This window comes from Serratia sp. 1D1416, from assembly GCF_003641105.1.
In the GTDB taxonomy this organism is placed as follows: Bacteria; Pseudomonadota; Gammaproteobacteria; order Enterobacterales; family Enterobacteriaceae; genus Serratia; species Serratia ficaria.
Genome location: NZ_CP032738.1, coordinates 3,475,733 through 3,586,523, shown reverse-complemented (window position 1 = coordinate 3,586,523; position 110,791 = coordinate 3,475,733). Strand labels below are relative to the sequence as shown.

Here is a 110,791-nt window from a genome sequence, read left to right as displayed (position 1 = left end):
CTGTCCAGCGCGCGTTCTACCTCCTCGTAGCGGCGGCCGCAGTGCTCGGCGTACAGGCCGATCACCCTATGCTTGGTGCGCTTCATCTCTTCGGCGTGGATTAAAATATCCGACGCCTGGCCCTGAAAGCCGCCCAGCGGCTGGTGCACGTGCAGGCTGGCGTTGGGCAGCGCCATGCGATGGCCCGCCGCGCCGGCCATCAGCAGGAAGGATCCCATCGAGCGCGCGGTGCCCATGCACAGCGTATGCACCGGCGCGTTGATGTACTGCATGGTGTCGTAAATGGCGAAACCGCTGGTGATCGCCCCGCCGGGCGAGTTGATGTACAGATTGATCGGCCGCTCGGGGTTTTCCGCCTCAAGAAACAGCAGCTGCGCGCACAGCATTTCGGCGATCTCGTCGTTCACCTCACCGTTGAGGAAAACGATGCGATCGCGCAGCAGCCGCGAGTAAATGTCGTAGGAACGTTCTCCCCGGCTGGTCCGTTCCACCACCATAGGGACGAGCAGCATCTTTTCACGCATTGGTGAACTCCTGGGTTGGCACAAAAGAAATGGGTCTACGGCGTCAGGCGGCGAGCATCATGACGTTCAGGCCGTCGTTGGCGGCGTCCAGCTGATGGATAATGCGCAGCAGGCTGCCGCCGGCAGTATCGGGCAGGATCTGCAGCGTCACCACGCTTTCCAGAAACGGCGGCTGGTCGTCGCGCATCCGATAGCGGATCCGCTCGCCCGGCGTGGCATCCAGCGGTTCAACGTCCGCCAGCGCGCGCCCCGGCAACCACCGCTCGCGCAATTCGGGAATGCTGAGCGCCCGCCAGACTTTCTCCGGCGGCGCATCCAGCGGATATTCGAGCACCAATTGCCGGTCATCGGCCTTTTTCATTGATCCAACTCCTGCAGCAGGGTTTGCAGCGCCTCGATGCGCTCTGGCCAATAGGCGCGGTATTTCGCCAGCCATTGGGTGATTTGCGCCAGCCCCGCGGGGTCAACCTGATAATTGACGAAGCGCCCCTGCCGCCGCTCTTGCACCAGCCCGGCATTGCGCAGCACCGCCAGGTGTTGCGACATCGCCGATTGACCGATCGGCATGCCCTCGCGCAGCGCGCTGGCGTTCATGCCGCCGGCGGCCAGCTTATCGAATATGCGGCGGCGGGTGGGATCGGCCAGCGCCTTGAAGATATCGTTTTCGTTCATGATTAGACATTAGTACATACTAATGTATTGCGCCAATAAAAAGCCGCGCGGCGACGCGGCTTAGGCATTACGATTTGATCGGGATCACCAGGACATCGATATTCAGCTGGTTGATGGCGTTGCGGGTGGAGGAAAACAGGTTGCTCCACAGGTCGTGATGATGGCCGAACACCAGCAGATCGATGCCCTTCTCCGCCACCGCCTGCTCCAGCTCAACCACAAAACCGCCGCGCCCGATAATCACTTCCGCGATCGGGTAATTGACGTTTTGGGTGGTGGGTTCCAGCTCTTTTTTGATTTTCTCTTCCAGCGGCACGCCGTCGTAGCTTCGCTCCGAGAAGCCGATCGCCGCATGGTAGGTATCGTAATGCACATCCACGTAGACCAATGAAAGCTTGGCCTGCAGCGCCTCGGCCAGCAGCGCGCCTTTTTCCACCAGCCGTTTGCCGTCATCGCTCAGGTCCGTGGCGACCACAATATGTTTGTAGCTCATAGCGCCTCCTGTCATGGACTCGGTAGAGAGCCGAGGCTCCGGTATCGCAGCGGCGATATCGTTATGGTTAATTTTAGTTCACAAACGCGCGGTTCGGGCGGGATATCACGGCGGGAAAAAGCCCCGTTGCCGGGGCCTGGTGCGGGATTAACGTTCGCGCTGCACTTCAAACCAGACGTTGCACAGCGACAGGATCAGCGTATTGGCGTCCTTCAGCATCACGTTGTCGCCGGGCACGCCTTCGGTGCCCTGATCGGTGATGCCCTTGATGGTGACGTCGGCATGCTGGATGGTGACCCGCTGCACCGACGGCGTGCTGATGCCAAGCATCGGGAAATCGATGTAAGAACTGCTGCCGGAGTTGTCTTCGACAAACTCCTGCGCCTCAACGGTGCTGAGGGTGGCGCCCTCGCTCTTCAACGCGGTGTCGTTCCAGCTGAAGCCGTCCGCCTTGTAGTTGATCTTGCCGCCGATCAGGCTTTGCGCCTGTTGTTGATCCCAGCAGCCGACGGTCTGGGTCGGCACTATCTTGCTGACGCGCCAGTTGCCCAGCAGCTGTTTGGGGATCGGGCCGGTGTCGCCTTCCGCCGCACGGACCTGAGTCGCCGACACGCAGGCCAAAACCACCAGCGGCAGCAGTGCCTTGCTCCAAGTGTTCAATCGCATTGTCTTTATCCTTCGTTCAGTGCCCAGTCTGCCCTCGCGGGCCTGCGGCTATCATAATAAGCCAGCCGAACCGCCGTCAAAACAAACTGACCGCCAGGGCACAAAGGGGGCGCTTGTCGCGGCGCCGCCGCCGCTCATAGCAAATCGCTATTAATCATAGTGAATCAGTATTTTATTTTAGCCAAGCGATTACCTAGAGTCACAGCCACTATTCTGCCTGCTGCAATCAGCAGACAATGTTGACAAGGACTCTGGGAAGATGACATTTACGCTGAAAAAACTCGCCCTCTCGCTGGCCGCCGCCGGCACGCTGCTGCTGACCGCCTGCGGCCCGGCGGCGCAGGACCAGCACCATATCAAGGTCGGCATCAGCGCCGGCATCGATCAATCGCTGTGGGCGGTGGTGCAAAAGGTCGCCAAACGGCAGTACGATCTGGACGTGGAGGTGGTGACCTTCAACGACTACGTGCTGCCCAACGAAGCGCTGAACAATGGCGATCTGGACATCAACGCCTTCCAGCACCGCCCGTACCTGGAGAAACAAATGCAGGAACGCGGCTATAAGCTGGCGGCGGTCGGCAACACCTTCGTTTACCCGATCGCCGGTTACTCGAAGAAGATCAGCGCGATCGGCCAGCTGCCGGACGGCGCCCAGGTGGCGGTGCCGAACGACCCCACCAACCTTGGCCGCTCGCTGCTGCTGCTGCAAAAACAGGGGCTGATTAAGCTGAAGGCCGGCGTCGGGCTGCTGCCGACCGCGCTGGATATCGTCAGTAACCCCAAGAAGCTGAAGATAGTCGAGATCGAAGCGCCGCAGCTGCCGCGCGCGCTGGATGACAAACAGGTGACGCTGGCGATCATCAACACCAACTATTCCAGCCAGATCGGCCTGTCGCCGGCCCGGGACGGGCTGTTCGTCGAGGATAAAAACTCGCCGTACGTCAACATTTTCGCCAGCCGCATCGACAATCAGGACAGCGACAAGGTGAAGAACCTGGTCAAGGCCTATCAAACCGATGAGGTGGCCGCCAGCGCCGCCGAAATCTACAAAGGCGACGCGGTAAAGGGCTGGTGATTCATTTCAATCAGGGCGCCGCCACGCAGCGCCCTCTCCCCCTCACTGCTTCGCCGCGTACTGCTGCATATTGGCCGGCGTCACCAGCTCGAACGGGATCCAGTAATACGGCTCCAGCTTTTCGCCCCTGATCATCCGCTGCGCCACCTCGACCGAGGCCCGGCCCTGGCCGACGGCGTCCTGGAATACCGTTACCTGCATCTTGCCGGAGGCCAGCGCCTTCAGGCCGTCCGGCGTGGCGTCGATGCCGCCGATCAGCACCTTGCGGTCTTTTTTTCCGGCCTGCTGCAGCGCCATAATCGCGCCAATCGCCATTTCGTCGTTATTGGCGGCGACGATGTCGATAGCTTCACCGTTGGTGATCCAGTTCATCATCAGATCCATGCCTTCGCTGCGCGAATAGTTGGCGCTTTGCTTCTGCACCAGCTTCATTTTCGGGTACCTGGCCACCACCTGCTCCACGTCTTTGGTGCGCTGCAGCGCGCCGGCGTCGGTCAGGTTGCCGATCATGACGGCCACGTTGCCCTGGTAATTGGCCAGGCGCGCCAGCGCTTCCATCTGCAGGGTGCCGGACTCCCGCTCGTCCGAACCGACGAACACCACGCCCGGGGGCAATGCCTTGTCGCCCGGGGTGCGGTTCACGTACACCAGCGGAATGCCGGCGGCCCGGACCATTTTGGTCATCATCGGCGTGCTGGCCGAGTTGACCGGATCGACGATGATCGCGTCCACCCCGGCGCTGATGAAGCTCTGCACCTGGTCGGTTTGCCGGCCGACGTCGCCGCGCGCATCTTCGAACTGCACGCTGATGCCGCGCGCCTTGGCTTCTTTATCGATCGACTGGCGGATGATGGTCAGAAAATTCTGGTCGAAATAGGCCATCGACACGCCGATGGTGTCCGCCAGCGCCGAAGTGGAACAGCACAGCACCGCAGCCAGCACCATCTTTTTCACGTATTTCATGATGATTTCCCCGAGGTAAAAAAAAACCGCCGGCCAAACGACGCCGGCGGCAATTCACGGCAATCAGTGTTTCTTGCGGTTGCGGCGCATGTCGATAGCCACCGCGGCCACGATGATGATGCCTTTGATGATGTCCTGAATGTAGGAATCGACGCCGATAAAGGTAAAACCGCTCTTGATCAGCCCGAGGATCACCGCGCCGATCAGCGTGCCGGTAATGCGCCCGACGCCGCCCATCAGGCTGCTGCCGCCGATCACCGCCGCGGCGATGGCGTCCAGCTCATAGGACATCCCCATGCTCGACTGGCCGCTGCTGACGCGCGCCGCCAGCACCACGCCCGCCAGGCCGGCCAGGCCGCCGGCGATGGTGTAGACCGTCACCAGGTATTTGTTGACGTTGATGCCGGACACCCGCGCCGAGGTCATGTTGCCGCCGATGGCGTAGATGTACTTGCCGTAGCGGGTGTGTTTCAGCGCAATATGGAAGATCACCGCAATCACCAGGAAGATGATCACCGGCATCGCGCCCTGGCCGATCGAGGTGAAGCCGTCCGACAGGAAGCTGACCGGGTTGCCCTTGGTGTAGTACTGCGCCAGGCCGCGCGCCGATACCATCATGCCCAGCGTGGCGATAAACGGCGGAATGCCGGTGCGGGTGATCAGGAAGCCGTTCACGAAGCCGCAGACGATGCCCACCCCGATGCCGGCGCCGATCGGGATCGCCGCCGGCAGGTCGAGCAGCCCCGGATACATCGGCGAGATGCTGTCGGAGGTCTGCGCCAGGCTGGCCGCCACCACCGCGGTGAGTGCAATCAACGAACCGGACGACAGATCGATGCCGGTGGTGATGATGACCTGGGTCACCCCCACCGCGATGATGCCGATAATCGCCACCTGCAGCACGATCAGCAGCAGGCGGTTCGGGTTCATCAGGAACGACTGATCGCGAATGTACCAGCCGAGAATTTCGAAAATCAGCGCAATGCCGATCATCACGATGAAAATGCCGGTGTCTTTCGGCATCTTGCCGCTCAGGCCGGAAAACAGCGCTCCCTTGCCCGCCGAACCGGAGGTGAGCGGCTTCTCAATCTTTACGTTACTCATGATGTTCACCTTTCGTTATTCAGAGGCCAGCGCCAGGATCTTTTCCTGGTCCGCGTCATCTTTGTCCAAAATGCCGGTGATGCGACCGCCGTGCATCACCATCACCCGATCGCTCATGCCGAGGATCTCCGGCAGTTCGGATGAAACCAGAATGATGGCCACGCCCCGGTTGGCCAGCTCGCTGATCAAGCGATAAATTTCCGCCTTGGCCCCCACGTCGATGCCGCGCGTCGGCTCGTCGAGGATCAGGATTTTCGGCTGCGCCAGCAGCCAGCGGGCGATCAACACCTTCTGCTGGTTGCCGCCGCTGAGGTTGTTGATGATCTGATCCATGGTGGGCGTCTTGATGTTGAGCTTCTTGATCTGCTCCATGCAGTCCTTGGCCATCTGCACATGGCTGACGAAACCGTTCTTGCCGATATATTCCGACAGGTTGACGATGCTCATGTTCTCGACCACCGACAGCACCAGGAACAGGCCGGATTTCTTGCGATCCTCGGTGAGGAACGCCAGGCCGTTTTCGATCGCCTTGGCCGGGGAATCCACCTTCACCGCCTTGCCTTCGATGAAAATGTCGCCGCCGTCCGCCGGGTGCATGCCGAACAGGCTTTCCATCACCTCGCTGCGGCCGGCGCCCACCAGCCCGGCGACGCCCAGAATTTCACCGCGCTTGACGCTGAACGAAACATCGTGGAACCAGTCGCTGCGGCGCAGCCCCTCCACCCGCAGCACTTCTTCGCCGATGTTGTTGTTGAATTTGGGAAACATCTGCGTCAGTTCGCGGCCCACCATCATGGTGATCAGCGACTGCTTGGTCAGGTTTTCGGTTTTGTCGCAGGCGATAAAGGCGCCGTCGCGGAAGATGCTCACCTCGTCGGTGATGGCGAAGATCTCGTCCATCTTGTGGCTGATGTAGATGATGCCTTTACCCTGCTCGCGCAGTTCGCGAATGATGGCGAACAGGTGCACCACCTCGCCCTCGGTCAGCGCCGAAGTCGGCTCATCCATAATCAGCACGTCGGCGTTGTAGGACACCGCCTTGGCGATCTCCACCATTTGCTGATTGGCGATGCTCAGATCGCCGACCAAAGTCTCGGGCTTCAGCTTGATGTTCAGCCGCGCCAGCAGCTCGCGGGTCTGGTTGTTCAACTCGTCGTGGTTGACGAAGCCGAGCCTGGCGGGCTCTCGCCCCAGCCAAATGTTTTCCGCCACCGTCATGTAAGGCACCAGGTTAAGCTCCTGGTGGATCATCGAAATGCCCGAATGCAGCGCCTGCAGCGTATCGCTGAAGGTGACCGGCTGGCCTTTTATTTTGATGGCGCCTTCATCCGGATGATAAATGCCGATCAGACATTTCATCAGCGTCGATTTACCGGCGCCGTTTTCGCCCATCAACGCGTGCACGCTGCCGGGTTTGATTTTAATCGAGACCTTATCCAGCGCTTTGACGCCGGGAAACTGCTTGCTGATGCCTTCGGCCTCAAGAACATAAGGGTACATACTGATAACCTCCGCACTCATTAATGCTTTCCTGCCGCGGCAGCCGCCCAAGGGCGACAACCGCGGCATGCCTTAACGCTTACTTTCTGTTCTTGTCGGCGAACTCCTGGTAGTTGGCCTTGGTGATCAGCTGATACGGGATCAGCACGCTGCTTTCCACCTTCTCGCCTTTCACCAGCTGAATGGCGGTTTGCACCGCGCCTTCGCCCTGGCCCTTGGCGTCCTGAAATACGCTCAGCGCCAGATCGCCCTTCTTGATGAATTCCAGCGCGTCCGGGGTGCCGTCGACCCCGGCCACCAGCACGCCGGATTTTTTGGCCTGCTTCAGCGCCAGGATCGCGCCGATGGCCATTTCGTCGTTGTTGGAAGCGATGGCGTCGATCTGCTGCCCGGACAGGATCCAGTCGGTAGTCACATCCACTGCCTCTTTACGGAAGAACTTGGCGGTCTGTTTGTCGATAATCTTGATGCCCGGGTATTTGGCCGCCACCTCCTCCACGCCGCGGGTGCGGTCTCGGGTGGCCTCGCTGGACAATTCGCCCATCAGGATCATCACGTTGCCCTTGCCGTTCATCAGCTTGGCCAGCTCTTCCATCTGCAGCTTGCCGGCCAGCTTGGAGTCGGATCCCACGTAGGCCATGCCGGCCGGCAGCGTGACTTCCGGCCGACGGTTGACGAACACCAGCGGGATCTTGGCGTTTTCGGCCAGCTTGATCATCGGCTTGACGCCTTGGGTATCCACCGGGTTGAGGATGATGGCGTCCACGCCCTGGCTGACGAAGTTTTCAATCTGCTGGATCTGCTGGGCGATATCGCCCTTGGCGTCTTCAAACTGGCCGCTGACGTTACCGTCGGCCTTCATTTTGTTCTGCATCGACTGGCGTAGAATGGTGAGGAAGTTGTCATCGAAGTAAGCCATGGAAACGCCGATCTTGATGTCTTTGGCTAAAACGCTGGCCGGCAACATGCACATCAATACCGAGGTGACGATCAGTTTCTTCAGCTTCATGTTCTTTACCCTTTAATCGTTAGAATGAGAGGTCTGTTGATTTGACCGCTAATGAAAAATATTTTTTACATTCAAACAACAATCCGGTCGGTGTTATCCCTTTGATACGGCGGAATTACCGGTTTTTTACCGTATTCAGGCGGTGTGCGAAATTTTGATCGATGTCTCAAAACAGATTAAAAACAATCAATTGAAATAAACCTTTGGCGTCATAACTTACGCCTTCGCATCATTATTAAATGTTTATTTCATAATTGAGATTATTGAAACTTTTTAACTCAAACAAGCGAAACATGCGTTTTGGAATGACCGATTAACAAAAACATGACACGGATCTAACAAATGGCGCAAAAGCGGTCAGAGAAGGGCACGCATTTGGTGCATTCAACGGTCGGCGGCCGATGCGCAAACTGCGAGCGCGCCCGCAGTTTGCGGTTTCCGCATTTCATGCCCATGCTTACTCGGCAATACTGGAGGTATCCCAATTTTCAGGAGGAACTGGCATGCAGCTCAGCGGTAAGGTGCGGATGAACCGGCTGTTTAATAACGGCAAATGTCTGGATGTGGCGATCGATCACGGCATCGCCAACGAACCGGATTTTTTAATCGGGCTGGAAGATATCGAACGGGTGATGGGCGACCTGATCGCCGCGCGCCCCGACGCCATTCAGGTCAACTACGGCCAGGCGGATCTGCTGCAGCGCGCGCCGCAGCGCGAGAAACCGGCGTTGGTGATGCGCACCGACGTCGGCAACGCCTACAACGCCGTGCGCCATCGCGAAATGTGGGCGGTGCTGCACAACCCGGATGCGCCAATTCTGGCGGCGCTGCAGATGGACGCCGCCGCGGTGGTGGTCAATCTGTACCACATCCCCGACGAACCGGGCATCTTTCGCCAGTGCGTGGAAAATATCGGCCGCCTGCGCCACGCCTGCGATAAATACGCCATGCCGCTGATGATCGAGCCGCTGGTGATGGCGCCTGCCGGCCAGGGCGCCGCCTATGGGTCGCTGGGCGACGTGGAAAAAATGGTGCCGCTGGTGCGGCTGGCGCGCGAACTGGGCGCCGACATCATCAAGGCCGACCCGACCGAGCGCGTGGAAGACTTTCATCGCGTGGTGGAAGCGGCGCGCTGCCCTACGCTGGTGCGCGGCGGCGGTAAAGGGGAACTGGGGCCGGTGCTGGAAAAATCCGCCGCGCTGATGGCCCAGGGGGCCTCCGGCATGGTCTACGGCCGCAACGTTTACCAGCACAGCCATCCGTCGCGGGTGGTCAGTGCGCTGATGGCGATCGTCCATCAGGGCGCCAGCGGCCAGCAGGCGCTGGCAATCTATAACCAACCCTGACCCGCTTTTGTAACTAAAATAACCCCTCCGCTAACCGGCGGCATGCTATAACCTGCTGCCGGTAACTGCATCCCTTGATCATCCCCGCTAGAATACGCCGTAATATCGCCACTCGGAGAACCGCCATGCCCAAACCACGCGCCCCGCTCAAGCTCAGCACGTCCATCACGCTGATGGTGTCCGCCATCATCGCTTCGGTGCTGCTGGTGGTGTATGCGCTGTTTTTTGTGCAGATGAATCACGAGGGGCAGGACCAGCTGCGCCAGAAGGCCATGGCGATCGCCGAAACGCTGGCGCTCTCCTCCACCGTGGTCGACGGGCTGCAGCGGCAGGACCGCGGCGGCGCGGTGCAGCGCTTTGCCGAGCAGGTGCGCAATAAAAACGAGCTGCTGTTCGTGGTGGTGGTGGATATGCAGGGCATCCGCTATTCGCACCCTAAACCCTGGCTGATCGGCCAGCATTTTATCGGCGACGATCTGGCGCCGGCGCTGCAGGGGCAGGTCAACAGCGCCACCAACCGCGGCGCCCTGGCCCCGGCGCTGCGGGTGTTCGTGCCGGTTTACGATGGCGAACGGCGGCAAATCGGCGTGGTGGCGCTGGGCATCGCGCTGGATACCGTGCGCCGAGTGGTGGGCGAAAGCCGCTGGATCATCTCCTGGACCCTCGCCTTCGCCGCGCTGGTCGGCAGCCTCGGCACCTTCTTCCTGGTCAAGGCGCTCAAGCGCATTATGCTGGGCTTCGAACCCTACGAAATTTCCAACCTGTTCGAACAGCGCAACGCCATGCTGCAGTCGATTAAAGAAGGCGTGATCGCGGTCGATAATCAGTCGCGCATCACCATCGTCAACGACGAAGCCAAACGCCTGCTGCGCCAGAGCGGCCCGGTAGAGAACCTGATGCTGGGGTCCGCCAGCAAACACTGGCCGGCGCAGCTGCACCTGGCGGAAGTGCTGGCCAGCGGCAAACCGCTGCGCGACCGGCAAATCGGCTTCAACGGCAGCGAGCTGCTGACCAACACCGTGCCGGTGATCGTCAACGGCCAGGTGATCGGCGCCATCGCCACCTTCCGCGACAAAACCGAGGTCAGCCGGCTGGTGCAGCGGCTGAGCGGCATGGCGCACTACGCCGATGCGCTGCGGGTGCAGTCGCACGAGTTTATGAACAAGCTGCACGTCATTCTCGGCATGCTGCACATGAAGGCCTATCAGCAGTTGGAAAACTACATCATCCACACCGCCAGCAACTATCAGGAAGAGATCGGCGCGCTGCTGCGCAAGATCCACTCGCCGGAGGTGGCGGGCTTCTTTATCGGCAAAATCAGCCGCGCCCACGAGGCCGGCATCGAACTGACCATCGATGAAACCAGCCTGCTGCCGGAAACCGACGATGCGGAAACCACCCACGTGCTGATCAGCGTACTGGGCAACCTGATTGAAAACGCCATCGACGCCATCGACGGCGTCGAGGGGCATGAGATCAGCCTGAGCTTCCATCACAATGATAATCATTTACACTGTATCGTTAGCGACGACGGCCCCGGCATAGATCCGGCGCTCGGCGCGCGCATTTTTGAACAGGGATTTTCCACCAAGGGACAGGGACGCGGCATCGGCCTGGCGCTGATCCGCAGCCATCTGGAAAAGCTGGGCGGCAGCATTGATTTCGAATCAGAACCGGGTGAACTGACCCAGTTCTTTGTGCATATTCCCTATCAGGCCAAGAGCTGAACACATGATTAACGTATTGATTGTCGATGACGACCCGATGGTGGCGGAGCTGAACAAATATTACCTGAGCCAGGTCAGCGGATTTCACTGTCAGGCGACGGTGGCCACCCTGAGCCAGGCGCGCGCGCTGCTGGCCGACGCCGGGGGCAGCATCGATCTGGTGCTGCTGGACATCTATATGCAGCAGGAAAACGGCCTGGATTTGCTGCCCGGCCTGCGCGAACTGGGCGAGAAAACCGACGTGATCGTCATCTCGTCCGCCAGCGACGTGAATACGGTGCAAAAAGCGCTGCACTACGGCGTGGTGGACTACCTGATCAAACCTTTCCAGTTCACCCGTTTTAAAGAGGCGTTGAGCAACTATCAGCAGCAGACGCAAATTTTGGCCCAGCGCGAATTCTCCCAGGCCGACGTCGACAGCCTGCTGCGCCGCCAGCCCAACAGCCAGGAAGGCAAGAAGCTGCCGAAGGGCCTGACCAGCATCACCCTGAGCACGGTATGCGAATGGATCGAGCAGCAGCACAGCGGTGAATTTTCCACCGACAACCTGGCCAACGCCATCGGCATCTCGCGGGTATCCTGCCGTAAATACCTGATCTACCTGGCGGAAAGCGGCATTCTCGGCACCCGCATTCTGTATGGCACCACCGGGCGGCCGGTGTACCTGTATCAGCTGAAGCCGGATGCCATCGCCCTGCTGAAGGAATACTGCCGGCCGGCCTAGCGCAAAAAGCCCAGCAGCGCCGCCAGAAACGCGTCCGGCCGTTCCACGTTGGACAAATGCACCACCGGCAAGACCTGCAACGCCGCCCCCGGCACCGTCGCGGCCAGCAGCTCGCCGTGCGACAACGCGGTGACGGTGTCGTCCCGCCCGGCGATCACCAGCGTCGGCGCCTGGATCAACGCCGCCGTACGCCGCATATCCATATCGCGCACCGCGGCGAAACAGCCGGCCAGCCCCTGCGGCGGCGTCGCCAACAGCATGGCGCGGAACCGCGCGACGGTCGCCGCATGGCCGCCCCGATACGCGGAGGAAAACCAGTTGTTCAGAAAACCTTCCGCCACCGGCGCCATATCGACCGGCGGCCGCAGCGCGGCGATGCGCGCATCCCACTGCCCCGCCGGCCCCAGCCAGGATGACGTATTGGCCAAAACCAGCTTCGTCACCCGCTCCGGAGCGTGCACGCCCAACCACTGGCCCACCATGCCGCCCAGCGACAGGCCGCAGAAGTACGCCTGATCCCGCCGCAGTGCGTCCAGCAACTCCAGCGCGTCGCGCCCCAGCCGGGCCAGCGAATAAGGCCCGGGCGGCGCATCGGACGCACCATGCCCGCGGCTGTCATAACGCAGAATGTGGAAATGCTCGGACAACGCCGGGATTTGTTCGGCCCACATCGCCAGCGTGGTGCCGATCGAGTTGGACAGCATCAGCAGCGGCCGATCCGCCGCGCCGTCAAAGCGGTAGGCAATCCGGCAGCCGTCGCCGGTGGTGAAAAAGGCGGTTTCGTTCATGATCGCTCCCGATAAGGCCGGCGCAGGATGAGGCCCTGCGCCCGATATCCACTATGCTATAGGATTGAAAATCGCCGACCAGTGACTTAAATGACCGGCTGTGTAGCCTGACGGGACCCTATAGTGACCATCAACGATCGCCTTACCGGCATTACCACCTTTGTGCGCGTGGTCGACGCCGGCAGCTTTACCCTGGCCGCCGAACGCCTGCATCTGACCCGCTCGGCGGTGGGGAAAAGCATCGCCCGGCTGGAGCGGAGGCTCGGCGCGACGCTGTTTCATCGCCATACCCGCCGGCTGGCGCTGACCGAAGCGGGCCAGGCTTACTACGATCGCTGCCTGCGCGCCCTGAGCGAGCTGGACGCCGCCGACGCCCAGCTGAACAGCGGCCGCTTGCAGCCGCAGGGCACGCTGCGGGTGAGTGCGCCCAAGCTGCTGGGCCGCCACTGCATCACCCCGGCGTTAACGCCGCTGACGGCGAGCCACCCCGAGCTGCGGCTCGAGATCAGTTTCAACGATCGGGTAACGGACCTGATTGAGGAGGGATTCGATCTGGCGGTGCGCATCGGCCCGCTCGGCGACAGCGCCAGCCTGGTGGCCCGGCGACTGGGCAGCCAACACCTTTCGCTGTGCGCCGCGCCGTCGTACCTGGCCCGCTGCGGCACCCCGCCGGATATTGCCGGCCTTCACGGCCACCGCGCCATCGCCTACCGACGCTTTGACGAGGACATCGGCTGGCGCACGCTGCTGGCCGGGGCGACGGGCCAGGATGTGCGGCTGGATATCCGCCTGCGGCTCGACGATTTGCATTCGCTGGCGGATGCCGCCATCGCCGGCGCGGGGCTGGTTTGGCTACCCTGCTGGTTGCTGGCGCGCTATCTGCGCAGCGGCGAACTGACGCCGGTGCTCAGCCGAATCCGCCTGCTGCCCAATGATATTCACGCCGTCTGGCCGAAAACGCCGTATTTGCCGGCCAAAACGCGGGTGGCTGTCGATACGCTGCTGATGCGGCTGCCGGCCATGCTGCAGCCCGAATAGCGGTTAGTACTGCGGATGCGAAGCGAAGCAGGCCGCCTGCCGGCGAGCGTCTTTGGAATACGCCTTGCGGCAGTTGCGCTGGCCGTAGAGCGGAGCCTGCCGCCGCTTGCGCTCCTGCTCGGCGGCCGCGCGTTGCTGTTCCCGTTCTATCGCCCGCTCATCGGCCAGCGCCAGGCCCTCGGCACTCCATATCCGGTGCTGCAAGGCGCTGCGTTTTTTCTTATATTCCTCTGGGATTTTATTATCCTGCGGCGGCGCGGCATGATATTCCAGATCGAGCCGCGCCGCCGACGGCAAGGAACAGCACAGCGCCACACAGGCAAGAAAGATCCGTTTCACCAGTACACTCCTCAATAAAATTCAGCAGCTCATCGGCCGCCAGTTAACCCCCACGCGACAAAACACGCCGGCGTAAAAACGGTGCGGGCCAGCCACCGGCGCCGGGCGCAGCTGCACCGACAGACAACGAATGGCATCGGGCGCCCGAGCGCACTGCACCCCGCCGCGCAGGGCGGATTTATCCTTGCTTTGCGGCGGCACGCCGGCTTGCAACGCCTTGCGTTCCGCCCGCAAGCGCGCCAACAGCGCCTGCTCCGAACGGATCTGTTCCACCAGCCAGAGATGATGCAGCAGCAGCCCATCGGCCCGCTGCGGGTAATGTTCTGCGCCGCCGCCGCGCGATGCGGCCGGCGCCGAATGGCGATCGACAAACGAATGGCAACAGGATGAGACCAGCAACGCCAGCGCTGCGGTCATGACCGAGGGTAGTTTCAATACATAGGCTCCATTAATGAATGCCGTGGCGGGCATGGCCGCGTCTTACAGAGAATTAACAGCCGCCGGATGACGCGTTCTGTTCCTCGCCGGGCTGCAGCGCGCGCTTGCCCTTGATCGGCGGATTTTTTTTCGCTTGCGCGTCACAATCGCTCAGCAGCGCCAGCTGCCCGACGTCGCGTTCCGGCGACGGGCAGCCCGCGTCCATCTGCTGCCACAGCCCGTGGACGAGATCCTTTAATTTCTTTTGAAACTGCACCGGCGACAGGGTTTCGCGTTCCCGATCGTAACGTGCCGCGCTGGCGTACGGGCCAACGGGCAATAATAGAAAGATGAGCATGGCGGGAACGATCTTTGCCATCATAACCTCCTGTAATTATACCCCAACGGGCAAAACTCTCCATTAAACGAAGCTTTGTCTGATAATTAAATACGATGACGTATAATGACCACCAGAATAACCGCGAAAAGATAAACCCTATGTCAATAATCTGGCAATGACACTTATAATTCCCATAATTATATTTAGCCGATTAACGATCCCACAGCCGTGACCAATCGATAGTGCCGCCAATGCCGGCGAGCCCTTCATTCAACACCGCATTCGCGGACTCGCCGCCGATGATGCGCTGCCTTTGCTCACGCGTGACCGGCTGCGCCCCACCGACCGGGTAATAGCTGCCGGGATGCAGACCGCTGCAGCCCGTCAATAACATCAACAGCGCAGGAATTAAATATTGCGATGGCATAATTCGTCCTTAAAATAACCTTAACTACCCACCAGGGTAAATGAAAAATGACTTTCTTTAGTTTATTAACTGACGTTATTTATAATGCAGAAGGTAACGGCGACGACTCGATGTTAATTAACACCGCAACTCATTTAACCAAAAACAAACAGGCAATAGCGGGCAGCCCGCAAAGGCAAATAGCATCGCCAATGCGAAAGCACTGCGGCGCACGCCCCGTGCACCGCCGCGCTAGTCTTCGTTGTCAGCTTCCCAGGCCAGCAGATCGCCAGGCTGGCAGTCAAGAATGCGGCAGATTTTGTCCAGCGTCTCCAACCGGACGCCTTTGACCTTGCCGTTCTTCAGCAGGGACAAATTCTGCTCGGTGATCCCCACCTGTTCCGCCAGCTCCTTTGAACGCATCTTCCTTTTGGCCAACATGACATCAAGACTTACTATTATCGCCACTCTGTTCTCACACGAAAGAAAGCTGTTCTTCATTCAGCCGCAGCGCTTCCAAAAATACCCGGCTAAACACCAGGATTGCGCAGCCTACGATCAGCGAGCGCACCGACTCGCTGTTGACGCCATAATAAATTATAAACAGCATTTTTTCACCGACGGTCAGCACCATTATCTGCAGCAGCCCGGCCAGCGACGGGAACAGCACGTCGACAATCAGCAAAATGCCGATAATCTGCAACAGCATCATATTGTTGCGCTGCCAAACGTTGCCGCGGAAGAATTGATAAAACAGGCCGGCGCCGCACAGCAGCGCGGCGTAATACGGCAGATAAACCAACATGTCGAGCAGCAACGTGGCGCCGATCGCCCACCCCTGCTGCGGCGCGGCGTAGGCCTTCAGCTCGGGGTAATATTCCCGGTAAGACGCGACGATAGCGTCATAGGCTGCGCCCTGCACCCAGGGTTGAACGATCATGAACATTTCAACGCAGGTGCTGACTATCAGCAACGCCATAATCAGTAAACACAGGCAGCGCACATACGGCGGCAGTTGGATCCTTGGCGTAGCGCCCATAGCTCTTCCATCCTTGTAAAACAGCAATAACTTATCGTAAAACGATAAGTTATTGCTGTCAACGATCTACTGGACCGATGAGGCCCGCGACGCGCGCCTGGCGCCGGACAATAAAAAAGGCCGGGATAACCCGACCTTTTCTCGCCCCCTGACGGGTTTACACCAGTTCGATCACCTCGAACTTGGCTTCACCGCTCAGATCGGCTTCATAATCGACGCCCTGAACGCCAAAACCGAACAGGCGCAGGAACTCCGCCTTGTAGCCCTGGTAATCGGTCAGTTCATTGATGTTGTTGTCGTTGATCTGCTTCCAGATCTCACGGCAGGTGTTCTGCACGTCGTCGCGCAGCTCCCAGTCGTCCAGACGCAGACGGTGTTTCTCGTCGGTATCCGGCGCCGCGCCGCTGAACAGCTTGGTGGCGAACAGACGCTGGATCTGTTCGATGCAGCCTTCGTGAATGCTCTGCTCCTTCATGATTTTGAACACGATGGAGATATACAGCGGCATCACAGGGATCGCCGAGGACGCCTGAGTCACGACCGACTTCAGCACCGCCACGTAGGCTGCGCCGCCCTTGGCCTTCAGTTTCTGGTCGATGGCTTGCGCCGCGCGGTCCAGATCTTCCTTCGCTTTGCCCAGGGTGCCGTGCCAGTAAATTGGCCAGGTCAGATCGGTGCCGATATAGGAATAAGCAACGGACTGAACGTGGTCCGCCAGCACGCCGGCTTCGTCCAGCGCGTCCATCCACAGCTGCCAGTCCTGGCCGCCCATGACCTTGACGGTATCGGCGATTTCCTGCTCGTTGGCCGGCTCGACCACGGCTTCAACCAGCAGGTCTTTGTTGGTGTCCAGCGCGACGGATTTGTAGGGTTCGCCGATCGGCTTCAGCGCGGAACGCACCACTTCGCCGGTTTCCGGCATTTTACGCACTGGGGACGCCAGCGAGTAAACCACCAGATCAATCTGGCCCAGGTCCTGCTTGATCAGATCGATAACGCTCTGACGGCACTCGTTGGAGAACGCGTCGCCGTTGATGCTTTTCGCGTACAGGCCTTCTTCTTTAGCTGCCTTGTCGAAACCGGCGGAGTTGTACCAACCGGCGGAACCGGTTTTGCCTTCGCTGCCTGGCTTCTCAAAAAATACGCCGATGGTGGCCGCACCGCTGCCGAACGCGGCGTTGATGCGCGAGGCCAGACCGTAACCGGTGGATGCACCAATAACCAGCACCTTCTTAGGCCCGTTTTTCAGTTCGCCGCGTGATTTGACGTAGGCGATTTGCTCACGGACGTTGGCTTCACAGCCTGCCGGATGAGCGGTAGTGCAGATAAAACCACGAATTTTAGGTTTGATAATCATAGTAATTTTTTCTTGGTAGCTAAAAACCGAAGGCTAATATACCTGATTTTCTCAATATACTTAAGATGGGCGCACGGCAGAATCGAAACAAGCGCAGTGAACAGACCAGTTCCCCGGCGAAAAAACCGGCGCGACAACGTTGGCTCCCTTAGCCGATTCAGATCGTCGGCCGGATCACTGCATCACGCCTTGCTCTTTTCCAACTGCTCAATCAGGGTATAGCGCAGTGAGGAAGCATCGGCCGGCACGTTTTCCAGCGCGGTCACCTGCACCTTCAGACGGTAGCGATATCCCGGCTCGAAGGTGAAGCCCTCGATGCCGGTATAAAACAGTTCCCACGGCTGCTGCGCGGAATGGCGCACCTGCATGCACTTCATCGGGGCAACGCCGACGCAATCCACCAGCGCGCTGTTGACCAGCAACACTTCCGTATGGCCGCCGTTTTTGTTTGCGGGCTGATTCATAGCGGCTCCTTCCTGGCTGCAGCCGGCCAGAGCGGCCAATGCAACGAATAACAACGCTTTGATTTTCAATGTACTGCATCCATGTTTGTTGAGGTCGGACCATACTACCAAATCCGCCGGCGGATTGGCAGAGCGCCGCCTCAGCCAAAGCGCACCAGTACGAAATCGGACCCACAACCGATGGCAAAACGCCTGATACGGATCAAAAATAACCCCGCTCACCGAGTGAACTCGCCGATGTTCATCAATAGCGCCGGCGCATGACAAAAACGGTTTATTGCCTGAGCGCGTCATTTGCCAGCCGCGACTTCTGGGTCTAACTTTATGAAACTGATAATCATTACGAGGTTCGCCATGCGTGCACTTTCTTGCCTTTTCATTGCGGGTTCAATGGCTTTACTGTCCGGCTGCGCCAGTCAGCCGCAGGTCACCAGCGATTACGATCACAGCGCCAACTTTACGCAATACCGCACTTACGGTTTTGCCGCCGACCCCGCAGGGCAATACCAGACGCTGACCGGCAAGTACATTCAGGCCGCCGTGGCGCAACGGATGGAGCAGCGCGGTTATAAAACCAGCCCCACGCCGGATCTGCTGGTCTACAGCAATACCATGAAGCAGGATAAGGTCCAGATGGACGATTCCCCGGTGATGGTTGGGCGATTCGGCTACGCCGGTTGGGGCGGCTATAACCAAACCCTGTGGACCTACACCGAAGGCACCCTGACGGTGGACGTCGTGGACAGCAAGAAAAAACAGCTGGTATGGCGCGGCTCGGCCACCAATACCTTGAATTCAGACAGCAAAACGGTCAGCCAGGCGCAAATTCAGCAGGCGGTCGGCGCGCTATTCGCCACTTACCCTGCGCGGGCCGGAGCGGCGAGCCGCTGATTCACCGCGCCAGCGCAGCCAGCAAAAGACTGCAGCTCGGTTATGCAAACCTTAGAGCTGCAGTTAAATAATTAACGCCTCCGCATAAGTAGCCCTTTTAAATACATTAACGCCAGATCCGGCTTTAAAATTAATAAACCCCCGCCCTCTCATCACGCAATTAAATACCGTAAAAATAGTTTCTGTTTGTTATGCGAATCGATAATTACTGCCCGCCGTTTTTCTGTTAAAACAAACTGCTTGCGCAAGCTTAATGCCATTCAACTTAATCTGATCGATAAAGAGGGAATCTTATGCAAGAGATCGATGCCAAATATTTTCATCTGATCGCCGGCGCCGGCAACTTTGCCGATAAACGCGACGGCTGCGGTAGAGTCAATAACGCCGGCAAACAGGGCAAGAAAGGTTCGGCTGCCGACGGCAAAGGCTTCTACGGTAAGCACACCTCGCCCGACTGCGTTAACGGCATCATTAGCGGATCGTTGGCGGGGCCGCTTGGCATGGCCGCCGGCGCGCTCAATGGCGGATGCTTTAAGGATGGCCGCAGCGGCGGCGGTAATGTCGGAATGGGTAAAGGCGGCAATAAGTCTAACGGCAGCTGCAACAGCGGCAAGTCCGGCAGCTGCTCCCGCTAAGCTGATTGATTGACTAAAAGCATAAGTTGTTCCGCGCAACTTATGCTTTCATTTTACGGTGGACCGAATGTTTCAACTTTTTCGCGCTCTCTGTTATTTAATGGGTTTTTTAATTGCGACCTCATTGCTCAGCGGCGCCCATGTGGCTTTCCCGCAGGCCTACGCCGCGCCGAGGAACTTATCGAACTTTGTCATAACCCTGGTGTTTATCGGCAGTATTATTCGAATGATTCATATACTGCTTAAATTTTATTTCGTAGATAAATTCAACAGAAAAGATAAATAGCGGCGCGTAGTCCGCCGCAGGCTCAAGGCACCCGGCGCATCGCCGCCCACGCCGCGCCCCCTCCTACTTGCCGGCGGAAGGGCTGGCCAGGGGCGACAGCCGGACAAACAAAAGCCCCGGCGATAAGGCCAGGGCTTGAAATGGGATGGTGTGGCGGCCGGTGCTTATCTTCGGCTTACCTCTGAGGGCTGCAATTCGCCACAACATAAATAACATATTAAATTCTACCGGGAAGCGGTTAACAGTAAATGCTTTTGTCGCTTCCCGGCGACAATACTGCAGGTGATGTCACTGTCAGTGATGCAGCATGTCGTCAACCACCTGTTCGGTAGTCAACTGGAACGGATAGTACGTCGGCCAGTTATCCATTTCCGCCAGTAGCGCTTCCTGCGATGTGTTGCCCACAAAGATATGGAAGTGAGCGGACTTGCGCGGGGCGATGATGTGATCGCTGAACTGAACGTATTTAGGCGCCTGGCTGCCGGCATCCTTACATTCAAACAGATAACGAACCCCTTTTTTGCCTGAGGCGTAAGTCAGGATCTTGTGCCCGGCATAGGCGTACTGGCAGGAACTGGCTTTATTACCGCGGTGGAACTCCATAACGCCGTTTTCGATGCCTATGGTATCAATATCGGTGGCATACCCTTTGCGGTAGTACTCCTTGATCTGTTCGAACGTTTTGCCCTGCTCTTTCTCCGCCTTCTGCTTAAACACCGGATCAAGGTCGCCATTCTGCAGGTAAGGATAGACGGACTGCCACACGCCATCCCAATCCGTTAAGCTTCTGTCCTGCACGTTCTTATCATCGAACACCCCCTTAGACGCCTGCAACTCCACTTCCGACATCGGTTTGCCATGCGAATGATGGGCATGAGAAAGCGCGTAACCGCTGACTACCAGCGCGCCCAGCGCCAATGAAATTTTTCCAAAATAGTTCGCCACTGTATATCCCTCTATACCTTCCCAGAAAAACAAAACGTTACAATATAACATAACAAATATCAATATCATCTCCGGCAAATTTTATCGGGGATAAACGGCAAGAAAGCCACTATGGGCGATCGACCCCAACGATAGGTTACGCCTTCTGGTTCAGCATAGGGTCGGCATGCTACTATCTACATGGTTAATAAGGGAAAAGTTAAATAATATAGTGGGATTTTAATGAAATGTTTAATCGGTTATCTCATTCTTATGAGCCCGATGTTGCTGCTAAGTCATTTTCTCGGCGATCTTGCTGTTTTCATCTGGGTTATAAACTCCGTCATACTTACGGCGCTCACTCAATACGTGATGAGAAGAAAACCCAAAGAGTATGATGAATATGATGATGTGTATTGAGGTCACACCGTTATAAAAGGAATGGCATGGCGGTTGTGCGACAAACGCGTCAGTTCGCCGCCCTGAGTTGTGATATCACGCCCCGCCGCAAGGGGGGATAGACGAAAAGCCGACACAGTGTTTAGACATAAGTCGGCATCGTCTCGTTTACCTTGATCACCCGAAGGCCGGTGTAAGGATAATAGCGCAGTGCTACCGGCATCCCCTTAATACACAAAAAAAGACCGAATACTATTTCTTTATGTGCAAAATAATGAAAATAGACAGAATAAACAAATGGTTACCTTAAAAACCATTACGACAATCCCTTGCCATTCCTTGTATTTCCTTTCTTTAATTTCAATTAGTTGGCAGCATCCTCGGATCGATTCGGAAAAATTTCGGCATGAAATGACGCATTAGTGACAGGTCATCAAATAACCGTGAGGAATGGCCGGGATCCATCCCGGCTGCCGCATCTTAAATCTGCTCGTTCAGCAGGTTTTTGAAATAACGCTGAGAACGCCCGTATTGAACCTGCAGATCGGCGAGTGACAGCGCCCTGTCATAAATCAACCACTCCGCCACCACCACTTTGCATATCCCATCGACGTAAACTATCGTTAAACTGCATAAGCTAGAAAATCCTTATCATTATTTTCGAGATTATCACCATGCTGACCGCCAGAACTCTGCATATATCGATTAACCGCCCCTATGTTGAAGCCTATGAATTTCTCTACCGCCCTGAAAATTTCCCCAAATGGGCTAAGGGACTTTCAGACAGTCTGCATCAGGAAGGGGAAAACTGGATTGCCGATACCCCTCAGGGCAGGATCGGCATTCGTTTCAGCGCGCCGAACGCCTTTGGCGTGCTGGATCATTGGGTGACGCTGCCGGGCGGCGCGGTGATTTATGTGCCGCTGCGGCTCCTTGCCAATCAAAGCGGCACCGAAGTGATTTTCACCCTGTTTCACCAGCCGGAGATGGATGACGCGATGTTCACCCGCGACGCTGAACTGGTGATGGCCGATCTGCAGGCGTTGAAACGGCTGCTGGAATCCCCCTCCGCAGAGGGAGCACGCCCGATTATCCCTTGATCTGGAACACTACTTTCATCGGCCGGCATTTTTTGCCGGGATCCATCCCAGCACCAGATTATTCACGGTACAGGTATGTTTTTGGCGGCCATCGAATCGCGCATATCATTTAGCGCGTCAAGCATCTCCGCCGGTGTCAGCACACTGTTATAAACGGCAACGCCACCGCCAGCCCCCTCAAAACCATCCGTTAACTGGCTGCCTGCCGGGGCACCGTTGAACACCAGCTGATTACCGCTAACGGAACGGTCGTTAGTGATTGCCATGGGCAACGGGTTACCGTTCGCGTGCATGCCGATGATCTCAGTGGCTGAGATAGACACGGCAAACATCGTCCATGCTCCGGTGATCCCGCCAAGACTCAGGGTGACTGTTCCTGTCGAAGTCGCAACCAGAACAGAACCCGAGCCATCAGGCTGCTGTGTAACCCTGAATCCAGTGAACGGTGCACTACCCGGCGTCACCGTCGAAATAATATTCGCGGCCGCGGCCGGCTTGGCCAGTATTTTTAACGCTATGACGAGCGTTACATTTTCCGGCTCCACGACGGGGATTATTGCCCCTCCGCCGGTTTTCACACACACCATTCCCTCATCGTTGAATTCTGCGTTAGTGATCAGGTTATTGCCCTGGCCGCTATAGTCGGTTTTACCGTCCATTGCGAAGGTGCCTACGCTGGTATCCCGGTTCATCGCCATCACTGGATAGGCGAACGGGTTGTTCTGCGCAAATTGTTCATGCTGTGGCTTTAGAAGGCTTGGGCTTTCTTTGTCCTTCCCTTCCCCTTCAGTGACAGCAGCGGAAACGCCGGATTCCGTGGGAGCGGGATTTTCGAGAATTTGCGCAGGTTGCGCACTGCGCATTTTTTTCTGCGCTTTCTGTTCTTTCCCTTGCGCAGGAATTTTTATGTGCCGGCGTGCTGTGGCGTAGTTGTAGCCGTTAGCCTCACGCCATTCTTTCGGGGAGATTTTGGTTTTGGCGTATTCGGCGAGGAACAGCTTTTGAATGGCTCCCCCAGTCCTGTTTTGCCATAACATTCTCCGTGAATAAAAAAAGCCACGGGCAACCATGATCTGAGTGATCGGAGGGTGTCGCCAGTGGCTTTGCTTGCGCATTGCGCAGCACCTGGATAGATGCTCTGTGATAGGCAATAAAAAAACCCACCGTAGCGGGCCGTTATCAATGCTCTGTTACTTCTTACCGCTCGCCTCACCATCACTAATCCATTGAGGGATAGCTAGCTTTAAAAGAGGCTTGTCAGTCTTAATATCAACAAGCTTGCATACCTTGTCTTTTAAAGTTGAACCAAGAGAGAATGCTTTACCATCGTAATAGCAGTAATACCCCTCATTAGAGCCCGAGTCTGTGAACAGTTCCTTGTTCTCTCTGGGAACCAGGACTACTGTTTCTGTGGGCTCACTCAGTCCAATTGGGGTGGATTGAAAATATGGGGGTGTTCCCGCCATAACTTGCATGGATAAAATCAGACAAGAAAATATGAGTCCCTTCATTTTGTCACCTCATTAATGAAAATTTCAGATTAGACCCACATCGTTCTTAATTGTTCCTCACTACTTTTTCACGCCATTGGTTCAGCGTGTCCACCTGGCCGGCACAAATTTGCAGTGATGTTTGGAGTACCAGCGTGTAGCTGACGGCGTCGCCCCATGTGTCGCCGGCCAACTGCGGCTGCTCGCATGGGGTGAATACGGATTCAGGGGGAATGAGGAACAGCGGCGCCGGCGGTTGCGCTGGCAGTCTGGCGCAGGAGCGCAAGCACAGCAGATTTTATGCTCAGTGCCGGCATCAGAAAAAAACAGCCCAGATGGACCTTTACACCCCGATGGTTTAACGAAAAAGTTTGTGTCCGCGCGAAAAGCTTCTGGACTGGATTTTGAAGAATGCCCACCGACATTTCATGAGATCCGGAGTCTGGCTGGCAGGCTGTATGAGAAGGAAAAAGGGAAGGAGTTTGCGCAAAAATTGCTGGGGCATAAATCCGAAAAAATGACGGGGAAATACCTGGACGCAAGGGGAAAAGAATACGTGATGCTATAAAAGACCGAATATCCAAATTCGAGTAAAATTCGAGTAATTTCAAGCCGGGAATAAAAAAACCTTATAAATCAAGCACACAAAAAAAGACCGAATACGATTCCTATATTCGGTCTAGGGAAATGGCTCTTGGGAGAGAGCCGTGCGCTAAAAGTTGGCATTTAGTGCAGGGCTTGTTCAGCCATGCACTTTAAGAGTAGCCTACCGCGCTATTTTTGCCAGCGGCCGGGCGGGCGGGTGATAGTTTCATGACGAAATCAATGCGGCGTGAATGCGTATCGAACGTCAGGATCCCGGCAAGCCGTTGGCGAACAAGCGGTTAATTATCGCACAGCTTCTCGGCGCGTTCGCGGAACGGCGCCAGGTTCATTTTATGACCGGGGTTGGCGGCGTCATCGAGCAGGATCACATCCAGCGGCTGCGCGCGCTGCTGCCCCGCCTTCACCTGCGCTTCGGCGGCGTCGTTGAGCGGATACTGCATCAGGGTGCTGTTGTTGAGCACAAACAGCGCGCCGCCGCTGCGGCACTGCAGCGTCACTTCTTCTTTGGTGAACGCCCACTGCTTGCCGTACTCCAGCTTGGTGATGTTAACCAGTTTGTCTGCCGCCAGCGCGCCGGTCGCGGTTGCCAGCAGCGTAATGCCAAGTAATACCGATTTCATTTGATGGCCTTCAGGTTGCTATTTGACTCGATTTTCCCGCAGTTTACCGGCATCCGGCAAGCCGTAATCTTATACCGGCGCATAGGTTGCAAATAAACTGACCAGCAGCAGCACCGCCCCGCCCAGTCCCACTTCAATCCAACAGGCCAACACCAGCCCGCGCTGCGCCAGCTTCGGCACGCGGCTCATCGCCGGCACGATGGCGTAACGGTTGGCCAGCGCCACCATCACCATCAGCGCCACCAGCGCGGTTTTGAACAACAGCAAACGCTGATACGGCGAAGCCACGTTCAGCGGCCAGCTGCCGAGAATGATCAGGCTGTTGACCGCCCCGGTGACGATCACCGCCGCCACCGCCAGGTGGCCCCAGCGCGAGAAACGGATCAGGGTGGTGATGGCGTCGCGGCGCCATTGCGGCTGCTGCAGGTAGCGCAGGCAAACCAGCAGCGGCAACAGGCTGCCGAACCAGTAACCGGCGGCCAGCAGGTGCAGCGCATGGTTGGCGCGATGCAGTACGCCAAGCGCGCCTTGGTGCATCGCCGCATGGCCGATAAACGCCATGCTCACCAGCAGCAGCGTAGAGCACAGCGCCAGCGCTTGAATGCGCCTCGCCTCCGGCAGCAGCAGGCTCAGCAGCGCCAGCAGCGCAAGGCCCAAATGCCAGCGCCACACTTCGCCGAAGGTCGTGCCGAGCACCGCCCACCACACCTCCAGCCGCCAGGTATCCTCCCAGCCATCGCCCATTTGCCCGGCCTGTACCGCCAGCAGCGCCACGGCGGAAAGCCCGGCGAGCCAGGTGCAAGAGACCAGCAAAGGACGCACGTCACGGGTGAGATACGGAGAAAGGCGCTGCGGCGACAGTAAGGCGGTGAACAGGCTGACGCCAAACATCAGCATCACCGCCGCAAAGTGCACCAAGCGACACAGAACGAACAGGGTCGCCAGACTCATTGATCAGTTGACGGTGAAGCTGTACTGGCCTTTGGTTTTATGGCCGTCGACCGAAACCACGTGCCAGCTGACGTTATATTTGCCGGCGCCAAGCTCGCCTTCGATCGGCAGATTAACCTGGGTATTGTTGTTCGGATCGAGTTTCAACTTGCCGGTTTTCACCGCGGCGTTGTCCGGGCCGGTGATCTTGACGCCGCTGAAGTTAGGCTCGATGCCTTCGGAGAAATTGAGCGTCAGCGCTTTCGGTGCCGGGCTCACGCTGGCGTCGGCCGCCGGGGTGACAACTTTCAGGTGGGCATGCGCCAGCGCCTGCTGCGAAGAAAGGCCGACAAACAGCACGAAAAGGGTGGAAAGCAGGCGATATGAGGAACGAATTTTACCGATCACAGTGGTATCCCTTAAAGCGAGGAACGAGGGTGATATGGGTGAGGCCATCAGCCAAGGCGATGAATCAGCGGCCCCAACCCACCGCAAATGATTGCGCCACGGGTAAACAGAATAAGAGGTTAATCAGCTAACCCGCTGTTTTGAATCTCTACCATCCCTGTAGCGTATCGCGGTAAATGATAACGATCGCCCCGCGGCAAGTCGAGCGCATCACTGGCATTTTGCGATCCGGCAGCACGTATCGCTGCATAGCCGCACAAACGTAGGGCATAAAAAAACCGCGCGTCAGGCAGCGGCCCGGCGCGCGGTTTTCTGCACCCGTTATCAGGCCTGGCCGTTGCCGTTCTCGGCGGCGCCCATTTTCTTCAAATCCTTGTCGATGAAGAACAGGCCTTTGCCGCTGGTGCCCACCAGCGCCAGCTTGTCCAATACGGATTTGAACAGCTTCTCTTCTTCGTGTTGCTCGGCAACGTACCACTGCAGGAAGTTGAAGGTGGAATAGTCGTGCGCCGTCATGGCCGCATGCGCCAGTTCGTTGATCTGACGGGTGATCAGCTGTTCGTGTTCGTAAGTCTGCTGGAATACGTCGGCCAGGGATTCGAACTCAACCGGCGGCGCGGCGATGGTGCCCAGCAGCGGCAGAGCGCCGGTATCGCTCAGGTAATCGAACAGACGCTGCATGTGCTGCATCTCTTCCTGAGAATGCTCCTTAAGAAATGCGGCGGCGCCTTCAAAGCCTTTATCGCTGCACCATGCGCTCATTTGCAGGTACATGTTGGCGGAGTAGAACTCCAGATTCAGTTGCTCATTCAGCTTCTTGGTCATTTCTTGCGTCAGCATAATGATTCCTTTTATTTTGCAGGTCGTGAATTTAATTTCGCGCATTATGCCTTGGGTAATTAAAAATAAAAACACCTGATTTACATTAAATCTTTAATTATTTAAAATAACAATAAAAACAACAAGATAAAATATCATTGAGCTGATTGTTTAAATTATTATGATAACTATTTACATCTACAGGGTCGCTCAAAAAGCGAATCGTTCTTATTTAAGAAAATAAACACATTGCATTACCCTTTCGGCAAGAAATAACCTTGCCCCCGCCGAGCGGTTATTTCACCGGCGCAATGGGCTTGCCAAGCGCCGCCGGGTGCATTACCTTCTGCGCAGATTCAATGCGGCAACGGTAAGGAGCAGAAGATGGGTTACAATCTGGCAGAGCTGTCCAAAGAAGAGATGGACAAGGTGAACGTGGATCTCGCCGCCTCTGGCGTGGCGTTCAAAGAGCGTTACAACATGCCGGTGATCCCGGAAGTGGTGGAGCGCGAACAGCCGGAATATCTGCGTGATTACTTCCGCGAGCGCGTGGCGCACTACCGCGTAGAATCGCACAAGTTTTCGCGCCTGCCTTACGAACCCAAATCCAGATAAAAAAGCCCGCCGCTATGGCGGGCCCTGCGCGTTACCTGCCGGCGAACCTGTCGGTGGCCAGCATCAGCTGGTGCAAAATGCCGGGCTCGTCGAACGAGTGCCCCGCCCCCTCCACGATGTGCAGCTCGGCTTCCGGCCAGGCCTGAGCCAAATCCCAGGCGTTTTGCACCTGACAGGCCATATCATAGCGGCCATGGATGATCACCGCCGGAATATGGCGGATCAGCGGCACGTTGCGCAGCAGCTGGTCGTCGCTGTCCAGGAAGCCCTGGTGGGTAAAATAGTGGTTTTCGATGCGGGCGAACGCCAGCGCGAAATCGTCCTCGCCAAACGAGGCGGATTCGGTGCTCGGCAACAGGGTCACGGTTTCCCCTTCCCATACGCTCCACAGCTTCGCCGCTTCCAGCTGCACCTGCAGATCTTCCGCGGTCAACCGCCGGCGATAGGCGGCAATCACGTCCTTGCGCTCCTCCGCGGACAGAATCGACAGCACCCGCTGCCATTTTTCCGGGAAGAAGCGCGAGGCGCCGTCCTGGTAGTACCAGTTCAGCTCCTGCTTGCGCAGGGTGAAGATGCCGCGCAGCACCATTTCGCTGACCCGCTGCGGATGCGTCTGCGCATAGGCCAGCGCCAGGGTGGATCCCCAGGAGCCGCCGAACACCAGCCATCGTTCTACCCCGGCCATCTCGCGCAGGCGTTCGATATCCTGCACCAGATGCCAGGTGGTGTTGTTGTCCAGGCTGGCGTGCGGTTTTGAGCGGCCGCAGCCGCGCTGATCGAACAGCAGCACCTTGTAGCGCTCGGGGTCGAACAGCTGGCGGTGATAAGGGGAAATGCCACCGCCCGGCCCGCCATGAATGAATACCGCCGGCTTCCCGTTCGGGTTACCGCTCAGCTCCCAGTAGATCCGGTGGCCATCCCCAGTGTCCAGCCAACCGCTGTCATATGCTGCTAACGGCGGGTACAAACCTCGTAATTGTTCCATGGCGCTTCCGTCTCTAAGTGGGTCATGCCTTCATCAAAGCCGAAGCGGCCCACCAGGTCAACGGTAAAACCCGAAAACTCTAACGCTCTCCAATAACTCTGCGCGCGTTTGCTCAAAATGAAGGCGACTTGTCGCTAAAACGCCCGCTAGACCGAACGGTTCAGGTGCGCCACCGCGCTGATTTCCACCAGTTGCTCGGGCGAAGCCAGCCCGGTGACGCCGATCAGGGTGCCGGCCGGGCGATGATCGCCGACATAGTCTCTGAACAGCGCGACGCATCGGGCGAAATGCGCCGGTACGTCGGTCAGGTAAATTTCCACGCAGGCCAGATTCGACCTGTCGGCGCCATGCCCCGCCAACACCCGGTCGAGGTTGTCCAGCGTCTGCCGGGTCTGCGCGTCGATATCGCCCGCGCCGACAAAGCCGCCCTGCATATCGTGGGAAAACTGCCCCGAGATATAAAGCACGCCGTTGACGCAGTACCCCTGAGTCACTCCGTTCCCTTCTTCCCACTCCACCCCGTGATCGTAATGCCTGATGATGTTCGCCATGTCATTTCTCCTGCCGGTTATAGGGTTACGCTGAAGACTATAATCGGATGATTGACGAATGGACGTCGCCACAGAAACGACGCTGACGCCACCGCCGGCAAATCGAATCTGTTATCTTGGCCGCTGGGCCATCGGCTAATCGGGAACCGGGCATGCTGCGCGCAAATCTGAATGACATACAGGTGTTTATGGCGGTCGCCGATGCCGGCAGCTTCGTCGCCGGCGGGCTGGCGATGGGGCTGTCGCGATCGGCGGCGGGGAAAGGCGTCGCGCGGCTGGAGCAACGCCTGGGCGTACGGCTGTTGAATCGCACCACCCGGGCGCTGAGCCTCACCGACGAGGGCCGGGAATTTTATCGGCGCGGCCTGCAGGTTCTCGCCTCGGTCGACGACGCGGAGGCCAGCGTGGCCGGCGCTGGCGGCACCGCACGCGGCGTGCTGCGGCTAACCGTGCCCGCCGCCTTTGGCCGTTTGGTATTGCTGCCGCTGTTGCCGAAGTATTTGGCGGCCTGGCCGGAAGTGCAGGTCGAGATGAGCTTTTCCGATCGGCTGGCCGATCTGGTGGACGAAGGTTTTGACCTGGCGGTGAGGATAGGCGTAACGGCGCCGGACACTCGCCTGGTTTCGCGGCGGGTCGCCAAATACCGCGCATTGTTGTGCGCTTCCCCCGCCTACCTCGCCAGCCGGGGTGAGCCGCGGAATATCGATGCGCTGGCAGAACACCAGTGCCTGTTATTCAGCAGCCGCAGCCAAAAGCAGAGTTGGCGACTGCGTGACGCGCACGGCGATTGGGTCAGGGCGCCGGCTCGCGGCCGCCTGCGTTTCGACAGCGGCGAAGCGCTGCGCGACGCCGCTCTGACGGGGCTGGGCATCGCCTGCCTGCCGGATTTTCTGGCGGCGGAAGCGCTGGCCGCCGGCCGTCTGCGGCGGGTGTTGGCCGGGGTCGAGGGCGAAGAGGTGCGCATCGTCGCGCTCTACCCCAACAAGCGTTTGCTGGAACCGCGCGTCAGGCGCTTTATCGATTTGATGGTCGAGGAATTAAGCGGCTGACGCCGGGGTTATCCGGCCTTGCGCATGTGCGGCTCGCGCATTTCCTGCGCGGTTTTCGCCTCGATGCTCAGCTCGGCGGTGGGCCGCAACAGCAGGCGCGCCAGGCCTATCGGCTCGCCGGTTTCCCGGCAATAGCCATACTCGCCGGTTTGCAGCCGCGCCAGCGCCGCGTCGATTTTCGGTAACAGCCGGCTTTCGCGATCCAGCTGACGGAACAGCAAACGTAGCTCTTCTTCACGCGCCGCCTTGTCCGCTTCGTCGCCGCTGGCGTCGCCGCCGTCGATATCCCGCTTCAGCGTTTCGATATGCAGCAGCAGCTTTTGCCGCTCGTCCAGCAACTTTTGGCGGAAAAACGCCCGCTGCGCCGGGTTCATATAGTCGGACTCCGGCATCGCCAGCAGCTGCTGCGGGCTGAGTAACATCATGGCTGTCATTGCGCTCTCCGATAAATAGCTAGTGTTACATTATAACATATCGATTGTTTTTGGCACCCGTTCAGCGAAAACAAAATTACGTGGATAAACAGCCCATTGTTCAAAATGCGCGCATTGCCGCTTGCATCCGGTCGGCGTAAGGGGGTTAATGGCTGAGCAACCCACCCAACCATAGGTAACTGAGAGGCCATCATGAGTAAGGGAATGGATAGCAAAAAAAATGCGAAGAAGAAGCCGTTGAAAACCCCAGCTGAAAAACGTGCCGATAAACGCGCCAAAAAAGCGCATCCATCTGGTGAGTAAGCGTCCTTCCACCCGTAGTTAAACCCGCCGAGGCGGGTTTTTTATTGCCTGAAATCGGCCTTCTGCGCGCCAGGGGTTGGCACGGCCGCGGCTGCCGGTTAAGCTGAATGCCTGCGGCAACTCCGAGGAAACCATGACTTTACGCGTAATAGATACCGAAACCTGTGGGCTGGACGGCGGCGTGGTGGAAGTGGCCTCCGTCGATCTGATCGACGGGCAAATCGCCAACCCGATGAGCGATCTGGTCAGCCCGGATCGGCCGATCGGCATCGAGGCGATGGCTATCCATCACATCACCGAAAAAATGGTGGAGGGTAAACCGCGCATCGCGGTGGCGATCGGCCGTTATCAGGGCAGCCCTTACTATGTGGCGCACAACGCGGCCTTCGATCGCGGCGTGCTGCCGGAAATGAACGGCGCCTGGATCTGCACCCTCAAGCTGGCGCGCACCCTGTACCCGGACATCAAATACGGCAACCAGTATCTGCGCTATGCGCTGGATCTGGACGTGCAGCTGCCGGAAGACGCCACCCTGTACCCGCACCGCGCGCTGTATGACTGCTACGTCACCGCCGCGCTGCTGCAGCGCATCATGAAGGATTCGGGCTGGACGCCGGAGCAAATGGCGCAGATCACCGAGCAACCGGTGCTGCTGAAGAAGTTCAAGTTCGGCAAATACCGCGGGCAGGAGATCGATCGCATTGCGCAGGAAGATCCCGGCTATCTGCGCTGGATGCTGAAATCCATCGAAGATCTCAGCCCCGACATGAAGCACACGCTGAAATACTATCTGATCGGTTAAAACAGCGGGCGGCAGAGGCCACCCGCTCCGCATTACACCGCCAGCGCCAAAATGAAGGCGTACTCCAGCGCGATATCCTCATAGGCTTTGAAGCGCCCGGACTTGCCGCCGTGGCCGGAATCCATATCGGTGTACAGCAGCAGCTGGCGATCGTCGGTTTTCAGCTCGCGCAGCTTCGCCACCCACTTGGCCGGCTCCCAATACTGCACCTGCGAATCATGCAAACCGGTAGTGACCAGCATGTGCGGGTAATCCTGCGCCTTCACCTGATCGTAAGGGCTGTACTGCTTGATGTAATCGTAATAGGCCGGCTCGTTCGGGTTGCCCCACTCGTCGTACTCGCCGGTGGTCAGCGGGATAGACTCGTCCAGCATGGTGGTCACCACGTCGACGAACGGCACCTGCGCCACCACGCCGTGGAACAGCTGCGGCGCCTGATTGATCACCGCCCCCATCAGCAAGCCGCCGGCGCTGCCGCCCATGGCGAACACCCGGCCGGCGTCGCCGTAGCCCTGTGCGATCAGCGCTTCGGTGACGTCGATAAAGTCATTGAAGGTGTTCTGTTTGTTGAACAGCTTGCCGTCTTCGTACCACAGCTGGCCCAGCTCGCCGCCGCCGCGAATGTGCGCCAGCGCGAACACGAAGCCGCGATCCAGCAGGCTCAGGCGGCTGGCGCTGAACGCCGGATCCATGCTGCTGCCATAGGAGCCGTAGCCGTACACCATCAGCGGATTGCCGCCACGCTGGAAACTGTCCTGGCGGTAGACCAGTGAAACCGGCACCTCGACGCCGTCGCGCGCCGTCACCCACACCCGCTCGCTGCGGTAGTTTTCCGGGGTGAAATGCTTCACCTCCTGCTGCTTGAGCAGCACCCGCTCGCCGCTGTCCAGGTTGAGCTCGTACAGCGTGGTCGGGGTGGTCATCGACGAATAGCCGTAGCGCAGCAGGTCGGTTTCCGGCTCCGGGTTGTACGCCAGCCAGGTGGTGTAGGTCGGATCGTCGAAGGCGATGCGCTTCTCTTCGCCGCTGCGCCAGTGGATTTGACGCAGCAGGGTCAGGCCTTCGCTGCGTTCTTCCACCACCAGCCAATCGCGGAACAGGCTGAACCCCTCCAGCATCACCGCGGCGCGCGGCGCGATCAGCGTTTGCCACTGCGCCTCATCGGCCTGCTCGCTCTGATACAGGCCGAAGTTTTTGCCGTCCCTGTTGGAGCGGATATAGAAATGCTGGTGGTAATGGTCGATGGCGTACTCGTGATCTTTGCGGCGCGGCACAAACATCTGCGGCCGGCTGTCGGCGCGGTCGGCGTCCAGCAGCAGGATTTCCGAGGTGGTCGTGCTGCTCAGATGGATCAGGATAAAGCGTTCCGAGGTGGTTTTTTCCAGCCCGACGTAAAAGGTGTCGTCCAGCTCTTCGTAGATCAGTTCGTCCTGCCGCGGGTCGCTACCCACCACGTGGCGGTAGACCTGATAAGGCAGCAGCGTTTTGGCGTGCTTGCGCACGTAATACACCGTGGCGGAGTCGTTGGCCCACTCGAAGCTGCCGGAGGTGTTTTCCAGCACTTCGCCGCTCCAGCCGTCGTCGCTCAGGTTTTTGAAGCGGATGTCGTACTGGCGGCGCGACAGGAAATCTTCCGCCACCGCCAGCTTTTGATTGTCGGGGCTGACTTCCAGCCCGCCGAGGGTGTAGAACTCGCTGTTTTCCGCGCGCTGGTTGCCGTCGAGCAGCACCTGCCAATTTTCGCTCTCGGCCTCCGGCTGACGCACATAGAGCGCGTATTCATTGCCCGGCTCATAGCGGGTCTGGTAGCGGAAACCGTGCCTGACGTAGGGAACCGAATGCTCCTGCTGCGGGATGCGCGCCACCATCTCTTCATACAGGGTTTCACGCAGCGCCTGCTGCGGTTTCAGCATCGCATCGGTAAAGGCGTTTTCCGCCTGCAGATAGTCCAGCACCTGCCGGTCTGCGCGATCGTCGTCGCGCAGCCAGTAATAGTCGTCCACGCGCGTGTCGCCGTGAAGGGTGATGGGATAAGGGCGTTTTTCGGCCTTAGGGGGTGTCATCATTGCTAAATCATCCGCTTACATTGATTAAGGCAAGAGTGACACGATTCCCCCCGGCTTGCCAAGCGGCGCTATGCCAGCTCGCGCTTTTTCTCGTTGACGTCGTTTTCAATGCCCTGCTTGACGTCCGCCGGGATTTTCAGCGACTGCGCCAGCGCGTCGAGGTAGCCGCGCTCCATAAAGTGATCGACGTCGATCACCATGCAGCTAAGATAATAGACCTCCAGCGCTTCGTCTTCATTTTTCACGCTCTGGGCGATCAGGTCGGGGTTCAGCGGCTGGTCGATGGCCTCCTGCACCCAGGCCTGCGCCTCTTCCCCCACCTGCAGCTGCTCCAGGCTGTGATCGATGGCGCGCTTTTCGTCCGCATCGATATGCCCGTCGCTCTTGGCGGCGAACACCAACGCCTGCACCAGCCGCCGGGCGCGCAGATCCACCGGGGTGGTTTGCAGGCCAAACTGCGGCTCGCCCTGATGGCTTTCCCTGACCCGCTGCTTGTACTTGTTCCACAGCACCGCCCCCACCGCCGCGCTGCCGCCGATGATCAGCGCGTTCTTGCCGAATTTGCCCACCAGCTTGCGCGAAGACTTGTTCGCCAACAGCACGCCAACCAGCCCGCCGAGCGCGGTCGGCGCCAGCAGCTTGCCGATGCCTTCCGAGCCGCCGGCCTTCTGGCCGATCATCGATTGAATCTGCTGCATCCAGTTACTTTTCATCATCTACCCCTTGCGTAAGAAAACGAGGCGCGCAGGCACAGCCAGCCAGACCGCCGGTAAACCGCCAGATTAGGGGATTTTTTGTCAATTTACGTATGGGGGATGCAAACCTGTGTGTAGCGGGGGAAAAACGCTGACGGGCCTGCCCGGCCCGTCGTTAAGCGGATCAGGCCTGTTCTTCGCCCGGCTCTGCGTCTTCATCCTGCTCATACTCCGCCAGCTCATCGCGCATCGCCTGGATGGCTTCGCGAGCCAGCAACGCCAGCGTGCGGTAGAACCCGGTGGTCGAGTGCGCCTCCACCTTGCCGAGGAAACGGCCGCACCACGGCAGCAGATAGTCGTCAAACAGGGTGATTTGCGCCTGCGCTTCGTCTTCCTGCGACTGATCTTCCAGCCAGGAAGCGGCCAACAGCAGCGAACCGAAGTGATCGGCCGGCGCTTCGCCCAGCGGCATGCCGCGCTGCTGCAGGAAAGTGCGCACTTGCGCTTCGCTCGCCCCTTCAACGTAGGCGGAGCGGAACGGCGGCACGCTGCACTCGCCGCCGACGAACATGGCGTTGAAATCGGCGGACAACAGGTTGACGTCGCAGCCCTGCTGCAGCCGCGTCAGCAGCTCATCCTGCTCCAGCGGCCAGTGCTGCTGCAGTTTGCCCTCCTGGATCAGCGTGAACAGCGGCACCAGCAGCGGATCCTGCGGCTGGCGGTAGAACAGCGTACCCAGCACGCGACAGACGACGGAAAACTCATTCATGATAATGCCTTATACAATGCAGAAAAATTTGCCGGGACGATGTCACAAATCGGCCAATTCCGCAATCGCCGGCTTGCCGCGCCGCTCGAGAAAGTCCAACAGGCGGCGCGGGCTGACGTTGAGAATGCGCTCCTGCGGGAAGGCCACCTCTTTGATAATGCGTTCGCAGTGTTCAAAACCGCCCAGCGAAAACGCGATGTGCGAATCCGAGCCCAGCGCCAGCCAGCCGCCGGCGTCGCGCACCGCGGCGGCGATAGCCCGACAGTTGGCTTCGCTGCCCTTGCGCGAATGGGTGAACGACGAGTTGTTCAGCTCCAGCGCCACCTCGTATTTGGCGGCGGCGGCGGCCACCGCGGGAATGTCGATCGGATAGCGCGGATTGCCCGGGTGGCTGATGATGTGCACGTCGCCCTGCGCCATCGCCGCGATCATCGCTTCGGTGTGGGCGGCCCGGTCCTGCGGCGCGAATACCGGCTCGTGGAAACCGGCGATGATCACGTCGGTGGCGTTCAGCATCGGGCCGGTGCAGTCGATGTCGCCCTGCAGGTTTTTAATGTTGGCCTCGATGCCGCGCAGGATCCCCACGCCGTCCACCAGGCGCGGCCATACGTGCATATTCATAAAGTGCCAATAGTGCGGCGCATCGGCCATGTCCGGCCCGTGGTCGGTGATGGCGAACAGCTTGATGCCCTTCTGATGGGCTTCGGCGATGTAATCGTGCAGCGTGCTGTAGGCATGGGTGCTGGCGACGGTGTGCATATGCAAATCAACGGGGTACATTATTTCTCCTTCCTGACGTCCCGCCCGGAGAAGTGCGGGACGGGCACGGTGATAGTTTCAGCTTAGCAGTTACCTCACGCGGGCTGAAGGATCAGTAGCCACGTTGCCGGTCAACGACGCCCGCCGGCGGCTGCCCGGCCTCCAGCGCGCGAACGTTGGCGGCGATCTGATCCATTGCCTGCTGCGGCAAGGTGATGGCAGCAATATGCGGGGTAATGGTGACACGCGGATGACGCCAGAACGCATGCGTCTCGGGCAGCGGCTCGCGCGCGAACACGTCCAGGGTTGCCGCGGCCAATTGCCCCTGCTCCAACGCCTGCAGCAGATCCTCTTCCACCAGATGCGCGCCGCGGGCGATGTTGATCAGATAGGCGCCCGGCGCTATCTGGGCGAACAGCCGGCGGTTAAGGATGCCGACGGTTTCCGGCGTATTGGGCAGCAGGTTGATTAACAGCTTTACCCCGTCGAGGAAAGCCGCGCGTTGCGCCTCGCCGGCGAAGCTCTCCACGCCGTCGATCTGCTTGGGGCCGCGGCTCCAGCAGCGCACCCGGAAGCCGAACTCCGTCAGCTTGCGCGCCACGCTCTGGCCCAGTACCCCGGCGCCGAGAATGCCGATGGTGAAATCATCCAACGAGTGAGGATCGAGCGGCCGCCACTCCTGCCGTTGCTGCAACAGCTGGTATTCATCGAAGCGGCGGAAATAACGCAGCACATAGCTCAACGCGTATTCCTGCATCTGCTGCGACATGCCGGTATCTTCCAGCCGCAGCAGCGGCACGCCGGCCGGCAGCGTGCCGGGGTGCTGACGTTCCTGATCGAGAATGGCGTCAACGCCGGCGCCGAGGACGAATACCGCTTTCAAATCGCGGCGATTGGCCAGCATCGGGTGCGGCGGGCGCCACACCAGCGCATAGTCGGCCGCCCCATCGTCGCCGGGCCGCCATTCGCGAATGTTGGCCTGCGGCAGGCGCCGCTTGATGCCGCTCAGCCATTCCTGGGCGTTAAACAAGGGATGGTAATAAATGATGTTCATGCAGCTTGCTCCCGTCTGTTTTTTGTCTGTTTTCCTCAAGACTTCCGTGATTCAGCGGCGGATGCAAGCGATAAAGCCCAAAATGAAAACAGCCCCGACCAGTGGGGCTGTTTTTAACCGGCTATATTCAGGCGCTGACCGGCTCTTCGCGCCGGATCAGCCGCCGCAACAGCGGAATAAGGATCAGCATCACCACGCCGACGCCCGCCGCGCCCCAGCCCAGCGCGCTGAACACCTCGCTGTAGCCCGGATTGGTCTGCGCCGGGGTGCTGCCGCTGTTTTCCGGCATCAGGCCGGAGACGTAGCCCGCCAGCACCGACGCCACGCCGGTGACCATCATCCAGCAGCCCATCATCACCCCCTGATAGCGCGGCGGCGCCAGCTTGCCGATCATCGCGTAACCGATTGGGGAGAGCATCAGCTCGCCGATGCTTTGCAGCACGTAGCTGATAACGATCCATTTGAACGCCACCAGCCCGTCGCCGCCGGCCAGGCCGATGCCCAGCGGCAGCACCAGCATGCCCAGCCCGATGCAGAACAGCGAGCCGGAGAACTGCATGGGGATGTCGATATTGCAGCCGCGGGCGCGCAGACGATTGAACCACCAGGCCAGCAGCGGGCCGCCCACCACGATCACCAGCGTGTTGATATTTTGCAGCCACTGCGGCGCAACCCGCATGCCGTAAACGTTGAGGTCGATATTGTGTTCGGAGAACAGCATCAGGCCCATCGGGGCTAACTGATACAGCGTCCAGAACACCAGCGCGCCCAGCGCCAGGATCAGGTAGGCCGTCATTCTGCGGCGTTCGCCGCGCGGATGATGGCGCAGCGTCACCACGCACAGCATCAGGAAGATCAGCGCGCCGAGGCCAATCACGAAATGGCCGCTGAATTCGGCGTGGGTAAGCATCACGCGGATGATCGGCACCAGCGCCACCAGCACCGCCAGGCCGACCAGCATGCGCCAGCGGTATTGCGCGCGGCTGGCGTCGTGCAACGGCGTATTGAGATCCGCCAGAATGCGCCAGCGGCTGACGGCGACGATAATCGCCGCCGCGTTGCCCAGGGTGGCGAACAGGAACAGCGCCCGGTAGTTTTCGCTCAGTTGGAAATAGCCGGCCACGGTGAAGCCGACGAAGAAACCGAGATTCATGCCGGCGTAGTTCCACAGGAATGCCGACTCGCGCCGATCGTCATCCGGCTTGAAACGCTGGGTGAGCATCATATTAATGCAGGTGACGTTCAGGCCGCTGCCGGTGAGGAACATCGCCAGCCCCCAGTACAAACCCCAGACGCCCGCCACGGCGATCAGCGCGCAGCCGATCACCTGCAGCACCATGCCCAGCACGAACAGGTTGCGGTTGCTCAGGAAGCGCCCGCCGAGATAGCCGCCGAACATATGCAGGCCATAGTTGAAGGCGCCGAACACCCCCATCATGGCGTTGGCGCTGCCCTCGCTGAAGCCGAGCCGCTTGGTGGCGTACAACACCAGCGTGGAATACAGCACGGCGAAGCCGAGCGTGGCGAAAATCTGGATGAAGAACAGCGCCCCGGCGCCCGGGGGGATGGCATGGCGCGGCGGCGACGCCGGCATGGAGTCTGAAGGAGTCAAAGTGAACCTCTGCGGCATTATTATGTAATAGGTCAGTCCCTGTCTGCGTTATCGCCGGGCGCATCACCCGACAATCTGCGCGGCGGCGTGATATTCCTTGCCAAATCCGCCGCGCAAGCGCCCTTTCATTTAGCGACACATCTGACTAATAATCCAGTATTAATGCATATAACCACATAGCAACCTAAGCAATTGGCGATATATTGAGCTAACAACAAGAGCAAAGGTCAAATATTAATCTGAAATGATATTTTACCGCACAGTTCCCGCAGCGAGGGGCGAAAAACAGCCGCCTATCGCTCGGTAAATCAGCAAATTGCTGTAACTTTGGCTAAACGGTCATGTGAATGTCATAAGGGGGTTGACGCTGGGATCAGATTCTCCTACATTAGCGCCCGTCGACAGCGCAAAGCGTTATCGGCGACAAAACGGTGAGGTGTCTGAGTGGCTGAAGGAGCACGCCTGGAAAGTGTGTATACGCGAAAGTGTATCGAGGGTTCGAACCCCTCTCTCACCGCCATATTCTGAAGAGAAAGCCTGGATTCGCGTCCAGGCTTTTTTTTATGCATGACGCACCGAAAGAGAGGGGTGAGAAGCCTCGACAGGGTTCGACAAAACGCATTGCGTTTTGGACCGCCAAAGGCGGCCCGCAGGGTGAGCGCAGCGAATCAAGCCCTCTCTCACCGCCATATTCTGAAGAGAAAGCCTGGATTCGCGTCCAGGCTTTTTTTTTATGCATGACGCACCGAAAGAGAGGGGTGAGAAGCCTCGACAGGGTTCGACAAAACGCATTGCGTTTTGGACCGCCAAAGGCGGCCCGCAGGGTGAGCGCAGCGAATCAAGCCCTCTCTCACCGCCATATTCTGAAGAGAAAGCCTGGATTCGCGTCCAGGCTTTTTTGCTGTCTGCAACCGGGCTAACGCCCGGTTTAGTGTCCCCGCCGCGCCTTACCGGCCCGCGGTTCGCCGCAGTTTCCAGCAATCTGAACACCGCGTGAGCAGACGCGCCGAAACGCAGAAATTCTGCTTGACCGGTTCGCCCTCACTCCCTATAGTAGCGCCCCGTTGCAGCGATGAGTTCGCAACGAAAAATACGGTGAGGTGTCTGAGTGGCTGAAGGAGCACGCCTGGAAAGTGTGTATACGCGAAAGTGTATCGAGGGTTCGAACCCCTCCCTCACCGCCATATTCTAAAGAGAAAGCCTGGATTCGCGTCCAGGCTTTTTTTATGCATGGCGCATTGGCCGGGAGGGGCGAGAAGCCTCGACAGGGTTCGACAAAACGCATTGCGTTTTGGACCGCCAAAGGCGGCCCGCAGGGTGAGCGCAGCGAATCAAGCCCTCCCTCACCGCCATATTCTAAAGAGAAAGCCTGGATTCGCGTCCAGGCTTTTTTTTATGCATGGCGCATTGGCCGGGAGGGGCGAGAAGCCTCGACAGGGTTCGACAAAACGCATTGCGTTTTGGACCGCCGAAGGCGGCCCGCTGGGTGAGCGCAGCGAATCGAGCCCTCCCTCACCGCCATATTCTAAAGAGAAAGCCTGAGCGAAAACTCAGACTTTCTCGTTGTCTGGCCCCCCACCGCTCAGTGGTGGGTTCGCCCCAGCGCCGCCTGCGGCTGCGTCAGCGCGCGGCGCCAGTCGCCCGGCGTTTGGCCGAACTGGCGTTTGAAGCTGCGATTGAACGACTGCTGCGAATCAAAACCCAATGAGATCGCCACGCTGACGATAGGCTCGCCGCTGTTGGCCAACCGCTCGGCAGAAACCTTCAGCTTCTGCATGCGAATGTACTCCCCCAACGCGTAGCCGGTCTGGCGCTTGAACATGCGCTGCAGGTGCCACTTGGAGTAACCCGCGCGATCCGCCACGGTGTTGATATCCAGCTTCTCTTCCAGATTGTTGTCAATCCACGCGATCAAATCAGTAATAAAGCCCGTATTGTTCATGCTGACGCTCCCATCATGCTGGCAGGTATGCCCGCTGCCCGATGCCAATACGTTGCAGCAGTTTTGCACTAAATGCAATTTTTATTATTGCATTTACAGGAAACCCACTCCTATAATCCACCCGATTAATGTAACCGATATTGATACATTAATGTGACAACAATGTGTTTCAAAACTTAACGCGGTGTCGATGAACGACGCCGCAGCTCCGCCGCCGGTCGCAGGCCAGGGACGTTACCCGGATTACAGGGCCGGGTGTATGGCCTGACCGCGCTTACTTATCGGAAATAAAAATAATGCCAAGCCAGCCAAACTCATTGTTCAACGTCAGCGGCCGCCTGCACGGCGCCGCCATCGGCCAGCGCCTTTCCGGGGTGGCGCTGCTGGTCGCGCTGCTCGCCGGGTGCGACAACGGCGTCGCCCAGAACGCCGCCCCGCCGCCGCCGGCGGTCAGCGCCGCCAATGTGGTGATCAAACCCATCAGCCAGTGGGATGCCTTCAACGGCCGGATCGAAGCGGTGCAGAGCGTGCAGCTGCGGCCGCGAGTGTCCGGCTATATCGATCGGGTCAACTACACCGAAGGCGACGAGGTGAAAAAAGGTCAGGTGCTGTTCACCATCGACGATCGCACCTACCGCGCCGCGCGCGAGCAGGCGCAGGCGGAGCTGGTGCGGGCGCGCAATCAGGCCGCATTGGCGCGCAGCGAATCTTCGCGCACCGAAAAACTGATCGGCACGCAGGCGATCTCCAGGGAAGTCTGGGAACAGCGGCGCTCCTCCGCCGCCCAGGCGCAAAGCAACGTGCTGGCGGCGCAGGCCCAGCTCGATATGGCGCAGCTGAATCTGGACTTCACCCGGGTGACCGCGCCGATCGACGGACGCGCCAGCCGCGCGATGATCACCGCCGGCAACCTGGTCACCGCCGGCGACAGCGCCAGCGTGCTCACCACGCTGGTGTCGCTCGACAAGGTGTATGTCTATTTCGACGTGGATGAGGCGACCTTCCTGCGCTACCAAAGCCAGGGCCAACGCGGCGCGCAGCTGCCGGTCAGGGTTGGGCTGGTGGGCGAAGAAGGCACGCCGCATCAGGGGCTGGTGGATTTCACCGACAACCAGCTGAACGCCGGCACCGGCACCATCCGCATGCGCGCCCTGCTCGACAACCGCGAGCGCCGCTTCACGCCGGGGTTATTCGCCCGGGTGCAGATGCCCGGCAGCGCCGAATTCAACGCCATGCTGATCGACGACAAGTCGGTGATGACCGACCAGGATCGCAAGTTCGTCTACGTCGTCGATAAAGACGGCAAGGCGCAGCGCCGCGATATCGAAGTGGGCCGCGTGGCCGAGGGGCTGCGCATCGTGCAAAAAGGCCTGTCTGCGGGCGATCGGGTGATCGTCGACGGCATGCAGAAGGTGTTCATGCCGGGCATGCCGGTCGATGCGAAAACCGTCGCCATGGCCGCCAATACCCCCGCACTCAACTAAGCCTCCAGCAGAGAATCCTGACCCATGGACTTTTCCCGTTTTTTCATCGACCGCCCGATCTTCGCAGCGGTGCTGTCGATTCTGATTTTTGTCGGCGGGGTGATCGCCATCCCGCTGCTGCCGATCAGCGAGTATCCGGACGTGGTGCCGCCCAGCGTGCAGGTGCGCGCCGAATACCCGGGCGCCAACCCGAAAGAGATCGCTGAAACGGTGGCCACGCCGCTGGAGGAAGCGATCAACGGCGTCGAAAACATGATGTACATGAAATCGGTGGCCGGCTCCGACGGCGTGCTGGTGACCACCGTGACCTTCCGCCCCGGCACCGATCCCGATCAGGCCCAGGTGCAGGTGCAAAACCGCGTGGCGCAGGCCGAAGCGCGGCTGCCGGAAGACGTGCGTCGCCAGGGCATCACCACCCAGAAGCAGTCTCCGGCGTTGACGCTGGTGGTGCATCTGGTGTCGCCTTCCGGCAAGTACGATTCGCTGTATCTGCGCAACTACGCCACCCTGAAGGTCAAGGATGAGCTGGCCCGGCTGCCCGGCGTCGGCCAGGTGCAGATCTTCGGCGCCGGCGAATATGCGATGCGCATCTGGCTGGATCCGAACAAGGTCGCCTCGCGCGGGCTGACCGCTTCCGATGTGGTCAGCGCCATGCAGGAACAGAACGTGCAGGTCTCCGCCGGTCAGCTGGGCGCGGAGCCGATGCCGACCCGCAGCGACTACCTGCTGTCGATCAACGCGCAGGGCCGGCTGCAGACCGAGGAAGAGTTCGGCAATATTATCCTCAAGAGCGGCGACAACGGCGAGATCGTGCGGCTGCGCGACGTGGCGCGCATCGAGATGGGTTCCGGCAGCTATGCGCTGCGCGCCCAGCTCAACAACAAGGATGCGGTGGGCATCGGTATCTTCCAGGCGCCGGGCGCCAACGCCATCGAGCTGTCGGACGCGGTGCGCGGCAAAATGGCCGAACTGGCCACCCGTTTCCCCGACGGCATGAGCTGGAAGTCGCCGTATGACCCGACGGTATTCGTGCGCGACTCGATCCGCGCGGTGGTGGATACCCTGCTCGAAGCGGTGATCCTGGTGGTGCTGGTGGTCATCCTGTTCCTGCAAACCTGGCGCGCCTCGATCATTCCGCTGCTGGCGGTGCCTATTTCGATCGTCGGCACCTTCGCCGCGCTGTACCTGCTGGGCTTCTCGCTCAATACGCTGAGCCTGTTCGGGTTGGTGCTGGCTATCGGTATCGTGGTGGACGACGCCATCGTGGTGGTGGAAAACGTCGAGCGCAATATCGAAGAGGGGCTGACGCCGCTGGCGGCGGCGCATCAGGCGATGCGCGAGGTCTCCGGGCCGATCATCGCCATCGCCGTGGTGCTGTGCGCGGTGTTCGTGCCGATGGCGTTTCTGTCCGGCGTCACCGGTCAGTTTTACAAGCAGTTCGCCGTCACCATCGCCATTTCGACGGTGATCTCCGCCATCAACTCGCTGACCCTGTCGCCGGCGCTGGCGGCGCGCTTGCTGAAACCGCACGGCGCGCCGAAAGACTTGCCATCGCGGCTGATTGACCGGCTGTTCGGTTGGCTGTTCCGGCCGTTCAACCGCTTCTTCGCCAGCGGCTCGCAGCGCTATCAGCGCGGGGTATCCCGCGTGCTGGGCCGGCGCGGCGCGGTGTTCGCGGTGTACCTGCTGCTGCTGTGCGCCGCCGGCCTGATGTTCAAAACCGTGCCGGGCGGCTTTATCCCCACCCAGGATAAGCTGTACCTGATCGGCGGCGTCAAGATGCCGGAAGGCGCGTCGCTGGAGCGCACCGACGCGGTGATCCGCAAGATGAGCGCCATCGGCCTGAGCGTCGACGGCGTGACGGACGCGGTGGCCTTCCCCGGCCTGAACGCGCTGCAGTTCACCAATACGCCGAATACCGGCACGGTGTTCTTCGCGCTCGAGTCGCTGAGCACCCGCACCCGCAGCGCGGCGCAGATCAACGCCGAAATCAACGCGCGCATCTCGCAGATTCAGGAAGGCTTCGCCTTCTCGATCATGCCGCCGCCGATCCTCGGCATCGGCCAGGGCTCCGGCTACTCGCTGTACGTGCAGGACCGCGCCGGCCTGGGCTATGGCGCGCTGCAAACGGCGATCAACACCATGTCGGGCACCATTATGCAAACGCCGGGCATGGGCTTCCCGATCTCGTCTTATCAGGCTAACGTGCCGCAGCTGGATGCGAAGATTGACCGTGACAAGGCCAAGGCGCAGGGGGTGCCGCTCAACGCGCTGTTCAGCACGCTGCAGACCTATCTGGGCTCGTCTTACATCAACGACTTCAACCGCTATGGCCGCACCTGGAAGGTGATGGCGCAGGCCGACGGCCAGTTCCGCGACAGCGTCGAGGACATCGCCAACCTGCGCACCCGTAACGACAAAGGCGAAATGGTGCCGATCGGCAGCATGGTCAGCATCGGCACCACCTATGGCCCGGACCCGGTGATCCGCTACAACGGCTTCCCGGCGGCGGACCTGATCGGCGACGCGGATCCGCGCGTGCTGTCCTCTACCCAGGCGATGAGCGCGCTGACCCAAATGGCCGGCAAGCTGCTGCCGAACGGCATGAACATTCAGTGGACCGATCTGAGCTATCAGCAGTCGACCCAGGGCAATGCGGCGCTGGTGGTGTTCCCGGTGGCGGTGCTGCTGGCGTTCCTGGCGCTGGCGGCGCTGTATGAAAGCTGGACGCTGCCGCTGGCGGTGATCCTGATCGTACCGATGACCATGCTGTCGGCGCTGTTCGGCGTGTGGCTGACCGGCGGCGACAACAACGTGTTCGTGCAGGTCGGGCTGGTGGTATTGATGGGGCTGGCCTGCAAGAACGCCATTCTGATCGTCGAGTTCGCCCGCGAGCTGGAAATCCAGGGCAAGGGCATCGTCGAGGCGGCGCTGGAAGCCTGTCGCCTGCGTTTGCGCCCGATCGTGATGACCTCGATCGCCTTTATCGCCGGCACCATCCCGCTGATCCTGGGGCACGGCGCCGGCGCCGAAGTGCGCGGCGTCACCGGCATCACCGTGTTCGCCGGCATGCTGGGCGTCACGCTGTTCGGGTTGTTCCTGACGCCGGTGTTCTACGTCACGCTGCGGCGCATGGTGGCGGGCAAGGCGCAGCAACAGCCGGCGTAATCGCCTGCAGCAAATGCAAAAAGGTCGGGTGAAAACCCGACCTTTTTTATTTGCGTACCGGCTGGCGAATTATTTGCCGGCGGCCTCAGCCTCTTGCGCCGCGGCGTATTCCGCACAGGCGCGCTTGTCGCCCCGCTCCAGCTCGGCCAGCGAATCGGCCACGGTATGGCGCGCCAGCACGGCGAGCGACGCCTGCTCCGCTTCGTTCACCACCGATTTGAAATACCAGCAGGCGTTGGCGCTCACCAGGCAGCGGGCGGGCACTTCAGGGCGCGCAGCCCAGATGCGTTTATCGTCGATCACCGCCAGATAAATATCCCGCAGGGTGATCTGTTCCGCCGGGCGGCCGAGGTGAATCGAGCCGTTACGGCCCAGGGTGGAGACGATAATGCCGTCTTTGGTCAGCGGCACCATCAGTTTGCGGATAAAGCTGGGGTTGGCTTCCAGACCGGCTGCAAGGATCGCGCTGGTTGAACGCACGCCCTGCTTCTCAGCTACGGCGACGCTAAGGACCATTTGCAACGCTGTCGGAAAGCGGAAATCTAACATATCGTTATCTCTGGGAGACGAAATTCTCGGTTTGCCGGTACGGCTCAGCGCTATACAACATCGCGCTCAATTGCACAATAATATAACAAACGCGGCGGCATTTTTGAAGTTATGCCCGGTGAAATCGCACGCATACATTAGGCTTGAAACCGCCGCGCGGCGGGAGACAGAAAGCAGAAACCCGCGTCAATGTTAACGCCGCTCGCTTAACCGGGTTAAACGATCAGAACTAACACTATCCGCGGGTTTAATTCTTGCCCCTGCAATCAGGCTTTGTTCAGCACCAGTTGGCCGCTTTTGTCCAGCGGGATCTGGGTGCCGGGATCGTGATCCATGCGGATCTTGCCCTGCTGATTGCCGATTTTATAGGTCACGTCATAACCCAGCATTTTCTGCGATTTGTCGTAGACCGTTCTGCAACGCTGCTGCGTGCTGGTGCGTACGTCGTTGTTCTGCATCGCGCCCTGCACCTGGTTGCCGGCATAGCCGCCGCCCAGCGCGCCCACGACGGTGGCGACGTCACGGCCGCGGCCGCCGCCGAACTGGTGGCCAATCACGCCGCCGGCTACCGCACCCAGCACGGAACCGGCGATGCGGTTTTCATCCTGCACCGGCGCACGGTGGGTCACGGTGACGTTGCGGCATTCCTGACGCGGGGTTTTGATGGTTTCTTTAATCGGCGTTGCGGCGAGAACCTGCGCGAATTGCGGACCGGAAGAAAAAACGTCCAGGCTGGCTACCGCGGCAATCCCCAGAGCGGCAGCGATGCCGATGCCAACACCGGCTAACATTGACTTGTTCACAGGAAACCTCCTGAAAGTGTTACCACGCATTTTATCCCGGGAGACGCTACCAACATTGCACCGCGCTTATTATTTTGCGCATGGGCGGCACGTGGTATCCCGGTTTACGGCGTGCGCGACGCGCCGTCTGTAAACGAGGTAAAGTCTGCACAATGTTCTGAAAGCCCGCAATAAGACAAAGGGACCAAAAATGCTGGAAATCCGGCGTTTCGCCGCTGTTTAGGAGAAATCTTAAGAATTTTGCCTATTTCGGCAACAGGATATTCTGGCCGATACCGCGCCCGCAGCATCGGGGGATAAAAAAACCCGCGCGGGCGAGCCGGCGCGGGCGGGGTTCGGCGCGGGGTGTTCAGTGCATTTTCAAACGCGGGCGGATCACCCGGTTAATGCCGCCCACCAGCATCATCAGGCCGGTTTTGATGTAACCGTGCAGCGCCACCTGGTGCATGCGGTACAGCGAGATGTAGACGAAGCGCGCAATGCGGCCTTCCACCATCATCGAACCGCGCATCAGGTTGCCCATCAGGCTGCCGACGGTGCTGAAGCGGGAAAGCGACACCAGCGAGCCGTGGTCCTTGTAAACGTAGGGCTTCAGCGTCTGGCCGTTGAGCAGCGCCAGAATGTTGGTGAAGCAGCGCGATGCCATCTGGTGCGCCGACTGGGCGCGCGGCGGCACAAAACCGCCGCCCTCTTTCGGGCAGGAAGCGCAGTCGCCAATCGCGAAGATGTTCGGATCGCGCGTGGTTTGCAGCGTCGGCTCAACCACCAGCTGGTTGATGCGGTTGGTTTCCAGCCCGCCGATGTCCTTCATAAAGTCCGGCGCCTTGATGCCGGCCGCCCACACCATCAGATCGGCATCGATAAACTCGCCGCCCTTGGTGTTCAGGCCGTTGGCGTCGGCGCTGGTGACCATGGTGTTGGTCAGCACCCGCACGCCGAGCTTGTTCAGTTCCTGGTGCGCGGCGGCGGAGATGCGCGGCGGCAGCGCCGGCAGAATGCGCTCGCCGGCCTCAACCAGCGTCACGTTCAGCGCGCGGTTGTCCAGGCCTTCGAAACCGTAGCTGTGCAGCTGTTTCACCGCGTTATGCAGCTCTGCGGACAGCTCCACGCCGGTGGCGCCGCCACCGACGATGGCGATGTTGACGCGCTCTTTCTGCCCCGGCTGAGCCGAGAACTTCAGGAACAGGTTGAGCATTTCATTGTGGAATCGACGCGCCTGATGCGGGTTATCCAGGAAGATGCAGTGTTCTTTCACCCCCGGCGTGCCGAAGTCGTTCGAGGTGCTGCCCAACGCCATAACCAAAATGTCGTAAGACAGTTCGCGCGCGGGCACCAGCTCGCCGCCCTGCTCGTCGCAGATCTGCGCCAGCTGCAGCGTTTGGGTTTCGCGGTTGATGTCGGTCAACGACCCCAGCTGGAAGCTGAAATGATGGTTGCGGGCGTGCGCCAAATAGCTGAGCGCGTCCACGCCGTCATCGAGGGACCCGGTGGCGACTTCATGCAGCAGCGGCTTCCACAGGTGGCTGTGGTTGCGGTCCACCAGCGTGACCTCGGCCTTGTTCTTGCGACCGAGCTTATGCCCCAGGCTGGTCGCCAGTTCCAAACCGCCGGCGCCGCCGCCGACAATGACGATTTTCTTCTTTGGCGTTGTCAAAATAACCCCCTAAATGTGAACCAATTGTTATCCTAGGGTAAAGAAATAATATCCTTAGAATACATAGGGTTCGCGTAAAATAAACCTGCTGTCTGCAGCCAGAATAGCATGTGGGGTTATTTGGTCATACCAAAATTGACGTGCATCAAACTTTTTTGGTTAAAGGCTGGACGAGGGACTTTTTTGAGGATTGCGTATCAAATAGTTAGCGCTGCGTCACAGTTTTGAATTCCGCCGCGGGCTCGCCGAAAACGGGCGCCGTTGCGCATAAAAGCCGCGGCTTATTGTGCCGAAAAGCAATAATCGCGGCCCGTTACGACGTTATGAAACTGTTAACCCAGGCTCTTGAACGCCTTGATGCGCTGCAGGTGCGGCGAGATGTTTTTGAACTTGTGGGTCTGCTGTTCATCCCAGACGATTTCATAATAGTGATGCAGCAGTGCGGCGCTGCGCCGGCTGTCCAGCACCTCATCATGGCGCGACAGCACCACCAGGCAGCGATCGCGGTTTTTCTCGCGGAAATCCTCGACGCACTTGGTGGCGATATCCCGATATTCTTCGGGCCGGTCTATCTTGCCGTGCATGAGTTCTTCGGGATACAGATTGGGATTGAACATCGCCTGACGGATGCCGCACAGGAAGCCGATACGCTCGGCCCAGAAACCGCCGAGGCCGACGCCGCAGATCAGCGGATGGGGGTCTCCGCCCTGCTGCACCGCCTTGTCCACCTCTTTCAACAGATGCTGCATGTCGTGACGCGGATGCAGGGTGCTGTAGCTGATAAAGCGCACGTCCGGATCGATGAACTGCAGCTGTAACACCTTTTCATGATTGCCGGGACTGGTGGAATCGAAGCCGTGCAAATAGATAATCATGTGGATCCTCGCAACAAGCTGAGGGCTGCGGGCGCAGCCCCCATCATTTCCGCTCTACGCCGCAGCGCGGCGTCCTGGACTCACCCCCGGGAATGCGACTTGCCCTCTTCCCAGCGATCGCTGAGCGCGCTCAGCGCCTGGTGCGCCTGCTGCCAGCGCTCGGAGTCGCGCAGTTCCTGGCGGGTGAACTGACCGCGATGATATAACCGCTTCACCTTCTCTGCTTTGACCGGGGACAGGTTATCCAGCACGCTGACCGCGCCGGCGCGGTTATTGCACACCAGTATCATGTCGCAACCGGCATCCAGCGCCGCCTGGCCGCGCTCGGCATAGCTGCCCATGATCGCCGCCCCTTCCATCGACAGATCGTCGGAGAAAATAACGCCGTCGAACCCCAGCTCCTGCCGCAGGATCTGCCGCAGCCAGTAAGGCGAACCGCTGGCCGGGCGGGGGTCCGCTTCAGTATAGATGACGTGCGCCGGCATCACCGCGTCCAGCAGGCCGCGGTTGATCAGCTCGCGAAATATCGCCATGTCATGCTCGCGGATCTGCGCCAGCGGGCGCGGATCGCGCGGGGTTTCCTTATGCGAGTCGGCGCTGACCGCACCGTGGCCCGGGAAGTGTTTGCCGGTGGTTTTCATGCCGGCGCTGTGCATCCCCTGAATAAAGCGCTCGGCCATCGCCAACGCCTGCTGAGGATCGCTGTGGAACGAGCGCTCGCCGATCGCGGCGCTGCCGTGGCCGATATCCAGCACCGGCGCAAAGCTGATGTCGATATCCTGCGCGATCATTTCCGCCGCCATCAGCCAGCCGGCTTCCTGCGCCAGACGGCCGGCTTCCTGCGGATCGTTCAACGCGGCGAACGACTGCGCCGCCGGCAGGCGGGTAAAGCCTTCGCGGAAACGCTGCACGCGCCCGCCTTCCTGATCCACCGCCACCACCAGCCGATCGTGCGACGCCGCGCGGATCTGGCGCACCAGCTCGCGCAGCTGCTGCGCATCGTGGAAGTTGCGGGTGAACAGGATCAGCCCGCCGACCAGCGGGTGTTTCAAGATCTCACGTTCTTCGGCATCCAGCTCGTAGCTGGCGACATCTAACATTACTGGGCCCACGGCCACCTCACTTCATTATTCATTCAGAACATGGGGATGATGATAAACAAAAACGCCGGCGCAAGGCTGCGCCCCAGCGCAAAAACTCGGCGTCGCCGCTTTGGCGCCAACGCACTTCAAACCACATCAGCATCAGATAGTCCACCCACGGCAGCCAACGCCGCACCTGGGCGTGCAGCCGGCCCGCGTCCGGGTAGCCGCGCCGCGCATAATGCCGCAAAAAAAGCTGCTGCTGTGCGAAGGACCAGCCGTTGCCGCGAAACAGCGCGGCGATGTCCAACGCCACGTCGCCGTCGGCGGCGTACTCCCAGTCGATCAGCCGCAGCCCCTGGGCGGAGGCGATCAGGTTGCCCGGGTGGATGTCCATATGCAGCGGCGCCAGCTGCAGCGGCGCGGGCGGCTCAGCCTGCAGGAAGTGGCGCTGCCAGCGCAGCCAGGCCGGGGTCAGGCGCCGCCGGTCCACTCGCTGCCAATAGGCGGCGAACTGCCGCGGCAGATCCACCGGGTAGCCGCTGAGCGGCCGCCGATGCAGCGCCGCCGCCATCGCCGCCAGTTCACCGCGTTGATTCAGCGCTGCGAAAGCGTCATTTGTGACGGCGTCACCCATGAGCCATTCGAGGATAATCCATTGATTATTTTGCGCTAAAACTCGCGGCCCCAGCCCTTCGCCGCAGCGGCGCAGCAGCCGGGCCTCGCGCCGACGGCAGACCCCCAGCGCGGTTTTTTCCGCGCTTTGATGGCGCGCCAGCAGGGTGACGCCCCCGCCGTCGATACGCCAGCTTTCACCGGTCAACCCCTGCACCGGGCTGAAACGACAACCGGCGGTATTCACCGCCGGCAGCCCGTTATCCATCAATTGTCGCAGCGCGGACTCAGCGTTTAACGGCGCCATTGCCCGACCAGACGATTTCACCGGTTTGCACCAGCATCAGCTGCATATCCAGCGTCGGCGACTTCACATCGCCGCTGACGTCGCTGTACAGCACGTACTGCGCGCTGACGATGCGCGCCAGGCCGATAGCCTTGCTGCGCGAACCTAGGCTGTCATCGGAAGATAGGCCCAGCGTCTGCTTGGCGCTCGCCAGCTGCGCTTCCGGCACCACGCTGAAGGTGGAGTTGGACGCCAGCGCCTTGTGCAACGCCGAGGTGGCCTTCGCCGTTTGCAGCGAACCGTTGGTGTTGTTTTTCACGCTGTCCAGCAGCAGCACGCTGCCGGCCGATACGCCATCGGCCTTGAGCATCTGGTTCACCAGCGGCTGCACGCTGCCCAGCCAGTCAAGCTGCTGGATTTTCGGCGGCTGCGGCACCGGTTCGCTGGTTGGCGGCTGCGGCTGTTCGACCGGCGGCTGCGGCGTCACCGGCTCGACGGTAACCGGCGGCTGCGGCTGATCCGGCGCGGGCGGGCGCGACAGGCAGCCGCTCAGGGTTAATGCGGCCAACGCCACGAATAAATACTTTTTCATTCTTTCTCTCCAAGCCAGGCAAGCGCTTACAAGTACAGATACAGACGCGCGCGTTTGGCGTCCAGATTACCGTTGATCGAATAGATTTTGGCCTCCGAGCCCGGCGCCACGACGATCTCGCGCGGCTTTTCGAAGGGCCGAATATCCAGCCCCTGCGCGTCGTACCAGTAGAAGCGGTAATGCAGGGTCACCGGCGACGTTTGGCTGTTGCTCAGCACCGAGGTGGCCATCACCCGCCCGGACGCGTTAGCGATCGCCGGGGTGTCGGCCAAAATGCCCGCGGTGAGCACCGATGAGTCCATCACCACCGTCTGCCGCTGATTGACCGCGATGCCGGCTGGCGAACTGCAGCCCATCAGTATCACGGCGGGTAACGTCAGCGCCATCAGACAACGCAGGGTTTTGCTATAGCGCATGATTTTCCTCGGTTAACGTGACAGCAGCGGCCCCAGCGAACGGCCGCCGACCAGATGCATATGAATATGATAGACCTCCTGGCCGGCATGGCGATTGCAGTTGAGGATCAGGCGGTAGCCGTCTTCGGCGACGCCTTCCTGCTCGGCGATTTTCGCCGCGGCGGTGATCATGCGGCCCAGCGCCGCCTCGTGCTCGACGGTGACGTCGTTCACGGTCGGGATCAACACGTTCGGCACGATCAGAATATGGGTTGGAGCCTGAGGAGAGATATCACGGAAAGCGGTGACCAGTTCGTCCTGGTAAACCACATCAGCAGGGATTTCGCGGCGGATAATTTTACTGAAAATCGTTTCTTCGGCCATCTGGCATTCCTTGTTTTGCACAATAAGCTGTACGCAGTATGAGTGACAAATTCTACTGCTTTCAACCTGATTGCGCACTTTCCGCGTCGAGTGATGCAGATTCGCGCAGCCGGCGCCGATCATCTGACTTTTTTCACTTTGGTTATTCACTATTGTTGCTTTACTTGCGCCCCGCCGCAGCCAATATTAATCCCATGATTAACAAAAGGATAGAGAGCATTATGCAACTCGGAACCCTGGCGTTGGGCGCGCTGCTGCTGTGCGGCGGCGCCCTGGCGGCCCCTGCGGGCATTATCGATCTGCAGGCCAACCGGCAGCCGCTGCGCGCGGCGAAAAACCCCGCCGCCATCGCGCTGATCCCGGCGGATTACCATTTTGCCGTGCCGGGCAAACTCACCGTGGCGGTCGCTTCCGAGAACTCCCCGCCGCTGGCGCTGTTCGCCGAAGACAACAAAACGCCGATCGGCAGCGATCCGGATATCGCGCGGCTGGTGGCCGACAGCCTGGGGCTCGAGCTGAATCTGGTGCCCACCTCCTGGGAGGACTGGCCGCTGGGCATCACCGCCGGTAAATACGATGCGGCCATCTTCAATATCGCCGTCACCAGGCTGCGCAAAACCAGGTTTGATTTCGCCACCTACCGGGTGGACACGCTGGGCTTCTACGTGAAGTCCACCAGCAAAATCACCGCGATCAACCGGCCGCAGGACGTCGCCGGGCTGCGCGTGATCGTCGGATCCGGCACCAATCAGGAAAACATCCTGCTCGGCTGGGACCAACAGAACCGCGCCAACGGCCTGCCGGCGGTGCAACCGATCTACGTGACCGACGACGCCGCCGCCAACCTGAGCATTCAATCCGGCCGCGCCGACGCCTACTTCGGCCCCCACTCCACCGGCGCCTACAAGGCGGCGCTGACCGGCAAAACCAAGATGGTCGGCATCGGCCCCAGCGTTGCCTACGTGGCGGTGACCAGCAAAAAAGGCAACGGACTGGTGAACGCCATCAACGCCGCCATCAACGGGGTGATCGTCAGCGGCGAATACGCCAGCGTGCTCGATCGCTGGGGCGAGCACGACGAGAAGGTCGAAAGCTCGGTCATCAATCCACCCGGCATCGGCGACTAATCGCCAATCAGCTGCGGCGCGTTCCGGCGCATCCATTCGGCCAGCGAATCCAGCGTCGGCCGCAGCGTTTTGCCCAATGCGGTTATCTGGTATTCCACCCGCGGCGGCACCTCGGGAAACACCTGGCGCGTCACCAGGCCGCGCTGTTCAAACTGCCGCAGCTGGCGCGTCAGCTCCTTTTGGGCGATCGGCGCCACCGCGCGCTGCAGCTCGCTGAAGCGTACCGGGCCGTCTATCAGTATCAGCCGATAGAGGATGGGGATCGCCCATTTTCCCGACACCAGGTTGACGAAGTCCACCATCGGGCAGGGTCTGCCCGCGGTGGGCAAGCGCGCTAAAATATTTTTTGCCGGCAACGGCGCTTCCGTGGTCATTTCATCCCTCCTCGTTCTTTAGTATCCAAAAGGTGCCTACTATGCAAAGGAAACTATAGCGCAAATAATGGCGTAACCAACAGCAAAGAGGAAAGGGTTATGTCACGACTGAAGGGCAAATACGCATTGATCACCGGCGGCACCAGCGGCATCGGCCTGGAAACCGCACGCCAGTTTATCGCCGAGGGCGCCACGGTGGCGATCACCGGCCGCAGCCAGAGCGGGCTGGAGGCCGCCGGAAAAGCCCTGGGCCCGGCGGCGCTGCTGCTGCACAGCGATGCCGGCGATATTCCCCGGCAGCATAGTCTGGCGCAGCGGCTGAGCGCACAGTGGCCGCGGCTGGACGCGCTGTATATCAACGCCGGCGACGTCACGCACCGTTCGCTGCAGGATTGGGACGAGCAGAGCTATCAGCGGCTGATGGACATTAACCTTAAAGGGCCGTTTTTCCTGATCCAGGCGCTGCTGCCGCTGCTGGCCAACCCGGCCTCGATTATTTTGTGCGGCTCGGTGAGCGCGCATATCGGCCTGCCGCAGAGCAGCGCTTACGCCGCCAGCAAGGCCGGCCTGCTGTCGCTGGCCAGAACGCTGTCCGGTGAGCTGCATCCGCGCGGCATCCGGGTCAACGGCCTGAGCCCCGGCCCGACCGAAACCCCGGCGCTCGGCAAGCTGGGGCTGCCGGATACCGACGAACGGGCGCTGCGCGAGCAGATCCACGCGCTGGTGCCGATTGGCCGTATGGGCACCGCGCTGGAGCTGGCCAAGGCGGCGGTATTTTTGGCCTCGGACGAGTCGGCTTTTATGGTCGGCGCCGAGCTGCAGATGGATGGCGGCGTGGGGAATCTATAACGTCAGGTGACAGAGGCCGCGCGCGGCCTGCCGAGGATCAAGCCAGGCCGGGGATCGCCACGCCGAAGGTTTGCAGCAATAGCACCATGTTGAGCAACACGATGACCACGGTGCCGACGATGGCCGCCAGGCTGGTCCATCGGCCGTTGGCGAACTCGCCCATGATGTCGCGGCGGCGGGTGAACATCACCAGCGCAATCATCGGCGCCGGCAGCGCCAGGCTCAGCACCACCTGGCTGTAGACCAGGGCGTCGGTGGCGTTGACCCCCATCGCCACCACGATAAACGCCGGCACCATGGTCACCAGACGGCGCACCCATACCGGAATGCGGAAACCGACAAAGCCCTGCATGATCATCTGCCCGGCCATGGTACCCACCACCGAGCTGGAAATGCCGGAGGCGATCAACGACGCCAGGAAAATGCCGGCGGCCGCCACGCCGAACAGCGGCGTCAGGGTATGGTAGGCGGTGCCTATCTCGGCCACGTCGCTGTTGCCGGCATGGAAGGCGCTGGAGGCCATGATCACCATGGCGATATTGACCATCCCGGCGATCGCCAGCGCGATGATCACTTCGATATTGGAAAAGCGCAGCAGCTTGCGGCGCTCGCCGTTGTCGCTCGCCGGGCTGCGGTGCTGGGTCAGACCGGAGTGCAGGAAGATGGCGTGCGGCATGACGGTGGCGCCGATGATGCCGACCGCGATGGTCAGCGCCTGCGCATCCGGCAGCTGCGGCGTCACCATGCCGAGCCCCGCCGCCTGCCAGTCCACCGGCACGATGAACATCTCGACCAGGTAGCACAGGGCGATAATGCCCACCAGCCCGCCGATCATCAGCTCAACCGGGCGAAAGCCTTTCTTCTCCACCATCAGCAGCGCATAGGTGATCACCGCCGTCACCCCCATCCCCGCCAGCAGCGGCATATGGAACAGCAGCGCCAGCGCGATCGCCCCGCCGAGGAACTCCGCCAGATCGGTGGCCATCGCCGCCACTTCGCTGAGCAGCCACATGCCGATCACCACCGGCCGCGAAAACTGGTCGCGACACATCTCCGCCAGATTGCGGTTGGTGACGATGCCGAGCTTGGCCGACAGCGCCTGAAACAGCATGGCGATCAGGTTGGCCATCACCACCACCCACAGCAGGCTGTAGCCGTATTTCGCCCCGGCCTGAATATTGGTGGCGAAGTTGCCGGGGTCCATATACGCGATAGAGGCGATCACCGCCGGCCCGGCGAACAGCAGCGGCGTGAAGGCGCCACGCTTGCGCCCGGCAAGGGCTGCGCCGATGGCCAGGTTGGTTCGTTCGGTTAACGATGTGGTGGTCGCCGCATCTCGCATGATTTACCCTCAATCTTTAACTGGTTATTTTTCCACCTGCCCTACAGGCAATGTAGCATCGGCTACACTTTATGCAACAGGCAAAATAAAATGGCTTTGTGTATAGATATTTCTAAATACCAGATTGCGGGGTATCGAATTGATAATGTGTGCTCTTTGGACTAACTTAGGGCAAACCTCCCGGCTTGGACGGGAGCCGTCAGTTTTTATGCTTAAGGACGCCTCACCATGGTAACAAGCGCGCCAGATAACGCCGAACGCCCTGCCCAGACCGAAATGCCGGATGAGGCAGAGCACGCACTGCGTTTTACCCGCGCCCGTGAAGCGCAGTCCAATGCGTTGATCGAAGATTACGTCGAGCTGATTGCCGACCTGCTGCAGACCACCCGCGAAGCCCGAACCACCGATATCGCTCGCCGCTTCGGCGTTTCCCACCCGACGGCAATTAAAAACATCGCGCGGCTGAAAAGCGCCGGGCTGGTGGAATCGCGCCCCTATCGCGGGGTGTTCCTGACCGAAGAAGGCGAACTGCTGGCGCAGAAGGTGCGCCGCCGCCACCGGATTGTGGTCGATCTGTTGATGTGCCTGGGCGTGCCGAGCGAAACCGCCGAGCTGGACAGCGAAGGGATTGAGCACCATATCTCCGACGACACCCTGGCGGTGTTCGAACAGTTTTTGCACCAGCATTCCGCGAAGTAACCCCGCAGACATAAAAAGGGGGGATTTCGCCTCTACATTAATAAAAATAATCCCGCTTACCCTGGGATTAACAATGGATTATTAGCTATCAAGAACTTCATTCAGTCCTGCGATGAGGCCGGGGAAATAGCTCTGATCGATGAGCATTCCCCCTTGCATAGTCCACAAAGTCAACATGCTCGGACAAACTTTGAAGTTGAAACCTATGACGTCAGTATCTTCAGCCTGGACGATTTCACAGTTAAAAGTTGGAATACGTGGAGAGTAGCTGATTTCTTTAGGACAGTCCCCGTGTGATAGAGACTGATAAAATTGCTCTAATTGATCGCGCAATGTCTTAATATCAAACAGACTAAATTCGCACTCGCATTGCAGACTCATCCCAGAGCCCTGCACCTCCAACCAGCAGATAATCAGGTCTTGATTTCTGTCTTCAATTTCTTCCAATCTTTCAACGAACGTGAACCTAAACAGAGAGTCGTTTGCTTTTATCTCAAACATAATCGCTTTTCTCAAAGGGAGTTATCGTAATGAAAGTGCGTAATCGTCCAGTCTTTTTCTCTGACGACCACGTGCAATTTATAACGTGTGCGTACATATTGAAGCTGGTTGCCTACTTTGCGTTTAACCAGCCTGCTCATTTCTGCACGGTAAACAAACTGCCCTGCGACCCCATGAGGGTCAGAACGCCTGACACCATATCTGATGACTTTTTCCTGAATTTGCAATGGCACAAAACGCCCGGGATCTCTCATTCGCCGAGCAACGGTTTCCGTGACTTTTAGGTTCCGCGCCGACAGCCCTAACTTTAGGCGTCCACGTAGAAAACTCATCGTTGCATCACTGAGTTTCACCGAGATGGCAGCCTTAGTACCAGCCTCTAACAGCGCCCGCCCCGTACGAAGAATGCGGAACACACCAAACGCTAGCAATGCAAGATCGGTGGGGTCGATAAGCGGACTTTCTAAAGGAGCCTCTTCCATTCGTACGAATGTGCCCTCTGCATCGTATATCCGCCATAAACCGGGAGCCTGTGTGACAGAATAGCCGATGCACATCCCCGTTTGGTCATCCAAAATCGGTTGCGAATTTAGCGGCTGATTACGAGGTGTAAACTCAAAAAAAACACCTTCTGGAAGCCGTGATTGAAAAGTGTAAAATTTACCCGGTTCTTCCTGTCTTAGGGAGGACGTTCCTGTCACCGTATTACTCCTTTGAGCCCATATAAAAGGATTGTTTATGGGTTATTCCATAGATTTCGAGATCTCGGCCATAGTCACGAGTGCATAACCGCAAAAATGATAGTGCATGTTTTATCAACAAATTCCATTGATACAAAGAGAAAGATTCGTCGACGCTCGCATTGACATAGTTATAATTTATTTAAACGCAAAAAATAACCATAAAAAAAGGGAGGCTTTCGCCTCCCTCGTCACTCCCCTGCCTGAATCAATGATTACGGATGTATTCGTCCATATCGGTTTTCAGGTTATCGGATTTGGTGCCGAAGATGGCCTGAACGCCAGAGCCCGCCACGACAACGCCGGCTGCGCCCAGTTTCTTCAGGCCAGCCTGGTCAACCTTGGATACGTCGGCCACGCTGACGCGCAGACGGGTGATGCAGGCATCCAGGTTGGTGATGTTGTCCTTACCGCCGAACGCCTGCACCAGCGCCGCAGACATTTCGGAACCGCCCTGCGCCACCTGCTCGGAAGCGGTGTCTTCGCGGCCTGGGGTCTTCAGGTCCAGCTTGGCGATCAGCACGCGGAAGATGGTGTAGTACACCAGACCGTAGATGATACCGACGATTGGGAACAGCCAGATTTTGCTGCTGTTGCCGCTCAGGACGATAAAGTCGATCAGACCGTGCGAGAAGCTGGTGCCGTCACGCATGCCCAACAGGATGCAGATTGGGAACGCCAGGCCGGCCAGGATGGCGTGGATCGCATACAGGATCGGCGCAACGAACATGAACGAGAACTCGATCGGTTCGGTGATGCCGGTCAGGAACGAGGTCAGCGCCGCGGAGATCATGATGCCGCCGACTTTAGCGCGGTTTTCCGGCTTGGCCGAATGCCAGATGGCGATAGCCGCAGCCGGCAGGCCGTACATTTTGAACAGGAAGCCGCCGGACAGTTTGCCCGCGGTCGGGTCGCCCGCCATGTAACGCGGGATATCGCCGTGGAACACCTGGCCCGCCGCGTTGGTGAACTCGCCGATCTGCATTTGGAACGGCACGTTCCAGATGTGGTGCAGACCGAATGGCACCAGCGCACGCTCAACCACGCCGTAGATGCCGAAGGCCACTACCGGGTTCTGATAAGCCGCCCACTGGGAGAAGGTCTGGATCGCCGTACCGATTGGCGGCCAGATGAAGGACAGCACTACGCCCAGAACGATCGCCGCCAGGCCGGAGATAATCGGCACAAAACGCTTACCGGCAAAGAAGCCCAGATATTCCGGCAGCTGAATGCGGAAGAAGCGGTTGAACATGTAGGCGGCGATGGCGCCGGAGATAATCCCCCCGAGCACGCCGGTATCCGCCAGGTGTTTGGCCGCAATCTCTTCGGCAGGCAGATGCAGCACCAGCGGCGCTACCACCGCCATGGTTTTCACCATGATGCCGTACGCCACCACCGCCGCCAGCGCGGAAACGCCGTCGTTATTGGTGAAGCCCAGGGCGACGCCGATAGCGAAAATTAACGGCATGTTGGCGAAAACAGACCCGCCCGCTTCCGCCATCACGTGGGAGACTACCGCAGGTAGCCAGCTAAAGTTGGCGGAACCGACGCCCAGCAGGATACCTGCGATAGGCAGTACGGAAACCGGCAGCATTAGCGATTTACCTACTTTTTGCAGGTTTGCAAATGCGTTCTTGAACATAGTTGAGTGTGCTCCTGAGTAATAATGCTTTGCTACTTCTCGCGATTGTTCGCGTTGCAAGGGGGGGAGAAAAACCCCTGCAATTCAGGGCGTCTGAGCACCCCTTGAATTTATTACGCAGAGTAAAATAAATGCCCTGCACAATGTTTGATGGCAATCACGTTTCAATGAACAAAGGCGGCAATTTTTCTTGAATCGGCTGTTTTTTGACAAAACAGACGGAAAAACGCTCGCCAGCCGTCCGAAAACGGCTGGGAACATTACCCGTTTCATCGATTAATTACGAGCTTAAAAAAAATTCAGCCGATCGTGACCCCAGCTATAGCCTAGGCCAAAGATCAAAGTTCGATGTGAAATAAGCGTGAAAAGTTGGCGGTGGTGGCTTCGGCCAGGCTTTCCAGGCTGACGCCCTTCAATACCGCCATGTATTCAGCCACATCGCGCACATAGGCGGGTTGGTTTTCTTTGCCGCGGTGCGGCACCGGCGCCAGGTACGGCGAGTCGGTTTCCACCAGAATGCGATCCAGCGGCACATAGCGCGCCACCTCGCGCAGCTGTTCGGCGTTGCGGAAGGTCAGGATGCCGCTGAACGAAATGTAAAAGCCCAAGTCCAGCAGCGCCTCGGCGGTAGCCCGGTCTTCGGTAAAGCAGTGCAACACGCCGCCGCATTCCTGTGCGTTCTCTTCGCGCAGGATCGCCAGCGTATCTTCACGCGCATCGCGAGTGTGCACGATCACCGGTTTGTTCAGCTCACGGCCGATGCGGATATGTTCGCGGAACGACGCCTGCTGCAGCTCGAGATTGTCTTTCTGATAGAAGTAATCCAGCCCGGTCTCGCCCAGCGCCACCACCCGCTCCTCCGCCGCCAGGCGACGCAGCTCGGCGTAATCGTAGCCGTCTTCGATGTTCAGCGGGTGTACGCCGCAGGAAAAGGCCACGTCGTCACGCGCGCCAATCAGCTGGGTCATGGCCTGATAGCCCGGCAGCGTCGTGGCGACCGCCAGCACGTAGCCCACGTCGCGCGCTTTGGCCTTGGCCAGCGCATCGTCGACGTTTTGATGCAGAGTTTGGTAATCCAGGCCGTCAAGATGGCAGTGAGAATCGACTAACAACATAATTTTTAACTCTTTAACTTACAGCGAATGGGGTTGGACAGGGCCGGCAGCGCCAAGCATCTGCTCCCAGCCCAGTAATTGTTCGGTCAGCAGCAGCTCGCGGTTAACGCCGACCACGCTGAGCAACCGGTGGCGGCAGGTCAACCACTGCTGCACGATTTGCTGCAGCGAGGCGCTGCTCAGCCGGCTGGCCAACTGATGCACCAGCGGCTGCTGATCCTGATTGAGCGCGTAGCCCTGCGCGCCCTGCTGCCACTTCATGGCGTCCACCAGCAATGCGCATAACCAGTGTAGCCGCTCGGCGACCTCCTCGTGGTTCAACACCGGCAGCAGCGACAACATGTCATGCTGAGGCAATGCGGCGCTCAGCGCGGCGCACAGGGCGTTGCGCTGCTGCCAGCGTTCCGGCTGCAGCAAGCGTTCGGCGGCGATCGGCGCACCGTCGTGCAGGCGCAGCGCGGTAAGATGATCGACCGGGTTGCCCGGCGTTTGGCGGTTCAGCCATTGCAGGCCCAGCTGCTCGTCCGGGCTGGCCAAATGCCAGTACAGACAGCGGCTGCGCAGCGTCGCCAGCAGGCGCGAGGGTTCGCGGCAGCCCAACAGGAAGTAGGTTTTCTCCGGCGGCTCTTCCAGCGTCTTCAGCAGCGCATTGGCCGCCGCCTCGGTCAGTTGCTCCGCCTGCGCCAGCCAGATCACCTTGGCGCCGCCCTGCTGCGCATGGGAATAAAGCTTTTCGATTACCTGGCGGATAGGCTCAATCCCCAGGCTGCTTTTGCCTTTTTCCGGCGCCAGCACGTGGTAATCCGGATGGTTGCCCGCCAGCATCAGCCGGCAGCTGTGGCATTCGCCGCAGCTCTTCTCACCGTTGCGCCGCTGGCAGATCAGCCAGCGGCTCAGGCCATAGGCCAGCGCATCGTCGCCGTTGCCCGCCGCCGCATGCAGCAACAGCGCATGGTGACCGCGGCCGGTGGCGTACTGGCCGACCAACTGGCGGTAAGGCGCGTTCAACCACGGATACCAGTTCATTACGCGCCTTCCTGCTGCCGCAGCCAGCGGTTGACGCTGGTACGGATGGCGGCGGTAACCTGCTCCAGCGGCTGCGAAGCATCGACGGTGACGATCGTCTCATCCTGCGCCGCCAATTCCAGATAGCGCGCGCGGGTACGTTCGAAGAACGGCAGCGCCTCTTGTTCGATGCGGTCCAGCTCGCCGCGGGCGCGGGCGCGCTGCAGGCCGACTTTCGGCGGCAGATCCAGGTAAAGGGTCAGATCCGGGCGGAACGCCCCCAGCACGGTATCGCGCAGCGAGGCCATCAGCTGCGGATCCACACCGCGCCCGCCGCCCTGGTAAGCCTGCGAAGACAGATCGTGACGATCGCCGACCACCCAGGCGCCGCGCTCCAGCGCCGGCTTGATGACGGTTTCCACCAGCTGCACGCGAGCGGCGTACAGCATCAGCACTTCAGCCTTGATGGTCGGCAGCTCGCCCTCGATGCCGCGCTTGAACAGATCGCGCAGCTTTTCCGCCAGCGGCGTGCCGCCCGGCTCGCGGGTGAAAACGATATCGTCGACGCCGTGTTCGCGCAGCACGTTAACTACGGTGTCGCGCGCGGTGGTCTTGCCCGCGCCTTCCAGTCCTTCGATAACCACGAATTTACTTTTCATTCTTTTCCTTTAGCGCCTGACGATAAACGCGCACCGCCTGGTTATGGCTCGCCAGGTTGGTGGTGAAGGTATGCCCGCCCTTACCGTCGGCGACGAAATAGAGGTAAGGCGTCTTGGCCGGGTTGGCGGCGGCTTTCAGCGAGGCCTCGCCCGGCATGGCGATCGGCGTTGGTGGCAGGCCGGCGATCACATAGGTGTTATACGGCGTGGCGGTTTCCAGATCCTTGCGGGTGATGTTGCCAGTATAGCCGTCGCCCATGCCGTAAATCACCGTCGGGTCGGTCTGCAAACGCATGCCGATACGCAGCCGGTTGATGAACACCGAGGCCACCTTGCTGCGCTCTTCCGGCACCGCGGTTTCCTTCTCGACGATCGAGGCCATGGTCAGCAGATCTTCCGGCGTTTTATACGGCAGGCGGGTGTCGCGCTCATCCCAGGCGGCCTGCAGCGTTTTTTCCATGCGCAGATGCGCGCGCTTCAGCAAGGCGATATCGCTCATGCCGGCGGTATACAGGTAGGTATCCGGATACAGCCGCCCTTCCGGGTGGCCGCCTTCAGGCATGCCCAGCGCAGCGGCGATTTCCGCTTCGCTCTTGCCCGCCAGGGTGTGTTTCAGGTATTTGGACTGCTGCAGCACCTGCAGCCAGTCGCGCAGCCGCGAACCTTCGATAAAGCGCGCGCTGAATTGCGCCTCTTTGCCGCTGGCCAGCAGCTTCAGCATTTGCCGCACCGTCATGCCCGGCGTAAAGCGGTAGGTGCCGGCCTTGAATTCCGCCAGCTCCGGCTCCACCCGCAGCAGCCATGGGAACCATTTGCCGTTGCGGATCAGTTTGTCGCGCACCAGCAAGCCTTCCAGCGCCACGCGCCCGGTCCCGGCCGGCAGTTTGAATATCGCTTCCTGCTGAATGGCCAACGGCGTATCGGCAAAGCGTTCGACCTTCTGGTAACCCCAGAACAGCAGGGCCAATGCCAGAACAACAATAAGGGACAGGATCTTCAGCTTTCTTTTCTTCATCAATCAGCCATGGTTAACAGTGTGGACGTAAAAAATCATACAGTTGCCGCGAATGATAACGCCATGATTGCGCAATATTTACCGGCAGCAACGGCATCAACGCATTGCTTACCAGCACTTCATCGGCGTCGGCCAGCGTATCCAGCGGCTCACTGACGCAGTGCAGGCGGTATTCGGTGCCCGCCAACAGCGCGATCACCCGCCGCCGCATCAACCCGGCGACGCCCGCCTGACTCAGGTCCGGCGTAAACACCGCTTTCCCCTTGCGCCAGAACAAATTAGCCGCACAGCATTCCACCAGCATACCGGCAGTGTCAAGCACCAGCGCCTCGTCGGCGGCCGTCTGGTCAAGATGCGCGCGGATCAGCACCTGCTCCAGCCGGTTAAGGTGCTTCAGGCCCGCCAGCAGCGGATTGCGCGCCAGCGGCACCGGGCTGAGCGCCAGGCTGATGCCCTGCTCGCGCCACTGCAGGTAGTGCGCGGGATAGCCGCTGCGCGCGACGATGCGCGTGGGGTTTTCGCACCCCGCCGGGCTGTAGCCGCGCCCACCGCTGCCGCGCGTCAGTATCGCTTTGACCACGCCCAGCGGGATAGATTCTGCCGCCTGCGCCATCTCCGCTTCGAAGGCCGCCCAGTCGGTGGCGGGCAGCATCAGCCGCTGCGCCGCCTGCTGCATACGTTCGATGTGCCAGGGCAACAGGTCGACCTTGCCGTCCCGAACCCGGGCGGTAGTAAAGCAGCCGTCGCCAAACTGCAAACCTCGGTCGCTCGGCGCCAGGGCGGCGTGTCGCTGCCCGTTAATCCAGTACATAGCTCCTCCGCAATATCATCGTGGCTGCGCCGTTATCGACAGGCGCCTGAACGCACAAAACGCATGGTATCCCAAATGGAACGCGCATTCAGCGCACGTTTTCCGCTTAACATAGCCTCTCGCCCGCTCGCATCACCTTAGGTTTGCTCCGACTTTGCGCCGGAGCGCATGGCGTCAGTAAAGCCTATCGCATTAATTTTCGAGCAAAAAAGTGCTAAATCTGCGGCGGCGGAAAAAATTCGGGCATAAAAAAAGCCCGGTTAAAAACCGGGCTTTTCTGCCGACCTGCACAGAGGTGATTACACTCTGCGGAAGATCAGGGAACCGTTGGTGCCGCCGAAACCGAAGGAGTTACACAGCGTGTACTGCAAATCACTCACCTGGCGCGCTTCATGCGGAACGAAGTCCAAATCGCAACCTTCATCCGGGTTATCCAGGTTGATGGTCGGCGGTACCGCCTGATCGCGCAGCGCCAGCACGGTGAAGATCGATTCAATCGCGCCCGCCGCACCCAACAGGTGGCCGGTCATCGATTTGGTCGAACTGACCATCACGCGTTGCGCATCGCTGCCGAATACCGATTTCACCGCCTGCGCCTCGGCCTGGTCACCGGCCGGCGTAGAGGTGCCGTGCGCGTTGATGTAGCCGATTTGTGACGTGGTCACACCAGCGTCAAGCAGCGCATTTTCCATCGCCAGCGCAGCGCCTGCGCCGTTTTCCGGCGGTGAGGTCATGTGGTAGGCATCGCTGCTCATACCAAAACCGACCACTTCGGCGTAGATCTTCGCGCCGCGTTTCTTGGCGTGCTCGTACTCTTCCAGCACCATCATGCCGGCGCCGTCGCCCAGCACGAAGCCGTCGCGGTCTTTGTCCCAGGGGCGGCTGGCCGCCTGCGGGTTTTCATTGCGGGTAGACAGCGCGCGCGCTGCGCCGAAGCCGCCGACGCCCAATGGGGTGCTGGCTTTCTCTGCCCCGCCGGCCAGCATCACGTCTGCGTCATTGTAAGCAATGATGCGCGCCGCATGGCCGATGTTATGCACACCTGAGGTACAGGCGGTGGCGATGGAGATGCTTGGGCCACGCATGCCGTACATGATTGTCAGGTGGCCTGCAATCATGTTCACGATGGTGGATGGCACGAAGAACGGACTGATTTTCCGTGGGCCACCGTTGACCAGTGAACTGTGGTTTTCTTCGATCAAACCCAGGCCGCCAATGCCGGAACCGATAGCGGCCCCAATGCGGCTGGCGTTAGCCTCGGTGATGTCCAGCCCCGCATCCTGCATGGCTTGCATGCCGGCAGCGATACCGTACTGGATAAAGGCGTCCATCTTGCGCGCATCTTTGCGCGAGATGAAATCCTCTGAATTAAAGTTCTTTACCAGGCCAGCAAACTTGGTCGCATAGGCAGTGGTATCGAAATGGTCGATCAGGCTGATGCCACTCTGACCGGCAAGAAGAGCGTTCCATGTGGACTCTACCGTATTGCCGACAGGAGACAACATGCCCAGTCCGGTCACAACTACTCGACGCTTAGACACGTTTGTCCTCCAAGGAGGGAAAAATATGACACTAGGGATAGAAAAAACTTAGGCGGTCGAGTGACCGCCTAGATATGTTCTCTTACTGCTGGCTAGCGTTGATGAAATCAATAGCTGCCTGAACAGTAGTGATCTTCTCAGCTTCTTCGTCTGGAATCTCGGTGTCGAATTCTTCTTCCAGTGCCATTACCAGCTCAACGGTGTCAAGAGAATCAGCGCCCAGATCTTCAACGAAAGAAGCGTTATTTAAAACTTCTTCCTGTTTAACACCCAGTTGCTCAACAATGATTTTCTTAACGCGTTCTTCGATAGTGCTCATACTCTTAAATTTCCTATCAAAACTCGCTTTCGCGATGGTTTTCGTAGTGTATAAAATGTTGAAAAAGATGCAACTAAATCCCGGCTGGTCAAACCACGATTTTACGCTATTTTGCGGTTTTTACCCCAAATAACGCAAATAGTTTTCGCATTTTTTAAATCATGTACATGCCGCCATTGACATGTAACGTTTCACCGGTGATGTAGCCAGCCTCATCAGAGGCTAAAAATGCAACAGCGCTGGCGATTTCTTTCGCATCGCCCAGCCGGTTGGCTGGAACTGATGACAAAATGCCTGCACGTTGATCATCTGTCAACGCCCGTGTCATGTCCGTCTCAATAAAGCCAGGTGCCACGACGTTGACCGTAATGCCACGCGAAGCGACTTCACGTGCCAAAGACTTGCTAAAACCAATCAGACCGGCTTTAGCCGCCGCGTAGTTAGCCTGCCCTGCGTTACCCATGGTGCCGACAACGGAACCGATGGTGATGATACGGCCAAACCGCTTTTTCATCATAGCGCGCATTACCGCTTTTGACAGACGGAATACGGAAGTCAGGTTGGTGTCCAGGATATCCTGCCACTCATCGTCCTTCATACGCATCAGCAGGTTATCACGCGTAATACCGGCATTATTCACTAAAATGTCGATTTCGCCAAATTCAGCACGAATAGATGCCAGCACGCTGTCGATAGATTGCGCATCGACAACGTTCAACATAAACCCTTTGCCGTTTGCGCCCAGGTAGCTGCTGATAGCCTCAGCGCCGCTCTCGCTGGTCGCGGTACCGATCACTTTGGCGCCGCGTGCCACAAACGTTTCTGCAATAGCCCGGCCAATCCCGCGGCTGGCGCCGGTGACCAGAACAACTTTACCTTCGAAGCTCATCATTTTCCTCTTTATTGTTCAAGCGCCGCAGACAGGCTGGCAGCGTCATTTACCGCCGCCGCCGTCAGGGTGTCAACAATACGTTTAGTCAGACCGGTCAGAACCTTGCCCGGGCCAACTTCCAGCAGCGACGTCACTCCCTGTGCTGCGATAAATTCTACGCTCTCGGTCCAGCGCACCGGGCTGTACAGCTGGCGCACCAGCGCGCTGCGGATCGCTTCAGGATCGGTTTCGGTGCGCACGTCGACGTTATTCACCACCGGCACCTGCGGCGCGCTGAAGGCGACGTCCTGCAGCGCCACGGCCAGCTTGTCGGCGGCCGGCTTCATCAGCGCGCAGTGCGAAGGCACGCTCACCGGCAGCGGCAGCGCACGCTTGGCGCCGGCGGCTTTACAGGCGGCGCCTGCACGCTCAACCGCTTCTTTGTTGCCGGCGATGACGACCTGGCCCGGCGAGTTGAAGTTGACCGGAGAAACCACCTGCCCCTGAGCCGACTCTTCGCACGCCTTGGCGATGGCGGCGTTGTCCAGGCCGATAATGGCGTACATCGCGCCGGTGCCTTCCGGCACCGCTTCCTGCATCAGCTTGCCGCGCAGTTCGACCAGGCGGATCGCCGCCTTGAAGTCCAGCACGCCGGCGCACACCAGCGCCGAGTATTCGCCCAGGCTATGGCCGGCCATCAGCGCCGGGGCTTTACCGCCCTGCTGCTGCCAGACGCGGAAGATCGCCACCGAGGCGGCCAGCAACGCCGGCTGCGTCTGCCAGGTTTTGTTCAGCTCTTCCGCCGGGCCTTGCTGCACCAGCTGCCACAGGTCGTAACCCAGGGCGGCGGAAGCTTCGCCGAAGGTTTCTTCGACGATCGGGAACTGTGCGGCCAGCTCGGCCAGCATGCCAAGGGTCTGCGACCCCTGACCAGGGAATACAAAAGCAAATTGCGTCATTTTTTCTTCCTGTCAAATCAGAAACGAACCAGCGCCGAGCCCCAGGTAAAGCCGCCGCCGAAGGCTTCCAGCAGCACCAGATGGCCGCGCTGAATTCGCCCGTCGCGCACCGCTTCATCGAGCGCGGCAGGAACAGAGGCGGCAGAGGTGTTGCCGTGACGATCGAGCGTCACCACCACTTTATCCATGCCCATGCCCAATTTTTTGGCCGTTGCGCTGATAATGCGCAGGTTGGCCTGATGCGGCACCAGCCAGTCCAGCGCGCTGCGTTCCATGTTGTTGGCCTGCAGCGTTTCATCAACGATGTGCGCCAGTTCGGTAACCGCAACCTTGAAGACTTCGTTGCCCGCCATGGTGACATAGGCCGGCTTGTCCCGATCCTGACGATCCTTGAACGGCAGCGTCAGCAGGCCGCCGTAGCTGCCGTCGGCGTGCAGATGCGTGGACATGATGCCCGGCTCTTCCGAAGCGCCCAACAGCACCGCGCCCGCGCCGTCACCAAACAGGATGATGGTGCCGCGATCTTCCGGATCCAGGGTGCGCGACAGCACGTCCGCGCCGATCACCAGCGCATGCTTCACCGCGCCGTTTTTCACGTACTGATCGGCCACGCTGAGCGCATAGGTAAAACCGGCGCAGGCCGCAGCCAGATCGAACGCCGCGCAGTCCTTGATGCCCAGCATCTGCTGCACCTGGCAAGCGGCGCTCGGGAATGCGTGAGTCGAGGTGGTGGTCGCCACCACGATCAGCCCGACGTCTTCTTTAGCCACACCCGCCATTTCCAGCGCTTTTTCAGCCGCATGGAAGCCCATCGTCGCTACGGTTTCATCAGCGGCGGCGATGCGGCGTTCACGGATACCGGTACGCGTGACGATCCACTCGTCGGAGGTATCCACCATTTTTTCAAGATCAGCATTGGTGCGCACTTGTACGGGTAAATAACTCCCCGTACCGAGAATCTTTGTATACATGTACGATCAGTCACTCTTAGGTAATACAGCCTCAAGGCGCGCAGCAATCCTTTCGGGGACTTGCCGCTGCACCGCCTGCACAGCCTGTTCGATTGCGACTGCAAACGCGTGAGGGTTCGCAGCGCCGTGGCTCTTGATTACGGTGCTGCGCAATCCTAACAGACATGCGCCATTATACTGGTCGGGGTTCAGGTGGCCGAAGCGCTTCGCCACCCGTTTTTGCAGCCAACGGCCCAACAATTTTAACCACCACGCCTGCTTGCCGCCGTCTCCGGACGATTTCAGCAGCGATAAGAACACTCTTACCACCCCTTCCATGGTCTTCAGGGTGACGTTACCCACAAAGCCGTCGCAGACCAGCACATCGGTTTTACCGGTGAGCAGATCGTTGCCTTCCAGATAACCAATATAGTTGATTGCCGGAGTATTTTTTAGCGCGGCGGCCGCTTCGCGGATATTATCCAGGCCTTTGGTCTCTTCTTCACCAATATTCAGCAGCGCCACACGGGGTTGCGCAATGCCGACCACCTCTTCCGCCATCACCGCGCCCATCACCGCAAACTGCACCAGCATGGTGCTGTCGCACTCGACGTTGGCGCCCAGATCCAGCACCACGGTTTTGCTGCGCAGCTGATTCGGGATCACCGTCATCAGCGCCGGGCGTTCAATGCCTTCCAGCGGTTTGATCAGCAGCTTCGCCAGCCCCATCAGCGCGCCGGTATTGCCGGCGCTGACGCAGCCCTGCGCCCGGCCGCTGTTGATCAGTTCCAGCGCAACGCGCATCGAGGTGCCGCGGCTGGCGCGTATCGCTTGTGAAGGTTTGGCGTCGCCGGCAATCACTGACTCGGCGGGCACGACTTGCAGACGCTCCAGAAGAAGAGGATCGGCTTTGGCAAGCAAGGGAGAGAGGGTGTCGGGATCGCCGACCAGCAGGAGATGAAGCTGTAAATTAGAGGCCAGTGCCTGCAATGAAGCAGGCACTGTGACGCAGGGACCGAAGTCCCCGCCCATTGCATCTAACGCCAGGGTTAGACGAGTCAAGGTACCGCTACTTAGCCGATAACCTTGCGACCGCGGTAGAAACCGTCGGCAGTGATGTGGTGACGACGATGAGTTTCACCAGAAGTCGCATCTACAGACAAAGTGGTGGTGGTCAGCGCATCGTGTGAACGACGCATGCCACGTTTGGAACGGGTTGGTTTATTCTGTTGTACGGCCATGGACCTTACTCCTCAATTACTTACGCTTTAAACTGGCTAATACGGCAAACGGATTCGGTTTCTCCGCCTCTGCAGGCAGTTTGCCAAATACCATGTCCGCTTCGGACACTTCACAGTGTTCAGATTCATGTACCGGAACGACAGGCAGTGAAAGAATAATTTCGTCTTCAATCATTGCCAACAGATCGACTTCGCCAAATTCGTCGACTTCGATCGGTTCGTACGCTTCCGGTAATGCCTCAGCCTGCTCATCATTGACGACCGGGCTAAAACAATATGTTGTGTGAACATGATGCTCGAACGGGACACCACAGCGTTGGCACATCAGCGTTACCGCGACGTCCGCATGCCCTGTTATCACCGCGAGGCGTTGGTTGTCGATATTAAACGACAACGACGCATCGACATCGCTGTCCACACTGACCACGGAGGCGGCGACACGTGTAACCTGCTCAGGGGTATAGACACCTGCATAATCCAGGCGTCGCTGAGCGGTACGTACCGCATCAATGGTCAAGGGTAATTTTACCTTTTGCATAGGGCGCGCATATTAACTTTGTAACGACGTAGAGTCAAAGAAAAAGGCCGTAAAACGGCACCTTTCACCAATATTCGCTTCCACAGCGGCCGACAGTTTAAAATGCCCTACCTATTTACGCCATGGTTTGCGAAAAAAATTATGCAGAGATTGCTGTTAGCCTCGACTTCACCCTACCGGAAAATGCTGCTGGAGAAGCTGCAACTGCCCTTCGCCTGCGCCGCGCCGGAGGTGGACGAAACCCCGCTGGCCGATGAAACCGCCGAGGCGCTGGTGCTGCGGCTGGCGGCGGCCAAGGCCCAGGCGCTGGCCATCGCCTATCCCGACCACCTGATCATCGGCTCCGACCAGGTCTGCGTGATCGACGGCAAAATCACCGGCAAGCCGCACAGCGATGAAAACGCCCGGGCGCAATTGCGCCGGGCCAGCGGCCAGACCCTCACCTTTTATACCGGCCTGGCGCTGTACAACGGCCGCAGCCGACATCTGCAGGCGCTGTGCGAGCCGTTCCACGTGCACTTCCGCACGCTGAGCGAGGCGGAAATCGACGCCTATGTGCGCCTGGAACAGCCGCTGAACTGCGCGGGCAGCTTCAAGAGCGAAGGATTGGGCATTGCGTTGTTCGAGAAACTGGAAGGGCGCGACCCGAATGCGTTGATCGGCCTGCCGTTGATCGCGTTGCTGGACATGCTGCGGGCCGAAGGCATCAACCCGCTGAGCTAGTAGTCTGGCTTATTTAACCGCCTGCCGGCGCAATACCTGCAGGCAATGGCGCAGTTCTTCATCCATCAGCGCCTCGACGCGCAGGGTTTCGCCGGTGGACGGATGTTCAAAACGCAGCGCCGCGGCGTGCAGGAACAGGCGTTTCAGGCCGGTGCTCGCCAACTGCCGGTCGAATTCGCGATCGCCATAGCGATCGTCGAAGGCGATCGGATGCCCGGCGTGCAGCGTATGCACGCGGATCTGGTGGGTGCGCCCGGTGATCGGGCTGGCCTTGACCAGCGTGGCGAATTCATAGCGCTCTTCCACCTTGAAGCGGGTTTCCGACGGTTTGCCTTCGCTGTTGACGCGCACGATGCGCTCGCCGCTCTGCAAAATGTTTTTCAGCAGCGGCGCCTGCACCGCCTTGCAGTGGGATTGCCACTGGCCGCGCACCAGCGCCAGGTAGTCCTTCTGCATCCCCTTCATCCGCAGCTGTTCGTGCAGCGAGCGCAGCGCGGAACGCTTCTTCGCCACCAGCAGCACGCCGGAGGTATCGCGATCCAGCCGGTGCACCAGCTCCAGGAAGCGCGCTTCGGGGCGCAGCGCGCGCAGCCCTTCGATCACGCCGAAACTCAGGCCGCTGCCGCCGTGTACCGCCGTGCCCGAGGGCTTGTTGAGGATCAGCAGGTGATCGTCTTCATACAGAATGCAGTCGGCCAGCGCCGCCACCTTATCGAGCTTGGCGGAGACCGGCGCCTCTTCGCGCTCGGCCACCCGCACCGGCGGCACGCGCACCACGTCGCCCGCCGCCAGCTTGTATTCTGCCTTGATGCGTCCTTTATTTACCCGCACCTCGCCTTTGCGCACGATGCGATAAATCATGCTCTTCGGCACGCCTTTCAGGCGAGCGAGCAGAAAGTTGTCGATTCTCTGACCGGCTTCGTCGTCAGAAATCGTGATTAATTGTACTGCCGGATTGTTCGTTTTCATGGACCGGGATTCTAAATAGAGCGCGTTAATAGCGCCACATCTTTTTCTGTGCTTAACTGTCTCTCTGACGGCGGGCGAAACCCCAGCGGACAATAAGGCAGCAAGCCGGTTTGAACGTTTGCGATTTCTACCGCAGTTAAGGAAAAGTCACCTTGCTATAACGGTATCAGCAGTGGAATAATGCAGTTACTTTCCGCGTTGATTCTCGTTAAACAGGGAAAACGGTGGAATTATAAAATTTGTCTGATCGCGCAAAAACGCAGCAATGGCGTAAGACGTAATGCGAAATCAAACAATTAGCGGGCTGCGGGTTGCAGCTTGGCCGGCAAATGGAATCAGATCTGTCGACGTAAATCAGAGGCTATTCCCCTAGTAAAAGTGCTGTCTTTCACAAAGAAATACAGGCTTACCGAGATAATGCGCCCCTATGCAGGCGACAACCGTGAGGTTGACGGCTTTGCGAGAAGACACGGGGTTTTCGGTTTTAATCCGGCCATGAGGTTATTTTGCCCGCAGCTTTGTCGATAATGTAAAAATAACGAGTAAGTTAAGATGAAAAGAATGTTGATTAACGCAACTCAGCAGGAAGAGTTGCGTGTTGCCCTCGTAGATGGACAGCGGCTGTATGATTTGGATATTGAAAGTCCGGGTCATGAACAGAAAAAAGCGAATATTTACAAAGGCAAAATCACCCGCATTGAACCAAGTCTTGAAGCAGCGTTCGTGGACTACGGCGCAGAACGACATGGTTTCCTCCCTCTTAAAGAAATCGCCCGCGAATACTTCCCAAGTAACTATTCTTCCCATGGCCGCCCGAACATCAAAGATGTGCTGCGCGAAGGCCAGGAAGTCATCGTTCAGGTAGACAAAGAAGAACGTGGCAACAAAGGCGCCGCCTTGACCACCTTCATCAGCCTGGCCGGCAGTTACCTGGTGCTGATGCCGAACAACCCGCGCGCCGGCGGCATTTCCCGCCGCATCGAGGGTGACGACCGCACCGAACTGAAAGAGGCGCTTTCCTCTCTGCAACTGCCGGACGGCATGGGCCTGATCGTTCGCACCGCGGGCGTCGGTAAATCCGCCGATGCGCTGCAGTGGGATCTGTCCTTCCGCCTGAAGCACTGGGAAGCGATCAAGAAGGCCGCCGAAGGCCGCCCTGCTCCGTTCCTGATCCACCAGGAAAGCAACGTCATCGTGCGCGCATTCCGCGATTACCTGCGCCCGGACATCGGCGAAATCCTGATCGACAACCCGAAGGTTCTCGATCTGGCCAAAGAGCACATCGCTGCGCTGGGCCGCCCGGATTTCAGCAGCAAAATCAAATTGTACAGCGGTGAAATCCCGTTGTTCAGCCATTACCAGATCGAATCGCAAATCGAATCCGCCTTCCAGCGTGAAGTGCGTCTGCCTTCCGGCGGTTCGATTGTCATCGACAGCACCGAAGCGCTGACCGCCATCGACATCAACTCCGCCCGCGCGACCCGCGGCGGCGATATCGAAGAAACGGCGTTCAACACCAACCTGGAAGCGGCGGACGAGATCGCCCGCCAGCTGCGCCTGCGCGACCTCGGCGGCCTGATCGTTATCGACTTTATCGACATGACCCCGGTGCGCCACCAGCGTGAAGTTGAAAACCGCCTGCGCGACGCCGTGCGTCAGGACCGCGCGCGCATCCAGATCGGCCGCATTTCCCGCTTCGGCCTGCTCGAGATGTCGCGTCAGCGCCTCAGCCCGTCGCTCGGCGAATCCAGCCATCACGTCTGCCCGCGCTGTAACGGCACCGGCACCATTCGTGATAACGAATCGCTGGCGTTGTCCATTCTGCGTCTGATTGAAGAAGAAGCGCTGAAGGAAAACACCAAAGAAGTTCACGCCATCGTGCCGGTTCAGGTTGCTTCTTACCTGCTGAACGAAAAGCGCGAATCGGTTAGCGCGATCGAAAAACGCCAGGGTGGCGTGAAAGCGGTCATCGTGCCGAACGATCAAATGCAAACCCCGCACTACTCGGTGCTGCGCGTGCGCAAGGGCGAAGAAACCCCAACGCTCAGCTACCTGCTGCCGAAGCTGCATGAAGAAGAGATGGCTCAGCCGCTGGAAGATGCGCCGATGGAGCGCAAGCGCCCGGAACAGCCAGCCTTGGCGTCCTTCTCTCTGGCTGCTGACGCACCGCCGCCGTCCGAAGAGCCGGCCGTTGCCCAACCCGCCGCCGCCGCCAAACCTGCAGCCGTGGTCGCCGCCAAGCCGGGCCTGTTCGGCCGTCTGTTCGGCGGTCTGAAAGCGCTGTTTGCCGCCGAAGAACAACCTGCCGTCGTTGAAGCCAAACCGGTTGAAGCGCCGAAGGCGGAAAGCACCGGCGAAAACCGTCGCCAGGACCGTCGCGGCCAGCGCCGTCAGGGTACCGGCCGTAAAGAACGCGGCGAGCGCGGTGAGCGTAGCGAACGCAACGATCGTCCGGAACGCGGCGAGCGCAAAGAGCGCGGTGAAGGCCGTGACAACCGCGGCGAACGCGACAACCGTGAAAATCGCGAGCCGCGCGACAACCGCGAAGGCCGCGAAAACCGCGAGTCTCGCGAAGAGCAGCGCCGCAACCGCCGCAACCAGCAACAAAATGCGCCGGTTGTCGAAGAGGCCGTGTCGGAAGAAGCCGCTAAAGCGCAGCGTGAAGAACAGCAGCAGCGCCGTGAGCAACGCGCGGAACGTCAGCGCCGCCGCCAGGAAGAGAAGCGTCAGGCTCAGCAGGAAGTGAAAGCGCTGGAAAGCGTTGAGGCTGTAGTTGAAAGCGATGAGGAGCAGGAAGAGCGTCAGCAGAACATGCAGCGTCGCCAGCGCCGTCCTCTGACGCAGAAAGTCCGCGTGCTGTCCGCCGAAGCCGAAGAAGAACTGCATCGCGCAGCGGAAGAACTGCTGGCGCCAAAAGCGCCGATCGCCAAAATCGAAGACGTTCAGCCGGCAAGCGCCGAAGACGGCGTGAAACTGCTGCCGGAAACCGTAGCCGCTCCGTCCGAAGACGATGCGCAGGGCGAACGCGCTAATGGCGAAAACGGCATGCCGCGCCGCTCACGGCGCTCACCGCGCCACCTGCGCGTCAGCGGTCAGCGCCGTCGCCGCTATCGTGATGAGCGTTATCCGCTGCAGTCGCCAATGCCGCTGGCCGGGGCTTTCGCCTCGCCGGAAATGGCATCGGGCAAAGTGTGGGTAAGCTACCCGGTCACGCAAACTGCACAGGCCGAAGAAGTTGAAGTTCAGGCCGCAGCCAGCGAAATCGCCGCCGACAACGTGATGGCGCCGGAAGCCGCCGCCGTTGCCGTTGCCGCGCCGGCTATCGCTGCCGTAGCCGAGCCAGCGAAGGTCGAAGCGGAAGAAACCCAGGCTGCGGCGGAAGCCGTCGAGCCGGCGGTCGACAGCCAGCCGGTTGCAGCCGCTGCAGAAACCGCCGTCGAAGCTGAAACCGTATCCGTAGTGGAAGAAACAGAAGAAACTGCGGCAGACCCTGAAGCGGAAGCCGTTGAGCCGGCGGTTGCAGAAGAAACGCCGGTCGCCGTCGCGGCGGAAGAACCGGCCGTAGAGCCTGCGCCGGCGGTTGTCGAAGCCGAGCCGGCGGTTGAAGCGGCACCTGCCGCCGCTGCTGAAGCTGAAACCGTTGCTGAAGAAACTGCGGAAGTGGTTGCAACGGTGGCGGAAGAAGCGCCACAGCAGGAAGTGGCGGCCCCGGAGGTTGTCGAAACTGCGCCGGTCATTCAGCAGCCAACGCCGGTGAAAACCGTGCAGAACGCGCTGTATAAGCATATCGCCACGGCGCCGATGACCAAGGCCCCGGCGCCAGCCTATGTGCCCGAAGAACGCAAGCACAGCGACTGGCAGCGCCCTTCCTTCAACTTCGAAGGTAAAGGTTCCGCCGGCGGTCACGCCGCGGTGAACCAGGCGACGGCGCCGGCCACCAAACCGCAGCCGGTTAACGAATAAGTTAGCCCATGCGATAAAAAAACCCGCCATTCGGCGGGTTTTTTCTTACCTGCGGTCAGGCAATTTTCTTCAGCTGCTTGATATCCAGCAGGTCCAGCTTGCCGTCTACCTGGCTGACAAACCGCTGAAAATGCGCCGTGGCGTTGTGTTTATTCAGCGCTTCGCTGCTGGCCCAGCGTTCGAAAAACACGAAGGTGCCCGGCTGTTCCAGATCGCGATGCAGATCGTACTGCAGATTGCCCAGCTCCTGGCGGCTTGGTTCGATAATTTCATGCACCGCCTCGCTGACGGCGGATGCAAACTCGGGTTTCGCCTGCAGGGTGGCAATAACGCGTACTTCCATTTCTCTCTCCCTTTCCAGATGATAAAGGTCGACCGCCGGGCGGGTGCCGGGATCGTTAAAATCCTTGCCACTATGCGCCCGACAGCCTACTGATTTCAACTTGCCTGCAACAAACAGATGCATCGCGGGCGCTTTCCGCTTATCCTTACACCCCGGCGTGAATAACCCCCATTATTCGCTTTTACTTAGACGTTTTCTGACCGCCGGAGCCCTGCAACATGACCGCACAACCTCAAGCCCTGAAAATCCGCCGCCCTGACGACTGGCATATCCATCTGCGTGACGACGAGATGCTGAAAACGGTAGTGCCCTATACCAGTCAGGTGTTTGGCCGGGCGATTGTGATGCCGAATCTGGCTCCGCCAGTCACCACCGTGGAGGCTGCGCGCGCTTACCGCGATCGCATTCTGGCCGCGGTGCCGCAGGGCCATAACTTCACCCCGCTGATGACCTGCTACCTGACCAACTCGCTGTCCGCCGCCGAGCTGGTGAACGGCTTCGAGCAGGGCGTGTTTACCGCCGCCAAGCTGTACCCGGCCAATGCCACCACCAACTCCAGTCATGGCGTGAGCGATGTGAAAGGCATTTATCCGCTGTTCGAACAGATGCAGAAAATCGGCATGCCGCTGCTGATCCACGGCGAAGTGACCGACGCTCACGTCGATATCTTCGATCGCGAAGCGCGCTTTATCGACCAGGTGATGGAGCCTATCCGCCAGCAGTTCCCCGAGCTGAAGATCGTCTTCGAGCACATCACCACCCAGGAAGCCGCTCAATACGTGCAGGAAGGCAATCGTTTCCTCGGCGCCACCATCACGCCGCAACACCTGATGTTCAACCGCAACCACATGCTGGTTGGCGGCATCCGCCCGCACCTGTTCTGCCTGCCGATCCTGAAACGCAATATCCATCAGGAAGCGCTGCGCAAAGCGGTCGCCAGCGGCTCCGACCGCTTCTTCCTCGGCACCGACTCGGCGCCGCACGCCAAGCACCGCAAAGAGTCCAGCTGCGGCTGCGCCGGCGTCTTCAACGCGCCGAATGCCATACCGGCCTACGCCACCGTCTTTGACCAACTGGGCGCGCTGGAACATCTGGAAGCCTTCTGTTCGCTGAACGGGCCGCGCTTCTATGGCCTGCCGGTCAACGAAGACTTCATCGAGCTGCAGCGGGCGCCGGCCACCCAGCCGCAAGAGATCGCGCTGGGCGACGAATCGGTCATTCCGTTCCTGGCCGGCGAAACCCTGAGCTGGTCGCTGAAGGACTGACAATATTTTTTTAACGCTGCCTATTGCTCCCGCCAAGGGTTAACTGTATAAATACACAGTAAATCGCTTCGGGGGCAATTATGCGTGTTGAAGTCACTGTAGATAAAACCAAACCCTTGCCGTCGGGGGCCATCGAGGCGCTGACCGGCGAACTGAGCAAACGAGTGAACCGCCAGTTTCCCGGCGCCGTGGTTCAGGTGCGTTATGCCGGCGCCAACGGGCTTTCCGTTCTGGGCGGCGCCAAAACCGACCGGGATCTGATAGAAGAAATACTCCAGGAAACCTGGGAAAGCGCTGACGAATGGTTCAGCGCAGAATAACACTGCAATGCTGTTTTTGCCGGGGGTCGCTCTCCGGCTTTTTTGTTTCTGGCGCCCGGTCCGTTCATCGCTTAACCTTAGTCTGAAATAAAGCCCGCATCTGGTTTGTACTGAATGTTTTAACAGGAGGTATTTAGCATGGCCCCGGACAAGGTGAAAACCGAAGAAGCAATGACCTTTGGCGAGTTGCTGGCGCTGATTGCCGATCAAAAAAGGCGCTTGAGCGTGCTGGAGGTCGCATTCTCTTATCTGGCGTTTGGTCTGGATGACAAAGCCAACCAGTTATTGATTCATAGCCTGAAGCTGGAATCGCAAAACCAGAATCGCGACGCCGAGACGCAAAAGCATTTCGCCCACCTGGCGGAAGAGTTGGAAAAACGCCTGCACAGCGCCCCGCCGTCGCCGGATACCCAATAGCCCGCCCGTTTTTAATCGCTCAACCATTCGCAGACGAAATTGTAGAATAATTGTTCAAATAAATATTTATTTTGCAAAAGAAGCAGGGAAATGCTCCAACGATGAAAGCAGATGCGTATACTGTAATTGCTCTCATGATGATGAGCCGCATTGATCCTCGTTAGTCACTCACGGTAGTTACTACTCAATAAGGGGTCTTTATGGACAGAAATGATGAAGTAATTCAGACACACCCGCTTGTTGGTTGGGATATCAGTACTGTCGACGTTTATGACGCCATGATGATACGCCTTCATTACCTGTCTTCACTAGACCAAACGCCCGAAGAAGCCCAAGTAGACAGAACGCTTTGGCTAACTACAGATGTCGCCCGTCAATTAATCAATATTTTAGAGGCCGGCATCGCCAAGATCGAAGCTACGGATTACCAGGACCTTGACAGAAGAAAGCACTAATTCACCAAACTCAACCCCCTGAGGCGCCGCGATTATTTCCGGCGCCTTTTTCTTTGCCTGCATGGCGCACAACGGATGCATTGCGGCGCTCAACCTTTTATCATAATGCGAAAAGCGACATCTGACAGAGAGGGTATGGCACGTGGAATATGACTTGATTGTGGTGGGCAGCGGTTCAGTAGGCGCAGCCGCGGGCTATTATGCCGCACAGGCCGGCTTGAAAGTGCTGATGATCGACAGCGCCATGCCCCCGCACCGTAACGGCAGTCATCACGGCGACACCCGCATTATCCGGCACGCCTACGGTGAGGGTGAAAAATACGTGCCGCTGGTGTTGCGCGCCCAGGCCTTGTGGAACGCCCTGATCCAAAAAACCGGTGAGGAGCTGTTCCAGTCCTGCGGCGTACTGAACCTGGGGCCGCAGCAGTCCGAATTCATCAGCAATGCCCAGCAGAGCGCGCAAAAATTTCGCCTGAATACCGAAACCCTCAGCGCCGAACAGATTATCCAGCGCTGGCCCGAATTCAAGGTGCCGGCAGGCTATGTCGGCGTCTTTGAGCCGGATGCCGGCTTCCTGCGTTCGGATCAGGCGGTGGCCAGCCTGATCAGGCTGACCAATGAGGCCGGCTGCGGCCAGCTGTTCAATTGCCCGGTCAGCGCGGTAGAGCCGATTGACGGCGGCGTCGAGGTAGTGACCCCCGAAGGGCGTTTCCGCGGCCGCAAAGCGGTGGTAACCGCCGGAACCTGGGTGAAAGCCCTGCTGCCGCAGCTGCCTGTAGCACCGCTGCGCAAGGTGTTTTCCTGGCATCAGGCGGATGGGCGCTACAGCACCAATAATCGCTTTCCGGCCTTCACCGTTGAAGCGCAGGACGGCAACCACTATTACGGCTTCCCGGCGGATAACGACGGGCTCAAGCTGGGCAAACACGACGGCGGGCAGCCGATGGACGCGCCGGAACAGAGGAAACCTTTCGGCAGCTATGCCAGCGACGGCACCGAAGTGTTCGATTTCCTGCGGCAGTTCCTGCCGGGTGTAGGCGTATGTTTACACGGTGAAGCATGCAGTTATGATATGAGCCCGGACGAAGACTTTATTATCGACACCCTGCCGGAGTGCGATAATCTGATGGTCATTACCGGCCTCAGCGGCCACGGCTTCAAATTCGCCAGCGTGTTGGGTGAAGTGGCCGCGTTGTTCGCCCAGGGTAAAGCCCCACCGGTGGACGTCTCGCCGTTCGCACTGAAGCGCTTTGACTGAGTCTTTCCAGCGCGTCCCGCCCCGGCCCTTGGTCCCGGCGGGCAGTCGGCGCCCTGAGTTACAATTCATTAATCTGCTAACTCTTTTAAATATCAAGTAAAAAAGCAGATGACGGAAATTTCTTATATTTGCCCGTCGAATTTCCGAATTGATCCCCCAGGGTGTAAGCCCTATTTTACAGTGGATATACCCCTATCGGTTTTAGCACCATCAACAAGGACGTCACCATGAAACTGCTAGTCGTGGACGAATGCTGCTTCACCCGGGTCGGTATCGCCAGCTATTTTGCTGACAACGGTTTCGCGGCGGTCAAATGCTGCCGCAGCATAGGGTCCGCCATACCGCTGCTGGCCAGCTTTCAGCCAAGCCATATCCTGGTGAACCTCACCAATCACTGCCGTTATGGCGAAGATGACCAACAGCTGCAGGCATTTATGGCGGCCAGTCGGTCGGCGTTGGCCTTCATCTATCTGGATACGCCCTACCCCTACAGCGAAACGCCAATGCGCATCGCCGATAACGCATTCCTGTTCAACAAAAGCGTTCTCCCCTTCGCCCTGCGCAGCCTGCGGGAAAATCCGTTCCCGTTGCTGGACGACAGCGTCGAACACTCGCTGTTCAGCCCGCAGGAGCTGACGGTGATGAAATATTGGATGGCGGAAATGCCCAACTACCGCATTGCGAAAAAGCTGCAAATCAGCTCGCATACGGTTTACGTGCATAAACGGCATATCACGGAAAAGATTAACGCCCGCAACCGCCTGGAGTTTTACTCGCTGTATAACGTACTGCGCTATTTCTACCCGCCCGCCACGCCGGCCAACTCGACGCCGCTGAGCCTGCTGGCGGTATAATATCGGGCCTGCCGCAGAGCAGGCTTTTTTCTGCCCGCTAGCCAGCCCCACGGCCTGCCAAGGTATTAAAGCCGGCGGCAAAAGGACTATAATCTGGGGACTTTATCCTCAGGCGGTTGGAAATGTTAAACAGAATACTGGCGGCTGTCGTCAACAACGTGCGCGAACATCTGGTGCTGTACCTTTGCCTGTGGCTGGTGCTGCTGGCGCTGGACCTCTATTTCTTCCTTATGCTGTAACCATGCCACCGCCCTATCCCCGCCTGAGCTTTCACCGCTTCGGTGAACCGGCGCAGGTGCTGGAACTTGAACATCGGGCCCTGCCCGGGCCGCGGCCCGATCGCGCCTTGCTGCAGATGCGCTATGCGCCGATCAACCCCTCCGATCTGATCCCGATCCACGGCCAATATGCGCATCGGATCGCCCTGCCGCAGGTGCCGGGTTACGAGGGCGTGGGCGAAACGCTCGACCCGTTGACCGGCCGGCCAAGCGGCAGACGCGCGCTGGCGATCATGGGCGATGGCAGTTGGCAAACCTGCGTTAGTCTGGATCGCCACAGAATAGTCTGGGTGCCGGACGATATCGACGACGCCAGCGCGGCGCAGATCTACATCAACCCGCTGACCTGCTGGGTGTTGTTGACCCAGTGGCTGCCGCTAAGCCCCGGCGAAGTGCTGCTGGTCAACGGCGGCGGCTCGGCCGTCAGCCTGCTGCTGGCGCAGCTGGCCGCACAGCGCGGCGTTCGGCTGGCGGTGGTGGCGCGTAATCCCGCTCACCGGCGAACGCTGCTGAATGCCGGCGCCTGGCGGGTGATAGAGGCTCCGCAGCTGCGCGGTATGGCCGGTTTTGGCGCCCGGGCCGCCATTGACTGCGTAGGTGGAGAGCAAGGCCTGCAGCTGGCGCGGGCGGTTCGCACCGGCGGCGATTTTGTCGCTCTCGGCCTGCTCGGCGGTAACCAGTTGGAGTGGCGGCGCATCGTGGATGAGCTGAAGCTGCGCGCCTCGCTGTTTCATCTGCGCAAATGGAATGCGCAAGCCGACGCCGTACAATGGGCAAACGGCGTTTCATCAATTGTTCCAGCTGTTGCGCCACGGCAGGCTGAGGCTGCGCCCGCCGGCCGCGATTTACCCGCTGCATCAATATGCCTCGGCGCTGCAACACGCCGCGCAGCCCGGCGTAAACGGCAAGATCTTTTTCACTCCGGCGGCAGCGCCGCCTTGTCCGGGCGGCCGTCACCCAGAATAACCGCCAGCCGGTGCCCGCTCTCGGCGGTCTCCAGCGCGATGCGGGCGATAATCGTCAGCGGCATGCCGACCGGTCACTTGCGTTTTGCCCATGACTTTTCCTTGGCATTCCATGGAGGTATCCGCTCCGATGGCGCCGCAAGATACAGCCATGTTAGCAAACTCCCGCCAGGGTCCACTGGCAAATTAGCGTCGCTGGTCGGATAAACGTCGATTTTATTCTTCCGCCGCTGGAAATAATCAGCAAGCTTTGCTAGCGGCTTATCGCCGCTGCCGCCGCGACTATTTACGTAACATGACAAAAGCTGACAGTAATAAATAATAAGCCGATATTTCAACAACTAATAAAAATAGCTTTTTAGAAAAATAATATGCACTCCAACGATTTAATTGATTAACTCTTACCTTCTTCAGCAAAACCATTGATTAATATTTCAAAGTAGTAACATAGTTAAATTTATTATTGATTTTATGTTTCCTAAAGTTTAATCATTGCACTCGGAAATTGAGGAAAGTAAGGAAACGGCATGCTCTGGAAAAATACCCCCGACCGCTTCGGTCACATTTCCGTGTTGATCCACTGGCTGGTGGCGCTGACGGTGTACGGCATGTTCGCCCTCGGCCTGTGGATGGTGACGCTGGGTTATTACGACGTCTGGTATCACCAGGCGCCCGAGATCCATAAAAGCATCGGCGTCCTGCTGTTTATCGTCATGGTGGTGCGGGTGATTTGGCGCTTCGTGTCGCCGCCGCCCAAGCCGCTGGCGAGCTACGGCCGTTTTACCCGCGTCAGCGCTATTCTGGCCCATCTGGCGCTGTACGTAGTGCTGTTCAGCATTCTGATCAGCGGCTATCTGATTTCCACCGCCGACGGCCAGCCGATCGGCGTGTTCGGCTGGTTCGACATCCCCGCCACCGTCACCGGCATGGCGGAGCAGGCCGATACCGCCGGCGCCATTCACCTTTATCTGGCCTGGGCCGTGGTAGTGCTCTCGGTACTGCACGGGCTGGCCGCGCTTAAGCATCACTTCGTTGATCGTGATGTCACTTTGAAACGGATGCTGGGTAGCAGCGCCGATTAACCTTTGGATTTATGGAGATTGCTATGTTGAAAAAGACCGTACTGGGCCTGACCGCAGGCGCCCTGCTGCTGAGCGCCGGTTCCGCATTGGCCGCGAACTACAAAATCGACAAACAGGGGCAACACGCCTTTATCGAATTCCGCATCCAGCACCTGGGTTACAGCTGGCTGTACGGCAGCTTCAAAGATTTTGACGGCGGCTTCACCTTCGACGAAAAAGATCCGTCCAAGGACAAGGTCAACGTCACCATCAACACCGCCAGCGTCGACACCAACCACGCCGAGCGCGACAAGCACCTGCGCAGCGCGGAATTCCTCAACGTCGAGAAAAACAAGCAGGCCAAGTTTGAATCTACCGAAGTGAAGAAGAGCGGCGAAGGCTATGCGGTGGTCGGCAACCTGACGCTGAACGGCGTTACCAAGCCGGTCACGCTCGACGCCAAGCTGATTGGCCAGGGCAATGACCCTTGGGGCGGCTACCGCGCCGGCTTTGAAGCCAACGGTAAAATCAAGCTGAAAGACTTCGGCATCACCACCGATCTGGGCCCGGCGTCGCAGGACGTGGAACTGATTATTTCCGTGGAAGGCGTGCGCGAGAAGTAATAAAAAAAGCGCGGCGATCGCCGCGCTTTTCATCAGGCTCAGCGAGCTGGGCCGTCTTCTTCCGGTGCCGGAATGTGCATCGTGGTCTGCAGCAGCCCTTTCGACTTATTGAAGATTTTAATGCCGTTTTCGCGGCCGGCGCGGCGGGCGCGCTGCTCTTCGCGCGGCAGCTTCAGCTCCTCGCGGCAGATCTCGCTGCAGCAGCCTTCAAACCTGGCGGCGCAGCTCGGGCACTGAATAAACAACAGGTGGCAACCGTCGTTCTTGCAGTTGGTGTGGGTATCGCAAGGCGCGCCGCACTGATGGCAATTGGCGATCACGTCCTCGGAGATCCGCTCGCCCATGCGCTCGTCGAACACAAAGTTTTTGCCGACGAACTTCAACGGCAGCCCCTGCTCTTTCGCCTTGCGCGCGTACTCGATAATCCCGCCTTCTACGTGATACACGTTTTTGAAGCCGTTATGCAGCATATAGGCGCTGGCTTTTTCACAACGAATGCCGCCGGTGCAGTACATGACGATATTCTTGTCTTTATTGTCCTGCAGCATTTCCACCGCCATCGGCAGCTGATCGCGGAAGGTGTCTGAAGGCACCTCAATGGCGTTCTCGAAATGGCCGACTTCATATTCGTAGTGGTTGCGCATATCGACAAACAGCGTGTTCGGATCGTCAATCATCTGATTGACGCGATCGGCCTGCAGATACTCGCCCACGTTCGCCGGGTTGAAGCTTTCATCATCGATGCCGTCGGCCACGATGCGGTCGCGCACTTTCAGACGCAGCACCCAGAAGGATTTGCCGTCGTCTTCCAGCGCGATATTCAGGCGCACCTGATCCAATGCCGGATGTGAAGCGAACAGCGCGGCCTTGAAGGCGTCGAAATTGTTTTGCGGCACGCTGATCTGCGCGTTGATGCCTTCTTTCGCCACGTAAATGCGGCCGAATACCTTCAGCTGGTCGAACTGAATATAGAGGCTGTCGCGAAACGCTTTCGGGTCGTCGATGGTGAAGTATTTATAAAAAGAAACTGTGGTGCGCGGCTCGGTTTCGGCCAGCATGCGCGCCTTCAGTTCCTCATTAGAAATTCGGTTATGTAACACTGGCATGGTGTACTTTCCTGTCTCTCGGGAGGTGACTGAGTTACCGCGCGCAGGCGCTTGGCCCGCGCGCGGCGCACATGATACCCGAAAATCCGACGCCGCGCAGCATTAGCCAGGCGTGCCCCCGCGTCGGCTGAAACTTGACGACGCTCACAAATCCCGATAAGCCTAATGATAGCTCGCTATCGATTTATTTATCACGGATCAGGAGAATGTCATGAGTCAGCTGTTTAGCCCGATCGCCCTGGGGCCGCTCACCTTGCCCAATCGCATCGCCATCGCGCCAATGTGCCAATATTCCGCCGATAACGGCCGGGCCACCGAGTGGCATACCATCCACCTCGGCCATCTGGCGCTGTCCGGCGCCGGCCTGCTGATTGTCGAGGCCAGCGCCGTTTCGCCTGAAGGGCGCATCACCTCCCAGGATCTCGGCCTGTGGGATGACGCGACCGAACAGGCGCTGGGCAAGGTGGTGCAGGCGGTGAAAAAGCACGCCACCCTGCCGCTGGGCATTCAGCTGGCCCACGCCGGGCGCAAAGCGTCCTGCGCCGTGCCCTGGGAAGGCGGCGCGCAAATTGGCGCGGCCAGCGGCGGCTGGCAAACGCTGTCCGCCTCTGCGCTGCCGTTCGCCGCGCATGACGAAACCCCGCAGGCGATGAGCCTGGAGCAAATCGCCGGGCTGAAGGCGCAGTTTGTCGCGGCGGCCAGGCGCGCCGACCGTTTGGGGTTTGAGCTGATCGAACTGCACGGCGCGCACGGCTACCTGTTGCACCAATTCCTGTCGCCGCTGGCCAACCAGCGCAGCGACCAGTACGGCGGTTCCTTGCAGAACCGCATGCGTTTGCCGTTGGAGATTTTCAGCGAGGTGCGGGCGGCATTTTCACCCGGCAAGGCGGTTGGCGTGCGCATTTCCGCCAGCGATTGGGTCGAGGGCGGCTGGGATCTGGCGCAGTCTGTCGCGTTGAGCAAAGCGCTGAAAGAACTGGGCTGCGACTATATCCACGTCTCCAGCGGCGGGCTGTCGCCCCGGCAAAAAATTCCGGTCGGCCCCAATTACCAGGTGCCGTTCGCCGAAGCGATCAAACGGGAAACCGGCCTGCCGACCATCGCCGTCGGTTTGATTACCGAAGCGGAACAGGCGGAGGCGATAGTCGCCACCGGCCAGGCCGACATGGTGGCATTGGCGCGCGGTATTCTCTACGACCCGCGCTGGCCATGGCATGCCGCGGCCAAGTTAGGCGACAAGGTCAATGCCCCGCCGCAGTACTGGCGTTCCGAGCCCCACGTGCTGAAAGGGTTGTTCAACAACGTCTGAATCGGGTAACGGTGGGCGTTCAGCGCCCACTCTCGCACTCGGTAAAACCGGATGTCACCATCCCCGCCAGCAACATTACGCCGGCCACCGCCAGCAGCGGGTTGCATTGCAGATCCGCGCCAAGGCTGCCCAGCAATGCTCCCAGGACCAACAGGCCCGCACTTAACCATGACGCCGACATGACTCTCTCCAAAATAATTACTCTGCTATCATATTGATGTCGCAGAGTTCTGTCTTATTCTTTTTGTGGATTTACGCAACGGCGGCAATACCCAGGTGCAAAACCATCACTAAAAATTATGTTTTAATGCGCTGAATTTTCCCGTTGCGCGAGAAAAATGCCACAATAGCGGACAATAAACGGCAGAAAAAGACCTGCGCGGCTGGGCTCCTCCGATTTCCAGGCCGGGGTATGTCTCTGTTATTATCGTAAAATGACTGCTTTCAAGCTGAGAACACATGACTCAAGTTCCCTCTTTCAATCGCTCTTTGCTGCATCCGCGTTACTGGCTTACCTGGTTCGGTATCGGTTTTCTTTACCTGTTGGTGTTGCTGCCTTATCCGGTGATCTATCGGCTCGGCACCTCGCTCGGACGATTTTCGATGCGCTTTCTCAAGCGCCGGGTCGCCATCGCCCAACGTAACCTGGCGTTGTGTTTCCCGGAAATGCCGCAGGCCGAACGCGATGCGCTGGTGGTGAAAAACTTTGAGTCGGTCGGCATGGGGCTGTTCGAAACCGGCATGGCCTGGTTCTGGCCAAACTGGCGTATCGAGCGCTGGTTCCAGGTCAGCGGGCTGGAGCATATTCAAAAAGCGCGGGACAACCGCCAGGGCGTGCTGCTGATTGGCCTGCACTTTCTGACGCTGGAACTGGGCGCGCGCATCTTCGGCATCCATAACCCGGGCATCGGCGTTTACCGGCCGCACGACAACAAACTGATGGACTGGCTGCAAACCTGGGGCCGCATGCGCTCCAATAAATCGATGCTGGACCGCAAGGACGTGAAAGGCATGATCCGCGCCCTGAAACAGGGCGACATTATCTGGTATGCGCCTGACCATGATTACGGTCCGCGCAGCAGCGTGTTCGCCCCGCTGTTCGCGGTAGAAAAGGCGGCCACCACCACCGGCAGCTACGTGCTGGTGCGGATGGGCAAGCCGGCGATCATTCCTTTCACCCCGCGCCGCCTGCCGGAAGGCAAGGGTTATGAGCTGATTATGCAGCCGGCGGTGGAAAACTTCCCGTTGGATAATGAACTCGAGGCCGCCGCCTTTATGAACAAGGTGGTGGAGAAAGAGATCCTGATGGCGCCGGATCAGTACATGTGGCTGCACCGCCGCTTCAAGACCCGCCCGGAAGGCGAACCTTCGCTCTACTGACCCCAAACCCGCCGACCGGCGGGTTTTTTTGATCGGCGGGGCTTGAGAATCGGCGACAAGGGTGGGATGTTAAAACCCTCAGCGCTAACCCGGGAGCCGTTATGTACATTGTAAACCTGACCTATCACCGCCCTATCGGCGAAGTCGACAGCCATCTCGACGGGCACATCGCCTGGCTGAAGAAATACTTCCAGGACGGCACCTTCGTCGCCTCCGGCCGCAAAAACCCGCGCACCGGCGGCGTGATCCTGGCCAAAGGCATTGAGCGTGCGCGGCTGGACGCCATTCTGGCCGAGGATCCGTTTAACGCCGTCGCGCATTACGACGTGACGGACTTCAGCGCCACCACCACCGCCGCCGGGTTCGAAGCCCTGGCCGGATTATAAAAACCCATAAATTCCGCGCGTTAAGCGCGGAATACCGCTAATAACTTATTCTTAAAACTTTATTTCATTTTCCTGCGAAATGCCGCCCTGCAATTGCCGTCCCCGCCGTTAAGGCGCATACTTATCAGGCTAACTTTCACGCTTTGCCCCCTCTTCGCCCGCGAGCAAAGCGCGCCACCTTCTCAGCAGCGGTAATTTATGGCTCCGGCGTCAGAACCTGTTAACTGGAAACGTAACCTTTTCGTCACCTGGCTGGGGTGTTTCCTCACCGGTGCGGCCTTCAGCCTGATCATGCCGTTCCTGCCGCTGTACGTAGAGGCGCTGGGCGTTACCGGCCATCAGGCGCTGAACATGTGGTCCGGGCTGGTATTCAGCATCACCTTCCTGTTCTCGGCGATCGCCTCGCCCTTCTGGGGCGGCCTGGCGGATCGGCGCGGGCGCAAACTGATGCTGCTGCGTTCGGCGCTGGGCATGGCCATCGTGATGGCGCTGATGGGCATGGCGCAGAATATCTGGCAGTTTCTCGCCCTGCGCGCCGTATTGGGGCTGCTCGGCGGTTTTATCCCCAACGCCAACGCGCTGATCGCCACCCAGGTGCCGCGCAATCGCAGCGGTTGGGCGCTGGGTACCCTGTCCACCGGCGGCGTCAGCGGCGCGCTGATTGGCCCGCTGATCGGCGGGCTGTTGGCCGACCAGTACGGCCTGCGGCCGGTGTTCTATATCACCGCCGCCGTGTTGTTCGCCTGCTTTGTGCTGACGCTGCTGTGCGTTAAAGAGCAATTCACCCCGGTACAGAAAAAAGACATGCTGCACGCGCGGCAGGTCTTCGCGTCGCTGAAAAGCCCAAAGCTGATCCTCAGCCTGTTCGTCACTACCATGATTATCCAGGTCGCCACCGGTTCGATCGCGCCAATCCTGACGCTGTATGTGCGTGACCTGGCCGGCGACACCCACAATCTGGCGTTTATCAGCGGCCTGATCGCGTCGGTGCCCGGCGTCGCGGCGCTGATGAGCGCCCCCCGGTTGGGCAAATTGGGCGACCGCATCGGGCCCGAGCGGATCCTGGTGTTCATGCTGATCGTATCGGTGCTGCTGCTGATCCCGATGGCCTTTGTCCAGACCCCATGGCAGCTGGGCGTGCTGCGTTTCCTGCTGGGCGCCGCCGATGGCGCGTTGCTGCCGGCGGTGCAGACGCTGCTGATTTACAACTGCACCAATCAGGTGGCCGGGCGCATCTTCAGCTATAACCAGTCGTTCCGCGACGTGGGCAACGTCAGCGGCCCATTGCTCGGCGCGGCGGTCTCCGCCAGCTACGGCTTCCGTACGGTATTTTGCGTCACCGCGCTGGTGGTGTTGTTCAACGCCGTTTATTCGTGGTGGTGCCTGCAGCGCCGGCCGGCGCGGATGCGTGAAGACACCCTGCAGGAAGAGCGATAGGCCAATTTATCACCAGCTTCTTGCCTTGAACGGGCCAATGGCCCGTTTACCCTACTTTTAACAATGCCTCCCTCCGGACGGCGACTTTTCCTTCCATTAAGAAAAATCCCATCCCAACGTTTTGTTTATAAAAGGTTAATTGTCTTTCTGCGCATAAAACCCGCTGTCAATCATATTCCTGTCGCAACCAACGTAAAAACCAAGAAAGTAGATGTTTGTCGACTTTTCATCTAAAAAATGGGATACAGGGACTAGACAAAACCATCATCCAGTTATCAAATGGTTAAATAATATCACGCCAGATGTAAAACATCGGCTAAGTGAAAAAATGGCCGGCGCGCTTTCCACGGTTTACAGGCGCTGCGGCTGAGGTTTTGTCGGGTAATCCGCATTGGGCGGATCGCCTTGCTTAAATACACATACATACCACAGTATCCGCTGCCGCAATGCGGCGCACTTTATTGGGAAGACGTTATGCAATCCTCTGTTAACAAACAAGAAAGCCGGACCTTCTTCGGCCACCCCTATCCGCTTGGCTCGCTGTTTTTCACCGAAATGTGGGAGCGATTCTCGTTTTACGGCATTCGGCCGTTACTGATCCTGTTTATGGCGGCCACCGTCTATGACGGCGGCATGGGGCTGGCGCGCGAAAACGCCTCGGCGATCGTCGGCATCTTCGCCGGCAGCATGTACCTGGCCGCGCTGCCGGGCGGCTGGCTGGCGGATAACTGGCTCGGCCAGCGCAAGGCGGTGTGGTACGGTTCGATTCTGATCGCCCTCGGCCACCTGTCCATCGCCCTCTCCGCCGTGATGGGCAACAACCTGTTCTTTATCGGCCTGATGTTCATCGTGCTCGGCTCCGGCCTGTTCAAGACCTGCATCTCGGTGATGGTCGGCACCCTGTACAAAAAAGGCGATGCGCGCCGTGACGGCGGCTTCTCGCTGTTCTACATGGGCATCAACATGGGCTCGTTCATTGCGCCGTTGATTTCCGGCTGGCTGATTAAATCGCACGGCTGGCACTGGGGCTTCGGCATCGGCGGCATCGGAATGCTGGTGGCGCTGGTGATCTTCCGCGTATTTGCGGTGCCGGCGATGAAACGCTACGATCGCGAAGTGGGCCTGGACTCCACCTGGAACAGCCCGGTCGCCAAGAAAAACGGCGTTGGCGCCTGGCTGCTGGCGCTGGCGCTGGGCGTGGCGGTGATAATCACCCTGATCGCACAGGGCGTGATCGTCATCAACCCGGTCGAGGTCGCCAGCGCGCTGGTGTACGTGATCGCGGCGTCGGTCACCCTGTACTTCATCTACCTGTTCGTGTTCGCCGGCCTGAGCCGCAAGGAGCGCGCGCGTTTGCTGGTGTGCTTCATCCTGCTGGTTTCCGCCGCCTTCTTCTGGTCGGCGTTTGAGCAGAAACCGACCTCGTTCAACCTGTTTGCCAACGACTATACCAACCGCATGATCGGTGGCTTCGAGATCCCGGCGGTCTGGTTCCAGTCGATCAACGCCCTGTTCATCATCCTGCTGGCGCCGGTATTCAGCTGGGCATGGCCGGCGCTGGCGCGCAACAAGGTGCGCCTGAGCAGCATCACCAAATTCGTGATCGGCATTCTGTTCGCCGCCGCCGGCTTCGGCCTGATGATGCTGGCCGCGCAGAACGTGCTGAGCAACGGCGGCGCCGGCGTATCGCCGCTGTGGCTGGTCGGCAGCATTCTGATGCTGACGCTGGGTGAGCTCTGCCTGAGCCCGATAGGCCTGGCCACCATGACCCTGCTGGCGCCGGAAAGAATGCGCGGCCAGATGATGGGCCTGTGGTTCTGCGCCAGCGCGCTGGGCAACCTGGCGGCCGGCCTGATCGGCGGGCACGTCAAGGCCGACCAGTTGGACATGCTGCCGGACCTGTTCGCCCGCTGCTCAATTGCGCTGTTAATCTGCGCCGCCGTGCTGATCGTCCTGATCGTGCCGGTGCGCCGCATGCTGGCCAATACCCAGACCAAGAGCGAGCAGAAACCGGTCACCAGCGCCTGACGGAAGCCAGGCTGGTCCCCTGCAGCCGGCGCTTGATGCGCCGGCTTTTTTACTGCCGCCAGTCCTGGCGCTGCAACACCACGCGATAGCCGTCGACATCTTCGAAAGTGCGCCCGAGCCGATCCCAATACGGATTGTAGGCGCTGACCGGAGAGAAACCGGCCGCCAGCATGCGTTCACAGGCTTGCCGCCATTCATCCGCCTCCGGCAGATAGAACACCAGCAGGTGATCCTGCGTCGGCGCCCGCCCCGCCCGTACGCCGTGGTGATGGGTGAATTCCAGGTGATAGGCATGCTGCGGATGCCCGATCATGACTCCGTCAAAGCCCTGGTGATCGACAAACTCGCCCAGGATCTCGAACCCCAGCCCCCGGCAATACATGGCGGCGATCTCCTGCAGACGATCGCTGGGGCGCGCCACGCGCAACACCGCTTTTTCGGTCGACATTATTCCCTCCGTGTGATGCTGAACCATGGGCCGCCGCCATTCGGGACTATCCCCGGCAAAACAATTGCGCCAGCATATACCCCTGCGGAAGCTGACTACCTGACAAGAAATGCGGCGCGCCTGCGCCACAGGCTGGTGCGGGGGCATGGCGCATGGCATGCTGTCGTTATTACCCCAGCCTGCGGAGGCCGCCCGACGATGTTGCTGTTTCACGATTTCCTGCCGGCCGACGAAACGATCAGGCCGCTGGCCAAGGACTACCTGCACGGTGATTTCGAACCCGACCACTATCACAACTGCGCGCAGCTGATCCACAGCCTCAGCGGCGTGGTGCAGGTCGATACCCGGCTGGGCAGCTGGGTGGTCCCGCCCGGGCGCGGCGTCTGGCTGCCGGCCCAAATGGTGCACAGCCTGCGCATCACCGGCAAGGTGGCGGCCAGAACGCTGTTTATCGATCCGCTGGCGCGCGCCGATCTGCCCGCGCAGTGTCAGGTGGTGCAAATCTCACCGCTGCTGCGCGAGCTGATTATCAGTGCGATGGACATTGCGCCGGGCTATCCGCCGGGCGGCCGCGATGAGCGGGTGATGGAACTGATCCTGGATGAGCTGCGGGTGTTGCCCATTCTGCCGCTGCATTTGCCGGAGCCGCGCGATGCGCCCCTGCTGGCGCTGTGCCGCCATATGCAGCAAACGCTGGCGCAGCCCTGGGAGCTGGAACAGGCGGCCGCTCATCTCAACGTTAGCGGCCGCACCCTGTCGCGCCGCTTTCAGCGCGAAACCGGCCTGCGTTTTGGCGACTGGGTGCGCCGCGCCCGCCTGCTGGCGGCGCTGAACGCGCTGGCGGCCGGGCATTCGGTGCTGGAAGTGGCGCTGGATCTCGGCTACGACAGCCCCAGCGCTTTCAGCGCCATGTTTCGCCGCATGCTGGGCGTAGCGCCCAGCGAATATTTCAGCAAGATGCCCCAAGATAGCGACCGGCGACGTTGAACAGCGCCTGCAGCGAGGCGCTGGCGGAGTCAACGTCGATGCCGACGCCATAGGCCGCCTCGCCGTGCGCCAGGGTGCAGCGAATATAGGCCACCGCACGGCTGCTGCTCTGATGCCCCAGCGTATGTTCATGATAGTCTTCTATCGCCAGGCTCAGGCCAAACCGCTGGCGCAGCGCATCCACCGCGCTGGAAAGCAGCCCGTTGCCGGCGCCCAACAGCCGCAATTGTTCCCCCTGCCACAACACCCGGGCGCTGAAGCTGTAAGCCTCGACGCCGTGGCTTTCCGTTTGATAGCTCAGCAGCTGCAGCCGCGGCAGGTCCACCAGGCCATAGCTGTCGCGAAACAGTCGCCATGCTTGCGCGGAGGTCATCTCTTTGCCGCTGCCGTCGGTGGCCTGTTGCACCCGCTTGCTGAAATCGATTTGCAGCCCGCGCGGCAACGACAACCCATGATTCTGCTCCAGCAACCAGGCGGCGCCGCTTTTGCCGGACTGGCTGTTGACCCGGATCACCGCCTCATAGCTGCAGCCGACGTCGGCGGGATCGAGCGGCAGATAAGGCACCTGCCACAGCCCGTCCTGCCGCTGTTGCTGCGCGATGAAGCCTTTCTTGATCGCATCCTGGTGAGAACCGGAGAACGCGGTGAATACCAGCTCACCGGCATAGGGATGCCGTGGATGCACCGGCAGCTGATTGCATTGCTCCACCACCTCCACCACCTGTTTTAAGCGGCTGAAATCCAGCCCCGGCGCCACGCCCTGGGTATACAGATTGAGCGCCAAGGTCACCAAATCGACGTTGCCGGTGCGCTCGCCGTTGCCGAACAGACAGCCTTCCACCCGGTCGGCGCCCGCCAGCAGCGCCAGCTCGGCGCAGGCCACCCCGGTGCCGCGGTCGTTATGCGGATGCACACTGATTGTCACCTGCGCGCGCTGGCTGAAATGACGGCAAAACCATTCAATCTGATCGGCGTAAACGTTGGGCGTGCTGACCTCCACCGTCGCCGGCAGGTTGATGATCATCGGCCGCTGCGGGCCGGGCTGCCAGACGTCGGCCACCGCTTCGCAAATTTCCAGCGCGAACTCCAGTTCGGTAAAACAGAAGGTTTCCGGCGAATATTCAAAGGTCCAGGCCGTTTCCGGCTGCTGTTCGCACAGGCGGCGAATGCGCCGCGCGCCGTTTACCGCCAGCGCCACGGTGGCGGCCTTGTCCTGGCGAAACACGATGTCGCGAAACATCGGGGCGGTGGCGTTATACAAATGCACGATGGCGCGCGGAACGCCCTGCAGCGCCTCAAAGGTGCGGTCGATCAGATCGTCCCGCGACTGGGTCAGCACCTGAATGCTGACGTCGTGCGGGATCAGCTGTTCGTCGATCAGCCCGCGCACAAAATCGAAATCCGTCTGCGAGGCCGAGGGAAAAGCCACTTCAATCTCTTTAAAACCGCACTGCAGCAGCAGCCGATAAAACTGGCGTTTGCGGGCGTTATCCATCGGCTCCGCCAGCGCCTGATTGCCGTCGCGCAGATCGCTGGAACACCAGCGCGGCGCCTGCTGCAGGGTGCGCCCCGGCCATTGCCGATCGGCCAACGCCACCGGCGGGAAGGGACGATATTTGCCTGAAGGGTCGATTAACATAAAATTCTCCTGGGACTGGGCTGAACGTTAGGGCCATTATTTCCCGCCGCGCCTTTCCCTGCGCCCGCCTAACGGACAACCGTCGTCGCAAAACGGACAACAAAAAAATTTGCATCCTGCGCCAGTGAAGCAACAATTAATTCTGACGTTTGTCATGACGCTGGCCCCTACCCCCTCATCGTCAACGGAGGCGAACATGAGCCTGTATGCAACTCTGGAAGAAGCCATCGAAGCAGCGCGCGAAGACTTTATCGATACCGCCGAAGGCGGCAATGGCGACGAGCCGCCGGTGCCGCAACAGTTCAACCTGCAGAAATACGTGATGCTGGATGGCGACATCATGTGGCAGGCGGAATTCTTCGAAGAGGAAGGCGAGGCGGTCGAGTGCCTGACGCTGCGCAGCGGCGCGGCCGCTCAGGCGATTTTTGACGGCGATTACGACGAGGTGGAAATCACCGCCGAATGGATCGATGAAAACACCCTGTACGAATGGGAAGAAGGCGATTTCCTGCTCGAACCGCCGCCGGACACCGAAGAGGGTCAGGCGGCCGCCGACGAGTGGGATGAGCGCTGAGCGCCCGCTTGCCGCCGTCCTGGCGCGAACCCGCGCCGATTTTGACGTCGGGGCGCTGTTTATCGACGACGATAACCCGCATTCGCCGGCGGCTCAGGTGCAGGGGCTGGGCATGACGGCGCTGGCGCCCTTCCGTTGCGGCCAGAAAGGCTATCGGCCGGCGGTATTCGCCACCCGCTGATGCGGATTATTCATACGGGCCATGCTGCGCGTCGAACGGCAGCATAAAGGTATCCACCACCATCGACAGCGGCACGTCTATCACCGTGATATAACGCCACGGCGTATCGCGCAGATCCCACTGTACGCCGGGATAATATTGATGGCCGTGCCCGGCGCCGGGCACGGTACGGCTGATGATGCTGCCGCAGCCGGACAAGGTCATCAGGCTGGCCGCCAACAGGGCCAGACGGAATAAAAAGGAGAGCTTCACCACATTGACTCTTCGCCATGGTTGTTCAGGAAGTAAACAACGCGTCGCGCAAATTCTACCATAGATTGACGCCGGCGATTTGTCAGTAATCCGTAAGCGACGGGCAAAAAAAATGGGGAACGCGCCAGGCGCATTCCCCGCAGGAACAGCGGATGCTGCGGTTAGCCTTGCCCTGCCGGATGCGCCAGCGGGTTATGCGGCAACTGCCGGTAGTGCTCGCGCCAGGCGGCGCCTTCCGGCTGCAGCCAGACGCGCTGGTGCAGACGCGACAGCGCCACCGGATCGCTCAGCAGCTCCAGGCGTTTGCCCTTCACCAGTTTTTCCGGCCCCAGTTCCAGCGCCTCGTTCACCCGCGCTTCGCGGTTGCGTTCGATCGCCGCGCGCAGATGGTGCCGCGCCGTCGCCAGCGCGGTGGACAGCGCATTGAAGGACGGGTTGACCACCGCATGCATAAAGCCGTTGGCCAAAGCGCGTTCGCGGTTGAGCTTCAGATACTCCTCCGTCGCCAGCAGTTCGCGCGGCGGCGAGTATTCTTCCGGGATCAGGAACAGCTTGGCGCGCTTGCTCTTCATGCCGAGGGTTGCACGGCTCGACAACACCGAGACGAACGGCGACAGGATCAGCGAGAACACGATCGGCGACAGCCACCACAGGAAGCGCAGGTCCAGCCAGGCCATGCCGCCGGCCCACACCAGCCCCAACAGCATCTGCGAACCGTGGCGTTTGAACGCTTCGCCCCACGGGGTATCGTCGTCGTCACGCTGCGGTGAATTCCACACCACTTCCCAACCGAGGAAGGCGCTGACCACGAACACGGTATGGAACAGCATGCGCACCGGCGCCAGCAGCACCGAGAACAGCATTTCCATCAGCATGGAAATCAGCAGGCGGAAAGCGCCGCCGTACTCTTTCGCGCCCTTCGCCCAGATCAGCACGATGCTCAGCAGCTTCGGCAGGAACAGCAGCACCAGAGTGGTGGAGAACAGCGCTATCGCCAGCTCCGGCCGCCACTGCGGCCACACCGGGAACAGCTGGCGCGGCTGCAGGAAGTACTGCGGCTCCATCAGGGTATGCACCACCTGCAGCGCGGTGGACAGCGCCAGGAACATGAACCACAGCGGCGCGGACAGATACGACATCACGCCGGTCAGGAACACCGCACGGTGCACCGGGTGCATGCCTTTCACCAGGAACAGGCGGAAGTTCATCAGGTTGCCGTGGCACCAGCGGCGGTCGCGCTTCAGCTCGTCCAGCAGGTTAGGCGGCAGTTCTTCGTAGCTGCCCGGCAGGTCGTAGGCGATCCAGACGCCCCAACCGGCGCGGCGCATCAGCGCGGCCTCGACGAAGTCATGCGACAGAATCGAGCCGGCGAAGGAGCCCTCGCCCGGCAGCGGCGCCAGCGCACAGTGTTCGATAAACGGCTTCACGCGGATGATCGCGTTGTGGCCCCAGTAGTGCGATTCGCCCAACTGCCAGAAATGCAGGCCGGCGGTGAACAGCGGCCCATAGACCCGGGTGGCGAACTGCTGCACGCGAGCGTACAGGGTATCCATGCCGGACGCCTTCGGCGCGGACTGGATAATCCCGGCGTTCGGGTTGGCTTCCATCAGGCGCACCAGCCCGGTGAGGCACTCGCCGCTCATCACGCTGTCGGCGTCCAGGATCACCATGTAGCTGTACTCTCCGCCCCAACGACGGCAGAAGTCGTCGATGTTGCCGCTTTTGCGTTTCACGCGGCGGCGGCGGCGGCGATAGAAGATGCGGCCGTGGCCGTCAACGTCGCGGCACAGCTCCATCCAGGCCTTTTGCTCCGCCACGCAGATATCCGGATCGTAGCTGTCGCTCAGCACGTAGATATCGAAGTGTTCCAGCTGACCGGTGGCGGCGACGGACTCATAGGTCGCGCGCAGGCCGGCGAACACCCGTTCGACGTCTTCGTTGCAGATGGGCATGATCAGCGCGGTGCGGTGCGCCGGGTTGATCGGCTCATCGCCCTTGATGGTGGAGGAGATGCTGTATTTGTCCTTGCCGATCAGCAACTGCAGGAAGCCCATCAGCGCGGTCCAGAATCCGGCGGACACCCAACAGAACAGAATGGCGAACAGGATCAGGATGCCGGTCTGCAATACGTAAGGCAGCAGCTGCAGCACCGATTGCATCAGATCCTGATCCAGCATGGCGAGCGGGTCGATCAGCGCCCATCCCTGATACGGCAGGATGGTTTTCATGTACCAGGTGGCGATGCCGGTCTGCACCAGCATCAACACCAGCAGCACATAGCGGCGCATGGAGCCGACGGCGCGCCAGCGGTTCTCCGCCGCCGCTTCCTCTTTGGACGCGTGGCGATTATGCGGCGTGCGGCCCAGCAGCGAGTCCCAGAAGCGCGCCACCGGGTTGGTGCGCCAGGCTTCGGGGAACATGCTGGTGCGCTTGATCGGCGGCGTCGCCTTGAGGATCGTCCGCCCTTCCGGGTCGGTATCGAAGTCGTCGTCGCTGACCGCATCCGGCCAGGCGCTTTCAATACGCGTCTTGACCGAGGCCAGCGCCACGTCATCCGCCGGCAGGCTGTCGACGTTGGCGTCGGCGGCGCCCATCTGACGATGCAGCGCCTCCAGCGCCAGGGCGTCATCCGCCGCCGGCTGTGGTTTGAGCGCCTCTGACCGCGCGGCGGTCAGAGGCATTGCCGCAAGATAATCCTGGGCAGATTGAGTAGGCTTATTCATTGGCAGGTAGCTGATAGCTCCAGGTTTCCGACAGGGTCTTATCACCATTGACCAGCGCAGCGCGCATTTCTACCAGCTTCTTGTCGTCTTTCACTTTCAGACGCACCGTCAGACGCCAGCCTTTGGTCACTGGATTATAGCGGACATTGTTTTCCACCAACTCACCGTTGTCGCCGATGCTGACCTGAGAGGCGATCGGCGTGTTGGCGTCCAGGTCTTTCAGCACCGGGCCGACGAAGTCAACCAGGAACGCCACGCTGCCGTCAGGCTCGCGGATCAGGTTCGACTGCTTCACGTCGCCGGTGGAACGCATGGTCTGGCTGACATAGGCGATATCCTGCGAATGCAGCTTGTCTTCATCGCGGGTGAAGTGCAGGCGGTAGCTCAGCGCCAGCGGCGTTTTAGCGTCCGGCAGCACGTCCGGGGTCCAGAAAGCGACGATGTTGTCGTTGGTTTCATCCGCGGTCGGGATCTCCACCAGCTCAACCTTGCCCTTGCCCCAGTCGCCGCGCGGTTCGATCCAGGCGCTTGGGCGCAGATCGTAACGATCGTCCAGATCTTCGTAATCCTTGAAGTTGCGGCCGCGCTGCAGCAGACCGAAGCCTTTCGGATTTTCGACGGTATAGGTGCTGACGGACAGGTGCTTCGGATTATTCAGCGGACGCCAGATCCATTCCCCGTTGCCGGCGTGGATCGACAGGCCGTTGGAGTCATGCAGCGCCGGGCGGTAGTTCAGCGTCGGCGAAGGCTGGCTCGGCCCGAACAGGAACATGCTGGTCAACGGCGCCATGCCCAATTTGCCGACCTTGTCGCGCAGGAACACTTTGGACTGGACGTCCACGGTGCTGTCGCGGCCCGGATAGACCACAAAGCGATAAGCGCCGGTGGCGCGCGGAGAATCCAGCAGCGCGTAGATAACCAGGTGCTTGTCGCCCTGCTTCGGACGCTCGACCCAGAACTCGCGGAAACGCGGGAACTCTTCGCCGGACGGCAACGCGGTGTCAATCGCCAGGCCGCGGGCGGAAAGCCCGTATACCTGGCCTTTACCCACCACGCGGAAGTAGCTCGCGCCCAGCAGGCTCATAATCTCGTCGTTCTTGTCTGCGCTGTTGATCGGATACAGCACCTTGAAACCGGCGAAACCGAGGTTCTTCACCGATTCAGGATCGTGCTTCACCGAACCGAAGTTGAAGTAGTCCGGGTTGTACTTGATCTCTTTGACGCTGGTGGCGGTCACTTCGTTGATCTTCACCGGCGTGTCGAAGTACATCCCCTGATGATAGAACTCAAGCTTGAAAGGGGTTTTCAGCTTGTTCCAATAGGCTTTATCGTGATTGAACTGAATCTGCTGATAGTCCGCGAATTTCATCTCGCGGAACTGAGAAGGAAGGTTGCTCTTCGGCGCCTCAAAGCCTTTTCCTGCCAGATCCTGCGCCTGCTTGGCCACATCATCGATGGAAAAAGCCCATGCCGGCGACGTAAACAGCGTGAACAATACGGTAGCACCTAACCAACGTACGCTCGCGGCGCGTGGTTGTCCGGATAATATATTAACTAGCACATCCCCCCTATTCGTGTGCTCAAAACATTTAAATCCATATTAATGGATTATTCAGCTTTCCGACAACATGATAAATGGATGGTTCATGTTTGTGGCTCATAGTTTAAGCAGCTGACGAAACACCAGCGTAGCAAGCCGCGCTACAAGACGCTATGGAAAAATGAGAATCGGTATAGTAGGGTTCCGGATAACGATTTAACCCTTGACGACTTATTAAGCGTGTTAATGATCATCCGATTAAATCACCAGCGGTAACCTATGACTGACGGCAGCAAGCAACGCGAGTACTTTCTTGATTCGATCCGGGCTTATTTGATGCTGCTCGGCGTTCCGTTCCATCTTTCTCTGATCTATTCCGGCCACGCCTGGGCGGTGAACAGCACCACGCCGTCCTTTTCCCTGACGGTGCTGAACGATTTCATCCACGCCTTTCGCATGCAGGTGTTCTTCGTGATCTCCGGCTACTTCTCCTACATGCTGTACCAGCGCTATGAGCGCCGCCAGTGGCTGAAGGTCAGGCTGGAGCGGGTGGCGATCCCGCTGCTGAGCTCTATCCCCCTAATCACCCTGCCGCAGTTTTTTTTGCTGAAAAACTTCACCGATAAATTAAACGGCTGGGACGCGTTCTCTCTCTATCAGAAAATAAATGTAACAGTTTGGGAGCTGGTTTCTCACCTGTGGTTTTTATTAACCCTCTCGCTGCTGACCTGCGTCTGTTTTTACCTGTTCCGAAAAATTAAGGCGCAAAAGAAAGATCGCGTTCCGGCGCTAATAAATAAAATGACCGGATTAGGAAACATCTCACTGCTCTTTCTTATTTATGCTTTATTCTATTCGGCCGCGCACCGCATTATTTTAATTCTTGCGCCGCAGTTATTGTCCAACGGCCTGTTCAACTTCGTGGTGATGGAAACCCTGTTCTACCTGCCGTTCTTCATCCTCGGCGCTTACGCCTTCAAGTACGTGTGGCTTAAGGAAGTTTTCCTGCGCCGCTCCCCGCTGGCGCTGCTCGGCTCGCTGCTGTTGTTCATCGCCTACATGCTGAATCAGAAGCTGTTGGCCGACAGCAGCTACATGTTTGAGCTGGAAGTGGTGATAAAAACCCTATTGGGCATCCTGACGACGAACCTGGTGTTCTCTTTCGGGCACCACTGGCTGAACGCCCATTCGGCGCGCATCACTTACCTGGTAAACGCCTCGCTGTTTATATATCTGGTGCACCATCCGCTCACCTTAATATATGGCGCTTTCATCACGCCTTATATCAGCAGCAACCTGCTGGGATTCCTGTTGGGCCTGCTGTTTGTCTTCTCCCTGGCCTTCGCATTATATGAACTGCACAAGCGCATTCCCCTGCTGCGTTTCCTGTTCTCCGGCAAGCCACAATAACCTTTAACCCTGCAAACATTAATGATTTGCAGGGTCTCCTCTGTCATCCCCCGGAAAGTTAAAGCGCGTATCATTCATTTTGCATACGCAGCACACATTGCTCAGCCGCCGATCGGAAGTTAGTGCAAAGTTATGCTGGAGCATATTGCAGCGAGTTGTTATAACTGCAATGCATAAGTGGAAATCCACATCCCTGCCTTACGGTAGCGATTGGGCTCAATGAACCCTGAGGGAATGCGCGACAGCTTAAATGAACGCGTTTGCCGTATCTCCCTTCCGCACGACAGAGAGGATTTTTGATGACCGACAAAGACACCACGGCGCCGGAAGCCGTGCCGGAAAACGCCACGCTGCTGAAGATCCTCGGCAGACTGCTCTCCGCGCTGGACGCCTCCATCAGCGGCAAAGATCGCAGTATCCTGGTAACCGAACTTTCCAACCTCAATCTTGACGGCGTGTCAGAGGCGGAAAGGAAGCTGGCCGCCGAGCTGATCAAGCGCGCCTTGCAATCCCTCGACCATTAATCACCCCCCGTCAGCAAACCATTAAGCCTCCTGGCGGGGGCTTAATGGTTTTTCCCCACGGCGCCGCAAACCGGGATTATTGCCAAAGTAAAAATACAGTAGCCTGATAACTATAGATAAAAGCAAGAACTCCGCCTGTTCCCCGCCGTTGATCATCGCTTCCTGACCAAACGAGAATAAATGCCAGATTGTTTTATCAATCAGCCTTGGCGTTTTACCCACTAAACACGTTATCATCATCGGGCTCATTGCGCTTACGCGCCGCCGCCCAGCCCAACCTCAGGAGAACGTTATTTTGGATGCCAGCACCATTAACAGTCTGTTCGTCATCGGTGCCGTGCTGGTGGGGGCAAGTATTCTGCTAAGCTCGTTTTCTTCGCGCCTCGGCATCCCGATCCTGGTGATATTCCTGGCGATCGGCATGCTGGCCGGCGTCGACGGCCCGGGCGGCATCGTTTTCAGCAATTATCCGGTCGCCTACCTGGTCAGTAACCTGGCGCTGGCGGTGATCCTGCTCGACGGCGGCATGCGCACCCGCGTCAGCTCCTTCCGCGTCGCTTTGTGGCCGGCGCTGTCCCTCGCCACCGTCGGCGTGGTGATCACCGCCGGGCTTACCGGCATGGCGGCCGCCTGGCTGTTCGATCTCGATCTGCTGCAGGGCCTGCTGATTGGCGCCATCATCGGCTCCACCGACGCCGCCGCGGTGTTTTCGCTGCTGGGCGGCAAAGGGCTGAACGAACGCGTCAGCGCCACGCTGGAAATCGAATCCGGCAGCAACGATCCGATGGCGGTCTTCCTCACCATCACCCTGATCGCGATGATCGCCGCCGGCGAAACCACCGTCAGCTGGATGTTCCCGCTGCACCTGATGCAGCAATTCGGCATGGGCATCGTATTTGGCCTCGGCGGCGGCTGGCTGCTGCTGACGCTGATCAACCACATCAAGCTGGCCGAGGGCCTGTATCCGCTGTTGGCGGTAAGCGGCGGCATACTCATCTTTGCCCTGACCACCGCGCTGGACGGCAGCGGCATTCTGGCGGTGTATCTGTGCGGCCTGCTGCTGGGCAACCGGCCAATCCGCAACCGCCACGGCATCGTACAGACCTTCGACGGGCTGGCGTGGCTGAGCCAAATCGGCATGTTCCTGGTGCTGGGTCTGCTGCTCAACCCGCACGAGCTGCTGCCGATCGCTATCCCCGCCCTGCTGCTGTCGCTGTGGATGATCCTGTTCGCCCGCCCGCTGTCGGTGTTTATCGGTCTGCTGCCGTTTCGCAGTTTTACCCTGCGCGAGCGCGGCTTTATCTCCTGGGTCGGCCTGCGCGGCGCCGTGCCGGTGATCCTGGCGGTGTTCCCGATGATGGCCGGATTGCCGAATGCGCAGCTGTTCTTCAACGTCGCCTTCTTCGTGGTGCTGGTGTCTCTGTTGCTGCAGGGCACCACGCTGTCCTTCGCCGCCAGAAAAGCCAAGGTGATCGTACCGCCGGCGCTGACGCCGATTTCGCGCGTCGGGCTGGACGTGCATCCGGAAAACCAGTGGGAGCAATTCGTCTACCAGCTCTCGGCCGAGAACTGGTGCGTCGGCGCGGCGCTGCGCGAGCTGAAAATGCCGCCCAACACGCGCATCGCCGCCCTGTTCCGCGGTAAAGAGCTGTTGCACCCCAGCGGCAGCACCCGGCTGCGTGAAAACGATATTCTGTGCGTCATCGGTCACGAGCATGATTTGCCGATCCTCGGCAAACTGTTCAGCCAGGCGCCGACCGTCACCCTCGACGAGCGCTTCTTCGGCGACTTTATTCTGCAGTCTGACGCCCGCCTGAGCGATATCTCGCAGCTGTACGGTCTTAATTTGCAAGAGGACATGGACGATCAGCAGACCCTCGGCCAGTTCGTCATTCAGCTGATTGGCGGCGAACCGGTGATCGGCGATCAGGTGGAGTGGGACGGCCTGACCTGGACCATCGCCGAAATGGAAGGCAATCAGGTCAGCAAAATCGGCGTAAAAATAGTGACCGACTGAGGCTCAGCCCTCCCCGCTGCGCGGCCAATGCCCGCAGCGGCTTCTCTCGCCTGGGGAACTTATCGCGGCCCGCAGGCTCTTAATCTCTGTGATTATTTATAGAACCGTATTCCAGGCCGGTCATATCCCATTGATAAATTTACCATTAATGAAATATTGACCGTCAACCGCAGCGGTAATAAAGGCGGGATATGAACAACAAAACTCGATTTCTTTCGGTAATGGCGATCATGGTGCTGGCAGTGGTAGCGCTGGATTTGGGCATCGCCGATTTGGTCCATAGACTTTTAATTGGATAAGCTTAACGTGACACAGCAGGAACAAGATAAGGACATTCTGGGAAAAATACTGGTGACGGTATCGGCGCTCTGCCTGATTATCGTGGCCGGGCTGTTGATCTGGGGATTCGTTCTGGATTAACCGGCCGCGACGCACACTGGCCATCACGCTCATTTTGTTACAATGTTGCTGCTTCTCATGCCGCAGGTTGAGCGTATGCTAAACAAACATGGAATAAATAAACAACAAACCCTCATACTACTTAAAGTGTTGGCCCGCCTGAAACGGGCTTTTTTTTTTGCTCCGCGCTTTACTCCAGGCATAAAAAAACCGCCGTAGCGGTTTTTCAACTGCGCAGGCGATCAGATCTTGCAACCTTCGCAGTCCGCCTCGTCCTCGAGGATCTCAGGGACTTCTTTTACTTTTTCCGCCGCTTTTTCTTCCGCTTTGGCTAATTCGGCATCGATATCGAAATCGAAAATATCATCACTCATCGCTAGGTCCTCTGGCTTACCTCGGTTCAGCACCGAGTATAATCGACAAGCGCGCGGGCGGAAACCCTCAGTTGAGCGCCGCGACCTGCGGCTGGGCATCCTGCGGCTTTTTTGAATACGCCAGGTCATAGACGTCATAGAAGTCGATTTCGCCCTTGTTGGCGATGATTTCCCGCATCCGCGTCTTCAACGCCGGGCCGATCGACGGCTCATCCAACAGCTGCTGAACCGCCTGCGGCGACAGCTCGCGGGTGAAGTACCACTCGCCGTTGTAGCAGACGCGCAGGTCCAACACGCCGATGTCTTCGAAGCGGTACACCGGCCTGATCTCAATCAGCAGCATGGCGAACATGAACAGCACGAACGCGGTAAAGGCCAGGAAAGCATAGAACCCCATATAAGGCACCGGGTACATCACGCCGATCACGGCGAAGTAGCCGGCGAACATGGCGAGACACAGATAACGGTGGGTGCGGGCGAATTCGCCATTGAATCGCGGCTTGCCGTCGCGCCCTTCGCGCCGGTTAATCTGTTCTATTTCTTTAACCAAGATGCTTTTAATCGCGTCCATCGTTACAACCTTATGCTGAAAGCATTATTGCCATCAAAAATCATCCCTCAAACTACCATAGGTACAGTTTGGCCAGGTAGATCAGTTAAACAATTAAAAACCGGGAACTGTTATAGTCGAGCGCTCAGCGAGGTTGGGAGGTTTTGCCCTGAGCGAACATAAACATGCGCTGAGCAACGTCGTCAGCCCGTTTGATTTTTTGTTTCTGCGGTTCATTGCTGCGCTGGATAGCGCGGGCGTAGGCAATCTCGTGCGCCTGGTCGATCATCGCAATAATCCGGTCGCGATCGGTCTTGTCCAGATTGCCGAGCATGGTGGTGATAATCGCCTGATAGGCGTTGGAAGCGGCGGTCAGCGCTTGTTCTCTGGCCTCGAGCGCCGCGACGCGTTGCAATAGCTCCTGCAGTTGATCGGGCTGAGACATATCGACCTCCTGTTGCCGGGCAGCAAGCCTGCCTGTTTACAGTTTAGCAAAGGATCGACGTCGGCAGGGCCGGGAAGCGGCGGTTAGGGTAAAGCGCACCCGAAAATCCCAACGAGGAGCCGATAGTGCAAATCAACCCGGGTGCGCTTTAGCCTAACGGCGGATAAAAAGGAAGCTGGCGCGCTATGCAGGACTCGAACCCGCGTCTATCAATTTCTAGCCAAAACAAGCCATTATAAAACCAATCACTCTGCCAACTGAGTTAATAGCGCGTTCCTTCGCTTCGGGTCGCCATTATCCATATTAATGCTGTGGGTTCAAGCCACTAAAGCAGGATCGCCTGATTTTGCAGATAAATCTCACTCGCACACCAGCGTTATCCTAGCTGGACAGTTCAATAATCCGGTAGTCGCCGCCCATCAGCGGCTTGCACAGGATCTTGTAACCGTCGCTGTCGAAATGGCTGGCGGCGCGCTGCAGGGTATCGACCCGCTCCAGGCTGTCGACCGAGCCCAGATAAAACCAGTTGTGGATCACGTGATACTGGCGCAGGCCGTTCCCCTGCTCCTCCAGCGCCACCCGGCCCGCATAGGGCCAGCAGGCGATGCGGGTTTGTTCCAGCGCGGCGGCCAGCCGCTGCCGATGCTGCAGTTCAGACTCCGCACCGCAGCAGGCACCGGCGCATTTGCGCAGGCTGAAGCGAAAACAGGCCCTGCCCACCGGCAGTTTGTCGATGCCCAGCCGGCCATAACACAGCCGGTGCTGGTCGGCGATGGCGCGCAGCTTTTCCTGCGCGGCGCCGCGGTTGGCGAACAGCCCGTACAAATCGGGCGTAGCGGCAAAATCGATGTCTTTGGCCTGTACGATCTCTACCCGCGTCTCGCTCAAACGCAGCGAACACAGCTGCTTCGAACGCCGCAGCCGTTTGTTGAACAGCGGCTGCCGCCGCTTGATCAGCTGCGCCTCCAGCAGTAGCGCCCCCAGCTCTCCCGCCGTGGCGATGCAGCTGATGCGCTGCGTCTGACGCAGCAGTTTGGCTTCATCCCGGGCGCGGAAATGCGCCATCACCCGGCTGCGAACGTTGACGCTTTTGCCGATGTACAGCGGCATGCTGTCGCTCTGGCCGTGAAACAGGTAGACGCCCGGCGCCCTGGGCAACTGCTCCAGGCTGGCGCGCAGGTGTTCCGGATACTGATAAATGTCGAGCTCCGGCTCGAGGCGATTTGGCATCATGATGGCTTTAGACGGTGGCTGGATTGCGATACATGGGTTTTTATCCAGTATAACGCCAATGTGCGCAAAATGCATGCAGCGGATTACTCATGACGCGCCGTGATATTTAGCAAAAAAATCATTACTATCGTTTCACGGCGGAAAACGCCGGGCGTTTATCGCCAGTTAAGGCTGACGCTGCCATTATGGCAGTCGACTGGAACTGCAGCTTTTATCGTTATGGAAAACCTGGGCCTACTGCTAATGAAACTCACCTCTCGCCGCCTGGCGCTTATCGCCGCCGCCTTGCTGATTATTTTCGTCGCCGCGCTGGCGTTCTTTCTGCAGCGTTCGCCGCTGCCGGCCTATGTCACCGCTCCGGCGCGCCTGGGCGATATCGAAAATGCCGTACTGGCCACCGGCCGGCTCGACGCGATAGAGCGCGTCAACGTCGGGGCGCAGGTTTCCGGCCAGGTAAAATCGCTGAAGGTGAAGCTGGGCGACCGCGTCGCCAAAGGGCAGCCGATCGCCGATATCGACGACCTGCCGCAGCGCAACGACCTGCGTACCGCCGAAGCGGCGCTCAACCTGGTTAAAGCCGACCTGCAGGCCAAACGGGCGCTGCTGAAGCAGGCCGAGTCGCGCTTCAAGCGCCAGCGCCGGATGCTCGACGATGAAGCCAGCTCGCGCGAGAACTATGAGTCCGCCGAGGCCAACCTCGCCACCGCCCGCGCCGAGCTGTTGTCCCTCAACGCCAAGCTGGTGCAGGCGCAGATCGAAGTCGACAAGAAAAAGGTCGACCTGAGCTATACCCGCGTCCTGGCGCCGATGGACGGCATCGTCATCGCCGTCGTCACCCAGCAGGGGCAAACGGTCAACTCCAGCCAGAGCGCGCCGACCATCATCAAGCTGGCTCGGCTGGACGTGATGACCATCAAGGCCCAGATCTCCGAGGCCGACATCACCCGCATTACCGCCGGGCAAAAAGCCTACTTCACCATCTTCTCGGAACCGGACCGGCGCTACGACGCCACGCTGCGCACCATCGAACTGGCGCCGGAATCGGTGATGAAGGACGATTCGCTGGCCGGCAGCAGCTCGGCCTCCGGCTCCGGCACCTCGAACGCCTCGGTGTATTACAATGCGCTGCTGGATGTGCCGAATCCGGAAAACCGGCTGCGCATCGCCATGACCGCGCAGGTCTCGCTGCTGCTCGGAGAAGCCAAAAACGCCCTGCTGGTGCCGATCCAGGCGGTGCATGCCGGCGAAGGGAAAAAGCAGCAGGTTCAGGTGCTGACCCCGAATGGCCAATTGGAAACCCGCACGGTAAAAACCGGCATCACCGACAACGTCGATATCCAGATCCTCGCCGGGCTGAAGGCCGGCGAAACCGTGGTGCTGTCGCAACCGAGCGCCCAACCGGCTGAAGGCGGCATCTTCCTGTGAACAACATCATCGAACTGACCGGCATCGGCCGCACCTACACCAACGGCGGCCAGGCGTTGACGGTGCTGAAGGACATCAACCTGACCATCGCCGCCGGCGAACTGGTGGCGATCATCGGCGCCTCCGGCTCCGGCAAGTCTACCCTGATGAACATCATGGGCTGCCTCGACGTGCCGGACTGCGGCGCCTACTGCATCGGCGGCCAGAACGCCGCCCAGCTGCCGCCTGATGAGCTGGCCAGGCTGCGCCGGGAACACATCGGCTTTATCTTCCAGCGCTATCACCTGATGCCCGACCTCAGCGCGCTGGGCAACGTCGAGATCCCGGCGATCTACGCCAACCGCCGGCGCGACCAGCGTCGCCGCCGCGCGGCGGAGCTGCTTGCCCGCCTGGGGCTGGAAGGCCGCGAGCACCACAAACCCGGCGAGCTTTCCGGCGGCCAGCAGCAGCGCGTCAGCATCGCCCGATCGCTGATCAACGGCGGCGAGATCATTCTGGCGGACGAGCCGACCGGCGCGCTGGATTCCCAGTCCGGGCAAGAGGTGCTGGCGATCCTCAACGAGCTTAACCAGCGCGGCCACACGGTGGTGATCGTCACCCACGACATGCAGGTGGCGCAGCATGCGCAGCGCATCATCGAGCTGCGGGACGGCGAAATCGTCGCCGACAGCGGCGGCCGCCCCACCGGCGTCGAATCGCTGCCGCCGCCAAACCGCAGCAGGCAGAGCGGCTGGCAAAGCCTGCTCGACCGCACCCGCGAATCGCTGCAGATGGCGCTGAAAGCGATGAACGCCCACCGTCTGCGCACCGCGCTGACCATGACCGGCATTATCTTCGGCATCGCCGCGGTGGTCACCGTGGTGGCGCTGGGCGAAGGCGCCAAACGGCGCACGCTGGAAAACATCAAAGGGCTGGGCACCAACGTGGTCAGCATTTACCCCGGACGCGATTTTTTCGACGACGCCATCGACAGCATCCGCACCCTGGTGCCGGCCGACGCCGACGCGCTGGCGAAGCAAAGCTTTGTCGACAGCGTCAGCCCCGAGGTGAACGCCTCCGACAACATTCGCTTTCGCGGCAAATCGGCCAGCGCCTCGATCAGCGGCGTCGGCCGCGACTATTTCCGCGTCAACGGCATGACGCTGCTGCAGGGCACCACCTTCCGCGACGACCGCAATGCGCTGCAGGAGGCGATCATCGACGACAATGCCCGCCGCGCGTTGTTCGGCGATCAGGGGGGAGAGCCGCTCGGCCAAGTCGTGTTCCTCGGTGCCGTGCCGGCGCGGGTGATTGGCGTCGTCAAAAGCAAGCAGGACTACGCGCCGAACCGCATCAACGTTTGGATGCCCTACAGCACGGTGATGTATCGCATGGTCGGCAAGCCGACGCTGAGCAGCATCAGCGTACGGTTGAAGGACGACGTCGACAACGCGGCGGCCGTCAGCGCCATCACCCAGTTGCTGACCCAGCGCCACGGCGTGAAAGATTTCATGCTGTTCAACCGCGATCAGTACCGCAAGTCAATTGAGCAAACCTCGATGACCCTCAGCCTGCTGATCCTGATGGTGGCGTCGATCTCGCTGGTGATCGGCAGCCTGGGGGTGATGAATATCATGCTGGTCTCGGTCACCGAACGCACCCATGAGATCGGCGTGCGCATGGCGGTTGGCGCGCGGCGCGGCGACATCATGCAGCAGTTTATGATTGAGGCGGTGCTGGTCTGCCTGATCGGCGGCGCGCTGGGCATTGCGCTGTCGTTTGCCGCCGGCTCGCTGTTCACCGCGCTGGCGGGCGGCATGCTCACCGCCATCTATTCCTGGCAGGCCGCCGCCGCCGCGTTCTTCTGCTCCACCCTAATCGGCATGATCTTCGGTTATCTCCCCGCCCGCAAGGCGGCACGGATGGATCCGGTCATCTCTTTGGCCAGCGAGTAACCCATGAAAATTTTATCTCCCCTGGCTTTATGCCTCGCCGCCCTGCTCAGCGCCGGCTGCGGCAACGCGCTGAAAA

118 protein-coding genes, 3 tRNA genes, 3 other RNA genes and 3 pseudogenes (2 of these 127 cut by a window edge) are annotated in these 110,791 nt (G+C 59.4%); 49 read left to right on the top strand and 78 right to left on the bottom strand.

All coding sequences use genetic code 11. From position 1 onward, the window contains the following. The 5 genes from D7I37_RS17395 to D7I37_RS17375 form a co-directional block, all read right to left on the bottom strand. On the bottom strand, positions 1–524 hold the 5' portion of the coding sequence (locus tag D7I37_RS17395; protein WP_061799078.1) for an ATP-dependent Clp protease proteolytic subunit. It extends 70 nt beyond the left edge of the window; only the first 524 of its 594 coding nucleotides appear in the window; the start codon lies at positions 522–524; the stop codon falls past the left edge of the window. 43 nt (positions 525–567) lie between these two features. Beyond that, positions 568–885: an SRPBCC domain-containing protein gene (locus D7I37_RS17390; protein WP_061799076.1), complete on the bottom strand. Its 318-nt coding sequence runs from the start codon at positions 883–885 to the stop codon at positions 568–570. Then, positions 882–1,196 carry a helix-turn-helix transcriptional regulator gene (locus D7I37_RS17385; RefSeq protein WP_061799074.1) on the bottom strand — a complete coding sequence of 105 codons (315 nt, stop codon included), beginning with the start codon at positions 1,194–1,196 and terminating at the stop codon, positions 882–884. The genes D7I37_RS17390 and D7I37_RS17385 overlap by 4 nt, the downstream gene beginning before the upstream one ends. Before the next feature lie 67 nt (positions 1,197–1,263). Further along, on the bottom strand, positions 1,264–1,689 hold the full coding sequence (locus D7I37_RS17380) for a universal stress protein (RefSeq protein ID WP_129544045.1): 426 nt from the start codon (positions 1,687–1,689) through the stop codon (positions 1,264–1,266). Between the two features lie 147 nt (positions 1,690–1,836). Next, entirely contained in the window at positions 1,837–2,355 is a 519-nt protein-coding gene (locus D7I37_RS17375) for a hypothetical protein (protein WP_061799071.1), read from the bottom strand. 259 nt (positions 2,356–2,614) lie between these two features. Here D7I37_RS17375 and metQ point away from each other — a divergent pair, with 259 nt between their 5' ends. Then, positions 2,615–3,430 (top strand): methionine ABC transporter substrate-binding lipoprotein MetQ, encoded by an 816-nt coding sequence (gene metQ / locus D7I37_RS17370; RefSeq protein WP_061799070.1) that lies wholly within the window; start codon positions 2,615–2,617, stop codon positions 3,428–3,430. 42 nt (positions 3,431–3,472) lie between these two features. Here the strand turns inward: metQ and D7I37_RS17365 are convergent, their stop codons facing one another. The 4 genes from D7I37_RS17365 to D7I37_RS17350 form a co-directional block, all read right to left on the bottom strand. After that, complete coding sequence (locus D7I37_RS17365) at positions 3,473–4,393, bottom strand: sugar ABC transporter substrate-binding protein (RefSeq protein ID WP_061799143.1); 921 nt, start codon at positions 4,391–4,393, stop codon at positions 3,473–3,475. A 63-nt stretch (positions 4,394–4,456) separates the two neighbouring features. Then, on the bottom strand, positions 4,457–5,497 hold the full coding sequence (locus D7I37_RS17360; RefSeq protein ID WP_061799141.1) for an ABC transporter permease: 1,041 nt from the start codon (positions 5,495–5,497) through the stop codon (positions 4,457–4,459). 15 nt (positions 5,498–5,512) lie between these two features. Beyond that, positions 5,513–6,997, bottom strand: coding sequence for a sugar ABC transporter ATP-binding protein (locus D7I37_RS17355; protein ID WP_061799068.1), 1,485 nt, complete (start codon positions 6,995–6,997; stop codon positions 5,513–5,515). Between the two features lie 79 nt (positions 6,998–7,076). Beyond that, positions 7,077–8,006, bottom strand: coding sequence for a sugar ABC transporter substrate-binding protein (locus D7I37_RS17350; RefSeq protein WP_061799066.1), 930 nt, complete (start codon positions 8,004–8,006; stop codon positions 7,077–7,079). Positions 8,007–8,509: 503 nt separating this feature from the next. Here D7I37_RS17350 and D7I37_RS17345 point away from each other — a divergent pair. The 3 genes from D7I37_RS17345 (at position 8,510) to dcuR (ending at position 11,803) form a co-directional block, all read left to right on the top strand. Then, entirely contained in the window at positions 8,510–9,352 is an 843-nt protein-coding gene (locus D7I37_RS17345) for a class I fructose-bisphosphate aldolase (protein ID WP_061799065.1), read from the top strand. 125 nt (positions 9,353–9,477) lie between these two features. Continuing rightward, entirely contained in the window at positions 9,478–11,079 is a 1,602-nt protein-coding gene (locus tag D7I37_RS17340) for a sensor histidine kinase (protein ID WP_061799063.1), read from the top strand. Positions 11,080–11,083: 4 nt separating this feature from the next. Beyond that, complete coding sequence (dcuR, locus tag D7I37_RS17335; RefSeq protein ID WP_095097030.1) at positions 11,084–11,803, top strand: two-component system response regulator DcuR; 720 nt, start codon at positions 11,084–11,086, stop codon at positions 11,801–11,803. Here the strand turns inward: dcuR and pcaD are convergent. Beyond that, on the bottom strand, positions 11,800–12,591 hold the full coding sequence (gene pcaD, locus D7I37_RS17330) for a 3-oxoadipate enol-lactonase (RefSeq protein ID WP_061799060.1): 792 nt from the start codon (positions 12,589–12,591) through the stop codon (positions 11,800–11,802). The two genes, dcuR and pcaD, sit on opposite strands and share 4 nt — an antisense overlap. A 129-nt stretch (positions 12,592–12,720) precedes the next feature. Between pcaD and D7I37_RS17325 the strand changes: the two genes are divergently transcribed. Continuing rightward, on the top strand, positions 12,721–13,629 hold the full coding sequence (locus D7I37_RS17325; protein WP_129544783.1) for a LysR family transcriptional regulator: 909 nt from the start codon (positions 12,721–12,723) through the stop codon (positions 13,627–13,629). A 3-nt stretch (positions 13,630–13,632) separates the two neighbouring features. On the opposite strand, the gene D7I37_RS17320 is transcribed toward D7I37_RS17325, so the two are convergent. The 8 genes from D7I37_RS17320 to D7I37_RS17285 all read right to left on the bottom strand — a co-directional run bounded on the left by D7I37_RS17320 (position 13,633) and on the right by D7I37_RS17285 (position 18,060). After that, positions 13,633–13,968 (bottom strand): hypothetical protein, encoded by a 336-nt coding sequence (locus D7I37_RS17320; RefSeq protein ID WP_061799059.1) that lies wholly within the window; start codon positions 13,966–13,968, stop codon positions 13,633–13,635. 21 nt (positions 13,969–13,989) lie between these two features. Further along, positions 13,990–14,403 (bottom strand): hypothetical protein, encoded by a 414-nt coding sequence (locus tag D7I37_RS17315; protein ID WP_237648761.1) that lies wholly within the window; start codon positions 14,401–14,403, stop codon positions 13,990–13,992. Between the two features lie 55 nt (positions 14,404–14,458). Next, positions 14,459–14,764 carry a hypothetical protein gene (locus D7I37_RS17310; protein WP_073970332.1) on the bottom strand — a complete coding sequence of 102 codons (306 nt, stop codon included), beginning with the start codon at positions 14,762–14,764 and terminating at the stop codon, positions 14,459–14,461. 172 nt (positions 14,765–14,936) lie between these two features. Then, complete coding sequence (locus D7I37_RS17305; protein WP_129544043.1) at positions 14,937–15,152, bottom strand: hypothetical protein; 216 nt, start codon at positions 15,150–15,152, stop codon at positions 14,937–14,939. A gap of 231 nt (positions 15,153–15,383) precedes the next feature. Beyond that, positions 15,384–15,599 (bottom strand): helix-turn-helix transcriptional regulator, encoded by a 216-nt coding sequence (locus D7I37_RS17300; RefSeq protein ID WP_061799052.1) that lies wholly within the window; start codon positions 15,597–15,599, stop codon positions 15,384–15,386. Positions 15,600–15,606: 7 nt separating this feature from the next. Continuing rightward, the gene (locus D7I37_RS17295; RefSeq protein WP_129544042.1) at positions 15,607–16,170 is read right to left on the bottom strand and encodes a DUF2975 domain-containing protein; all 564 of its coding nucleotides are present in this window, start codon (positions 16,168–16,170) and stop codon (positions 15,607–15,609) included. 157 nt (positions 16,171–16,327) lie between these two features. Continuing rightward, a complete protein-coding gene (gene fabV / locus D7I37_RS17290) occupies positions 16,328–17,527 on the bottom strand; it encodes an enoyl-ACP reductase FabV (RefSeq protein ID WP_129544041.1) in 1,200 nt (399 codons plus the stop codon). Positions 17,528–17,709: 182 nt separating this feature from the next. Continuing rightward, positions 17,710–18,060, bottom strand: a complete 351-nt coding sequence (locus D7I37_RS17285; RefSeq protein WP_061799046.1) for a DUF4377 domain-containing protein — start codon at positions 18,058–18,060, stop codon at positions 17,710–17,712. A gap of 321 nt (positions 18,061–18,381) precedes the next feature. On the opposite strand from D7I37_RS17285, the gene D7I37_RS17280 reads away from it, so the two are divergent. Together D7I37_RS17280 and D7I37_RS17275 are read left to right on the top strand one after the other, a co-directional pair. Next, positions 18,382–18,882, top strand: coding sequence for a DUF4136 domain-containing protein (locus D7I37_RS17280; RefSeq protein ID WP_237648760.1), 501 nt, complete (start codon positions 18,382–18,384; stop codon positions 18,880–18,882). A 293-nt stretch (positions 18,883–19,175) separates the two neighbouring features. After that, positions 19,176–19,517 carry a hypothetical protein gene (locus D7I37_RS17275; protein WP_061799042.1) on the top strand — a complete coding sequence of 114 codons (342 nt, stop codon included), beginning with the start codon at positions 19,176–19,178 and terminating at the stop codon, positions 19,515–19,517. A 580-nt stretch (positions 19,518–20,097) separates the two neighbouring features. Here the strand turns inward: D7I37_RS17275 and zinT are convergent. Continuing rightward, positions 20,098–20,748 carry a metal-binding protein ZinT gene (zinT, locus tag D7I37_RS17265; RefSeq protein ID WP_242502702.1) on the bottom strand — a complete coding sequence of 217 codons (651 nt, stop codon included), beginning with the start codon at positions 20,746–20,748 and terminating at the stop codon, positions 20,098–20,100. 1,052 nt (positions 20,749–21,800) lie between these two features. On the opposite strand from zinT, the gene D7I37_RS17260 reads away from it, so the two are divergent. Then, positions 21,801–22,226, top strand: coding sequence for an SRPBCC family protein (locus D7I37_RS17260; protein WP_129544039.1), 426 nt, complete (start codon positions 21,801–21,803; stop codon positions 22,224–22,226). 62 nt (positions 22,227–22,288) lie between these two features. On the opposite strand, the gene D7I37_RS27715 is transcribed toward D7I37_RS17260, so the two are convergent. Together D7I37_RS27715 and D7I37_RS17250 are read right to left on the bottom strand one after the other, a co-directional pair. Beyond that, on the bottom strand, positions 22,289–23,341 hold the full coding sequence (locus tag D7I37_RS27715; RefSeq protein WP_371415230.1) for a hypothetical protein: 1,053 nt from the start codon (positions 23,339–23,341) through the stop codon (positions 22,289–22,291). 75 nt (positions 23,342–23,416) lie between these two features. Continuing rightward, positions 23,417–23,737, bottom strand: coding sequence for a hypothetical protein (locus D7I37_RS17250; RefSeq protein ID WP_129544038.1), 321 nt, complete (start codon positions 23,735–23,737; stop codon positions 23,417–23,419). A gap of 255 nt (positions 23,738–23,992) precedes the next feature. On the opposite strand from D7I37_RS17250, the pseudogene D7I37_RS17240 reads away from it, so the two are divergent. Further along, positions 23,993–24,284 (top strand): annotated as a pseudogene (locus D7I37_RS17240) (tyrosine-type recombinase/integrase); the annotation flags it as partial. A gap of 316 nt (positions 24,285–24,600) precedes the next feature. Here D7I37_RS17240 and D7I37_RS17235 read toward each other — a convergent pair. The 4 genes from D7I37_RS17235 to ftnA all read right to left on the bottom strand — a co-directional run bounded on the left by D7I37_RS17235 (position 24,601) and on the right by ftnA (position 27,120). Next, positions 24,601–24,942 carry a YebY family protein gene (locus D7I37_RS17235; RefSeq protein WP_061799036.1) on the bottom strand — a complete coding sequence of 114 codons (342 nt, stop codon included), beginning with the start codon at positions 24,940–24,942 and terminating at the stop codon, positions 24,601–24,603. A 69-nt stretch (positions 24,943–25,011) separates the two neighbouring features. Further along, the gene (copD, locus tag D7I37_RS17230; RefSeq protein ID WP_061799034.1) at positions 25,012–25,893 is read right to left on the bottom strand and encodes a copper homeostasis membrane protein CopD; all 882 of its coding nucleotides are present in this window, start codon (positions 25,891–25,893) and stop codon (positions 25,012–25,014) included. 3 nt (positions 25,894–25,896) lie between these two features. Further along, positions 25,897–26,328 (bottom strand): CopC domain-containing protein YobA, encoded by a 432-nt coding sequence (yobA, locus tag D7I37_RS17225; protein WP_129544036.1) that lies wholly within the window; start codon positions 26,326–26,328, stop codon positions 25,897–25,899. A 276-nt stretch (positions 26,329–26,604) separates the two neighbouring features. Next, positions 26,605–27,120, bottom strand: a complete 516-nt coding sequence (ftnA, locus tag D7I37_RS17220) for a non-heme ferritin (RefSeq protein ID WP_061799139.1) — start codon at positions 27,118–27,120, stop codon at positions 26,605–26,607. Between the two features lie 363 nt (positions 27,121–27,483). On the opposite strand from ftnA, the gene D7I37_RS17215 reads away from it, so the two are divergent. Further along, positions 27,484–27,714, top strand: a complete 231-nt coding sequence (locus tag D7I37_RS17215; protein ID WP_061799031.1) for a DNA polymerase III subunit theta — start codon at positions 27,484–27,486, stop codon at positions 27,712–27,714. Positions 27,715–27,745: 31 nt separating this feature from the next. Here D7I37_RS17215 and pip read toward each other — a convergent pair whose 3' ends face one another. Continuing rightward, complete coding sequence (gene pip, locus D7I37_RS17210; protein ID WP_061799030.1) at positions 27,746–28,699, bottom strand: prolyl aminopeptidase; 954 nt, start codon at positions 28,697–28,699, stop codon at positions 27,746–27,748. A 146-nt stretch (positions 28,700–28,845) separates the two neighbouring features. Next, positions 28,846–29,250, bottom strand: a complete 405-nt coding sequence (locus tag D7I37_RS17205) for a RidA family protein (protein WP_061799028.1) — start codon at positions 29,248–29,250, stop codon at positions 28,846–28,848. Positions 29,251–29,402: 152 nt separating this feature from the next. Here D7I37_RS17205 and D7I37_RS17200 point away from each other — a divergent pair, with 152 nt between their 5' ends. Continuing rightward, on the top strand, positions 29,403–30,299 hold the full coding sequence (locus tag D7I37_RS17200) for a LysR family transcriptional regulator (RefSeq protein WP_129544035.1): 897 nt from the start codon (positions 29,403–29,405) through the stop codon (positions 30,297–30,299). 8 nt (positions 30,300–30,307) lie between these two features. Here the strand turns inward: D7I37_RS17200 and dksA are convergent, their stop codons facing one another. Further along, entirely contained in the window at positions 30,308–30,733 is a 426-nt protein-coding gene (dksA, locus tag D7I37_RS17195) for an RNA polymerase-binding protein DksA (RefSeq protein WP_061799026.1), read from the bottom strand. A 436-nt stretch (positions 30,734–31,169) separates the two neighbouring features. Here dksA and exoX point away from each other — a divergent pair, with 436 nt between their 5' ends. Beyond that, a complete protein-coding gene (gene exoX, locus D7I37_RS17190; RefSeq protein ID WP_061799137.1) occupies positions 31,170–31,838 on the top strand; it encodes an exodeoxyribonuclease X in 669 nt (222 codons plus the stop codon). A gap of 32 nt (positions 31,839–31,870) precedes the next feature. On the opposite strand, the gene D7I37_RS17185 is transcribed toward exoX, so the two are convergent. The 6 genes from D7I37_RS17185 to D7I37_RS17160 all read right to left on the bottom strand — a co-directional run bounded on the left by D7I37_RS17185 (position 31,871) and on the right by D7I37_RS17160 (position 38,775). After that, a complete protein-coding gene (locus tag D7I37_RS17185; protein ID WP_129544034.1) occupies positions 31,871–33,904 on the bottom strand; it encodes a S9 family peptidase in 2,034 nt (677 codons plus the stop codon). A 68-nt stretch (positions 33,905–33,972) separates the two neighbouring features. After that, positions 33,973–34,617, bottom strand: a complete 645-nt coding sequence (locus tag D7I37_RS17180) for a tellurite resistance TerB family protein (RefSeq protein WP_061799136.1) — start codon at positions 34,615–34,617, stop codon at positions 33,973–33,975. A 166-nt stretch (positions 34,618–34,783) separates the two neighbouring features. Beyond that, positions 34,784–35,368, bottom strand: a complete 585-nt coding sequence (locus D7I37_RS17175) for a molecular chaperone (protein WP_061799024.1) — start codon at positions 35,366–35,368, stop codon at positions 34,784–34,786. Positions 35,369–35,410: 42 nt separating this feature from the next. After that, positions 35,411–36,148 (bottom strand): phosphatase, encoded by a 738-nt coding sequence (locus D7I37_RS17170; RefSeq protein WP_061799023.1) that lies wholly within the window; start codon positions 36,146–36,148, stop codon positions 35,411–35,413. A gap of 91 nt (positions 36,149–36,239) precedes the next feature. Continuing rightward, a complete protein-coding gene (gene ghrA, locus D7I37_RS17165) occupies positions 36,240–37,181 on the bottom strand; it encodes a glyoxylate/hydroxypyruvate reductase GhrA (protein WP_061799021.1) in 942 nt (313 codons plus the stop codon). A gap of 127 nt (positions 37,182–37,308) precedes the next feature. After that, positions 37,309–38,775, bottom strand: coding sequence for a peptide MFS transporter (locus D7I37_RS17160; protein ID WP_061799019.1), 1,467 nt, complete (start codon positions 38,773–38,775; stop codon positions 37,309–37,311). Positions 38,776–39,223: 448 nt separating this feature from the next. On the opposite strand from D7I37_RS17160, the gene D7I37_RS17155 reads away from it, so the two are divergent. The 5 genes from D7I37_RS17155 to D7I37_RS17135 all read left to right on the top strand — a co-directional run bounded on the left by D7I37_RS17155 (position 39,224) and on the right by D7I37_RS17135 (position 40,145). After that, positions 39,224–39,313: transfer RNA gene (locus tag D7I37_RS17155), tRNA-Ser, on the top strand. A 47-nt stretch (positions 39,314–39,360) separates the two neighbouring features. After that, positions 39,361–39,482, top strand: a non-coding RNA gene (locus D7I37_RS17150) — RtT sRNA. 48 nt (positions 39,483–39,530) lie between these two features. Next, positions 39,531–39,652, top strand: a non-coding RNA gene (locus tag D7I37_RS17145) — RtT sRNA. A 235-nt stretch (positions 39,653–39,887) separates the two neighbouring features. Continuing rightward, positions 39,888–39,977: transfer RNA gene (locus D7I37_RS17140), tRNA-Ser, on the top strand. 46 nt (positions 39,978–40,023) lie between these two features. Continuing rightward, positions 40,024–40,145, top strand: a non-coding RNA gene (locus D7I37_RS17135) — RtT sRNA. 230 nt (positions 40,146–40,375) lie between these two features. Here D7I37_RS17135 and D7I37_RS17130 read toward each other — a convergent pair. Further along, positions 40,376–40,735: a helix-turn-helix domain-containing protein gene (locus D7I37_RS17130; RefSeq protein ID WP_095097001.1), complete on the bottom strand. Its 360-nt coding sequence runs from the start codon at positions 40,733–40,735 to the stop codon at positions 40,376–40,378. Positions 40,736–41,031: 296 nt separating this feature from the next. On the opposite strand from D7I37_RS17130, the gene D7I37_RS17125 reads away from it, so the two are divergent. Then, on the top strand, positions 41,032–42,219 hold the full coding sequence (locus tag D7I37_RS17125) for an efflux RND transporter periplasmic adaptor subunit (protein WP_061798365.1): 1,188 nt from the start codon (positions 41,032–41,034) through the stop codon (positions 42,217–42,219). 24 nt (positions 42,220–42,243) lie between these two features. Then, positions 42,244–45,387, top strand: a complete 3,144-nt coding sequence (sdeB, locus tag D7I37_RS17120; protein ID WP_129544033.1) for a multidrug efflux RND transporter permease subunit SdeB — start codon at positions 42,244–42,246, stop codon at positions 45,385–45,387. A 69-nt stretch (positions 45,388–45,456) separates the two neighbouring features. Here the strand turns inward: sdeB and D7I37_RS17115 are convergent, their stop codons facing one another. The 9 genes from D7I37_RS17115 to hinT form a co-directional block, all read right to left on the bottom strand. Continuing rightward, positions 45,457–45,936 carry an Rrf2 family transcriptional regulator gene (locus D7I37_RS17115; protein ID WP_061798362.1) on the bottom strand — a complete coding sequence of 160 codons (480 nt, stop codon included), beginning with the start codon at positions 45,934–45,936 and terminating at the stop codon, positions 45,457–45,459. Positions 45,937–46,202: 266 nt separating this feature from the next. Further along, positions 46,203–46,739 carry a glycine zipper 2TM domain-containing protein gene (locus D7I37_RS17110; RefSeq protein ID WP_167387242.1) on the bottom strand — a complete coding sequence of 179 codons (537 nt, stop codon included), beginning with the start codon at positions 46,737–46,739 and terminating at the stop codon, positions 46,203–46,205. Positions 46,740–47,088: 349 nt separating this feature from the next. Beyond that, positions 47,089–48,393: an NAD(P)/FAD-dependent oxidoreductase gene (locus D7I37_RS17105; RefSeq protein ID WP_095096995.1), complete on the bottom strand. Its 1,305-nt coding sequence runs from the start codon at positions 48,391–48,393 to the stop codon at positions 47,089–47,091. A 332-nt stretch (positions 48,394–48,725) separates the two neighbouring features. Further along, entirely contained in the window at positions 48,726–49,268 is a 543-nt protein-coding gene (gene ycfP / locus D7I37_RS17100) for an alpha/beta hydrolase YcfP (protein WP_129544032.1), read from the bottom strand. A gap of 80 nt (positions 49,269–49,348) precedes the next feature. Beyond that, complete coding sequence (gene nagZ, locus D7I37_RS17095) at positions 49,349–50,368, bottom strand: beta-N-acetylhexosaminidase (RefSeq protein WP_095096989.1); 1,020 nt, start codon at positions 50,366–50,368, stop codon at positions 49,349–49,351. A gap of 31 nt (positions 50,369–50,399) precedes the next feature. After that, positions 50,400–51,272, bottom strand: coding sequence for a phosphotransferase (locus tag D7I37_RS17090; RefSeq protein WP_061798356.1), 873 nt, complete (start codon positions 51,270–51,272; stop codon positions 50,400–50,402). Then, positions 51,253–51,843, bottom strand: a complete 591-nt coding sequence (gene lpoB, locus D7I37_RS17085) for a penicillin-binding protein activator LpoB (protein ID WP_061798355.1) — start codon at positions 51,841–51,843, stop codon at positions 51,253–51,255. The genes D7I37_RS17090 and lpoB overlap by 20 nt, the downstream gene beginning before the upstream one ends. Before the next feature lie 26 nt (positions 51,844–51,869). After that, the gene (locus D7I37_RS17080) at positions 51,870–52,259 is read right to left on the bottom strand and encodes a YcfL family protein (protein WP_061798354.1); all 390 of its coding nucleotides are present in this window, start codon (positions 52,257–52,259) and stop codon (positions 51,870–51,872) included. 12 nt (positions 52,260–52,271) lie between these two features. Next, positions 52,272–52,622 (bottom strand): purine nucleoside phosphoramidase, encoded by a 351-nt coding sequence (gene hinT / locus D7I37_RS17075; RefSeq protein ID WP_061798384.1) that lies wholly within the window; start codon positions 52,620–52,622, stop codon positions 52,272–52,274. Positions 52,623–52,843: 221 nt separating this feature from the next. Between hinT and D7I37_RS17070 the strand changes: the two genes are divergently transcribed. Next, positions 52,844–53,749: a transporter substrate-binding domain-containing protein gene (locus tag D7I37_RS17070; protein ID WP_061798353.1), complete on the top strand. Its 906-nt coding sequence runs from the start codon at positions 52,844–52,846 to the stop codon at positions 53,747–53,749. Here the strand turns inward: D7I37_RS17070 and D7I37_RS17065 are convergent. Further along, positions 53,746–54,123, bottom strand: a complete 378-nt coding sequence (locus tag D7I37_RS17065) for a helix-turn-helix domain-containing protein (RefSeq protein ID WP_073970317.1) — start codon at positions 54,121–54,123, stop codon at positions 53,746–53,748. The genes D7I37_RS17070 and D7I37_RS17065 overlap by 4 nt on opposite strands. Positions 54,124–54,222: 99 nt before the next feature. On the opposite strand from D7I37_RS17065, the gene D7I37_RS17060 reads away from it, so the two are divergent. Further along, positions 54,223–54,972 (top strand): SDR family oxidoreductase, encoded by a 750-nt coding sequence (locus D7I37_RS17060; protein WP_061798351.1) that lies wholly within the window; start codon positions 54,223–54,225, stop codon positions 54,970–54,972. Between the two features lie 37 nt (positions 54,973–55,009). Here the strand turns inward: D7I37_RS17060 and D7I37_RS17055 are convergent, their stop codons facing one another. After that, a complete protein-coding gene (locus tag D7I37_RS17055; RefSeq protein WP_061798350.1) occupies positions 55,010–56,314 on the bottom strand; it encodes an Nramp family divalent metal transporter in 1,305 nt (434 codons plus the stop codon). A 228-nt stretch (positions 56,315–56,542) separates the two neighbouring features. Between D7I37_RS17055 and mntR the strand changes: the two genes are divergently transcribed. Then, positions 56,543–57,013: a manganese-binding transcriptional regulator MntR gene (gene mntR, locus D7I37_RS17050; RefSeq protein ID WP_061798349.1), complete on the top strand. Its 471-nt coding sequence runs from the start codon at positions 56,543–56,545 to the stop codon at positions 57,011–57,013. Between the two features lie 81 nt (positions 57,014–57,094). On the opposite strand, the gene D7I37_RS17045 is transcribed toward mntR, so the two are convergent. From D7I37_RS17045 to yceD, 16 genes are all read right to left on the bottom strand, one after another. Beyond that, the gene (locus D7I37_RS17045; RefSeq protein WP_129544031.1) at positions 57,095–57,514 is read right to left on the bottom strand and encodes a hypothetical protein; all 420 of its coding nucleotides are present in this window, start codon (positions 57,512–57,514) and stop codon (positions 57,095–57,097) included. 11 nt (positions 57,515–57,525) lie between these two features. Beyond that, positions 57,526–58,215 (bottom strand): hypothetical protein, encoded by a 690-nt coding sequence (locus tag D7I37_RS17040; RefSeq protein ID WP_181907837.1) that lies wholly within the window; start codon positions 58,213–58,215, stop codon positions 57,526–57,528. A 247-nt stretch (positions 58,216–58,462) separates the two neighbouring features. Continuing rightward, positions 58,463–59,896 (bottom strand): PTS glucose transporter subunit IIBC, encoded by a 1,434-nt coding sequence (ptsG, locus tag D7I37_RS17035; RefSeq protein WP_061798348.1) that lies wholly within the window; start codon positions 59,894–59,896, stop codon positions 58,463–58,465. Positions 59,897–60,234: 338 nt separating this feature from the next. Further along, entirely contained in the window at positions 60,235–61,011 is a 777-nt protein-coding gene (locus D7I37_RS17030; protein ID WP_129544030.1) for a metal-dependent hydrolase, read from the bottom strand. A gap of 18 nt (positions 61,012–61,029) precedes the next feature. Further along, a complete protein-coding gene (holB, locus tag D7I37_RS17025; protein ID WP_095096980.1) occupies positions 61,030–62,037 on the bottom strand; it encodes a DNA polymerase III subunit delta' in 1,008 nt (335 codons plus the stop codon). Further along, positions 62,037–62,675, bottom strand: coding sequence for a dTMP kinase (gene tmk, locus D7I37_RS17020; protein WP_061798344.1), 639 nt, complete (start codon positions 62,673–62,675; stop codon positions 62,037–62,039). Before tmk ends, holB begins: the two co-directional genes overlap by 1 nt. After that, positions 62,665–63,690, bottom strand: coding sequence for an endolytic transglycosylase MltG (gene mltG, locus D7I37_RS17015; RefSeq protein WP_129544029.1), 1,026 nt, complete (start codon positions 63,688–63,690; stop codon positions 62,665–62,667). The genes tmk and mltG overlap by 11 nt, the downstream gene beginning before the upstream one ends. A 13-nt stretch (positions 63,691–63,703) precedes the next feature. Continuing rightward, positions 63,704–64,501, bottom strand: a complete 798-nt coding sequence (gene pabC, locus D7I37_RS17010; protein ID WP_061798342.1) for an aminodeoxychorismate lyase — start codon at positions 64,499–64,501, stop codon at positions 63,704–63,706. A gap of 299 nt (positions 64,502–64,800) precedes the next feature. Continuing rightward, positions 64,801–66,042 carry a beta-ketoacyl-ACP synthase II gene (fabF, locus tag D7I37_RS17005; RefSeq protein WP_129544028.1) on the bottom strand — a complete coding sequence of 414 codons (1,242 nt, stop codon included), beginning with the start codon at positions 66,040–66,042 and terminating at the stop codon, positions 64,801–64,803. An 82-nt stretch (positions 66,043–66,124) separates the two neighbouring features. Beyond that, positions 66,125–66,361: an acyl carrier protein gene (gene acpP / locus D7I37_RS17000; protein ID WP_004719003.1), complete on the bottom strand. Its 237-nt coding sequence runs from the start codon at positions 66,359–66,361 to the stop codon at positions 66,125–66,127. 154 nt (positions 66,362–66,515) lie between these two features. Then, positions 66,516–67,250: a 3-oxoacyl-ACP reductase FabG gene (gene fabG, locus D7I37_RS16995; RefSeq protein ID WP_061798339.1), complete on the bottom strand. Its 735-nt coding sequence runs from the start codon at positions 67,248–67,250 to the stop codon at positions 66,516–66,518. A gap of 11 nt (positions 67,251–67,261) precedes the next feature. After that, the gene (gene fabD / locus D7I37_RS16990) at positions 67,262–68,191 is read right to left on the bottom strand and encodes an ACP S-malonyltransferase (RefSeq protein ID WP_061798338.1); all 930 of its coding nucleotides are present in this window, start codon (positions 68,189–68,191) and stop codon (positions 67,262–67,264) included. 17 nt (positions 68,192–68,208) lie between these two features. After that, positions 68,209–69,162, bottom strand: a complete 954-nt coding sequence (locus D7I37_RS16985; RefSeq protein ID WP_061798337.1) for a beta-ketoacyl-ACP synthase III — start codon at positions 69,160–69,162, stop codon at positions 68,209–68,211. Between the two features lie 6 nt (positions 69,163–69,168). Next, on the bottom strand, positions 69,169–70,203 hold the full coding sequence (gene plsX / locus D7I37_RS16980) for a phosphate acyltransferase PlsX (protein WP_073970316.1): 1,035 nt from the start codon (positions 70,201–70,203) through the stop codon (positions 69,169–69,171). 11 nt (positions 70,204–70,214) lie between these two features. After that, positions 70,215–70,382 (bottom strand): 50S ribosomal protein L32, encoded by a 168-nt coding sequence (gene rpmF / locus D7I37_RS16975; RefSeq protein WP_004943042.1) that lies wholly within the window; start codon positions 70,380–70,382, stop codon positions 70,215–70,217. A 16-nt stretch (positions 70,383–70,398) separates the two neighbouring features. Further along, the gene (gene yceD, locus D7I37_RS16970) at positions 70,399–70,920 is read right to left on the bottom strand and encodes a 23S rRNA accumulation protein YceD (RefSeq protein WP_061798335.1); all 522 of its coding nucleotides are present in this window, start codon (positions 70,918–70,920) and stop codon (positions 70,399–70,401) included. 141 nt (positions 70,921–71,061) lie between these two features. Here yceD and D7I37_RS16965 point away from each other — a divergent pair, with 141 nt between their 5' ends. Continuing rightward, a complete protein-coding gene (locus D7I37_RS16965) occupies positions 71,062–71,643 on the top strand; it encodes a nucleoside triphosphate pyrophosphatase (protein ID WP_073970315.1) in 582 nt (193 codons plus the stop codon). 9 nt (positions 71,644–71,652) lie between these two features. On the opposite strand, the gene rluC is transcribed toward D7I37_RS16965, so the two are convergent. Further along, a complete protein-coding gene (gene rluC, locus D7I37_RS16960; RefSeq protein ID WP_129544027.1) occupies positions 71,653–72,612 on the bottom strand; it encodes a 23S rRNA pseudouridine(955/2504/2580) synthase RluC in 960 nt (319 codons plus the stop codon). Between the two features lie 552 nt (positions 72,613–73,164). On the opposite strand from rluC, the gene rne reads away from it, so the two are divergent. Further along, the gene (gene rne / locus D7I37_RS16950) at positions 73,165–76,575 is read left to right on the top strand and encodes a ribonuclease E (protein ID WP_129544026.1); all 3,411 of its coding nucleotides are present in this window, start codon (positions 73,165–73,167) and stop codon (positions 76,573–76,575) included. 55 nt (positions 76,576–76,630) lie between these two features. Here rne and D7I37_RS16945 read toward each other — a convergent pair whose 3' ends face one another. Then, the gene (locus D7I37_RS16945) at positions 76,631–76,918 is read right to left on the bottom strand and encodes a putative quinol monooxygenase (RefSeq protein ID WP_061798328.1); all 288 of its coding nucleotides are present in this window, start codon (positions 76,916–76,918) and stop codon (positions 76,631–76,633) included. A gap of 218 nt (positions 76,919–77,136) precedes the next feature. Here D7I37_RS16945 and pyrC point away from each other — a divergent pair, with 218 nt between their 5' ends. The 8 genes and pseudogenes from pyrC to D7I37_RS27710 all read left to right on the top strand — a co-directional run. Further along, positions 77,137–78,183 carry a dihydroorotase gene (gene pyrC, locus D7I37_RS16940; protein WP_129544025.1) on the top strand — a complete coding sequence of 349 codons (1,047 nt, stop codon included), beginning with the start codon at positions 77,137–77,139 and terminating at the stop codon, positions 78,181–78,183. A gap of 80 nt (positions 78,184–78,263) precedes the next feature. Then, on the top strand, positions 78,264–78,503 hold the full coding sequence (gene dinI / locus D7I37_RS16935) for a DNA damage-inducible protein I (protein ID WP_061798326.1): 240 nt from the start codon (positions 78,264–78,266) through the stop codon (positions 78,501–78,503). Positions 78,504–78,641: 138 nt separating this feature from the next. Beyond that, the gene (locus D7I37_RS16930) at positions 78,642–78,920 is read left to right on the top strand and encodes a hypothetical protein (RefSeq protein WP_061798324.1); all 279 of its coding nucleotides are present in this window, start codon (positions 78,642–78,644) and stop codon (positions 78,918–78,920) included. A gap of 200 nt (positions 78,921–79,120) precedes the next feature. Continuing rightward, entirely contained in the window at positions 79,121–79,375 is a 255-nt protein-coding gene (gene bssS, locus D7I37_RS16925) for a biofilm formation regulator BssS (protein WP_004927812.1), read from the top strand. A gap of 142 nt (positions 79,376–79,517) precedes the next feature. Then, positions 79,518–80,633 (top strand): N-methyl-L-tryptophan oxidase, encoded by a 1,116-nt coding sequence (gene solA, locus D7I37_RS16920; protein WP_095096966.1) that lies wholly within the window; start codon positions 79,518–79,520, stop codon positions 80,631–80,633. Positions 80,634–80,860: 227 nt separating this feature from the next. Continuing rightward, positions 80,861–81,487: a LuxR family transcriptional regulator gene (locus tag D7I37_RS16915; protein ID WP_095096963.1), complete on the top strand. Its 627-nt coding sequence runs from the start codon at positions 80,861–80,863 to the stop codon at positions 81,485–81,487. A gap of 122 nt (positions 81,488–81,609) precedes the next feature. Further along, positions 81,610–81,726: a DUF2770 family protein gene (locus D7I37_RS16910; protein WP_073970319.1), complete on the top strand. Its 117-nt coding sequence runs from the start codon at positions 81,610–81,612 to the stop codon at positions 81,724–81,726. Positions 81,727–81,728: 2 nt separating this feature from the next. Continuing rightward, positions 81,729–82,442 (top strand): annotated as a pseudogene (locus tag D7I37_RS27710) (zinc-dependent alcohol dehydrogenase family protein); the annotation flags it as partial. A 239-nt stretch (positions 82,443–82,681) separates the two neighbouring features. Here D7I37_RS27710 and D7I37_RS27380 read toward each other — a convergent pair. Beyond that, positions 82,682–82,804: pseudogene (locus D7I37_RS27380) on the bottom strand (pheromone autoinducer 2 transporter); the annotation flags it as partial. 453 nt (positions 82,805–83,257) lie between these two features. Between D7I37_RS27380 and D7I37_RS16895 the strand changes: the two are divergent. Both D7I37_RS16895 and D7I37_RS16890 read left to right on the top strand, forming a co-directional pair. Beyond that, positions 83,258–83,812, top strand: coding sequence for a cytochrome b (locus D7I37_RS16895; RefSeq protein WP_061798319.1), 555 nt, complete (start codon positions 83,258–83,260; stop codon positions 83,810–83,812). A gap of 23 nt (positions 83,813–83,835) precedes the next feature. Next, entirely contained in the window at positions 83,836–84,414 is a 579-nt protein-coding gene (locus D7I37_RS16890) for a YceI family protein (protein ID WP_061798318.1), read from the top strand. A gap of 38 nt (positions 84,415–84,452) precedes the next feature. Here the strand turns inward: D7I37_RS16890 and D7I37_RS16885 are convergent, their stop codons facing one another. Beyond that, on the bottom strand, positions 84,453–85,520 hold the full coding sequence (locus D7I37_RS16885; RefSeq protein ID WP_061798317.1) for a rhodanese-related sulfurtransferase: 1,068 nt from the start codon (positions 85,518–85,520) through the stop codon (positions 84,453–84,455). 211 nt (positions 85,521–85,731) lie between these two features. Between D7I37_RS16885 and D7I37_RS16880 the strand changes: the two genes are divergently transcribed. Then, positions 85,732–86,829, top strand: a complete 1,098-nt coding sequence (locus D7I37_RS16880) for an NADH:flavin oxidoreductase/NADH oxidase (protein ID WP_129544024.1) — start codon at positions 85,732–85,734, stop codon at positions 86,827–86,829. Positions 86,830–86,848: 19 nt separating this feature from the next. On the opposite strand, the gene D7I37_RS16875 is transcribed toward D7I37_RS16880, so the two are convergent. Next, complete coding sequence (locus D7I37_RS16875) at positions 86,849–87,010, bottom strand: histidine kinase (RefSeq protein ID WP_129544023.1); 162 nt, start codon at positions 87,008–87,010, stop codon at positions 86,849–86,851. A gap of 278 nt (positions 87,011–87,288) precedes the next feature. On the opposite strand from D7I37_RS16875, the gene D7I37_RS16870 reads away from it, so the two are divergent. The 4 genes from D7I37_RS16870 (at position 87,289) to D7I37_RS16855 (ending at position 92,060) form a co-directional block, all read left to right on the top strand. Next, complete coding sequence (locus D7I37_RS16870; RefSeq protein WP_061798313.1) at positions 87,289–88,209, top strand: Kdo(2)-lipid IV(A) acyltransferase; 921 nt, start codon at positions 87,289–87,291, stop codon at positions 88,207–88,209. 101 nt (positions 88,210–88,310) lie between these two features. After that, on the top strand, positions 88,311–88,595 hold the full coding sequence (locus D7I37_RS16865) for a YciI family protein (RefSeq protein WP_095096958.1): 285 nt from the start codon (positions 88,311–88,313) through the stop codon (positions 88,593–88,595). 198 nt (positions 88,596–88,793) lie between these two features. Further along, positions 88,794–90,032, top strand: coding sequence for a multidrug efflux MFS transporter MdtG (gene mdtG / locus D7I37_RS16860; RefSeq protein ID WP_129544022.1), 1,239 nt, complete (start codon positions 88,794–88,796; stop codon positions 90,030–90,032). Between the two features lie 474 nt (positions 90,033–90,506). Then, entirely contained in the window at positions 90,507–92,060 is a 1,554-nt protein-coding gene (locus D7I37_RS16855; RefSeq protein ID WP_061798310.1) for a peptide MFS transporter, read from the top strand. A 49-nt stretch (positions 92,061–92,109) separates the two neighbouring features. On the opposite strand, the gene D7I37_RS16850 is transcribed toward D7I37_RS16855, so the two are convergent. After that, the gene (locus tag D7I37_RS16850) at positions 92,110–92,508 is read right to left on the bottom strand and encodes a VOC family protein (protein ID WP_129544021.1); all 399 of its coding nucleotides are present in this window, start codon (positions 92,506–92,508) and stop codon (positions 92,110–92,112) included. A 198-nt stretch (positions 92,509–92,706) separates the two neighbouring features. Between D7I37_RS16850 and D7I37_RS16845 the strand changes: the two genes are divergently transcribed. Next, positions 92,707–93,495, top strand: coding sequence for a helix-turn-helix transcriptional regulator (locus tag D7I37_RS16845; protein WP_061798309.1), 789 nt, complete (start codon positions 92,707–92,709; stop codon positions 93,493–93,495). On the opposite strand, the gene leuA is transcribed toward D7I37_RS16845, so the two are convergent. Then, on the bottom strand, positions 93,458–95,134 hold the full coding sequence (gene leuA / locus D7I37_RS16840) for a 2-isopropylmalate synthase (protein WP_095096953.1): 1,677 nt from the start codon (positions 95,132–95,134) through the stop codon (positions 93,458–93,460). The two genes, D7I37_RS16845 and leuA, sit on opposite strands and share 38 nt — an antisense overlap. Before the next feature lie 196 nt (positions 95,135–95,330). On the opposite strand from leuA, the gene D7I37_RS16835 reads away from it, so the two are divergent. Both D7I37_RS16835 and D7I37_RS16830 read left to right on the top strand, forming a co-directional pair. After that, on the top strand, positions 95,331–95,708 hold the full coding sequence (locus tag D7I37_RS16835) for a MysB family protein (protein ID WP_061798306.1): 378 nt from the start codon (positions 95,331–95,333) through the stop codon (positions 95,706–95,708). After that, positions 95,698–95,889, top strand: coding sequence for a hypothetical protein (locus tag D7I37_RS16830; RefSeq protein WP_061798305.1), 192 nt, complete (start codon positions 95,698–95,700; stop codon positions 95,887–95,889). The genes D7I37_RS16835 and D7I37_RS16830 overlap by 11 nt, the downstream gene beginning before the upstream one ends. A 6-nt stretch (positions 95,890–95,895) precedes the next feature. On the opposite strand, the gene D7I37_RS16825 is transcribed toward D7I37_RS16830, so the two are convergent. From D7I37_RS16825 to D7I37_RS16815, 3 genes are all read right to left on the bottom strand, one after another. Further along, a complete protein-coding gene (locus D7I37_RS16825) occupies positions 95,896–96,141 on the bottom strand; it encodes a YceK/YidQ family lipoprotein (protein ID WP_073970318.1) in 246 nt (81 codons plus the stop codon). A gap of 161 nt (positions 96,142–96,302) precedes the next feature. Further along, positions 96,303–98,864: a glucans biosynthesis glucosyltransferase MdoH gene (gene mdoH, locus D7I37_RS16820; RefSeq protein ID WP_061798303.1), complete on the bottom strand. Its 2,562-nt coding sequence runs from the start codon at positions 98,862–98,864 to the stop codon at positions 96,303–96,305. After that, entirely contained in the window at positions 98,857–100,425 is a 1,569-nt protein-coding gene (locus D7I37_RS16815; protein ID WP_207205534.1) for a glucan biosynthesis protein G, read from the bottom strand. Before D7I37_RS16815 ends, mdoH begins: the two co-directional genes overlap by 8 nt. A gap of 258 nt (positions 100,426–100,683) precedes the next feature. Here D7I37_RS16815 and mdoC point away from each other — a divergent pair, with 258 nt between their 5' ends. Together mdoC and D7I37_RS16805 are read left to right on the top strand one after the other, a co-directional pair. Further along, complete coding sequence (mdoC, locus tag D7I37_RS16810; protein WP_061798299.1) at positions 100,684–101,814, top strand: glucans biosynthesis protein MdoC; 1,131 nt, start codon at positions 100,684–100,686, stop codon at positions 101,812–101,814. A 299-nt stretch (positions 101,815–102,113) separates the two neighbouring features. Further along, the gene (locus D7I37_RS16805) at positions 102,114–102,338 is read left to right on the top strand and encodes a hypothetical protein (protein WP_061798298.1); all 225 of its coding nucleotides are present in this window, start codon (positions 102,114–102,116) and stop codon (positions 102,336–102,338) included. Positions 102,339–102,359: 21 nt separating this feature from the next. Here D7I37_RS16805 and D7I37_RS16800 read toward each other — a convergent pair whose 3' ends face one another. Then, on the bottom strand, positions 102,360–102,587 hold the full coding sequence (locus D7I37_RS16800) for a hypothetical protein (RefSeq protein ID WP_061798297.1): 228 nt from the start codon (positions 102,585–102,587) through the stop codon (positions 102,360–102,362). 46 nt (positions 102,588–102,633) lie between these two features. On the opposite strand from D7I37_RS16800, the gene D7I37_RS16795 reads away from it, so the two are divergent. Both D7I37_RS16795 and D7I37_RS27590 read left to right on the top strand, forming a co-directional pair. Beyond that, on the top strand, positions 102,634–104,355 hold the full coding sequence (locus D7I37_RS16795; protein WP_061798296.1) for a potassium/proton antiporter: 1,722 nt from the start codon (positions 102,634–102,636) through the stop codon (positions 104,353–104,355). A 291-nt stretch (positions 104,356–104,646) separates the two neighbouring features. Then, positions 104,647–104,775, top strand: coding sequence for a hypothetical protein (locus D7I37_RS27590; protein WP_255211567.1), 129 nt, complete (start codon positions 104,647–104,649; stop codon positions 104,773–104,775). Positions 104,776–104,996: 221 nt separating this feature from the next. Here D7I37_RS27590 and D7I37_RS27585 read toward each other — a convergent pair whose 3' ends face one another. The 5 genes from D7I37_RS27585 to cho all read right to left on the bottom strand — a co-directional run bounded on the left by D7I37_RS27585 (position 104,997) and on the right by cho (position 107,356). Then, on the bottom strand, positions 104,997–105,128 hold the full coding sequence (locus D7I37_RS27585) for a hypothetical protein (RefSeq protein WP_255211566.1): 132 nt from the start codon (positions 105,126–105,128) through the stop codon (positions 104,997–104,999). 67 nt (positions 105,129–105,195) lie between these two features. Continuing rightward, positions 105,196–105,699 carry a YlaC family protein gene (locus D7I37_RS16790; RefSeq protein ID WP_061798294.1) on the bottom strand — a complete coding sequence of 168 codons (504 nt, stop codon included), beginning with the start codon at positions 105,697–105,699 and terminating at the stop codon, positions 105,196–105,198. A gap of 124 nt (positions 105,700–105,823) precedes the next feature. After that, positions 105,824–106,123, bottom strand: a complete 300-nt coding sequence (locus D7I37_RS16785; protein ID WP_061798293.1) for a sigma-S stabilization anti-adapter protein IraP — start codon at positions 106,121–106,123, stop codon at positions 105,824–105,826. Between the two features lie 176 nt (positions 106,124–106,299). Further along, positions 106,300–106,395: transfer RNA gene (locus tag D7I37_RS16780), tRNA-OTHER, on the bottom strand. 109 nt (positions 106,396–106,504) lie between these two features. Beyond that, positions 106,505–107,356 carry an excinuclease Cho gene (gene cho / locus D7I37_RS16775; RefSeq protein ID WP_129544020.1) on the bottom strand — a complete coding sequence of 284 codons (852 nt, stop codon included), beginning with the start codon at positions 107,354–107,356 and terminating at the stop codon, positions 106,505–106,507. A gap of 243 nt (positions 107,357–107,599) precedes the next feature. Here cho and D7I37_RS16770 point away from each other — a divergent pair, with 243 nt between their 5' ends. The 3 genes in view from D7I37_RS16770 to D7I37_RS16760 are tightly spaced (at most 3 nt apart) and all read left to right on the top strand, a layout consistent with a single transcriptional unit that may run on beyond the window. Continuing rightward, positions 107,600–108,781, top strand: a complete 1,182-nt coding sequence (locus tag D7I37_RS16770; protein WP_129544019.1) for an efflux RND transporter periplasmic adaptor subunit — start codon at positions 107,600–107,602, stop codon at positions 108,779–108,781. Further along, positions 108,778–110,715 carry a MacB family efflux pump subunit gene (locus D7I37_RS16765; protein WP_129544018.1) on the top strand — a complete coding sequence of 646 codons (1,938 nt, stop codon included), beginning with the start codon at positions 108,778–108,780 and terminating at the stop codon, positions 110,713–110,715. Before D7I37_RS16770 ends, D7I37_RS16765 begins: the two co-directional genes overlap by 4 nt. Before the next feature lie 3 nt (positions 110,716–110,718). Then, positions 110,719–110,791, top strand: the 5' end (the start) of a protein-coding gene (locus tag D7I37_RS16760; protein ID WP_061798288.1) for an efflux transporter outer membrane subunit. The gene runs 1,292 nt beyond the window's last position; only the first 73 of its 1,365 coding nucleotides appear in the window; its start codon is at positions 110,719–110,721; its stop codon lies beyond the right edge, outside the window.

Excerpts from the sequence above, each read along its gene's own strand:
- D7I37_RS16800 (WP_061798297.1), bottom strand. The coding sequence starts at position 102,587 with ATGAGCCCGATGATGATAACGTGTTTAGTGGGTAAAACGCCAAGGCTG.
- lpoB (WP_061798355.1), bottom strand. The coding sequence starts at position 51,843 with ATGAAAAAGTATTTATTCGTGGCGTTGGCCGCATTAACCCTGAGCGGC.
- acpP (WP_004719003.1), bottom strand. The coding sequence starts at position 66,361 with ATGAGCACTATCGAAGAACGCGTTAAGAAAATCATTGTTGAGCAACTG.
- D7I37_RS17115 (WP_061798362.1), bottom strand. The coding sequence starts at position 45,936 with ATGTTAGATTTCCGCTTTCCGACAGCGTTGCAAATGGTCCTTAGCGTC.
- mdoH (WP_061798303.1), bottom strand. The coding sequence starts at position 98,864 with ATGAATAAGCCTACTCAATCTGCCCAGGATTATCTTGCGGCAATGCCT.
- fabD (WP_061798338.1), bottom strand. The coding sequence starts at position 68,191 with ATGACGCAATTTGCTTTTGTATTCCCTGGTCAGGGGTCGCAGACCCTT.
- D7I37_RS17280 (WP_237648760.1), top strand. The coding sequence starts at position 18,382 with ATGGCTTTACTGTCCGGCTGCGCCAGTCAGCCGCAGGTCACCAGCGAT.
- D7I37_RS16855 (WP_061798310.1), top strand. The coding sequence starts at position 90,507 with ATGCAATCCTCTGTTAACAAACAAGAAAGCCGGACCTTCTTCGGCCAC.
- D7I37_RS16890 (WP_061798318.1), top strand. The coding sequence starts at position 83,836 with ATGTTGAAAAAGACCGTACTGGGCCTGACCGCAGGCGCCCTGCTGCTG.
- D7I37_RS16845 (WP_061798309.1), top strand. The coding sequence starts at position 92,707 with ATGTTGCTGTTTCACGATTTCCTGCCGGCCGACGAAACGATCAGGCCG.
- cho (WP_129544020.1), bottom strand. The coding sequence starts at position 107,356 with ATGATGCCAAATCGCCTCGAGCCGGAGCTCGACATTTATCAGTATCCG.
- D7I37_RS16885 (WP_061798317.1), bottom strand. The coding sequence starts at position 85,520 with ATGCCAGTGTTACATAACCGAATTTCTAATGAGGAACTGAAGGCGCGC.
- mdoC (WP_061798299.1), top strand. The coding sequence starts at position 100,684 with ATGACTGACGGCAGCAAGCAACGCGAGTACTTTCTTGATTCGATCCGG.
- D7I37_RS17205 (WP_061799028.1), bottom strand. The coding sequence starts at position 29,250 with ATGGCGAACATCATCAGGCATTACGATCACGGGGTGGAGTGGGAAGAA.
- D7I37_RS17235 (WP_061799036.1), bottom strand. The coding sequence starts at position 24,942 with ATGAAATCGGTATTACTTGGCATTACGCTGCTGGCAACCGCGACCGGC.
- D7I37_RS17090 (WP_061798356.1), bottom strand. The coding sequence starts at position 51,272 with ATGGCGCCGTTAAACGCTGAGTCCGCGCTGCGACAATTGATGGATAAC.
- mltG (WP_129544029.1), bottom strand. The coding sequence starts at position 63,690 with ATGAAGAAAAGAAAGCTGAAGATCCTGTCCCTTATTGTTGTTCTGGCA.
- D7I37_RS17385 (WP_061799074.1), bottom strand. The coding sequence starts at position 1,196 with ATGAACGAAAACGATATCTTCAAGGCGCTGGCCGATCCCACCCGCCGC.
- D7I37_RS27585 (WP_255211566.1), bottom strand. The coding sequence starts at position 105,128 with ATGAGTGATGATATTTTCGATTTCGATATCGATGCCGAATTAGCCAAA.
- D7I37_RS17175 (WP_061799024.1), bottom strand. The coding sequence starts at position 35,368 with ATGAATGAGTTTTCCGTCGTCTGTCGCGTGCTGGGTACGCTGTTCTAC.
- D7I37_RS17160 (WP_061799019.1), bottom strand. The coding sequence starts at position 38,775 with ATGCCGGCGTCGCCGCCGCGCCATGCCATCCCCCCGGGCGCCGGGGCG.
- D7I37_RS17260 (WP_129544039.1), top strand. The coding sequence starts at position 21,801 with ATGCTGACCGCCAGAACTCTGCATATATCGATTAACCGCCCCTATGTT.
- mdtG (WP_129544022.1), top strand. The coding sequence starts at position 88,794 with ATGGCTCCGGCGTCAGAACCTGTTAACTGGAAACGTAACCTTTTCGTC.
- ftnA (WP_061799139.1), bottom strand. The coding sequence starts at position 27,120 with ATGCTGACGCAAGAAATGACCAAGAAGCTGAATGAGCAACTGAATCTG.
- dksA (WP_061799026.1), bottom strand. The coding sequence starts at position 30,733 with ATGACAGCCATGATGTTACTCAGCCCGCAGCAGCTGCTGGCGATGCCG.
- D7I37_RS17310 (WP_073970332.1), bottom strand. The coding sequence starts at position 14,764 with ATGGCAAAGATCGTTCCCGCCATGCTCATCTTTCTATTATTGCCCGTT.
- D7I37_RS17185 (WP_129544034.1), bottom strand. The coding sequence starts at position 33,904 with ATGATGACACCCCCTAAGGCCGAAAAACGCCCTTATCCCATCACCCTT.
- D7I37_RS16770 (WP_129544019.1), top strand. The coding sequence starts at position 107,600 with ATGAAACTCACCTCTCGCCGCCTGGCGCTTATCGCCGCCGCCTTGCTG.
- D7I37_RS17390 (WP_061799076.1), bottom strand. The coding sequence starts at position 885 with ATGAAAAAGGCCGATGACCGGCAATTGGTGCTCGAATATCCGCTGGAT.
- D7I37_RS16830 (WP_061798305.1), top strand. The coding sequence starts at position 95,698 with ATGAGCGCTGAGCGCCCGCTTGCCGCCGTCCTGGCGCGAACCCGCGCC.
- D7I37_RS16880 (WP_129544024.1), top strand. The coding sequence starts at position 85,732 with ATGAGTCAGCTGTTTAGCCCGATCGCCCTGGGGCCGCTCACCTTGCCC.
- D7I37_RS17365 (WP_061799143.1), bottom strand. The coding sequence starts at position 4,393 with ATGAAATACGTGAAAAAGATGGTGCTGGCTGCGGTGCTGTGCTGTTCC.
- D7I37_RS16790 (WP_061798294.1), bottom strand. The coding sequence starts at position 105,699 with ATGGACGCGATTAAAAGCATCTTGGTTAAAGAAATAGAACAGATTAAC.
- D7I37_RS16835 (WP_061798306.1), top strand. The coding sequence starts at position 95,331 with ATGAGCCTGTATGCAACTCTGGAAGAAGCCATCGAAGCAGCGCGCGAA.
- D7I37_RS16805 (WP_061798298.1), top strand. The coding sequence starts at position 102,114 with ATGACCGACAAAGACACCACGGCGCCGGAAGCCGTGCCGGAAAACGCC.
- copD (WP_061799034.1), bottom strand. The coding sequence starts at position 25,893 with ATGAGTCTGGCGACCCTGTTCGTTCTGTGTCGCTTGGTGCACTTTGCG.
- nagZ (WP_095096989.1), bottom strand. The coding sequence starts at position 50,368 with ATGTTAGATGTCGCCAGCTACGAGCTGGATGCCGAAGAACGTGAGATC.
- rne (WP_129544026.1), top strand. The coding sequence starts at position 73,165 with ATGAAAAGAATGTTGATTAACGCAACTCAGCAGGAAGAGTTGCGTGTT.
- D7I37_RS16865 (WP_095096958.1), top strand. The coding sequence starts at position 88,311 with ATGTACATTGTAAACCTGACCTATCACCGCCCTATCGGCGAAGTCGAC.
- D7I37_RS17340 (WP_061799063.1), top strand. The coding sequence starts at position 9,478 with ATGCCCAAACCACGCGCCCCGCTCAAGCTCAGCACGTCCATCACGCTG.
- D7I37_RS17055 (WP_061798350.1), bottom strand. The coding sequence starts at position 56,314 with ATGCGAGATGCGGCGACCACCACATCGTTAACCGAACGAACCAACCTG.
- pyrC (WP_129544025.1), top strand. The coding sequence starts at position 77,137 with ATGACCGCACAACCTCAAGCCCTGAAAATCCGCCGCCCTGACGACTGG.
- D7I37_RS16910 (WP_073970319.1), top strand. The coding sequence starts at position 81,610 with ATGTTAAACAGAATACTGGCGGCTGTCGTCAACAACGTGCGCGAACAT.
- D7I37_RS17350 (WP_061799066.1), bottom strand. The coding sequence starts at position 8,006 with ATGAAGCTGAAGAAACTGATCGTCACCTCGGTATTGATGTGCATGTTG.
- D7I37_RS17065 (WP_073970317.1), bottom strand. The coding sequence starts at position 54,123 with ATGACCACGGAAGCGCCGTTGCCGGCAAAAAATATTTTAGCGCGCTTG.
- D7I37_RS17345 (WP_061799065.1), top strand. The coding sequence starts at position 8,510 with ATGCAGCTCAGCGGTAAGGTGCGGATGAACCGGCTGTTTAATAACGGC.
- D7I37_RS17215 (WP_061799031.1), top strand. The coding sequence starts at position 27,484 with ATGGGTTACAATCTGGCAGAGCTGTCCAAAGAAGAGATGGACAAGGTG.
- D7I37_RS16875 (WP_129544023.1), bottom strand. The coding sequence starts at position 87,010 with ATGTCGGCGTCATGGTTAAGTGCGGGCCTGTTGGTCCTGGGAGCATTG.
- ghrA (WP_061799021.1), bottom strand. The coding sequence starts at position 37,181 with ATGAACATCATTTATTACCATCCCTTGTTTAACGCCCAGGAATGGCTG.
- D7I37_RS17360 (WP_061799141.1), bottom strand. The coding sequence starts at position 5,497 with ATGAGTAACGTAAAGATTGAGAAGCCGCTCACCTCCGGTTCGGCGGGC.
- fabG (WP_061798339.1), bottom strand. The coding sequence starts at position 67,250 with ATGAGCTTCGAAGGTAAAGTTGTTCTGGTCACCGGCGCCAGCCGCGGG.
- rpmF (WP_004943042.1), bottom strand. The coding sequence starts at position 70,382 with ATGGCCGTACAACAGAATAAACCAACCCGTTCCAAACGTGGCATGCGT.
- D7I37_RS17170 (WP_061799023.1), bottom strand. The coding sequence starts at position 36,148 with ATGTACCCCGTTGATTTGCATATGCACACCGTCGCCAGCACCCATGCC.
- sdeB (WP_129544033.1), top strand. The coding sequence starts at position 42,244 with ATGGACTTTTCCCGTTTTTTCATCGACCGCCCGATCTTCGCAGCGGTG.
- D7I37_RS17200 (WP_129544035.1), top strand. The coding sequence starts at position 29,403 with ATGCTGCGCGCAAATCTGAATGACATACAGGTGTTTATGGCGGTCGCC.
- pcaD (WP_061799060.1), bottom strand. The coding sequence starts at position 12,591 with ATGAACGAAACCGCCTTTTTCACCACCGGCGACGGCTGCCGGATTGCC.
- D7I37_RS17375 (WP_061799071.1), bottom strand. The coding sequence starts at position 2,355 with ATGCGATTGAACACTTGGAGCAAGGCACTGCTGCCGCTGGTGGTTTTG.
- ptsG (WP_061798348.1), bottom strand. The coding sequence starts at position 59,896 with ATGTTCAAGAACGCATTTGCAAACCTGCAAAAAGTAGGTAAATCGCTA.
- D7I37_RS17380 (WP_129544045.1), bottom strand. The coding sequence starts at position 1,689 with ATGAGCTACAAACATATTGTGGTCGCCACGGACCTGAGCGATGACGGC.
- D7I37_RS17130 (WP_095097001.1), bottom strand. The coding sequence starts at position 40,735 with ATGAACAATACGGGCTTTATTACTGATTTGATCGCGTGGATTGACAAC.
- yceD (WP_061798335.1), bottom strand. The coding sequence starts at position 70,920 with ATGCAAAAGGTAAAATTACCCTTGACCATTGATGCGGTACGTACCGCT.
- pabC (WP_061798342.1), bottom strand. The coding sequence starts at position 64,501 with ATGTACTGGATTAACGGGCAGCGACACGCCGCCCTGGCGCCGAGCGAC.
- tmk (WP_061798344.1), bottom strand. The coding sequence starts at position 62,675 with ATGAAAAGTAAATTCGTGGTTATCGAAGGACTGGAAGGCGCGGGCAAG.
- holB (WP_095096980.1), bottom strand. The coding sequence starts at position 62,037 with ATGAACTGGTATCCGTGGTTGAACGCGCCTTACCGCCAGTTGGTCGGC.
- D7I37_RS17275 (WP_061799042.1), top strand. The coding sequence starts at position 19,176 with ATGCAAGAGATCGATGCCAAATATTTTCATCTGATCGCCGGCGCCGGC.
- D7I37_RS27715 (WP_371415230.1), bottom strand. The coding sequence starts at position 23,341 with ATGCGCAAGCAAAGCCACTGGCGACACCCTCCGATCACTCAGATCATG.
- D7I37_RS16915 (WP_095096963.1), top strand. The coding sequence starts at position 80,861 with ATGAAACTGCTAGTCGTGGACGAATGCTGCTTCACCCGGGTCGGTATC.
- D7I37_RS16985 (WP_061798337.1), bottom strand. The coding sequence starts at position 69,162 with ATGTATACAAAGATTCTCGGTACGGGGAGTTATTTACCCGTACAAGTG.
- D7I37_RS16870 (WP_061798313.1), top strand. The coding sequence starts at position 87,289 with ATGACTCAAGTTCCCTCTTTCAATCGCTCTTTGCTGCATCCGCGTTAC.
- ycfP (WP_129544032.1), bottom strand. The coding sequence starts at position 49,268 with ATGATTATCTATTTGCACGGCTTCGATTCCACCAGTCCCGGCAATCAT.
- rluC (WP_129544027.1), bottom strand. The coding sequence starts at position 72,612 with ATGAAAACGAACAATCCGGCAGTACAATTAATCACGATTTCTGACGAC.
- D7I37_RS17250 (WP_129544038.1), bottom strand. The coding sequence starts at position 23,737 with ATGAAGGGACTCATATTTTCTTGTCTGATTTTATCCATGCAAGTTATG.
- D7I37_RS17180 (WP_061799136.1), bottom strand. The coding sequence starts at position 34,617 with ATGAAAAGTAACTGGATGCAGCAGATTCAATCGATGATCGGCCAGAAG.
- D7I37_RS16945 (WP_061798328.1), bottom strand. The coding sequence starts at position 76,918 with ATGGAAGTACGCGTTATTGCCACCCTGCAGGCGAAACCCGAGTTTGCA.
- fabV (WP_129544041.1), bottom strand. The coding sequence starts at position 17,527 with ATGATTATCAAACCTAAAATTCGTGGTTTTATCTGCACTACCGCTCAT.
- D7I37_RS17045 (WP_129544031.1), bottom strand. The coding sequence starts at position 57,514 with ATGTTTGAGATAAAAGCAAACGACTCTCTGTTTAGGTTCACGTTCGTT.
- D7I37_RS17080 (WP_061798354.1), bottom strand. The coding sequence starts at position 52,259 with ATGCGCTATAGCAAAACCCTGCGTTGTCTGATGGCGCTGACGTTACCC.
- D7I37_RS17355 (WP_061799068.1), bottom strand. The coding sequence starts at position 6,997 with ATGTACCCTTATGTTCTTGAGGCCGAAGGCATCAGCAAGCAGTTTCCC.
- pip (WP_061799030.1), bottom strand. The coding sequence starts at position 28,699 with ATGGAACAATTACGAGGTTTGTACCCGCCGTTAGCAGCATATGACAGC.
- D7I37_RS17030 (WP_129544030.1), bottom strand. The coding sequence starts at position 61,011 with ATGTTGTTAGTCGATTCTCACTGCCATCTTGACGGCCTGGATTACCAA.
- hinT (WP_061798384.1), bottom strand. The coding sequence starts at position 52,622 with ATGGCCGAAGAAACGATTTTCAGTAAAATTATCCGCCGCGAAATCCCT.
- D7I37_RS16785 (WP_061798293.1), bottom strand. The coding sequence starts at position 106,123 with ATGTCTCAGCCCGATCAACTGCAGGAGCTATTGCAACGCGTCGCGGCG.
- D7I37_RS16965 (WP_073970315.1), top strand. The coding sequence starts at position 71,062 with ATGCAGAGATTGCTGTTAGCCTCGACTTCACCCTACCGGAAAATGCTG.
- D7I37_RS17125 (WP_061798365.1), top strand. The coding sequence starts at position 41,032 with ATGCCAAGCCAGCCAAACTCATTGTTCAACGTCAGCGGCCGCCTGCAC.
- D7I37_RS17060 (WP_061798351.1), top strand. The coding sequence starts at position 54,223 with ATGTCACGACTGAAGGGCAAATACGCATTGATCACCGGCGGCACCAGC.
- dinI (WP_061798326.1), top strand. The coding sequence starts at position 78,264 with ATGCGTGTTGAAGTCACTGTAGATAAAACCAAACCCTTGCCGTCGGGG.
- leuA (WP_095096953.1), bottom strand. The coding sequence starts at position 95,134 with ATGTTAATCGACCCTTCAGGCAAATATCGTCCCTTCCCGCCGGTGGCG.
- mntR (WP_061798349.1), top strand. The coding sequence starts at position 56,543 with ATGGTAACAAGCGCGCCAGATAACGCCGAACGCCCTGCCCAGACCGAA.
- D7I37_RS17295 (WP_129544042.1), bottom strand. The coding sequence starts at position 16,170 with ATGGGCGCTACGCCAAGGATCCAACTGCCGCCGTATGTGCGCTGCCTG.
- metQ (WP_061799070.1), top strand. The coding sequence starts at position 2,615 with ATGACATTTACGCTGAAAAAACTCGCCCTCTCGCTGGCCGCCGCCGGC.
- D7I37_RS17070 (WP_061798353.1), top strand. The coding sequence starts at position 52,844 with ATGCAACTCGGAACCCTGGCGTTGGGCGCGCTGCTGCTGTGCGGCGGC.
- dcuR (WP_095097030.1), top strand. The coding sequence starts at position 11,084 with ATGATTAACGTATTGATTGTCGATGACGACCCGATGGTGGCGGAGCTG.
- exoX (WP_061799137.1), top strand. The coding sequence starts at position 31,170 with ATGACTTTACGCGTAATAGATACCGAAACCTGTGGGCTGGACGGCGGC.
- D7I37_RS16930 (WP_061798324.1), top strand. The coding sequence starts at position 78,642 with ATGGCCCCGGACAAGGTGAAAACCGAAGAAGCAATGACCTTTGGCGAG.
- D7I37_RS16895 (WP_061798319.1), top strand. The coding sequence starts at position 83,258 with ATGCTCTGGAAAAATACCCCCGACCGCTTCGGTCACATTTCCGTGTTG.
- D7I37_RS16850 (WP_129544021.1), bottom strand. The coding sequence starts at position 92,508 with ATGTCGACCGAAAAAGCGGTGTTGCGCGTGGCGCGCCCCAGCGATCGT.
- yobA (WP_129544036.1), bottom strand. The coding sequence starts at position 26,328 with ATGGCCTCACCCATATCACCCTCGTTCCTCGCTTTAAGGGATACCACT.
- D7I37_RS17305 (WP_129544043.1), bottom strand. The coding sequence starts at position 15,152 with ATGCCATCGCAATATTTAATTCCTGCGCTGTTGATGTTATTGACGGGC.
- bssS (WP_004927812.1), top strand. The coding sequence starts at position 79,121 with ATGGACAGAAATGATGAAGTAATTCAGACACACCCGCTTGTTGGTTGG.